Origin of the sequence: Streptomyces sp. NPDC101191 (genome assembly GCF_044767915.1) — a bacterium.
GTDB lineage: Bacteria > Actinomycetota > Actinomycetes > Streptomycetales > Streptomycetaceae > Streptomyces.
Window position 1 is genome coordinate 110913 of sequence record NZ_JBIWOU010000006.1, and the last position, 111341, is coordinate 222253.

103 protein-coding genes, 1 other RNA gene and 1 pseudogene (2 of these 105 cut by a window edge) are annotated in these 111341 nt (G+C 72.6%); 48 read left to right on the forward strand and 57 right to left on the reverse strand.

What is annotated here, in order from left to right; translation table 11 throughout:
• Positions 1-172: RNase P RNA component class A (gene rnpB / locus ACIRQF_RS23545), an RNA gene on the forward strand (it extends 227 nt beyond the left edge of the window).
• Between the two features lie 570 nt (positions 173-742).
• Here rnpB and ACIRQF_RS23550 read toward each other — a convergent pair.
• The gene (locus ACIRQF_RS23550) at positions 743-874 is read right to left on the reverse strand and encodes a hypothetical protein (RefSeq protein WP_404094754.1); all 132 of its coding nucleotides are present in this window, start codon (positions 872-874) and stop codon (positions 743-745) included.
• Between the two features lie 273 nt (positions 875-1147).
• On the opposite strand from ACIRQF_RS23550, the gene ACIRQF_RS23555 reads away from it, so the two are divergent.
• The 3 genes from ACIRQF_RS23555 to ACIRQF_RS23565 all read left to right on the forward strand — a co-directional run bounded on the left by ACIRQF_RS23555 (position 1148) and on the right by ACIRQF_RS23565 (position 3606).
• The gene (locus ACIRQF_RS23555) at positions 1148-1588 is read left to right on the forward strand and encodes a hypothetical protein (protein WP_404094757.1); all 441 of its coding nucleotides are present in this window, start codon (positions 1148-1150) and stop codon (positions 1586-1588) included.
• A 51-nt stretch (positions 1589-1639) separates the two neighbouring features.
• A complete protein-coding gene (locus ACIRQF_RS23560) occupies positions 1640-3085 on the forward strand; it encodes a hypothetical protein (protein ID WP_404094760.1) in 1446 nt (481 codons plus the stop codon).
• Positions 3086-3249: 164 nt separating this feature from the next.
• The gene (locus ACIRQF_RS23565; protein WP_404094762.1) at positions 3250-3606 is read left to right on the forward strand and encodes a hypothetical protein; all 357 of its coding nucleotides are present in this window, start codon (positions 3250-3252) and stop codon (positions 3604-3606) included.
• Positions 3607-3766: 160 nt separating this feature from the next.
• Here ACIRQF_RS23565 and ACIRQF_RS23570 read toward each other — a convergent pair whose 3' ends face one another.
• From ACIRQF_RS23570 to ACIRQF_RS23580, 3 genes are all read right to left on the reverse strand, one after another.
• Positions 3767-3949: a hypothetical protein gene (locus tag ACIRQF_RS23570; protein WP_404094765.1), complete on the reverse strand. Its 183-nt coding sequence runs from the start codon at positions 3947-3949 to the stop codon at positions 3767-3769.
• Positions 3950-4016: 67 nt separating this feature from the next.
• Entirely contained in the window at positions 4017-4442 is a 426-nt protein-coding gene (locus ACIRQF_RS23575) for a hypothetical protein (protein ID WP_404094768.1), read from the reverse strand.
• The gene (locus tag ACIRQF_RS23580; RefSeq protein ID WP_404094771.1) at positions 4435-5424 is read right to left on the reverse strand and encodes a hypothetical protein; all 990 of its coding nucleotides are present in this window, start codon (positions 5422-5424) and stop codon (positions 4435-4437) included. Before ACIRQF_RS23580 ends, ACIRQF_RS23575 begins: the two co-directional genes overlap by 8 nt.
• A gap of 258 nt (positions 5425-5682) precedes the next feature.
• Between ACIRQF_RS23580 and ACIRQF_RS23585 the strand changes: the two genes are divergently transcribed.
• The gene (locus tag ACIRQF_RS23585) at positions 5683-5970 is read left to right on the forward strand and encodes a hypothetical protein (protein WP_376677184.1); all 288 of its coding nucleotides are present in this window, start codon (positions 5683-5685) and stop codon (positions 5968-5970) included.
• A gap of 145 nt (positions 5971-6115) precedes the next feature.
• On the opposite strand, the gene ACIRQF_RS23590 is transcribed toward ACIRQF_RS23585, so the two are convergent.
• Together ACIRQF_RS23590 and ACIRQF_RS23595 are read right to left on the reverse strand one after the other, a co-directional pair.
• Entirely contained in the window at positions 6116-6358 is a 243-nt protein-coding gene (locus tag ACIRQF_RS23590) for a DUF397 domain-containing protein (protein WP_404094773.1), read from the reverse strand.
• Positions 6355-6891 (reverse strand): DUF5753 domain-containing protein, encoded by a 537-nt coding sequence (locus ACIRQF_RS23595; RefSeq protein WP_404094775.1) that lies wholly within the window; start codon positions 6889-6891, stop codon positions 6355-6357. The genes ACIRQF_RS23590 and ACIRQF_RS23595 overlap by 4 nt, the downstream gene beginning before the upstream one ends.
• A 393-nt stretch (positions 6892-7284) precedes the next feature.
• Here ACIRQF_RS23595 and ACIRQF_RS23600 point away from each other — a divergent pair, with 393 nt between their 5' ends.
• Positions 7285-7626: a tyrosine-type recombinase/integrase gene (locus tag ACIRQF_RS23600; RefSeq protein ID WP_404095465.1), complete on the forward strand. Its 342-nt coding sequence runs from the start codon at positions 7285-7287 to the stop codon at positions 7624-7626.
• A gap of 461 nt (positions 7627-8087) precedes the next feature.
• Here the strand turns inward: ACIRQF_RS23600 and ACIRQF_RS23605 are convergent, their stop codons facing one another.
• Positions 8088-8585: a MazG-like family protein gene (locus ACIRQF_RS23605; RefSeq protein WP_404094778.1), complete on the reverse strand. Its 498-nt coding sequence runs from the start codon at positions 8583-8585 to the stop codon at positions 8088-8090.
• Between the two features lie 56 nt (positions 8586-8641).
• On the opposite strand from ACIRQF_RS23605, the gene ACIRQF_RS23610 reads away from it, so the two are divergent.
• A complete protein-coding gene (locus ACIRQF_RS23610) occupies positions 8642-8974 on the forward strand; it encodes a nuclear transport factor 2 family protein (RefSeq protein ID WP_376637258.1) in 333 nt (110 codons plus the stop codon).
• Positions 8975-9134: 160 nt separating this feature from the next.
• Here ACIRQF_RS23610 and ACIRQF_RS23615 read toward each other — a convergent pair whose 3' ends face one another.
• Positions 9135-9914 (reverse strand): SDR family oxidoreductase, encoded by a 780-nt coding sequence (locus ACIRQF_RS23615; protein ID WP_376637257.1) that lies wholly within the window; start codon positions 9912-9914, stop codon positions 9135-9137.
• Positions 9915-10016: 102 nt separating this feature from the next.
• Between ACIRQF_RS23615 and ACIRQF_RS23620 the strand changes: the two genes are divergently transcribed.
• From ACIRQF_RS23620 to ACIRQF_RS23635, 4 genes are read left to right on the forward strand one after another with little or no spacing between them, the layout of a single operon-like run.
• On the forward strand, positions 10017-11663 hold the full coding sequence (locus ACIRQF_RS23620) for an alkaline phosphatase D family protein (RefSeq protein ID WP_404094781.1): 1647 nt from the start codon (positions 10017-10019) through the stop codon (positions 11661-11663).
• 41 nt (positions 11664-11704) lie between these two features.
• On the forward strand, positions 11705-12979 hold the full coding sequence (locus ACIRQF_RS23625) for a Bcr/CflA family multidrug efflux MFS transporter (RefSeq protein WP_376637255.1): 1275 nt from the start codon (positions 11705-11707) through the stop codon (positions 12977-12979).
• A gap of 25 nt (positions 12980-13004) precedes the next feature.
• Positions 13005-13517, forward strand: a complete 513-nt coding sequence (locus ACIRQF_RS23630) for a hemerythrin domain-containing protein (protein ID WP_404094783.1) — start codon at positions 13005-13007, stop codon at positions 13515-13517.
• Between the two features lie 9 nt (positions 13518-13526).
• Positions 13527-14516, forward strand: coding sequence for a small ribosomal subunit Rsm22 family protein (locus tag ACIRQF_RS23635; RefSeq protein ID WP_382486360.1), 990 nt, complete (start codon positions 13527-13529; stop codon positions 14514-14516).
• 182 nt (positions 14517-14698) lie between these two features.
• Here ACIRQF_RS23635 and ddaH read toward each other — a convergent pair.
• Positions 14699-15523: pseudogene (gene ddaH / locus ACIRQF_RS23640) on the reverse strand (dimethylargininase); the annotation flags it as partial.
• A 149-nt stretch (positions 15524-15672) separates the two neighbouring features.
• Between ddaH and ACIRQF_RS23645 the strand changes: the two are divergent.
• A complete protein-coding gene (locus ACIRQF_RS23645) occupies positions 15673-16299 on the forward strand; it encodes a TetR/AcrR family transcriptional regulator (RefSeq protein WP_382486358.1) in 627 nt (208 codons plus the stop codon).
• 107 nt (positions 16300-16406) lie between these two features.
• A complete protein-coding gene (locus ACIRQF_RS23650) occupies positions 16407-17177 on the forward strand; it encodes a bifunctional DNA primase/polymerase (RefSeq protein ID WP_376637251.1) in 771 nt (256 codons plus the stop codon).
• Positions 17178-17240: 63 nt separating this feature from the next.
• Here the strand turns inward: ACIRQF_RS23650 and ACIRQF_RS23655 are convergent, their stop codons facing one another.
• Genes ACIRQF_RS23655 through efeO form a run of 4 tightly spaced genes read right to left on the reverse strand, consistent with a single transcriptional unit; the run spans position 17241 to position 21594 of the window.
• A complete protein-coding gene (locus ACIRQF_RS23655; RefSeq protein WP_376637250.1) occupies positions 17241-18251 on the reverse strand; it encodes a hypothetical protein in 1011 nt (336 codons plus the stop codon).
• A complete protein-coding gene (efeU, locus tag ACIRQF_RS23660) occupies positions 18211-19089 on the reverse strand; it encodes an iron uptake transporter permease EfeU (protein ID WP_376637249.1) in 879 nt (292 codons plus the stop codon). The genes ACIRQF_RS23655 and efeU overlap by 41 nt, the downstream gene beginning before the upstream one ends.
• 34 nt (positions 19090-19123) lie before the next feature.
• Positions 19124-20422 (reverse strand): iron uptake transporter deferrochelatase/peroxidase subunit, encoded by a 1299-nt coding sequence (efeB, locus tag ACIRQF_RS23665; protein WP_404094789.1) that lies wholly within the window; start codon positions 20420-20422, stop codon positions 19124-19126.
• A 14-nt stretch (positions 20423-20436) separates the two neighbouring features.
• Positions 20437-21594 (reverse strand): iron uptake system protein EfeO, encoded by a 1158-nt coding sequence (efeO, locus tag ACIRQF_RS23670; protein ID WP_404094792.1) that lies wholly within the window; start codon positions 21592-21594, stop codon positions 20437-20439.
• Positions 21595-22182: 588 nt separating this feature from the next.
• Here efeO and ACIRQF_RS23675 point away from each other — a divergent pair.
• Both ACIRQF_RS23675 and ACIRQF_RS23680 read left to right on the forward strand, forming a co-directional pair.
• On the forward strand, positions 22183-23022 hold the full coding sequence (locus tag ACIRQF_RS23675) for a hypothetical protein (RefSeq protein WP_404094795.1): 840 nt from the start codon (positions 22183-22185) through the stop codon (positions 23020-23022).
• Complete coding sequence (locus tag ACIRQF_RS23680; protein WP_404094798.1) at positions 23009-23671, forward strand: PhzF family phenazine biosynthesis protein; 663 nt, start codon at positions 23009-23011, stop codon at positions 23669-23671. Before ACIRQF_RS23675 ends, ACIRQF_RS23680 begins: the two co-directional genes overlap by 14 nt.
• Positions 23672-23698: 27 nt before the next feature.
• Here the strand turns inward: ACIRQF_RS23680 and ACIRQF_RS23685 are convergent, their stop codons facing one another.
• Together ACIRQF_RS23685 and map are read right to left on the reverse strand one after the other, a co-directional pair.
• Positions 23699-24352, reverse strand: coding sequence for a heme oxygenase (biliverdin-producing) (locus ACIRQF_RS23685; RefSeq protein WP_376637244.1), 654 nt, complete (start codon positions 24350-24352; stop codon positions 23699-23701).
• A 125-nt stretch (positions 24353-24477) separates the two neighbouring features.
• Positions 24478-25335 carry a type I methionyl aminopeptidase gene (gene map, locus ACIRQF_RS23690; RefSeq protein WP_376637243.1) on the reverse strand — a complete coding sequence of 286 codons (858 nt, stop codon included), beginning with the start codon at positions 25333-25335 and terminating at the stop codon, positions 24478-24480.
• 58 nt (positions 25336-25393) lie between these two features.
• Here map and ACIRQF_RS23695 point away from each other — a divergent pair, with 58 nt between their 5' ends.
• Entirely contained in the window at positions 25394-25624 is a 231-nt protein-coding gene (locus tag ACIRQF_RS23695) for a hypothetical protein (RefSeq protein WP_376637242.1), read from the forward strand.
• A gap of 219 nt (positions 25625-25843) precedes the next feature.
• Here ACIRQF_RS23695 and ACIRQF_RS23700 read toward each other — a convergent pair whose 3' ends face one another.
• Both ACIRQF_RS23700 and ACIRQF_RS23705 read right to left on the reverse strand, forming a co-directional pair.
• Positions 25844-26563: a hypothetical protein gene (locus tag ACIRQF_RS23700; RefSeq protein WP_404095467.1), complete on the reverse strand. Its 720-nt coding sequence runs from the start codon at positions 26561-26563 to the stop codon at positions 25844-25846.
• 5 nt (positions 26564-26568) lie between these two features.
• Positions 26569-27165 carry an RNA polymerase sigma factor gene (locus ACIRQF_RS23705; protein WP_404094803.1) on the reverse strand — a complete coding sequence of 199 codons (597 nt, stop codon included), beginning with the start codon at positions 27163-27165 and terminating at the stop codon, positions 26569-26571.
• A 200-nt stretch (positions 27166-27365) separates the two neighbouring features.
• On the opposite strand from ACIRQF_RS23705, the gene ACIRQF_RS23710 reads away from it, so the two are divergent.
• Positions 27366-27812 carry a plastocyanin/azurin family copper-binding protein gene (locus tag ACIRQF_RS23710; RefSeq protein WP_404094806.1) on the forward strand — a complete coding sequence of 149 codons (447 nt, stop codon included), beginning with the start codon at positions 27366-27368 and terminating at the stop codon, positions 27810-27812.
• A gap of 73 nt (positions 27813-27885) precedes the next feature.
• Here ACIRQF_RS23710 and ACIRQF_RS23715 read toward each other — a convergent pair whose 3' ends face one another.
• A complete protein-coding gene (locus tag ACIRQF_RS23715; protein ID WP_404094808.1) occupies positions 27886-29172 on the reverse strand; it encodes an MFS transporter in 1287 nt (428 codons plus the stop codon).
• 371 nt (positions 29173-29543) lie between these two features.
• Entirely contained in the window at positions 29544-30149 is a 606-nt protein-coding gene (locus ACIRQF_RS23720) for a hypothetical protein (RefSeq protein WP_376637238.1), read from the reverse strand.
• A gap of 100 nt (positions 30150-30249) precedes the next feature.
• Here ACIRQF_RS23720 and npdG point away from each other — a divergent pair, with 100 nt between their 5' ends.
• Positions 30250-30948 carry an NADPH-dependent F420 reductase gene (npdG, locus tag ACIRQF_RS23725; RefSeq protein ID WP_404094812.1) on the forward strand — a complete coding sequence of 233 codons (699 nt, stop codon included), beginning with the start codon at positions 30250-30252 and terminating at the stop codon, positions 30946-30948.
• 92 nt (positions 30949-31040) lie between these two features.
• Positions 31041-31220, forward strand: coding sequence for a hypothetical protein (locus ACIRQF_RS23730; protein WP_376637236.1), 180 nt, complete (start codon positions 31041-31043; stop codon positions 31218-31220).
• A gap of 61 nt (positions 31221-31281) precedes the next feature.
• On the opposite strand, the gene ACIRQF_RS23735 is transcribed toward ACIRQF_RS23730, so the two are convergent.
• Positions 31282-32079 carry a site-2 protease family protein gene (locus tag ACIRQF_RS23735; RefSeq protein ID WP_376637235.1) on the reverse strand — a complete coding sequence of 266 codons (798 nt, stop codon included), beginning with the start codon at positions 32077-32079 and terminating at the stop codon, positions 31282-31284.
• 552 nt (positions 32080-32631) lie between these two features.
• Here ACIRQF_RS23735 and ACIRQF_RS23740 point away from each other — a divergent pair.
• Positions 32632-35922, forward strand: a complete 3291-nt coding sequence (locus tag ACIRQF_RS23740) for a BTAD domain-containing putative transcriptional regulator (protein ID WP_404094814.1) — start codon at positions 32632-32634, stop codon at positions 35920-35922.
• A 14-nt stretch (positions 35923-35936) separates the two neighbouring features.
• Here the strand turns inward: ACIRQF_RS23740 and ACIRQF_RS23745 are convergent, their stop codons facing one another.
• From ACIRQF_RS23745 to panB, 3 genes are all read right to left on the reverse strand, one after another.
• On the reverse strand, positions 35937-36794 hold the full coding sequence (locus ACIRQF_RS23745; RefSeq protein WP_404094816.1) for an ABC transporter permease: 858 nt from the start codon (positions 36792-36794) through the stop codon (positions 35937-35939).
• Positions 36791-37804: an ATP-binding cassette domain-containing protein gene (locus ACIRQF_RS23750; RefSeq protein WP_404094819.1), complete on the reverse strand. Its 1014-nt coding sequence runs from the start codon at positions 37802-37804 to the stop codon at positions 36791-36793. The genes ACIRQF_RS23745 and ACIRQF_RS23750 overlap by 4 nt, the downstream gene beginning before the upstream one ends.
• 237 nt (positions 37805-38041) lie before the next feature.
• Positions 38042-38905, reverse strand: coding sequence for a 3-methyl-2-oxobutanoate hydroxymethyltransferase (gene panB / locus ACIRQF_RS23755; RefSeq protein ID WP_376637573.1), 864 nt, complete (start codon positions 38903-38905; stop codon positions 38042-38044).
• A 204-nt stretch (positions 38906-39109) separates the two neighbouring features.
• On the opposite strand from panB, the gene ACIRQF_RS23760 reads away from it, so the two are divergent.
• From ACIRQF_RS23760 to ACIRQF_RS23770, 3 genes are all read left to right on the forward strand, one after another.
• Complete coding sequence (locus ACIRQF_RS23760) at positions 39110-40735, forward strand: MFS transporter (protein WP_389757549.1); 1626 nt, start codon at positions 39110-39112, stop codon at positions 40733-40735.
• A gap of 24 nt (positions 40736-40759) precedes the next feature.
• Entirely contained in the window at positions 40760-41392 is a 633-nt protein-coding gene (locus ACIRQF_RS23765) for a TetR/AcrR family transcriptional regulator (RefSeq protein WP_376637575.1), read from the forward strand.
• A gap of 155 nt (positions 41393-41547) precedes the next feature.
• Positions 41548-42585 (forward strand): endonuclease/exonuclease/phosphatase family protein, encoded by a 1038-nt coding sequence (locus ACIRQF_RS23770; protein WP_404094824.1) that lies wholly within the window; start codon positions 41548-41550, stop codon positions 42583-42585.
• A gap of 18 nt (positions 42586-42603) precedes the next feature.
• Here the strand turns inward: ACIRQF_RS23770 and ACIRQF_RS23775 are convergent, their stop codons facing one another.
• Positions 42604-44364, reverse strand: a complete 1761-nt coding sequence (locus ACIRQF_RS23775) for an NAD+ synthase (RefSeq protein ID WP_404094826.1) — start codon at positions 44362-44364, stop codon at positions 42604-42606.
• 235 nt (positions 44365-44599) lie between these two features.
• On the opposite strand from ACIRQF_RS23775, the gene ACIRQF_RS23780 reads away from it, so the two are divergent.
• Positions 44600-45436 carry an alpha/beta fold hydrolase gene (locus ACIRQF_RS23780; RefSeq protein ID WP_404094829.1) on the forward strand — a complete coding sequence of 279 codons (837 nt, stop codon included), beginning with the start codon at positions 44600-44602 and terminating at the stop codon, positions 45434-45436.
• An 82-nt stretch (positions 45437-45518) separates the two neighbouring features.
• On the opposite strand, the gene ACIRQF_RS23785 is transcribed toward ACIRQF_RS23780, so the two are convergent.
• The 4 genes from ACIRQF_RS23785 to ACIRQF_RS23800 all read right to left on the reverse strand — a co-directional run bounded on the left by ACIRQF_RS23785 (position 45519) and on the right by ACIRQF_RS23800 (position 47914).
• Positions 45519-45941: a CBS domain-containing protein gene (locus ACIRQF_RS23785; RefSeq protein WP_404094832.1), complete on the reverse strand. Its 423-nt coding sequence runs from the start codon at positions 45939-45941 to the stop codon at positions 45519-45521.
• Between the two features lie 125 nt (positions 45942-46066).
• Positions 46067-46699 carry a DUF305 domain-containing protein gene (locus tag ACIRQF_RS23790; RefSeq protein WP_376637580.1) on the reverse strand — a complete coding sequence of 211 codons (633 nt, stop codon included), beginning with the start codon at positions 46697-46699 and terminating at the stop codon, positions 46067-46069.
• Complete coding sequence (locus ACIRQF_RS23795; RefSeq protein WP_376637581.1) at positions 46696-47373, reverse strand: DUF3105 domain-containing protein; 678 nt, start codon at positions 47371-47373, stop codon at positions 46696-46698. Before ACIRQF_RS23795 ends, ACIRQF_RS23790 begins: the two co-directional genes overlap by 4 nt.
• A gap of 76 nt (positions 47374-47449) precedes the next feature.
• Positions 47450-47914, reverse strand: a complete 465-nt coding sequence (locus ACIRQF_RS23800; RefSeq protein ID WP_404094834.1) for a hypothetical protein — start codon at positions 47912-47914, stop codon at positions 47450-47452.
• A gap of 248 nt (positions 47915-48162) precedes the next feature.
• Between ACIRQF_RS23800 and ACIRQF_RS23805 the strand changes: the two genes are divergently transcribed.
• Positions 48163-49524, forward strand: coding sequence for a glutamine synthetase family protein (locus ACIRQF_RS23805; RefSeq protein ID WP_356070572.1), 1362 nt, complete (start codon positions 48163-48165; stop codon positions 49522-49524).
• Between the two features lie 321 nt (positions 49525-49845).
• The gene (locus ACIRQF_RS23810; RefSeq protein ID WP_382483714.1) at positions 49846-50352 is read left to right on the forward strand and encodes a GNAT family N-acetyltransferase; all 507 of its coding nucleotides are present in this window, start codon (positions 49846-49848) and stop codon (positions 50350-50352) included.
• 83 nt (positions 50353-50435) lie between these two features.
• Here the strand turns inward: ACIRQF_RS23810 and ACIRQF_RS23815 are convergent, their stop codons facing one another.
• Positions 50436-50867, reverse strand: a complete 432-nt coding sequence (locus tag ACIRQF_RS23815) for a VOC family protein (RefSeq protein WP_376637584.1) — start codon at positions 50865-50867, stop codon at positions 50436-50438.
• 249 nt (positions 50868-51116) lie between these two features.
• On the opposite strand from ACIRQF_RS23815, the gene ACIRQF_RS23820 reads away from it, so the two are divergent.
• Positions 51117-54104 (forward strand): bifunctional [glutamine synthetase] adenylyltransferase/[glutamine synthetase]-adenylyl-L-tyrosine phosphorylase, encoded by a 2988-nt coding sequence (locus ACIRQF_RS23820; protein ID WP_404094838.1) that lies wholly within the window; start codon positions 51117-51119, stop codon positions 54102-54104.
• Positions 54105-54190: 86 nt separating this feature from the next.
• Here the strand turns inward: ACIRQF_RS23820 and ACIRQF_RS23825 are convergent, their stop codons facing one another.
• Together ACIRQF_RS23825 and ACIRQF_RS23830 are read right to left on the reverse strand one after the other, a co-directional pair.
• The gene (locus ACIRQF_RS23825) at positions 54191-54394 is read right to left on the reverse strand and encodes a hypothetical protein (protein WP_404094840.1); all 204 of its coding nucleotides are present in this window, start codon (positions 54392-54394) and stop codon (positions 54191-54193) included.
• A 60-nt stretch (positions 54395-54454) separates the two neighbouring features.
• Positions 54455-55066 (reverse strand): TetR/AcrR family transcriptional regulator, encoded by a 612-nt coding sequence (locus ACIRQF_RS23830; protein WP_376637587.1) that lies wholly within the window; start codon positions 55064-55066, stop codon positions 54455-54457.
• 111 nt (positions 55067-55177) lie between these two features.
• Between ACIRQF_RS23830 and ACIRQF_RS23835 the strand changes: the two genes are divergently transcribed.
• Positions 55178-56728, forward strand: a complete 1551-nt coding sequence (locus tag ACIRQF_RS23835; RefSeq protein WP_404094844.1) for an APC family permease — start codon at positions 55178-55180, stop codon at positions 56726-56728.
• Complete coding sequence (locus tag ACIRQF_RS23840; RefSeq protein ID WP_404094846.1) at positions 56629-58203, forward strand: amidohydrolase; 1575 nt, start codon at positions 56629-56631, stop codon at positions 58201-58203. Before ACIRQF_RS23835 ends, ACIRQF_RS23840 begins: the two co-directional genes overlap by 100 nt.
• On the opposite strand, the gene ACIRQF_RS23845 is transcribed toward ACIRQF_RS23840, so the two are convergent.
• Positions 58187-59107, reverse strand: a complete 921-nt coding sequence (locus ACIRQF_RS23845; protein ID WP_404094849.1) for a phosphatase PAP2 family protein — start codon at positions 59105-59107, stop codon at positions 58187-58189. The two genes, ACIRQF_RS23840 and ACIRQF_RS23845, sit on opposite strands and share 17 nt — an antisense overlap.
• A gap of 75 nt (positions 59108-59182) precedes the next feature.
• On the reverse strand, positions 59183-60232 hold the full coding sequence (locus tag ACIRQF_RS23850; RefSeq protein ID WP_404094852.1) for a LacI family DNA-binding transcriptional regulator: 1050 nt from the start codon (positions 60230-60232) through the stop codon (positions 59183-59185).
• A gap of 301 nt (positions 60233-60533) precedes the next feature.
• On the opposite strand from ACIRQF_RS23850, the gene ACIRQF_RS23855 reads away from it, so the two are divergent.
• From ACIRQF_RS23855 to ACIRQF_RS23890, 8 genes are all read left to right on the forward strand, one after another.
• Entirely contained in the window at positions 60534-61811 is a 1278-nt protein-coding gene (locus ACIRQF_RS23855) for an extracellular solute-binding protein (protein WP_376637592.1), read from the forward strand.
• Positions 61812-61845: 34 nt separating this feature from the next.
• Complete coding sequence (locus tag ACIRQF_RS23860) at positions 61846-62871, forward strand: carbohydrate ABC transporter permease (RefSeq protein ID WP_376637593.1); 1026 nt, start codon at positions 61846-61848, stop codon at positions 62869-62871.
• On the forward strand, positions 62868-63719 hold the full coding sequence (locus ACIRQF_RS23865) for a sugar ABC transporter permease (RefSeq protein WP_376637594.1): 852 nt from the start codon (positions 62868-62870) through the stop codon (positions 63717-63719). The genes ACIRQF_RS23860 and ACIRQF_RS23865 overlap by 4 nt, the downstream gene beginning before the upstream one ends.
• A 64-nt stretch (positions 63720-63783) precedes the next feature.
• Entirely contained in the window at positions 63784-65454 is a 1671-nt protein-coding gene (locus ACIRQF_RS23870) for a glycoside hydrolase family 13 protein (protein ID WP_404094857.1), read from the forward strand.
• Positions 65442-66509 (forward strand): LacI family DNA-binding transcriptional regulator, encoded by a 1068-nt coding sequence (locus ACIRQF_RS23875; protein ID WP_404094860.1) that lies wholly within the window; start codon positions 65442-65444, stop codon positions 66507-66509. Before ACIRQF_RS23870 ends, ACIRQF_RS23875 begins: the two co-directional genes overlap by 13 nt.
• 123 nt (positions 66510-66632) lie before the next feature.
• Entirely contained in the window at positions 66633-68333 is a 1701-nt protein-coding gene (locus ACIRQF_RS23880; protein ID WP_404094862.1) for a carbohydrate-binding module family 20 domain-containing protein, read from the forward strand.
• Between the two features lie 68 nt (positions 68334-68401).
• The gene (gene pulA / locus ACIRQF_RS23885; protein ID WP_404094865.1) at positions 68402-73765 is read left to right on the forward strand and encodes a pullulanase-type alpha-1,6-glucosidase; all 5364 of its coding nucleotides are present in this window, start codon (positions 68402-68404) and stop codon (positions 73763-73765) included.
• 110 nt (positions 73766-73875) lie between these two features.
• Positions 73876-74208: a 5-carboxymethyl-2-hydroxymuconate Delta-isomerase gene (locus tag ACIRQF_RS23890; RefSeq protein WP_376637599.1), complete on the forward strand. Its 333-nt coding sequence runs from the start codon at positions 73876-73878 to the stop codon at positions 74206-74208.
• Here ACIRQF_RS23890 and ACIRQF_RS23895 read toward each other — a convergent pair.
• Positions 74193-74906, reverse strand: coding sequence for a TetR/AcrR family transcriptional regulator (locus ACIRQF_RS23895; protein WP_376637600.1), 714 nt, complete (start codon positions 74904-74906; stop codon positions 74193-74195). The genes ACIRQF_RS23890 and ACIRQF_RS23895 overlap by 16 nt on opposite strands.
• A 38-nt stretch (positions 74907-74944) precedes the next feature.
• On the opposite strand from ACIRQF_RS23895, the gene ACIRQF_RS23900 reads away from it, so the two are divergent.
• Entirely contained in the window at positions 74945-75295 is a 351-nt protein-coding gene (locus ACIRQF_RS23900) for a hypothetical protein (RefSeq protein WP_376637601.1), read from the forward strand.
• A gap of 3 nt (positions 75296-75298) precedes the next feature.
• Here ACIRQF_RS23900 and ACIRQF_RS23905 read toward each other — a convergent pair whose 3' ends face one another.
• The 4 genes from ACIRQF_RS23905 to ACIRQF_RS23920 form a co-directional block, all read right to left on the reverse strand.
• Positions 75299-76360, reverse strand: coding sequence for a PDR/VanB family oxidoreductase (locus ACIRQF_RS23905; RefSeq protein WP_404094869.1), 1062 nt, complete (start codon positions 76358-76360; stop codon positions 75299-75301).
• A gap of 2 nt (positions 76361-76362) precedes the next feature.
• Entirely contained in the window at positions 76363-77247 is an 885-nt protein-coding gene (locus ACIRQF_RS23910) for a metal-dependent hydrolase (protein WP_382483730.1), read from the reverse strand.
• 178 nt (positions 77248-77425) lie between these two features.
• On the reverse strand, positions 77426-79360 hold the full coding sequence (locus tag ACIRQF_RS23915) for a hypothetical protein (protein ID WP_404094872.1): 1935 nt from the start codon (positions 79358-79360) through the stop codon (positions 77426-77428).
• Positions 79361-79612: 252 nt separating this feature from the next.
• Complete coding sequence (locus tag ACIRQF_RS23920; RefSeq protein ID WP_404094874.1) at positions 79613-80413, reverse strand: tyrosine-protein phosphatase; 801 nt, start codon at positions 80411-80413, stop codon at positions 79613-79615.
• Between the two features lie 112 nt (positions 80414-80525).
• On the opposite strand from ACIRQF_RS23920, the gene ACIRQF_RS23925 reads away from it, so the two are divergent.
• Both ACIRQF_RS23925 and ACIRQF_RS23930 read left to right on the forward strand, forming a co-directional pair.
• A complete protein-coding gene (locus ACIRQF_RS23925; RefSeq protein WP_404094876.1) occupies positions 80526-81329 on the forward strand; it encodes a hypothetical protein in 804 nt (267 codons plus the stop codon).
• Positions 81330-81413: 84 nt separating this feature from the next.
• Positions 81414-82835: a PepSY-associated TM helix domain-containing protein gene (locus ACIRQF_RS23930; RefSeq protein ID WP_404094878.1), complete on the forward strand. Its 1422-nt coding sequence runs from the start codon at positions 81414-81416 to the stop codon at positions 82833-82835.
• On the opposite strand, the gene ACIRQF_RS23935 is transcribed toward ACIRQF_RS23930, so the two are convergent.
• The 4 genes from ACIRQF_RS23935 to ACIRQF_RS23950 form a co-directional block, all read right to left on the reverse strand.
• The gene (locus ACIRQF_RS23935; protein ID WP_376637608.1) at positions 82836-83369 is read right to left on the reverse strand and encodes a winged helix-turn-helix domain-containing protein; all 534 of its coding nucleotides are present in this window, start codon (positions 83367-83369) and stop codon (positions 82836-82838) included.
• 487 nt (positions 83370-83856) lie between these two features.
• Positions 83857-84888: a glutamine synthetase gene (gene glnII, locus ACIRQF_RS23940; protein ID WP_376637609.1), complete on the reverse strand. Its 1032-nt coding sequence runs from the start codon at positions 84886-84888 to the stop codon at positions 83857-83859.
• 138 nt (positions 84889-85026) lie between these two features.
• On the reverse strand, positions 85027-86163 hold the full coding sequence (locus tag ACIRQF_RS23945) for an ARPP-2 domain-containing protein (protein WP_404094881.1): 1137 nt from the start codon (positions 86161-86163) through the stop codon (positions 85027-85029).
• Positions 86160-87575, reverse strand: a complete 1416-nt coding sequence (locus ACIRQF_RS23950; protein WP_404094884.1) for a hypothetical protein — start codon at positions 87573-87575, stop codon at positions 86160-86162. The genes ACIRQF_RS23945 and ACIRQF_RS23950 overlap by 4 nt, the downstream gene beginning before the upstream one ends.
• A gap of 424 nt (positions 87576-87999) precedes the next feature.
• Between ACIRQF_RS23950 and ACIRQF_RS23955 the strand changes: the two genes are divergently transcribed.
• Positions 88000-88953, forward strand: a complete 954-nt coding sequence (locus ACIRQF_RS23955) for a Gfo/Idh/MocA family protein (RefSeq protein WP_376637612.1) — start codon at positions 88000-88002, stop codon at positions 88951-88953.
• 52 nt (positions 88954-89005) lie between these two features.
• On the forward strand, positions 89006-89857 hold the full coding sequence (locus ACIRQF_RS23960) for an alpha/beta fold hydrolase (RefSeq protein ID WP_404094888.1): 852 nt from the start codon (positions 89006-89008) through the stop codon (positions 89855-89857).
• 154 nt (positions 89858-90011) lie between these two features.
• On the opposite strand, the gene ACIRQF_RS23965 is transcribed toward ACIRQF_RS23960, so the two are convergent.
• Positions 90012-90371 (reverse strand): arsenate reductase family protein, encoded by a 360-nt coding sequence (locus tag ACIRQF_RS23965; protein ID WP_403531362.1) that lies wholly within the window; start codon positions 90369-90371, stop codon positions 90012-90014.
• Between the two features lie 137 nt (positions 90372-90508).
• Between ACIRQF_RS23965 and ACIRQF_RS23970 the strand changes: the two genes are divergently transcribed.
• Complete coding sequence (locus ACIRQF_RS23970) at positions 90509-90772, forward strand: hypothetical protein (protein WP_376637634.1); 264 nt, start codon at positions 90509-90511, stop codon at positions 90770-90772.
• Positions 90773-90848: 76 nt separating this feature from the next.
• Here ACIRQF_RS23970 and ACIRQF_RS23975 read toward each other — a convergent pair whose 3' ends face one another.
• The 3 genes from ACIRQF_RS23975 to glnA form a co-directional block, all read right to left on the reverse strand.
• The gene (locus ACIRQF_RS23975) at positions 90849-92033 is read right to left on the reverse strand and encodes a cytochrome P450 (RefSeq protein ID WP_404094890.1); all 1185 of its coding nucleotides are present in this window, start codon (positions 92031-92033) and stop codon (positions 90849-90851) included.
• Positions 92030-92767 (reverse strand): tRNA-dependent cyclodipeptide synthase, encoded by a 738-nt coding sequence (locus ACIRQF_RS23980; protein WP_376637616.1) that lies wholly within the window; start codon positions 92765-92767, stop codon positions 92030-92032. The genes ACIRQF_RS23975 and ACIRQF_RS23980 overlap by 4 nt, the downstream gene beginning before the upstream one ends.
• 216 nt (positions 92768-92983) lie before the next feature.
• Complete coding sequence (gene glnA, locus ACIRQF_RS23985; protein ID WP_376637617.1) at positions 92984-94393, reverse strand: type I glutamate--ammonia ligase; 1410 nt, start codon at positions 94391-94393, stop codon at positions 92984-92986.
• 221 nt (positions 94394-94614) lie between these two features.
• Between glnA and ACIRQF_RS23990 the strand changes: the two genes are divergently transcribed.
• Positions 94615-95082 carry an RDD family protein gene (locus tag ACIRQF_RS23990; protein ID WP_376637618.1) on the forward strand — a complete coding sequence of 156 codons (468 nt, stop codon included), beginning with the start codon at positions 94615-94617 and terminating at the stop codon, positions 95080-95082.
• A 118-nt stretch (positions 95083-95200) separates the two neighbouring features.
• Here the strand turns inward: ACIRQF_RS23990 and ACIRQF_RS23995 are convergent, their stop codons facing one another.
• The 4 genes from ACIRQF_RS23995 to lipB all read right to left on the reverse strand — a co-directional run bounded on the left by ACIRQF_RS23995 (position 95201) and on the right by lipB (position 98270).
• Positions 95201-95911: a DUF4191 domain-containing protein gene (locus ACIRQF_RS23995; protein WP_376637619.1), complete on the reverse strand. Its 711-nt coding sequence runs from the start codon at positions 95909-95911 to the stop codon at positions 95201-95203.
• Between the two features lie 10 nt (positions 95912-95921).
• Positions 95922-96131 carry a hypothetical protein gene (locus ACIRQF_RS24000; protein WP_376637620.1) on the reverse strand — a complete coding sequence of 70 codons (210 nt, stop codon included), beginning with the start codon at positions 96129-96131 and terminating at the stop codon, positions 95922-95924.
• A 169-nt stretch (positions 96132-96300) separates the two neighbouring features.
• The gene (gene lipA / locus ACIRQF_RS24005) at positions 96301-97272 is read right to left on the reverse strand and encodes a lipoyl synthase (RefSeq protein WP_376637621.1); all 972 of its coding nucleotides are present in this window, start codon (positions 97270-97272) and stop codon (positions 96301-96303) included.
• 149 nt (positions 97273-97421) lie between these two features.
• Complete coding sequence (lipB, locus tag ACIRQF_RS24010) at positions 97422-98270, reverse strand: lipoyl(octanoyl) transferase LipB (RefSeq protein ID WP_404094895.1); 849 nt, start codon at positions 98268-98270, stop codon at positions 97422-97424.
• Between the two features lie 373 nt (positions 98271-98643).
• Between lipB and ACIRQF_RS24015 the strand changes: the two genes are divergently transcribed.
• Positions 98644-100122 carry a regulator gene (locus ACIRQF_RS24015; RefSeq protein WP_404094897.1) on the forward strand — a complete coding sequence of 493 codons (1479 nt, stop codon included), beginning with the start codon at positions 98644-98646 and terminating at the stop codon, positions 100120-100122.
• 76 nt (positions 100123-100198) lie between these two features.
• Here the strand turns inward: ACIRQF_RS24015 and ACIRQF_RS24020 are convergent, their stop codons facing one another.
• Entirely contained in the window at positions 100199-101500 is a 1302-nt protein-coding gene (locus tag ACIRQF_RS24020; RefSeq protein WP_382483756.1) for an NAD(P)/FAD-dependent oxidoreductase, read from the reverse strand.
• Positions 101501-101798: 298 nt separating this feature from the next.
• A complete protein-coding gene (locus ACIRQF_RS24025; protein ID WP_404094900.1) occupies positions 101799-102737 on the reverse strand; it encodes a TIGR01777 family oxidoreductase in 939 nt (312 codons plus the stop codon).
• 47 nt (positions 102738-102784) lie between these two features.
• On the opposite strand from ACIRQF_RS24025, the gene ACIRQF_RS24030 reads away from it, so the two are divergent.
• The gene (locus ACIRQF_RS24030) at positions 102785-103282 is read left to right on the forward strand and encodes a GNAT family N-acetyltransferase (protein WP_403531375.1); all 498 of its coding nucleotides are present in this window, start codon (positions 102785-102787) and stop codon (positions 103280-103282) included.
• Here ACIRQF_RS24030 and ACIRQF_RS24035 read toward each other — a convergent pair.
• Positions 103268-104161 carry a TetR/AcrR family transcriptional regulator gene (locus tag ACIRQF_RS24035; protein WP_404094902.1) on the reverse strand — a complete coding sequence of 298 codons (894 nt, stop codon included), beginning with the start codon at positions 104159-104161 and terminating at the stop codon, positions 103268-103270. The genes ACIRQF_RS24030 and ACIRQF_RS24035 overlap by 15 nt on opposite strands.
• A 118-nt stretch (positions 104162-104279) precedes the next feature.
• Between ACIRQF_RS24035 and ACIRQF_RS24040 the strand changes: the two genes are divergently transcribed.
• Entirely contained in the window at positions 104280-105074 is a 795-nt protein-coding gene (locus ACIRQF_RS24040) for an SDR family NAD(P)-dependent oxidoreductase (RefSeq protein ID WP_389757649.1), read from the forward strand.
• A 151-nt stretch (positions 105075-105225) separates the two neighbouring features.
• Here ACIRQF_RS24040 and ACIRQF_RS24045 read toward each other — a convergent pair whose 3' ends face one another.
• Entirely contained in the window at positions 105226-105747 is a 522-nt protein-coding gene (locus ACIRQF_RS24045) for a DUF4240 domain-containing protein (RefSeq protein WP_382483773.1), read from the reverse strand.
• A gap of 99 nt (positions 105748-105846) precedes the next feature.
• On the opposite strand from ACIRQF_RS24045, the gene ACIRQF_RS24050 reads away from it, so the two are divergent.
• A complete protein-coding gene (locus ACIRQF_RS24050) occupies positions 105847-106776 on the forward strand; it encodes an SDR family oxidoreductase (RefSeq protein WP_404094905.1) in 930 nt (309 codons plus the stop codon).
• Positions 106777-106807: 31 nt separating this feature from the next.
• On the opposite strand, the gene ACIRQF_RS24055 is transcribed toward ACIRQF_RS24050, so the two are convergent.
• The 3 genes from ACIRQF_RS24055 to ACIRQF_RS24065 all read right to left on the reverse strand — a co-directional run.
• A complete protein-coding gene (locus ACIRQF_RS24055; RefSeq protein WP_404094908.1) occupies positions 106808-107770 on the reverse strand; it encodes a helix-turn-helix transcriptional regulator in 963 nt (320 codons plus the stop codon).
• A 143-nt stretch (positions 107771-107913) separates the two neighbouring features.
• Positions 107914-110619, reverse strand: coding sequence for a pyruvate dehydrogenase (acetyl-transferring), homodimeric type (aceE, locus tag ACIRQF_RS24060; RefSeq protein ID WP_382488071.1), 2706 nt, complete (start codon positions 110617-110619; stop codon positions 107914-107916).
• 297 nt (positions 110620-110916) lie between these two features.
• Positions 110917-111341, reverse strand: partial view of a GntR family transcriptional regulator gene (locus ACIRQF_RS24065; RefSeq protein ID WP_376637632.1) — the 3' portion only. 199 nt of this gene lie beyond the right edge of the window; only the last 425 of its 624 coding nucleotides appear in the window; its start codon lies beyond the right edge, outside the window; its stop codon occupies positions 110917-110919.

The following is a 111341-nucleotide window of genomic DNA, read 5'->3' on the forward strand; positions in this document are numbered from 1 at the left end:
GTCAAAAGGGGACACCTCGGTGTCCCTGCGCGGACGATCGAGGGCTGCCCGCCCGAGTTCGCGGGTAGACCGCACGAGGCCGGCGGCAACGCCGGTCCTAGATGGATGGCCGTCACCCCGACGACCGCGAGGTCCCGGGGTACAGAACCCGGCGTACAGCCCGACTCGTCTGCCCCCACCTGGGGCTTTGCCTCGGAAAGGGCCTCTGACCTGCGCCGGAGGCCCTTTCCGGTCTTTCGGGGGCTTGCCGAGTTAGGCGGCGGAAAGTCCCTCGGAAGTCCCTCGGACAGCCCTGAAAGTCCCTGAAAAATCCCGGGCGCAGAGGTGCAGCGGACGCCTCCGACCTGGGGCAACCATGTTTCCTCTGGCCTCGGCGCGTGGCCTGCGGGAGCTGGGTGCAGCGGGTTGCAGCGCTCGTTGTCGAGATCATCGAGCCCCCCGGGAATCCCCGCGTCGGCCGAGCGCTTCGAGAGCGAACAGAACGCCGTCCTCGGCACCGTCCCCGTCGTCTGGGGGCGAGGACGAGAGCCTCACCGCCCCCCGCCGCGCAGCACTGCAGCTTGTACGGGGCTCTGCAGATGAGCTCGTACGCGGACAACCGGGGGTCCGTTCCGTCGACAGTTCCCAGCAGAGCTTCCTCGTTCTTGAAGACGGAGACCACGTAGCCGGCCGGGTTGTCCTCGTCCGAAGTCATGGAGAAGTAGCAGCCGACCTCGCCCTTGCCGGACACCGGCTTTGCGCCCTACACCCCGATGGCCTTCTGCTGGGCCTCCGTGAGCGTGGCTTCGCACACGGAGCTCTCGGTCACTCCGCTGGTGCTGGTGGGCGCCATGGCCACGTGCTGCCCGGAGTCCGCCTTGGCGGACGGGGTCACGCCGTAGGCGTGGCGGAGATGATCACTTGACCAGTCGCCACTCGACGACGGGAAAGGGCACTCGATTCCGGACCACGCGACCGCCCAGAGTGGCCAGATCCGATCTCCACGAACAAGAACCACTCGGTCCTGACCCCGCAGCCCGCACAGTTTCAGGAGCGTGCGTCAGCCGCGGCGCGATTCAGCCACTCCAGCCCCCTCTGACTCGATCTAACTTTCTGTACGCGTCCCCGTTCCGTAAGTTACTTGAGGGACTATCAACGGGGGAGATGCATGGCTTGGGACGAATGGCAGCAGATCAAGGCGGACGGGGCAGCTCGGCAGTCCGCGTCGATGCGGCTGAACCAGCTCGCTCCGGCGGCGGGAGGCGGCGGTGCCGGCAAGCCGGACATGGCTTCCAGCCCGGCGGCCAAGAAGGCGGCGGCGAAAGCGATCGACGACGACCTGGAGCCGGGGGTCACGAGGGACGGCAAGCACGCGGCCGAGACCACGAATGCCACGGTCAAGGCATTCGGGGCGAAGGACGGCCATGGCTGGGACACCTCCGGTGCGCTGAAGAGAGCCCATGAGGCGTGGGAGAAGCAGGTCCAGATGCTGCTCGGGCGCCTGTTCTCGGAGAGGCAGGCCCTCTGCGCGACCGGCATCAGCTTCCAGAACAACGATCTCGACATCGCCGCTCGGCTGTCTCGGCAGTCGCGGATCGATGGCATCTGACCGGTCGGCGGACCGGTCTCAGGGGGAGTCATGCCGACCTATCACGAAGCCATGAGCACCGATCTGTCCACGTTGACCGCCGCCGCGGGCAAGTGGGAGGAGATGGCCGCCAAGTTCAAGACGCTCGAGGACCAGTACGAGAAGGACGTCCACGGCGTCTCGCTCGGCGAGTCCTGGATCGGGCTGAGCGCGAACGCCGCCAACGCCAGGTTCACCGTCACGCTCAAGGAACTCCAAGGAGCGCAGAAGGAGGCGAAGGCGGTCGCGCGCATCCTGCGTGACGCGCATGTCCAGCTCACCGACCTGCGCAACCGGCTCAAGGCGATCCGTGACGATGCCGTCAAGGCGGGCATGCGTGTGTCCGACCAGGGCGCGGTCGCTTTCGACACGGAGCGGCTCGCCCAGGAAGAGCGCACGGCCTACGTCCATGACCCCGACTTTCAGCAGACCGCCCGCACGCGGGCGAACGAGTGGGCCGAACGGCTCGTCCAGGCGGTCAAGGCGGTCACCGACGCCGACGACGGCGTCCGCGTGGCTCTTGATGCCGCCGTCCTCGACTCCGACCCCATGGACGGCACCTTCAACGGCTTCAACCGTAGCCCCCAGGTCAGCCCCTACCCGTCCCTGGAGGAGGCCGGCAAGGCCGCGAACATGCCCAAGGACCGCAAGGACGTCCCCGCCTGGTGGGGCAGTCTCGACCCGGTCACCCGCGGCATCCTGCTGAAGGAGAAGGGCGACGAACTGCGAGCGGCCGGAATCATGGATTCGCGGTACCAGTGGCATTCCCCCGACCCCGGCTCCGGTCAGTTCAAGGTGGAAGAGCCCACCCCCGAGGACCTGTGGTTCCACGCCCGGGCCCTGATGATCGCGACGGCCGGCGATGCCGTCGGAGAGACCGGAGCCTCCCGCAACATGCTGCACTACCTGCGAGGCACCGGCGAAACGCTCAACCTCGACGTGGACCGGATACTGGCCGACGACCCCGGATTCCGGTCAGAAATCGAGAACGATCACGTCGCCGACAACCAAGACGCCTGGCGACGACAGGCACTGGATGAATTCCACAAGGCCGGAGGTGTCGAGACCGTGGTCATCCCGGTCGAGAGCAGGACCAAGCACACGACCCTGGGGAGCGACGAGTGGTTCCACGCGGTGGGATCCAATGCACACAACGTCTCCGGGTTCGTCACCGTCACCCCGGATAGTCATGGCGGCGCGCCCAAGGTCTCACTCGACTACCAGGTCAACGTCTGGGACCGATACAACTGGGACCACGACAAGTCCACACCCTTCCTCGGCGGCCTCATCAACATCTCGGACGACGACATGGGCCGACTGCACAAGGTGGGCTTCGGCCAGGAATTCGACATGAAGGGCGGCAGCTCCGCCCATTACCACGATCTCGACAGCTCCACACCTCCGACCATCACTCCAGAGGACCAGGGACGCGAAGGCACCCGGGGCGACGTGTCCCGAGGCGAGGAGAAGAACCGATGAAGCCCTGCCGTACTGCGAGAGTCCTCCCGCTGATCCCGGCGGTCACTCTCGCCGCAGGGCTGACACTTGGCGGCTGTACGTCCGCGCCCTCGGACCACGTCACACGCACGGCTCCCTCCCCCAGCTGGGAGAAGGGAGCGGGCGCCCCGGAGGCAGCGGCGTTCATGAAGATCCAGATCCCCCTGGGGGCGACGGAGGTGAAGGGTGCCGTACGGGTCCAGCCGCAGGAGAACGTCTACCTGCTGTCCTTCGTCACGAACGAGCAGACCGCGGAGGCGATCACCGAAGACCTGCACCCTGACTACCCCCTGGCCTTGGAAAGTCCGTCGTCCTCGTCGTTGAGTGGAGAGGGATTCAAGTACCTCGGCCTCACACCGCCGCAAGAGCTCGAGAGCGTGCGGATGACAAGTGCGTGTCCGCCCTGCGTCGGCGACTCGAGGCGCCGCCACATCCAAGGCATCGAGATCCACATCGGTGCGGTTTCGGGGGATCGCGTGCGGCTCTACCTGGCGGCGTACTGACCGGCCCGGCGCCGCGACCGCTCGACAGAACACGGTCCGAAACCGTGCCGCACCCCGGGGCAGGCCGCCTGTCCGGTCGAGCCCTGGCCGAGAAGATCACAGCCTCGGCGGCCACGACGACCTCGTCATCGTTCCACGGTGGCTGGATCAGTACCGAGCTTCAGGGCCGTTGACAGGCCCGCCACTCGGTGACGTGGGAGTGGCAGCGGCATCGCTCACGGCGCAGGATCGCACCCTTCTCGCCCTCGTACTCGGCGACGATCTGCAGCTTGTACTCGGGGCTGAACGTGCGGCGCTTCGGCCTGGGCGCCGGGTCGACTGCGGACGGACCGGTACTCGTCATCAGGGTGGAACTCCTACTCGGAGCCCTCTCAGGCAACCCGCCGCAGCGAGATGTCTCTCCCAAGGCGTCAGAGTGCGACCGGGCTGTCGTCTGTACCGAGTTCGGCCCAGAACTTGCCAAAATCGTCAAGGCCGGCGAGCGGCGAAGACTGGGCGAGATCGACGATGCCCCGGACAACGGCGTGAACCATCTGCGGGTCCCCTGCGTCCATGGCCTGGTCAAGGCGGACGAACATCTCTTCACTGGTGCGCGCGCGCTCCGCGAAGACCCGCTCGAAGTAGAGCTTCAGGCTCTTCTCGGCCGCGTGGATGCGATCGACCTGGACATGCTCCGCCGCTGCGATGGCAGCGCGCTTCGTCTGCTCCTGCTGCCGAATCCTGCCGTACTCGCGGGCGGCCGCCACAATCTCGTTGAGGGCGGCGAACGCCTCAGCGGTGGGAACCGGTGAGGACTTCGATCGTAGGACCTTGCCGATGTGCACCGTGTCAGACATCCGTAGTCTCCTTGATCAGGGTTCGGTACCTCATCTTGAAGCCGGCCGTCTCCTGGTTCAGTTCTCCGGATTCGTCGACGACTTGGGTCGATGCAACGTCGCGAACGGCCATTGTCAGCGTCAGCGCCTGCCGGAACGGAGCGGCGTGGTGCGCGGGGTCGAACGGCTTGGACTCGAGCAGGTCGAGGGCGGATGTCGCTCGCACGACAAGCTGGTCAAGCACCGTCTCCAGTTCCTCAGCCCGTGCGGTGATCGCGTCGAACTTCACCTTCGTCGCCTTCATCTCGGCGATCGCGACATTGACCTCGGACTCGTTCTCGCGAGCTTTGGTCTTCGCCTTCTCACCCTGCCCGGCGACCACGAGGCCGCTCACGAGAATCGCGGGCCCTACCGTGACGAAGTTGAGGGCAGCGGCTCCGACCGCCATTCCGCCGCCACCCGACGCAAGGCTGCCACCACCGAGTGCGGCCAGAGTCGCGTTCGTCATGGCCGCTCCCGACAGAGTCGAGATGGCGGTACCGGTACTCGCAGTGGCGAGCGTGGTGACCGCGGTGGTGATCCCGGTGTTGATCCCGACCCCCGTCACCGCCGCCCCTACGATCCCGCGCATCCAGGAGACGGCGTCCTGCCCAAGACTCCGATCGAGCTTGACCTGTCCAGTCGTCGAGTCAAGTCCATCCACCAAGAGCTTCTCGCTCTCCGACACCTGCTTCTCGTGGCGTCGCAGGAAGTCGGCCATACGCTCAACGACCAGGTTAATGGCCTGCTCCTGGCGGGTGCCGAGTGCCTTCAGCCTCTCGTTCGTGACCAGCTCGTGCGCCTCAAGCTTGCGACGTTCCTCGTCGTAGCGCTCTCCAGCCTTCCGGATACGGCCGTTGGCCTGCTTGATGTCATAGCCGCCCTTGAGCCCAAGGGCCGCACCGCTCGCGCCGCTGACAACCCCGACACCGATCAAGACAAGCGGAACTAGCGGAAGGACCATCGAACTTCTCCAGATCGGATCACAGTGCTCGCAACCCCTCGAATCGTAGTGTCATCTGGCCGGGTCTGCGGGAGAACGGAAGGGATGCCCCGCCTGAGGGGTCTCGTAGCCGACCAAGCCTGGGCGCACCTGCGTGCGCCCTGCACTACGAGGCCGAGCTCGTCGTGATCACCAGACGCACGACCCGCGACATCCCCGCTGAGGGCGCCGGGCGGCGGTGTCTGGCGACTGTCAGAGGCTTCGTCTAGATTTCGCGACATGGCGCTGAACGACATCACCCGATCCGCGGTTCTGCAGGCTGTCGAGGAGTACGACCAGCGGGGCCGGGATGCGTTCCTGGAGAAGTACCGATTCGGCCCCGCTCGCAGCTACGTGCTCTTGATCGATGGCAAGGAGTACGACTCCAAGGCCATCGTGGGGGCGGCGCACGGCTACCTCCCCGGCCTCGAGCCATTGGGGAGTGACGAGTTCTCCGGCGGCAAGAACCACGCCGCCAAGCTGTTGGGCGATCTCGGTTTCGAAGTCGTGGCTCGCGACGCGGCCTGACGTCCCGGTACCCGACACCGGGGGCGGTATCGGCCGCCGTGCGCGGAGTACGAGGGAACGACGCACGTGGCTCTCCAGACGGGAGGAGAGCCACGTGCGTCGTGAGCTGCTCAGACCTGGTCCTACGTAACTGGTATGCGCCGTCTCACGAGCCGCGCCGTCCACTGCGCACGCCCTCGACGATCGCCGCGAACGAGCTCGGCGCGATGAGCAGCGCCGCCCCCTGCGGGTCCTTGCTGTCGCGGATCGCGATCACGGCGTAAGCCGTGGCGGTGAGGTCGGCGACCTCGACGCAGTTGTTGCCGGCGCCGTCCGAGTACGACGACTTGAACCATTGCGCGCTGGCGTCGGTGAGTTCGGGTGCCATAGGGGTACGGGTCTGGGTCATTTGATGATCTCTCGCGTGAGTTCTTGCAGGAACGCGGGCGTGTCCTCCGGCGGCAGCGCCGATGCCGTGAGGGCGTTGAACTTCCGGGTGAACCGTCCGACCTCGCGTGGCTTGTCGGAGACCGACGTGGCGCTCCACGCGTTGTCCACCTGCACCGAGGTCGGCATGCCGTCGTCCAGGTGTAGGACGGTGAAGTCGTGCACGGACAGGTACCCCTTCAGGGTCTGGGGGAGTACCTGAACGCTCACGTTGGGGAGGGAGGCCAGCCGGGCGATCTCGTCGTACTGCTCCCGCATCACGTCCGGGCCCCCGACGGCGTAGCGCAGGGCCGGCTCGTACAGCACGGCCCGCAGCCGCAGCGGCTCCTCGTCCCTGGTGAGGGAGTCCTTGCGCCTGATGCGGACCTGGACGTTCGTGTCGATGAACTCGCTCGTGGTCTCCTCGATCGGCTTCGCGAGCTCGTACAGGGCGCGTGCGTACGCGGCGAGGAGGCTCATCCGCCCCGTGGAGGCGGCGAAGCCGGCCAGGATCAAGCCACCGAAGAAGCCGGAGCGTAAGGCTCGAGCCTGGGAGGAGGACCGGGTCGACGCCGTACGGGAGGCGCTCGCCGACCGCTACCAGATCGCGCTCGACCTCGGCGTCGGATGCGGGCTCCGACAGGGTGAGGTGTTCGGCTTCAGTCCCAACGACGTCCACGGCGACTTCGTGCACGTCGAGCGCCAGATCCTCATGTACAAGTCGCGGCTGTACTTCGGCCCGCCCAAGGGCGGCAAGGAGCGTGACGTGCCTCTGCCGAAGGTGCTCGGGAAACGGCTCCTCACCCACCAGGAACGCTTCGAACCGATCGACGTCACCCTGCCCTGGTTGGACCCCGAGGAGCCCGACCTCGCACGCGAGGACCGGCGCAAGGTGCCGTCCCGTTGCTCGTGTACACCGGGCGGCGCGGTGCGATCAACCGCACCACATGGAACACCAAGGCGTGGAAGCCGGCGCTCGCCGAGGGGGGAGTCATCCCGCCGCTGCCCGAGCGGCAGCCGGGCGAGAAGCCGTCGCGCGTATGGGAGCCGAGCCGCGAGCACGGCTTCCACGTCCTGCGCCACACGTACGCCTCGGTGATGCTCGAAGCCGGTGAGTCGATCGTCTCGCTCGCGAAGTGGCTGGGGCACTCCGATCCGGCGTTCACGCTCCGGACGTACACTCACTTCATGCCGCAGGCCGGCGCGCGGGGACTGTCCGCGATCGAGGCGTGGCTCACCGATCTCGACTGAAAGTCCCTGAGAAGTCCCAGAGGGCTGGACCAGCCGCCGGATTCCCGTAAACATGCAGGTCAGAGCGTGATCGCTCCCTGAGCGGAACAGAACCCGGCGTACAGCCCGACTCGTCTGCACCTCGACACCGAAGCCCCCGCCACGGCGGGGGCTTCGTCGTCACGCGATCAGCTTCGGTGACCCCGGCGGGCGCGGCCGGTCGCCGCCCGTGAAGCATTTCGCGGGGCGGCCGGCGGTGACGACTCCGCCGGTGGCAGCCTCGCCGCCGCGACGGCCCTGCGCGCCCGTCGACGGGGGAGCGGTAACGGCCGGACCGGACGCCGGCCCCGCCGCCCTCGCCGGAACCGCCGGAAGATCCCGAGCCGCCCGAGGAGCCGGATCCGGAGCCCGGCCCGTGACCCTGCGACGGTGGTGGTCATCGTCGTGCAGGCGTCCGGCACTTCCGACCCCCGCCGCCGCTCTCAGTCCCCGGGCGGCCCCGCGGTCGCTCCCCCGGGCGGCCCCGAGGACGGTCCTTCCGGCGGCCCCGCGGACGGTCCTTCCGGCGGCTCCGCAGAGGGTTCCTGCGGCGGCCCCGAGGACGGTCCTTCCGGCGGCTCTGCGAAGGGGCCCTGCGGCGGCTCCGCGGAGGGTTCCGCCGGCGGTCCCTGGAGCGAGCGTTCCGCCACCCTCTTCAGGTGCCCGGCGAAGACCTCCGCGGCGTCCGGTGTCAGGGTCCGCAGCGCGACCATCGCCGTGATGATGACGTCGCACAGCTCGGCCTCGACGTCCTGCCAGCTGTGGCTGTGCCCCTTGCGGGGGTTCTGGCCGGTCGCGCCGATGACCGCCTGGGCCGTCTCGCCGACCTCCTCGGACAGTTTGAGGACGCGGAGCAGGATCTCCTGGCCGGGCGGCAGCCGCTGACGGTCGGTGAGCCATTCCTGGAGGCGGGCGACGGTGGGCCAGATGGGGTCGGTCACGGGGGCAGCCTGCCAGGTTCCCGGGGTCGCGGGGGCGGGCGGTGTACGGGTAGGACATGACCATTCCCGTGGACCGGCTCGGCGACCCCGCGGTGCGGGCCTTCGTCGCCGCCCTCAACGCCAACGACCAGCGGGCCTTCTACGAGGCCCTGACCCCGGACGCGACCATGTCCGACGACGGTACGGAGCGGGACCTCCGCGACTGGACCGAGCGGGAGATCTTCTCCTCGGGCGGCCGCATGGAGGTCGAGTCCGAGTCCGACGACGGTCGCGCCCTCGTCGCCACGTACCGCAACGACACCTGGGGCGCGATGCGGACCGCCTGGCGGTTCACCGTCGAGGGCGGCAGGATCTCCCGCTTCGAGACCGGCCAGGCCCCGCCGCCCTGACCCCCGCAGCGGAGCCGCCCCCTTGCGGCGTGGCCCGACGGCCGGGGGACGCACCCCGCCGCAGCCCGTCGCCCCACCCGGGACGCAGCCGTCGCCCCCACCCGGGACGCACCCCGCCGCCCCGCGACGCGGCCCCTGGCGCCCGTGACGGGCGGGGCCCTCAGCCCCGCCCGATGTACGGCATGGTCGTCGCCATCACCGTCGCGAACTGCACGTTCGCCTCCAGCGGCAGGCCCGCCATGTGCACGACGGTCGCCGCCACGTCCGCCGCGTCCATCACCGGCTCCACCGCGAGTTCGCCGTTGGCCTGGAGGATGCCGGTCTGCATGCGGGCCGTCATGTCGGTGGCCGCGTTGCCGATGTCGATCTGACCGCAGGCGATCCGGTACGGGCGTCCGTCCAGGGACAGCGACTTCGTCAGGCCCGTCATCGCGTGCTTCGTCGCCGTGTACGCGATGGAGTTCGGGCGCGGCACGTGCGCCGAGATGGAGCCGTTGTTGATGATGCGGCCGCCCTGCGGGGACTGCTCCTTCATCGCGCGGAAGGCGGCCTGGGCGCACAGGAACGAGCCCGTCAGGTTGACGTCCACGACCGCCCGCCAGGTGTCGGGGTCGAGCTCCTCGACGGGGACGCCGCCGCCGGCGAAGGTGCCGGCGTTGTTGAAGAGCAGGTCGACCCTGCCCCACCGGTCCCGCACCGCTCCGAACAGGGCCGCGACCCGGTCGGCGGAGGTCACGTCCGTCGGTACGCACAGGGCGGCGTCCCGGTCCGGGAAGGCCGCGGCCGTCTCCTCCAGCGCCTGCGCGCGGCGGCCCGCGAGCGCCACGCGCCAGCCCGCCTCCGCGAGGGCCCGCGCCACGCTCCGGCCGATGCCCGACCCCGCTCCCGTCACCACTGCGATGCTCATGGGCGCGCAGCGTACGGCAGACGCGTGCCCCATGAACTCATCCGTCCGACACGTGGATGTTCTGTACCCGACAACGTGAGGTCGTCCCGCCCCTCTCGAATACCCGACGGACAACCACCGTCTGGGGAGGGGTACATGACTCGCACACAGGCCCGCACCGACGCATACGCGAACGAACTGCGCGCCGTCGCACGGCACCTGGGGCGCCGCCGGTTCCTGACCGTCACGGGCGCCGCCGCCGCGCTCGCCTTCACCGTGAACCTGCCGTCCGCCGGCACCGCCGCCGCGGCGGAGCTCGACGCCCGCAGGATCACCGAGAACCCGTTCACCCTCGGGGTGGCGTCCGGTGACCCGCTGCCCGGCTCCGCCCTGCTGTGGACCCGGCTCGCGCCACGCCCGTACGAGGCCGGCGGCGGCCTGCCCGCCGACACCCGGGTCACCGTCCGCTGGGAGCTCGCCCACGACGAGCGGTTCACGCGGGGGCTCCGGCGCGGCACCACCGTGGCGCATCCCGAGTTCGACCGCGCCGTCCACGTCGAGGTCGACGGCCTGGCGCCCGGCCGCGACTACTTCTACCGCTTCCTCGCCGGCGACTGGAGCAGCCCCGTCGGCCGCACCCGCACCGCGCCCGCCCCCGGGGCCCGCGCCACGGGCCTGAAGCTCGCCGCCGTGTCCTGCCAGGCGTACCACGACGGCTACTTCACGGCCTACCGCCACCTCGCCGACGAGGACCTCGACGTCGTCTTCCACCTCGGCGACTACCTCTACGAGTACGCCGTGAACGCCACCGGCGGCGCCCGCGCCTACACCGACCGCCGACTGCCGGACGTCTTCGACCGGGAGACCCTCACCCTGGAGGACTACCGGCTGCGCTACGCCCTCTACAAGTCCGACCCGGACCTGATGGCCGCGCACGCCGCGCACCCCTTCGCCGTCACCTGGGACGACCACGAGACCGAGAACAACTACGCCGGCGACGTCCCCGAGAACGACGTCCCGCCGGAGGAGTTCCTGATCCGCCGGGCCGCCGCCTACCGCGCCTACTGGGAGAACCAGCCGCTGCGCCGACCCCAGCGGCCCACCGGCCCGGACATGAAGCTCTACCGGCGGCTGCGCTTCGGGCGGCTCGCCCAGTTCGACATCCTCGACACCCGCCAGTACCGCTCCGACCAGGCGTACGGCGACGGCTGGCGGACGCCGGGGCCCGAGTCGGAGGACCCGGCGCGCACCCTGACCGGCGCCACCCAGGAGCGCTGGCTGCTCGACGGCTGGCGCGCCTCGCGCGCCACCTGGAACGTCGTGCCCCAGCAGGTCGTCCTCTCCGAGCGCCGCAGCGTGCCCACCGCCGCGTACAAGCTCTCGATGGACTCCTGGGACGGCTACCCGGCCTCCCGGCAGCGGATCCTCGCCGGCGCGCAGGCGGCCGGTATCGAGAACCTGATGGTCCTCACCGGCGACGTGCACGTCGCCTACGCCCTCGACATCAAGGCCGACTTCCGCGACCCGGCCTCCCGGACCGTCGGCACCGAGATCGTCGCGACCTCGATCACCAGCGGCAGGAACGGCTCCGAGCGCCCGTCCAACCACGACGACCTGACCCGGGCCAATCCGCACCTGCGCTTCTACAACGGCCGGCGCGGCTACGTGACGGTCGCCCTCGGCGAGGACAGCGCCCGCGCCGACTTCCGTACGGTCGCCTCGGTGACCACGCCGGGCGCCCCGGTGGTCACGGCCGCGTCCTTCGTCACGGAGGCCGGACGTCCCGGTCTCACCCCCGCCTGACACGCGTAATCTAGGAAAGGTTTCAACGAAACGGAGAACTGATGCCGATACCGGAGAGCGGCCGGGCCACCAGCACCGTCGATCACACAGTCAGCGCACCGGTCGCCTCCGCACGGAGGGCAGGGCTGCTCGTCACCCTCGTCCTCGGCGGGCTCACCGCCCTTCCGCCGCTCTCCATGGACATGTACCTCCCGGCCCTGCCGGAGGTCACCGAGGCGCTGCGCTCGCCCGCCGCCACCGTCCAGCTCACCCTGACCGCCTGCCTCGCCGGCATGGCCCTCGGTCAGCTCGTCGTCGGCCCCATGAGCGACAAGTGGGGCCGGCGGCGGCCGCTGCTCGTCGGCATGGTCGTGTACGTCCTCGCCACCGCCGTCTGCGCGCTCGCCCCCTCCGCCGCGATGCTCGTCGGCTTCCGGCTGCTCCAGGGCCTCGCGGGCGCCGCCGGCATCGTGATCGCCCGCGCCGTCGTCCGCGACCTGTACGACGGCGTCGAGATGGCCCGGTTCTTCTCCACCCTGATGCTGATCTCCGGCGTCGCGCCGATCGTCGCCCCGCTCATCGGCGGGCAGATCCTGCGGATCACCGACTGGCGGGGCGTCTTCTACGTGCTCACCGGCGTCGGCCTCGTCCTCACCGTCGTGGTCCAGCGCTTCCTGCACGAGACCCTGCCGCCCGAGCGGCGCCACGCGGGCGGCGTCGGCGAGGCCCTGCGCACCATGCGGGGCCTGCTCGCCGACCGCGTCTTCACCGGCTACATGCTGGCCGGCGGCCTCGCCTTCGCCGCCCTCTTCGCGTACATCTCCGCCTCGCCCTTCGTCGTCCAGGAGATCTACGGCGCCTCCCCGCAGACCTTCAGCCTGCTCTTCGGCGTCAACTCGATCGGGCTCGTGGCCGTCGGCCAGATCAACGGCAAGCTGCTCGTCGGCCGGGTCAGCCTCGACAAGGCGCTCGGCTGGGGCCTCGGCGTCATCCTGCTGGCCGCCACCGCGCTGCTCGTCATGACCAGCGGCGTGTTCGGCGAGCCGGGGCTCGCGCCGGTCGCCGCCGGGCTCTTCGTCCTGATGTCGGCGATGGGCCTCGCGATGCCCAACACCAACGCCCAGGCCCTCATGCGCACACCGCACGCCGCCGGCTCCGCCTCCGCGCTGCTCGGCACGTCGTCCTTCCTCGTCGGCGCCGTCGTCTCGCCGCTGGTGGGCATCGCGGGCGAGGCCACGGCCGTCCCGATGGCCGTCGTCCAGGTGAGCTGCGCGGCCGCCGCCCTCGCCTGCTTCCTGCTGCTGTGCCGGCCCTGGCGCGCCGCGCCGGCGAAGTGACCGCCCCGGTGTGACGATCCGGGGCATGTGCCACTACTGCGGCTGCCGCGACATCCCCCTGATCAGGGAGTTCATCGCCGAACACGAGGCGGTCACCGACCTCGCCGGGGACGCGGTACGGGCCCTCGACGCGGGCGACCGGGCCCGCGCCCGCGCACTCGTCGCCGGCATGACCGACCGGCTGCGCGCGCACTGGACGGGGGAGGAGCGCGGGCTGTTCGCGGTCATGCGGGAGAACGCGGAGTACACCGCCTACGTCGACGCCCTCATCGGCGAGCACCGCGAACTCGCCGCCTTCCTCGTGGCCCTCGACCTCGACGACGCGGCGGACCGGGCCGCCTTCACCCGCTCCGTCCACGAGCTGCACGCCCACGTCGCGAAGGAGGAGGACGGCCTCTTCCCCGCCTCCCTCACCGAACTCACCGGCGACCAGTGGAACCTCTCGATGGAGGCATGGCGCACGGTGCACGGGAAGGCGGACGGAGCCGCGACCCAGGCGGGTGCCCGGGACGGCCGAGGGCCCGCGGCGCCGCACTAGAATGTCGCGGTGAACGCCTCCGCCCCCTCCGCCGACACCCTGCGCGCCGCCCTCGCCGCCGCCCTCGACGGGCTGCCGCCGCGGCAGGCCGCGCAGGCCGTCGAGCGGCTGATCGCCAACTACCGGGGGGCCACCCCGACCGACGCGCCCGTGCTGCGCGACCGGTCCGACGTGGCCGCCTACGCCGCGTACCGGATGCCCGCCACCTTCGAGGCGGTGAGCAGTGCCCTGTACGCCCTCGCGGACGCCGCGCCCGACTGGGCGCCGGCCACGCACACGGACATCGGCGGCGGGACCGGGGCGGCGAGCTGGGCGGTCGCGGAGACCTGGGAGGGCGCGGCCCGCACCACCGTCCTGGACTGGGCCGAGCCGGCCCTGGCGATCGGCCGGGAGCTGGCCCGCGGCGTCTTCGAGGCCGAGTGGCGCCGGGAGCGGATCGGCGGGGCGCTCAAGCTCGCCGACACGGATCTGGTGACCGTCTCCTACGTCCTCAACGAGCTGACCGAGGCCGACCGCACCGCGCTCGTCACCGAGGCCGCGCGCGCAGCGCAGGCCGTCGTCATCGTCGAGGCGGGCACCCCCGACGGCTACGAGCGGATCATCGCCGCCCGCACCCGGCTGGTGGAGGCCGGCTTCACCGTCGCCGCGCCCTGCCCGCACAGCGGTGCCTGCCCGATCGTGCCGGGCACCGACTGGTGCCACTTCGCGGCCCGGGTCAGCCGTTCCTCGCTGCACCGGCAGGTGAAGGGCGGCTCGCTGCCGTACGAGGACGAGAAGTACAGCTACGTGGCCGCCACCCGGTTCCCCGTGACCCCGGTCGCCGCCCGGATCACGCGCAGGCCGCAGATCCGCAAGGGCCAGGTGCTGCTCGACCTGTGCGGCCCCGACGGGCTGGGCCGGGAGACCGTCACCAAGCGCCACGGGCCCCTGTACAAGCAGGCCCGTGACGCCGGGTGGGGAGACCCCTGGCCGCCGGAGGACGGCCGGGACGAGGACTAGGCCGTCACCGGCTCCGGCTCACCGGCCCGGGCCGTCACCGGCTCGGGATCACCGGTCCGGGCCGTGACCGGGTCCGGCTCACCGGCCCGGGCCGTGACCGGGTCCGGCTCACCGGCCCGGGCCGTCACCGGCTCCTGCTCACCCCTTCGGGCCGCCACCGGCTCCGGGTCACCGGCCCGGGGCCGTAGCTCCTGGGTGCAGCACTTCACGCTGCCGCCGCCCTTGAGCAGCTCGCCCAGGTCCATCCCGATCGGTACGAAGCCGCGCTCCCGCAGCGGGCCGAAGAGGCCCACCGCCGCCTGCGGGAGCAGGACGTTCCGGCCGTCGCTCACCGCGTTGAGGCCGAGGGCGGCGGCGTCGGCGGCCGTGGCCAGCAGCGCGTCCGGGAAGAGTCGTTTCAGGACGGCGCGGCTGCCGGGCGAGAAGGCGTCGGGGAAGTACATGATCTCGTCGCCCGCGTCGTCCAGCACGCACAGCGCCGTGTCCAGGTGGTAGTAGCGCGGGTCCACCAGCTCCAGGCCGATCACCGGCCGGCCGAAGAACTCCTGGGCCTCGTCGTGCGAGAGCGGGCTGGAGCGGAAGCCCCGGCCGGCCAGGATCCAGGAGGCGGTCACGGCGAAGTCGCCCTCGCCCTCGTTCACGTGCTCCGGCACCCGCAGGTCGGCGTCCGGGTAACCGTTCCTGCGGAACCAGTCCAGGTGCGCCGCGGCCTCGGCCGAGCGCTCCGGGTAGGCGAACCTGGCCCCGAGGACGAGGCCGTCCACCACGGTGGCGCCGTTCGCGGCGAAGACCATGTCCGGCAGGCCGGGGGCCGGGTCGAGCAGTTCGACGGTGTGGCCGAGTGCGCGGTAGCGGTCGCGCAGGTCCTCCCACTGCGCGAGGGCGAGCGGCAGGTCGACCGGCTTGGTGGGGTCCATCCAGGGGTTGATGGAGTAGGTCACCGAGAAGTGCGTGGGTGCGCACATCAGATAACGGCGGGGCGAGGCCTCGCGCGGAGTGTTGCGCAAAGAGGGCTCCTCTACGGTCGCAGATCGTCGATGCGGATCGTGAGCCCATGGTCCGCCTTCCGGGGGCCGTGCGCAGTGGACCGTTCGGGTGGTTCGGATGAAGAACAGGTAGCGAGACGGAACGTCTCGTCAGCTGGTAGCGTGGGCCCATGTCCGACACCAAGGCGCCCGACTCCTCCCGCCGCAGCGAACGCTCCCGCCGCGCCATCTACGCCGCCGCGCTCGACCTCGTCTCCGAGGCCGGCTACGCGAAGACCACCGTCGAGGGCATCGCCGCCCGGGCCGGTGTCGGCAAGCAGACCATCTACCGCTGGTGGCCGGCCAACTCCAAGGCCGCCGTCCTCATGGAGGCCTTCCTCGACCTCGCCGAACAGGCCGCCGAGGCCGCGGGCGGCGACGCCGGACGTGAGATCCCCGACACCGGCGACCTCGCCGCCGACCTCCGGCTCGTGCTGCGCGCCACCGTCGACGAGCTCAACGACCCCGCCTTCGACCGGCCCACCCGCGCCCTCGCCGCCGAGGGCGTCGTCGACCCCGCCCTCGGCGCCGAGTTCACCGCCAAACTGCTCGAACCCCAGCTCCAGGCCTACGTGCGCCGTATCGAGGCGGCGCAGCGGGCCGGTGACATCGACCCGGCCGTCGACCCGCGGATCGCCCTCGAACTCCTCGTCGGCCCCCTCCACCACCGCTGGCTGCACCGCACCCTGCCGCTCACCCACGCCTACGCCGACACCCTCGTCGACTACGCGCTGCGCGGCCTCTCCGGCCGACCGTGACCGAGGCAACGGGCCCCGGTTCCCGACTCCGGTCACCCGGGGCGCAGGATGGTGGGACCATGGAGAGCCCGTAGGACCGAACGGGCGGGCATGAGGTGAGGGGATAGATGGGCGACGGCATCGGCCGCTACCGCGGCACGGAGAGCAAACTCGCACAGTGGCTGCGCAGGCGCCCCAAGCGCACCGCGGCCGACGTCGAGAACGACCGCGAGAAGACGCTCCTGGCCCTCGCCGCCGCGGGAATGCCCCTCGCCCCCGCCGCGCACCCCGTCGGCTACCGCTGTTCCTGCGAGCGGATCGGCTGTCCCACCCCCGCCCGGCACCCGGTCTCCTTCGCCTGGCAGACCCAGTCGACCACCGACCGCGCCCAGATCGAGCGCTGGGCCCGCAACCAGCCCGAGGCGAACTTCATCACCGCCACCGGCATGGTCCACGACGTCCTCGACGTCCCCCTCGCCGCCGGCCGGGCCGCCCTGGACCGGCTGCTCGCCGAGGGCGTCGAGGTCGGCCCGGTCGCCGTCTCCGGCGCGGCCGAGGACCGCGACGACGAGGGCCGCATGCTGTTCTTCACGGCCACCCGCGGAACCCCCGAGGACGAGGACGAGTGGTGGCCCTGCGAGCTGGACTGCCATCCCGAGACCATGGACGAGCATCCCGGCCTGCGCTGGCACTGCCGGGGCAGCTACGTGCTGGTGCCGCCCTCCCGGCTCCCCGGTGACGAGGGGGCCCAGCCGGAGCTCGGCTGGCTCCGCGGCCCCGAGCACGCGCTGCCCGAGCCGCTGGGCCTCATCGAGGCCCTCACCGACGCCTGCGCCCGCCACGTGGCCGAGCGGGGCGGCTCCGTGGACCACGAGGCCGCCTGGCCGCTCAGCCGCTGAGCGCACTCCCGACGGGGGAGGGGCGTGCGGAGGTGTCCCGCCCGTCGGGCCCGGCCCGCGACGCTACGACCCCTCCGCCGCCGTCACACCCTGGAGCCGGCCCAGGACCACGACCCCGTCGGCCGCCGTGCCCGCCGGCTTCACCAGGACCGCCTGGCTGGACACCCAGCGCTTGGTGACCGTGTTCCTGACCTCGCCGGTCATCAGCGCCTTCACGTCCTTGCCCACCTTCGGCCGGTAGCCCGGAGCGGCCGTCTGCCGCTCGAAGTAGCGGGTGGCGAAGAAGACCAGGGCGCCGCCGTCCTCCGTGGCCAGGCCCAGCGGCGCGAAGTCCCCGCGGTTCTCCGGCTGGTCGACGTACTGCGTGACGAGCCCGGGCCGGTTGGCCGCCTTCTTCCGCTCGGCCCGCCACTCGGTGGTGTCCGGGCCGGCCGCGAACGGCCCCTGCTGCCCGTCCTTGAGGAACGCCACGTACCGCTCGCCCAGCTCCGCCGGCGCGACGGCCAGGTCCTTCGTGCCGGCCGCGACCGGAACGGCGTATCCGGCCTCGGTCCTGAAGGCGGGGACCTTGTCGGGGGCCAGGATCGACAGATAGGCGACCTGCCACGGCTCCGCCGCGGCCGCGCGCACGAAGACCAGGACCCAGCGGTTGTCGCCGGGGCCCTGGTCGGTGTCCCGGTTGGAGTCGGTGTCCGCGACGAACCAGCGCGGCCAGCCGGCCTTCCGGGGTATGGCGTAGGTGGCGTCGGTGAGCTGCAGCGGCCGGTGGTCCTTGTTGCCGCCGGGGCTGCTGACCTGACGCGACCTCAGGCCCGCCTGGTTGATCTCGCCGAGCGGGCCGGTGACCCGGCCCGCGTCGAGCGTCGGGTCGTAGGCCTTGTCGGCCTTGTTGAAGGCTTCGGTGAAGTCCTCGAGGGCCTGATCGGCCTCGGCCCGGCTCGTCGCGGGAATCAGCTCCCGCTCGCCGTGCACCGTCACACAGCCGCTCGCGGTCAGCGCCAGGCCGGTGGCCGTCACCGCCGCGAGGAGCGTGTCAGCCGGCCGCTTCCGCCCGGTTCGCGTCAGCCTTCTCATCGGTCGCCTTCTGCTTCTCCACCCGCTGGGACGGACCCGACCCTACCGGGGCCAGGAAGATCGCGAGCGTGGGGATCAGATAGAGCGCCCACACCGTGACCTGAAGGACCGTCGGGTCGGGCTGGAAGTTGAAGACGCCCTTCAGGAGGGTGCCGAGCCAGCCGTCCGGCGCGATCGTCTCGGAGATGTCGAAGGCCTTGTTCTCCAGGCCGCCCAGGAAGCGCGCCTCCTGGAGGTCGTGCACGCCGTACGCGAGGACGCCCGCCGCCACCACGACCAGCATGCCGCCGGTCCAGGTGAAGAACTTCGCCAGGTTGATCCGCAGCGCGCCCCGGTAGAACAGCCAGCCCAGGAACACCGCCGTGAGCAGGCCCAGGACCACGCCGACCAGCGGCGCGTAGGAGCCGTCCGAGGAGGCCCGCACCGACGCCCACACGAACAGCGCCGTCTCCAGGCCCTCGCGGCCCACCGCCAGGAACGCGGTCGCGACCAGCGCGCCCGTGCCCATCTGCAGGGCGGCGTCCAGCTTGCCGTGCAGCTCCGCCTTCAGGTGCCGGGCGGTCCGACGCATCCAGAAGACCATCCAGGTCACCAGGCCCACGGCCAGGATCGACAGCGAGCCGCCGAGTGCCTCCTGAGCCTCGAAGGTCAGCTCCTGCGAGCCGAACTCGAGCCCGGCGCCGAAGGCGAGCGCGAGCCCGACCGCGACACCGATGCCGATCCAGATCGGCCGCAGGGCGTCACGGCGCCCCGTCTTCACCAGGTAGGCGATGAGGATGCAGACGACCAGGCTGGCCTCGAGCCCCTCACGCAGGCCGATCAGATAGTTCCCGAACACGTCGGTTCCCTTCCGGAGTTACGAGAGTTCCGAGCTACGCGAACAGCGCCCGGCCCCACCAGTCGTCCTTGTCGCGGACGCCCGGCGGGACCGCGAAGATCGCCGAACCGACGTGCTGGGTGTACTCGTTCAGAGCGTCGTTGCGGGACAGCGAGGTCTGCACCGGGATGAAGCCCTTGCGCACGTCCTTCTGGTACGCCAGGAAGAACAGTCCCGCGTCCAGACGGCCGAGGCCGTCCGTGCCGTCGGTGAAGGAGTAGCCGCGGCGCAGGATGGTCGCGCCGCCGTTGGTGTCGGGGTGGGCCAGCCGCACGTGCGAGTCCGGCTTCATCGCCTTCAGGAACGGCTCGTCGTGCTCCTTCGCCTTGCCGACGGGCGCGCCTTCCTTCTTGTCGCGGCCGAAGATGTCCTCCTGCTCGGCCAGCGGGGTGCGGTCCCAGGTCTCGACGTTCATCCGGATGCGCCGGGCGACCAGGTAGGAACCGCCGTCCAGCCACGCGGCCGGACCCTCGGCGTCCTTGCCGGACACCCACACGTGCTCGGCAAGGCGGGCGGTCTCGGTGCCCGCGATGTTGCGGGTGCCGTCCTTGAAGCCGAACAGGTTGCGCGGGGTCTGGGCGTCCGGGGTCGTCGAGGACGTCTTGCCGAAGCCCAGCTGCGACCAGCGCACCGCGACCTTGCCGAAGCCGATCCGCGCCAGGTTGCGGATGGCGTGCACGGCGACCTGGGGGTCGTCGGAGCAGGCCTGGACGCACAGGTCGCCGCCGCTGCGCGCGGGGTCCAGGTTGTCGCCCGGGAACTTGGGCAGGTCCACCAGGGCCCCGGGCCGCTTGCCCTGCAGCCCGAAGCGCCCGTCGAAGAGCGAGGGGCCGAAGCCGATCGTGAGGGTCAGCCGGGAGGGCTTGAGGCCGAGCGCCTCGCCCGTGTCGTCCGGCGGGGCCTCCGGCAGACCGCCGTAGGCGCCCTCGCCGACCTCGTGGCCGGCCGTCATGCGCTCGGCGGCCCGGGTCCAGTCCTTCAGGAGCTGGATCAGCTCCGCGCGGTCCTTCGTCTTCACGTCGAAGGCCGCGAAGTGCAGCCGGTCCTGGACGGGGGTGGCGATGCCGGCCTGGTGCTCGCCGTGGAAGGGGACGGCCGCGCCGCTCTCGGCGACTGGCACGGCGGTGTCGCCGCCCCGGGTGAGGGCGACGGCGCCGCCGGCCGCGGCGGCGCCGAGCGCGAGGCCGGCACCGCCCCAGCCGATCACGGAACGGCGGGAGGGAGCGGCCGCGGCCGGCGCCTCGGACGTCGCGGGTTCCGCGGAGTTCTCCGGGTTCGTGGAGTGCGTGGTCATCGTGGTGGCCCCCCTTACTTCACGACGGCGGCGGCGAGCTTCGAGAGCGGCTCGGCCAGCGCGTTCACGCCGTCCGAGAGCTCCTTGCGCTGCTCCTCGCCGACCTTCTCGTACGAGGTGAAGACGTAGCTCGCCTTGTCCGCGCGGTACTTGTCGAGCAGGGTGTTCAGCGCCGCGAACTGCTTGTCGAGCTCGGCGACCAGCTGGGGGTCGTTCTTCTGCGCGACCGGCTTCAGGAGCTCGAAGGACTTCTGGGCACCCTCGACGTTGGCCTTGAAGTCGACCAGGTCGGTGTGCGAGTAGCGCTCCTCCTCGCCGGTGACCTTGCCGGACGCGACCTCGTCCAGGAGCTCCTTGGCACCGTTGGCCATGGAGGTCGGGGTGATCTCCGCCTTGCCGACCCGCTTCTGCCAGTCGGAGAGGTCCTTGTCGAGCAGGTCGGCGAGCTGCTTCTCCCGGGCGCCGATCTTCTTGTCCTGCCACAGCGCCTTCTCCAGGCGGTGCCAGCCGGTCCAGTCCGTGGCCGGGTTCTGGCCGGCCTCCAGGCCGTCCTCGCGGACGTCGACCTTCGGGTCGATGTCGCCGAAGGACTCGGCGACCGGCTCGGTGCGCTCCCAGCCGATGCGGGATTCGGCGTAGGCCTTCTTGGCGGCCTCGACGTCACCGGCGCGGACGGCGTCGGTGAAGAGCTTCACCTTGGGCAGGGTCTCGTCGGCCTGCGCCTGGACGTACTGGCGGTAGGCGGCGACGGCGGCGTCCATCTCCGGGGAGCGCTTGGCGGCCGCGGCGCCCGCGCCGGTGGCCTTGACCTGCTGGCGGATGCCGTCGCCCTTCATGCCGGGCTTGCAGGCGATCGCGTAGTCGCCGGCCTTGATCTCGGCGGTGATGGTGGCCTTGGTGCCGGGGCCGATGTTCTCGCGCTCGGTGACGATCCGGTCGTCCGGGAAGAGGACGTAGACCTCGGTGACCTTGCTGCCGCGGTTCTCCACGTTCAGCTTCACGTGGCCGGCCGGGAAGTCCTTCTTCGAGACCTCGCAGGAGTCGTCCTTCGCGATCACCTGGATCGCGCCGTCGTCGCCCTTCGAGTCGCTTTTCTGGGTGCAGCCCGTGACGGCGGCCAGAGTCGCCGCGGTGGCGGCGGCGGTGACGACGGAGAGACGGACGGCTCGCATGTGGGCTCCACTCGGGGACTGAACGGCGGGGACGGGGTGAGGCGGACCTAACTTAACCGAGGCTTACCTCAGCAATACCCGCCCGTCCAGTGATTCAGCTCTCAGGTCCGGCGAACCGGACACGGCTCGGTCACAGCGGGCTCATGGGGATTTCATGGCAAGGTCAAGGGAGGGTAAAGGCGGGCGGATTGCCCTTGTTTGGGTTACCGACCGGTAGGGCCGCGGGAAGCCTGTGCGCGGATGTGGCAGCCCCTCGACCGGCTGCGGGTAGACCCCGCTGAGCACGGCCCGTCGGGCAGCTCCGCCGGCCGGCGGCTCGGCCCCCGCGGCCCGTCCGCCGCCCGGACCGGCCGCCCCCGGTAGTCGCCGGCGCCTCCGCGGCCGCCGAGGCGTCCTCGTCCTCCCGGGCCGTGCTCGCCCAGGGCGCCCGGCCCCTCCGGACCGGCTCGGCGACGGGGAAGGGGGAGGGGGAGGGGAAGGGGAAGGGGGAGGATGGCTCGGCGGCCTGCGGCAGCATCGCCTCACGGGCAGGGCAAGCACCGCACGAGCCGGTGCGGCCTGGCCGCGTGCCCAGATACCGTGCGGGGCATGCGCCGAGAGATCCTCCCCGGAGCCCTGGTCCTGACCGGTCACGCCGACCGACTGCCCGCCCTCCGCATGGAGATGACCGACGGCCGCCGCATGCTGCTCCGCCAGGGAGAGCGCCCCGTCCTCCTCGCGCGGGTCGACGAGGACCGCGGGGGCGTCACCGTGCACCGCCGCGCCGGCTACCGCTCGCCGCTCCCGCCGCTGCGGGCCGCCGAGGCGCGGCCCCGGCCCGACTGGCTCCACCGGTTCGCGAGCGGCCTGGAGGCCTCCGACCGGGGCCCGCTGTACGCCGACCGTCTGCTGCTCGCCCGCCGGTCCGGGTTCGCCCCGTACGTCTGGCGGGGCGACTTCGTCCAGGACTGGCCCACGGCCCGTCTCGACTGGAACGACGGCTGGAACGGCGTGCTGCCGCTGCGACCGCTCTCCGCCCCCGACGCCCCGCGCGTGAAGGCGTACCGCCGGCTGGTGCGCGAGGACGTCCTGCCGCCCGTCCTGCTGTTGTGGCTCTCGGCCTTCGACGGCTGGGTGCTTCTCGACGGCCATGACCGGGCGGTGGCCGCACTCGCGGAGGGGCGGGAGCCGGAGGCGGTGGTCCTGGCGCGGGGTGCGGGCGAGGAGACCGTGGGAGTCGTCCAGGGCGGGACCGTGGAGGGCTTCGAGCGGCGACTGGGCGTACTCCCGCCCGAGCGGGAGGCGGAGCGGGAGGTGTTGGCCCTGCGCTACGCCCGTGCGCTCGCCTGCGCCCCGTACGGCGAGGCCCGCACGCTCGCCCCGCCGATTCCCGGCGGACCCGCCGAGTGGGACGCGTGGGTGGTTGAATTCCGGCATGAACACGACTGACATCGACGTCCTTCGGGTCTTCTGCGCGGGCGACGGCCGCCACGGCAACGCCCTCGGGGTCGTGCGGGACGCGCGCGGGTACCCCGACGAGGGCTCGCGGCAGGCGCTGGCCAAGGAACTCGGCTTCAGCGAAACCGTGTTCGTCGACGACCCCGAGCACGGGATCGTCGACATCTACACCCCCGGGCTGCGGCTGCCCTTCGCCGGGCACCCGCTCGTCGGCGCCGCCTGGCTGCTCGACCTGGAGGTCGTCCGTCCGCCGGCCGGCGAGGTGTGGGTGCGGGGCGACGGGGAGTTCACCTGGATCGAGGCGCGCGCCGAGTGGGCGCCGCCGCGCACGCTGCGGCAGTACGGGTCCGCCGCCGAGGTCGAGGACCTGGCCGTGCCCGAGCCGGGGGAGTGGATCTACGCCTGGGCCTGGGAGGAGGAGGCCGCCGGGCGGATCAGGGCGCGCGCGTTCCCCGGCCGCGGCGACGGCATCGACGAGGACGAGGCGACCGGTGCGGCTGCGCTGCTGCTCACCGCAGAACTGGGCCGGGCGCTCAACATCACCCAGGGCCGGGGCTCCCAGCTGCTCACCGCCCCCGGCCCCGACGGCATCGTGGAACTCGGCGGCCGGGTCCGGCTGGAGCGGACCCTGACCGTCTGAGGGGCCGCCTGCCCTGGCGGGCGGGCGTCAGGCGGCGCTGAGCGGGAACTCGCCCGCCAGCTCCCGGAAGACCGCGCCGTTGAAGTCGAAGGCGCGCTTGCACTCGTCGACGATCCGCTGCTTCTCCAGGTCGTCCGCGTTCACCCCGTCGAGCAGCTCCCGGTACCCCCGCTTGAAGGCGGCCGGGTTGGCGATGCCCTCGAAGACGTAGAACCTGACGCCGTCGCCCTTGCGTGTGAAGCCCCAGGTGCGTTCGGCCTTGTCGCGGATGATCTGACCGCCCGACAGGTCGCCCAGATAGCGCGTGTAGTGGTGGGCGACGTAGCCCGCGGGCCAGTCACGGGCGCACTCGGCGACCCGTGCCGCGTAGGACTCGGTGGCGGGCAGGGCCGTGAGCCCGGCGCGCCAGCCGGGTCCGCGCAGATGCGCGAGGTCCTGCTCCAGGGCGGCCGTCCGGAACAGCTCCGGCTGTATGAAGGGCCCGGCGACCGGGTCGGTCCGCAGCGCCTCCGCGCCGTCCTCCAGGGCGCGGTACACGAACCAGAGCTGCTCCGTGTAGCGCGCGTAGGCGTCCACGGCCAGCCGGCCGCCGAGGAGGTCGCTCATGAACGTCGACGACTCGGCCTCGGTGTGCTGTTCGTGCGAGGCGGTGCGGATGAGCGTCGAGAAGGGGGTGTCCAAGGCATGCCTCCGGGGCCGTCGGGACCGTAGGGGTCGGGAACCACTGCCGATCGTGTCGACTTAGGTATGCCTAAGTCAACTGGTTCCCGACGCCCTGTCGGTAAGAACGCTACCCCGCGGAGGGGTCAGGGCAACGTGAGGATCTCGGCCCCGGTCTCGGTCACCACGAGCGTGTGCTCGAACTGCGCCGTCCGCTTCCGGTCCTTGGTCACCACGGTCCAGCCGTCGTCCCACATGTCGTACTCGTGCGTGCCCAGCGTCAGCATCGGCTCGATCGTGAACGTCATGCCCGGCTGGATCACGGTGGTGTGGTGCGGGGAGTCGTAGTGCGGAATGATCAGCCCGGAGTGGAAGGACGAGTTGATTCCGTGCCCCGTGAAGTCCCGCACGACGCCGTAGCCGAAGCGCTTGGCGTACGACTCGATGACCCGGCCGATGATGTTGACCTGGCGGCCCGGCTTGACCGCCTTGATCGCCCTGTTCAGGGACTCCCGGGTCCGCTCGACGAGCAGCCGCGACTCCTCGTCGACGTCTCCGCACAGGTAGGTGGCGTTGTTGTCGCCGTGGACTCCGCCGATGTACGCGGTCACGTCCAGGTTCACGATGTCGCCGTCCTTCAGGACGGTCGAGTCGGGGATGCCGTGGCAGATGACCTCGTTGACCGAGGAGCACAGCGACTTGGGGAAGCCGCGGTAGCCGAGCGTGGACGGGTAGGCCCCGTGGTCGCACATGTACTCGTGGGCGACCCGGTCCAGCTCGTCCGTGGTGACGCCCGGAGCGATGTGCTTGGCGGCCTCCTCCATCGCCTGCGCGGCGATGCGGCCGGCGATGCGCATCCGCTCGATGGTGTCGGAGTCCTGCACCTCCGGGCCGGAGTACGGGGTGGGGGCGGGCTTTCCGACGTACTCGGGGCGGCGGATGGACCCCGGAACGGAACGGTGGGGGGACAGCTCCCCCGGTACGAGAAGCGACTGGCCAGACATGTCAGCGAGTCTAACGACCGTGTCTGGGGCAGCATGATGACGGAGGAAGGAGCCGAGGATGGCCCTGTTCAAGAAGCGCACGGCGGGTAAGCCGGGCGAGTGGTACTACTGCCTGCAGCACAAGAAGGTCGAGGAGGGCCCCGACTGCCCGGCGAAGGACCGCTTCGGCCCGTACACCAGCCGTGAGGAGGCCGCCCACGCCATGCAGACCGCCGAGGAGCGGAACCTGGAGTGGGACACCGACCCCCGCTGGCACGACAAGGGCGGCAAGGACGAGCCCGAGGGCTAGGCAGTCTCTTTCGGATCCTGCCGGGCTCGCGGGGTCCGGCACGCACGCTCGCCGCGTTGCCCTCGCGGCGTCCGGCACGCACGCTCGCCGCGTCGTCGTCGGTTGCCGGGAAGCGGCCTGGGTCGAGCCTTCCGGCCCCTGCCGGCTGACGGCGTCCGTTCCCCGTGCCCGCCGCGTGTGGCACCGCCTCCCGGTCCGGCCCGGTCCGCCGGACAGGCCCTACCGCGCCGCGGCGGGGGCCGGGCCCACGGGGCCGGCCCCCGCACCCGCCGGCGCCGGGAAGTGGGCCGTGGCCAGGACGGTGCCGTCCGGGGCCACCAGCCGGGCGCCGGTCACCGTCGCCGGGTCGATATCGGCCGGCGCACCCCAGTACCCGTAGCCGCCCCTGAGCGGGAACGACCCCACCGGCACCGCCGACCCGTCGGCCCGGACGAGGAGGCACCGGACCGGCCCCGGGCCCGCCCCCGCCAGGTCCACGGACATGTACACCCAGCCACCCGCGCCCTCGCCCTCGCCCGGGTGGGCGTAGATCCGCCCGACCGGGTGTCCCTGCGAGACCAGGGCCGTCTCCAGGAGGTCCGCCTGCCGCTCGACGGCCGGCGGCGCGCTCTCCACGACCGTGCCGACCGCCCACCCCGCGAAGCCGCAGGCGAGCGCGGCGGCCACGGCCACCGACGCGAGCCGCACCCTCCCGCGCCGCCACCGCGCCCGGACCGGCGGCGGATGCAGCGCCTGCGCCACCCGCGTCTCGAACCCCACCGGCGGCTCCGCCTCCGGCAGCAGCCCCAGCAGACCGTCCTCCACCGGGGTCAGCTGCTCGACGTACTCCCGGCAGTCCGCGCAGCGGTCCAGATGGGCGACCGCCTCGGCCCGCTCCCGGGCCGGCAGGACGCCGAGCGCCAGTTCGGCGCCGAGCTCCCGCAGCCGCGCGCACTCCATGCCGCTCACCGCCCCGCCTCCGGGTCCCGCCGCTCCGCCTCGTTCCCCAGGAGCGCCCGCACCTTGATCGTCGCCGTCCGGATCCTGGTCTTGGCCGTGCCGAGGGGGATGCCCTCCATTCCGGCGACCTCGCGCGCCGTCATCCCGTAGATCCCCGCCATCACCAGCGCCCGCGCCTGCTCCCGCGGCAGCGTCGCCACGGCGCGCCGGACCCGCTCCGAACCCTCCTCGGCGAGGGCCCGCCGCTCGGGCGTCTCCGTCACGACCCCGAGCAGCGCGTCCAGGTCCTCGGGCGCTACGGGGCTGGCCCGCCTGGCCCGTACGGCATCGATCGCCAGGTGGTGCGCGATGGTCGTCAGCCAGGTCCGTACGGAGCCGCGCCGCGAGTCGTAGATCTGGGCGTGCCGCCAGGCCCGTTCGAAGGTCTGCTGGGCGATGTCCTCGGCGAGCTGGGGGTCGCCGACGACGGCGACGGCCACCCCGAAGACGGTGCGCTGGAAGCGGCGCACGAAGGCCACCGCGATCTCCGGGTCGCCCGTGGTGAGACCGGAGAGCAGTGCCTCGTCGGGTACCCGCCCCAGAGACGGGCCCATGCTCCGCATACCCGTGGATACGTTCCGTCGCCCCGCAGGGATTGCCTCCCCCAGGGATGACCTCCCCCGGGGATTGCCTCCCCCGGGGATGACCTCCCCCGGGGATGACCTCCCCGAAGGGATTGCCTTCCCGGAGGGAGGGCCTGCGCCCATTGTCCGCCGCAATCCGCCGCCGTGGCCCGGACGTATCCCCTGCGGAGGACCGAACCATGACCTATCCACGCACCCGGAACCGCGTCGCGCTCGGCCTGGCGGCCGGCGCCCTCACCGCCCTGCTCGCCGCCTGCGGCGACAACGGCGACAACGGCGGAGGCACCACCACCCCGCCCCCGAGTCCGACGACGACCACGGCGGGAGCGACCCGGGTCGACGCCGACCTCGCCGACTACCGCATCACCCTGTCGAAGCAGAGCTTCGAACCCGGCCCGTACGCCTTCGTGGTGAAGAACACCGGGCAGCACACCCACGCCCTGGAGATCGAGGGCTCCGGCGGGGAGAACAAGACCAGGACGCTCGGCCCCGGAGAGTCCGACACCCTGAACGTGACGCTGAAGTCCGGCACCTACACGATCTACTGCCCCGTCGACGGGCACAAGGACCTGGGCATGAAGACGCAGATCACGGTCGGCGGCGCGTCACCGAACACCGGCTACTGACCGGGTCTCGGGGGGTGCCCTGTCGGTCCGGCCGGCCACGGCGGGCCCGGCGGGACCTCACGGACACGGCCTCCTAGGAACTCCCGGCCGCCGCGAGCTCGTCCTGCCGGGCCTTGCGGGCCAGCGCGTCCTCGTCCGTCGTGGCGTCGTAGGCCAGCAGCTTCGGCAGCGCGAGGCACAGCAGGCCCACCGACGCGACGCACGCGAGACCGCCCGACCAGACCGCCGCCCGGGTGCCCGTCCAGCCGGCCGTCGTGCCCGCGCGGACCTGCCCGAGCTGCGGGCCGACGCTGTACGAGAGGACCTCGATCCCCGCGAGGCGGCCGCGCAGCTCCTCCGGGATGGTCTGGTTCCAGATGGTCGAGCGGCCCAGGCCGCTCAGCATGTCGCCGGCGCCCGCGAACGCGAGGCAGAGCAGTACCAGCCAGATGTTGCCGAACCAGCCCGCGGCCGTGATCGCCAGCCCCCAGCCGGTCGCTCCGGCCACCACGAGCAGGCCGTGCCGGCGCACCTTCGACGTCCAGCCGCTGGTCAGCCCCAGCACGAGCGAGCCGACCGAGCCGGCCGCGTACATCAGGCCGAGCGACCAGTCCGCGTCGAGCTCGTCGGCGAGGAACGGGAAGATCGTGTTCGGGAAGGCGAAGAACATCGCCGCGAGGTCGATCGCGTACGTGCCGAGCAGCACCGGCCGCGACCACGCGTACCGCGCGCCCTCCACGATCCCGCGCAGCGACGGCTTGTCGGCGTCGTGCGCCGGCGGCGCGGGCGAGAGGCGGCGGCACAACAGCACCGACGCGACGAAACCGGCGACGGCGACCGCGTACGCGGGCGCGTGCCCCGCGTAGGCGACGACCAGGCCCGCGAGCGCGGGCCCGGCGATGGAGCCCACCTGCCAGCGCAGCGAGTTCAGCGCGGCGGCCGCCGTCTGCTGCTCGTGCGGCACGATCCGGGCCATCAGCGAGTCGAGCGCCGGCCGTTGCAGTCCGGCGAGCGCCGAGACGCCGGCGGCGACGACGTACAGCGGCCACAGCAGCGGCCGCGGCAGCAGCGCGTTGAGCAGCAGGACCAGGGCGAGGACGCCGAGCCCGGCCTCCGTCGCCACGATCACCTTCCGCCGGTCGACGGCGTCGGCGAGCGCCCCGCCGTACAGGCCGAACACCACGAGCGGCACCAGCTCCACGGCCCCCATCGCACCGACCGCGAACGGCGATCCGGTCAGATCCTTGATCTGCAGCGGCAGCGCGATCAGCGCCATGAAGCTCGCGAAGAAGGCGACGATCCCCTGCACCCAGAGCAGCCGGAAGTCACGGGAGGAGCGCCAGGGCGCGAGATCGGGGAACAGACGGGCAAGGCGTTTCACGAGGGGTCATGCTCGGCGCGGCGATCCCGTCGGGCAACCCATTTACGGGGCCGCGCGTGCGCGCGCCGGCGGCCTGCCCGCCCGGCTCAGTAGGTGCGCGTGGTCCAGGTCCCCGCGTGGTCCAGGTCCCCGCGTGGTCCCGGTCCCCGCGTGGTCCCGGTCCCGGCGTGGTCCCGGTCCCGGCGTGGTCCCGGTCCCCGCGGGGTCCCGCCGCCTGGGCCTTCAGGGTCCGAGCCCCCCGCCGGGGCGGGGCGTCAGGGCTGCGAGCTTTCCTTCGCCTCCCTTCCCTTCGCTCGGGAAGGTCGCCGCCGCGTCCGGACACCCCCACCCCCGCGGGGACCCCGGACCCTCCCCGCCGTCGTCGGCCGTCCTCACCACCGCTCCGGCGGCGGGGCCGTCAGCTGGTCCGCGAGGCGCGAGAGGCGGTCGCGGAAGCGGAGGCGGCCGCGGGGGGCGGGCGGCGGACAGTTCTCGCCGGTGGCCGCGCTCACCAGGTGCTGCACGGTGTCCAGGTCCACCTCCGCGTCCGCCGGCACCGTCAGCGTCTCGTGCGCCAGGCCGAGCAGTTCCGTGTCGCCGCCGTCCAGGGACAGCACCGTCGCCCCGGCCCGGCGCGCGTCGTGGACCCGTTCGAGCAGGCCCTCGCCGGGCCGCGACGGCGCGACCGTCAGCAGCGTCGCCCCGCGGCCCGCCGACTCGATCCGCCCGAGCCCGACCGCCAGGTGAGCCGGGTCGCCGGGCCGCACCCGGTGGCGTACGAGCGTCGGGGCCAGCTCGGGAAGGCCCGACCAGGCGGACTCGTCGACGAGGTGCGCGGCCAGGTGCCACGGCTCGTACTCCTCGGTGCCGACGAGGAGCAGACCGCCGCCGTGGGAGACGACGGAGGACCGCAGCGAGCCGGCGAACCGGCGGGCGGCGGCGGGCCACTCGGTCCCGGCCAGTACCTCGCGCAGCAGTGCGACACGTACGGCGTCCATGGGCCGCATGGTGCCCGAGACCGGGCCGCACGGGTGGGTGTTCGGGCCGGACTCACCCGGACGGGTCCGGCCGGGGCGACCGGCCAGTAATGTCGAGGCCATGACTTCCTCCACCACTGCACCCGCCCCGAAGGACCCCTGGGACCTCCCGGACGTCTCCGGCCTCGTCGTCGGTGTCCTCGGCGGCACCGGTGACCAGGGCCGCGGCCTCGCCTACCGGCTCGCCAAGGCCGGCCAGAAGGTGATCATCGGCTCGCGTGCCGCCGACCGCGCCCGGACCGCGGCCGACGAGATCGGCCTCGGCGTCGAGGGCGCCGACAACGCCGAGTGCGCACGGCGCAGCGACATCGTGATCGTGGCCGTGCCGTGGGACGGCCACGCCAAGACCCTGGAGTCGCTGCGCGAGGAGCTCGCCGGGAAGCTCGTGGTGGACTGCGTGAACCCGCTCGGTTTCGACAAGAAGGGCGCCTACGCGCTCAAGCCGGAAGAGGGCTCCGCCGCCGAACAGGCCGCGGCGCTGCTGCCCGACTCACGGGTCACGGCCGCCTTCCACCACCTGTCGGCGGTGCTCCTCCAGGACGCGTCGATCGACGAGATCGACACCGACGTGATGGTCCTGGGCGAGGTGCGGGCCGACGTGGAGCTCGTCCAGGCGCTGGCCGGACGCATCCCCGGCATGCGCGGCGTCTTCGCCGGCCGGCTGCGCAACGCCCACCAGGTCGAGTCCCTGGTCGCGAACCTGATCTCGGTGAACCGCCGCTACAAGGCCCACGCGGGCCTGCGCGTCACGGACGTCTGAGCCGGTCCGGCCGGAGCCGGTACCGGCGCGGACCGGGGCATGGGGGACACTGGACGGGCACCACACGCCGTATCCGGACAGGAGCCGACCCCATGCCCCGCCTCGCCCTCTACGCCCTGGTCGTCTGTGCGCTCGCCGTCGCCGCGGCCGTCGCCGCCTTCGTCCAGGGCAGCCTGATCGGCATCGTGTGGGTGCTGCTCGCCGGCCTCTCCTCGAACATGGCGTGGTTCTCCATCAAGCGCGCGAAGCAGGCCGCCGGCAGCCAGGGCTGACCGGCGGGACCAGGCGTCGACCGACCAGGCGTCGACCGACCGGGAGTCAGCCGACCGGGAGTCAGCCGACCTGGCAGAACTCCGGCGTCTCCTGCCAGAACCGGAAGAGGTTCGAGCCGCAGTAGCGGGACAGCTCCGGCACGTCGAGCGCCCGCAACAGGGCGTCGATCGCGTCGAAGAAGGCGCCGTTGACCGCCGGGACGAAGAGCAGCGCGATCACCACGAAGAAGCCGTAGGGAGCGAACGGCTCGATCTGCCGCTTGACGCCGTACGACAGCCAGGGCTCGACCACGCCGTAGCCGTCCAGGCCCGGCACCGGCAGCAGGTTCAGGAGTGCCGCCGTCACCTGCAGGAACGCCAGGAACGCGAGTGCGTACTGGAAGGCGAGGGGCACACCGTCGAGCGCGCCGAGCCAGAACGGCGCGGTGCACACGACGGCGAACAGGACGTTGGCGAGCGGTCCGGCGGCGGAGATGAGGCTGTGCTTCCAGCGGCCGTGGACCCGGTTCCGGTCGATGAACACCGCGCCGCCCGGCAGACCGATGCCGCCCATGATCACGAAGAGCACCGGCAGGATGATGCTCAGGACCGCGTGGGTGTACGCGAGCGGGTTGAGGGTCAGATAGCCGCGGGCCCCGACGGTGATGTCCCCGCCGTGCAGGGCGGTGCGGGCGTGTGCGTACTCGTGCAGACAGAGCGACACGACCCACGCCGAGGTCACGAACAGGAACACCGCCAGGCCCGGCAGCGCCGCGAAGTCGCTCCACACGGCCCAGCCGGTGACGGCCATGACCGCGAGGATCGCCAGGAAGACGGGGCTGATCCGCCGCTCGTCGTGACGATGCGTGGTCGTGGCCATGGATGGACTCCCGGAAGACGCGGTGAGGGTGCGGCACGGCGGGTGTGCCGTGCCCGGGAAACGTATCGGCCCCCGATCCGGGTTCCGTCCCCGGGCCCCCACCGGCCCCCGTCCGGACACGGCCCGCCCCGTGGTCGCCCTCGTCCCGCTCGCCGCCTTCCCGCTCGGGGCGGAGTCACGCCTCGCGGCGGGTGGTGGGTGATCTCCGTGGGTCTGCGGGGGTGGTGGGGTGATCTCCGTGGGTCTGCGGGGGTGGTGGGGTGATCCTCGTGGGGGCTGCGGCGGGTGGTGGGTGATCCTCGGGTCCACGGCGGATGGGGTGACCCTCGTGGGGCTGCGGCGGGTGGTCGGTGATCCTCGGGTCCACGGCGGATGGCGGGTGATCCTCGTGGGTCCGTGGCGCGCGGCGGGGTGACCTCGGGGTCCCGCGGCGGGCGGGGCGATCTCCGTGGGTCCCACAGCGGGCGGCGGGGCGCGGTCCCCTGGGGTCCGCGGCGCGCGGCGGGACAAACCCCGTGGGCCCGCGGCATGTGCCTCGCGGAGAATGGCCCCGTGCGCTATTCCGTCCTCGGCCCCACCCGGGCCCACACGTCAGAAGGCAGCGTCGCCGTCGGCGGCCCCCGCGTCCGCGCGCTGCTCACCGTGCTCGCGCTGCGGGCCGGACGCGGCGTGCCCGTGGGGGTGCTCGTCGACGAGGTGTGGGCGGCCGAGCCGCCCGCCGACGCGGTCGCCGCGCTGCAGGCGCTCGTGGGCCGGCTGCGCCGGGCGCTCGGCCACGAGCGCGTGGTCTCCGTCGACGGCGGCTACCGCCTCGACGCCACGCCCGACGACGTCGACGCCCACCGCTTCGTCCGCCTCGCGGCCGACGGCCTACGCGAGCTGGACGCCGGCCGCCCCCGCCCCGCCGCGGAGCTGCTCGACGAGGCCCTCGCCCTCTGGAAGGGGCCGGCGCTCGCCGACCTTCCCGACCGTGCCGCCGAGGGCGCCCGCTGGGAGGCCCGCCGGGTCGACGCCCGCCGCGCCAGGCTGACCGCCGCGCTCGCCCTCGGCGAGGCCGCCGCCATGCTGCCCGAGCTCGCCGCCCTGTGCGCGGAGCACCCGCTGGACGAGCCGCTGCAGGCCCTGCGGATCCGCGCCCTGCGCGACACAGGCCGGCCGTCCGAGGCGCTCGCCGCCTACGAGTCGGTCCGCCGCGAGCTCGCCGAGCGGCTCGGCGCCGATCCGTCCCCGGAACTGCGCTCCCTGCACGCCGAGTTGCTGGACACCCCGGTACGGACCGCGCCCGCCCACCGCCCGCCCCTGGGCAATCTGCGCACCCGCCTCACCAGCTTCGTCGGCCGCGAGGACGACATCGCCGCCCTCCAGGGCGATCTGCGCACCGGACGTCTCGTCACCCTGCTCGGCCCCGGCGGCGCCGGGAAGACCCGGCTGTCGCAGGAGGCCGCCGAGCGGGTGAGCGACGAGTGGCGCGACGGCGTCTGGTTCGTCGAACTCGCCCCCGTCACCGACCCGGAGGCCGTCACCGAGGCCGTGCTCGCCGGGGTCGGCGCCCGAGAGACGGTGCTCTTCGGTGCGGGCGCCGAGGAGCTGCGCCTCGGCGAGGAGCCGGCCGGCCGGCTCGTGGAGCACTGCGCGGACCGCAACATGCTGGTCCTGCTGGACAACTGTGAGCATGTGGTGGGTGCGGCGGCGGAGTTGGCGGAGGTGCTGCTGGCGCGTTGTCCGGGGGTGTCGGTGCTGGCGACGAGTCGTGAGCCGTTGGGGGTGCCGGGGGAGGTGCTGCGGCCGTTGGGGCCGTTGCCGTGGGAGACGGCGGTGCGGCTGTTCGGTGAGCGGGGGGCCGCGGTGCGGCCGGGTTTCGACGTGGCGCAGGATGCGGAGGCGGCGGCGGAGATCGTGCGGCGGCTGGACGGTCTGCCGTTGGCGATCGAGCTGGCGGCGGCGCGTTTGCGGATGTTGGGTGTCCGTCAGATCGCGGAGCGGCTGGACGACCGTTTCCGGTTGCTGACCTCGGGGGCGCGGACGGTGCTGCCGCGGCAGCAGACGCTGCGTGCGGTCGTCGACTGGTCGTGGGACTTGTTGGACGCCTCGGAGCGGGCGGTGCTGCGCAGGCTGGCGGTGTTCACGGGCGGTTGTGATCTGGAGGCGGCCGAGGCGGTGTGCGGTGAGGGTGTGCCGGGCGCTGCGGGTGGTGAGGTGTTGTCGCTGCTGGGTTCGCTGGTGGACAAGTCGCTGGTGGTGGCGGTGGAGTCGGAGGCGGGGATGCGGTACCGGCTTCTGGAGACGGTGGCCGAGTACGCGGCCGAGCGTCTCGACGAGGCGGGGGACCGGGACGCCGCCGAGCGGCGTCATCTGACGTACTACCGCGAGCTCGCGCGGCTCACCGACCCCGAACTCCGCACCGGCCGCCAGGTGGCCGCCGTCGCGCGGTTCGGGGCCGAGTACGGAAACCTGCGGAGCGCCCTGCGCCGGGCCGTGGCCACGCGGGACGAGCACGAGGCGCTGGTGCTGGTGCACTCGCTGCTCTGGTACTGGAACATGCGGGACCTGCGCGTCGACGCCCTGCACTGGTCCGAGTCCGTCTCCGCGCTCGGACCCGATCCGTTCGGCTCGCCGCCCGCCCCGGTCGTACCGCTGGAGGAGCCGTGCACGGCCGCGCCCCCGCCGCTCTCGGAGGAGCAGCTGTGGGAGGCCCGGCGCGGGGTGCGGCTCGTCGAGCTGATGAACATGGACCACGAGACGGGCCGGTGGACCACTCCGGAGGGGATCGAGCGGCTGAAGCTGATCACCGGCGTCTACCCGCCGGGGCTGCCGCAGACCTGCCGGGTGCCCGGCTCCTTCGCCGTCTTCGCGGTGCTGCTCATCGGCCGGCCCGGCCGCATGCAGGAGGCCCTCGACGCCAACGTCGACGCCTGCCGCCGGTACGGCTACGACTGGGAGCTGGCCAACGCCCTCCAGCTGCGCGCCAACCTCATGGCCAACCGCGCCGACCTGTCCCGTCAGGCGGGCGCCGACGCCGAGGAGAGCCTGGAGATCTTCGTACGCCTCGACGACGCGTGGGGCGCGGCCGAGGCGCTGTCCTCCCGCGCCGAGGCACGCGAACGCCGGCTGGAATTCGAGGGCGCCGCCGAGGACTTCGCCGCCGCCATCGCCTACGCGCAGCGCATCGGCGCCCAGTCGCAGATGGCGCTCCTGCGCGCCCGGTACGCGGACATGCTGATCGAGACCGGCCGGCGCGAGGAGGCCGAGCGGATCCTGCGGGAGGTGGTGGAGGGCGAGCACGGCCGTGGCCACGAGCCGATGCTGGCGGCCAGGATCTTCCTCGCGATCCTGCTCGGCCGCACCGGTCGCACGGCCGAGGCGCGCGAGCACCTGCTGCGGCTGCTCGCCGACTTCAAGTCCGAGACCTACTCCATCTTCGAGGGCTTCACCCTCGGCAGCCTGGGCTGGGTGGACAACCTGGACGGGAGGTACGCCTCGGGGTTCGCGCTGGCCCGCCGGGCGTACGAGCGCTCGCTGGGCGCCCTGTCGATGATGGTGGCCCCACAGATGCCGGCGATCCATCTGATCACCGCCGCCTGGTCCCTCGCCGGTCTCGGCGGGGCGTCGGCGCGGTCCGCCGCCACCCTGCTCGGCGCGTACGAGTCGCTGCTCCCGCCGGCCCATCTGCCCTCCCCGATGGAACAGGAGAACCGGCGTCGGGCGACCGAACTCGCCCGGTCCGCGCTCGGGGACGAGGCCGTCTTCGAGGCCGCGTACGCCGAGGGCGACGGCCTCTCCGCAGAGGAGGCCGCCGCCCTGCTCGAACGCGCCGACGCGATCAACGGACGCGCCGAGTCCTGAATCCCCTGTGCGGATCAGGTCTTCTTGCGGAACTTGGACACCGCGAGCGGCGCCATGACCACGGTGATGCCGGCCGCCCAGGCGAGCGTCATGAACGCCGAGTGGGCGACGGGGCCGCCGATGATCAGACCGCGGGCGGCGTCGGCGAGGTTGGACAGCGGGTTGTAGTCGGTGAAGGTCTGCAGCCAGCCGGGCATCGTGGTCGGCTTGGCGAAGATCGACGAACCGAACTGCAGCGGCATCAGCACGAGCATCGCCATCCCCTGGACGGCCTGGGCCGTCTTCATGGTGAGACCGAGCAGGATGAAGATCCACATCAGGGCGGCGCCGAAGACCATCGACAGGCCGATCGCGGCGAGGAGGCCGAGGACCGAGGTGTGGATCTCCAGGCCGAGCAGGAAGCCCATGGCCAGCAGGATCGTGGTGGCGATCAGCATGCGGCCGATCTCGACGACGATCTTCGCGATGAGGACCGAGGAGCGGGCGATCGGCATGGTCCGGAACCGGTCCATGACGCCCTTCTTGAAGTCGTCGTTGATGCCGGTGCCGACGCCCATCGCGATGTTCATGCCCATCATGGCCATCAGGCCCGGCACCAGGTAGTTCACGTAGTCGGACTGGTTGCCCTTGCCGGCCATCGCGCCGCCGAAGACGTACGTGAACAGCAGGATGAAGATGATCGGCATCAGGACGGCGTCGAACATCGACTCCGGGTCCTGCTTGATCTGGAGGGCGTTGCGCCGGGCCAGGGCGCCGATGTGGCGCAGGTTGGCCCGCAGGCCGATCCGGCCGTCGGACGAGTCCGCGGCCCGCTGGGCGGGCGCCGGGGCCGAGGAGCCGACGGGGGACTGGGACAGGGTGGTGGTGCTCATGCGGCGACCTCCTGGGTGAGCGCGTCGCGGATGCCGTCGGTGGCGGTCGTCTTCTCGCCCGTGATCGCGAGGAACACCTCGTCGAGGCTGGGCAGGTGGGTGCCGATGTGGGTGATGCCGAAGCCGCGGGCGCCGAACAGGCCCACGACGGCGGTCAGCTGCTCGTCGCTGAGGATCGGCACGTACAGCAGGCCCTCGTCGGGCACGACGGTCGCGCCGGCGACCCCGTCGAGGCCGGTCTCACGCAGCGCGGCGGACATGGCGGTCAGGTCGGCCGGGTCGGCCGGGCGGACCTGGAGGGTGCGGCCGCCGACGCGGGCCTTGAGCTCGTCGACGCCGCCCTTGGCGATGACGCGGCCGCGGTCGATGACGGTGAGTTCGCTCGCGAGCTGCTCCGCCTCCTCCATGTACTGGGTGGTGAGCAGGACGGTGGCGCCCTCGGCGACCATCCGCTGCACCTCGTCCCAGACCTCGTTGCGGGTGCGCGGGTCGAGACCGGTGGTCGGCTCGTCCAGGTAGAGCACGGCCGGCCGGCCGATCATCGAGGCGGCCAGGTCGAGGCGGCGCCGCATGCCGCCGGAGTAGTTCATCGCGGGGCGCTTGGCGGCCTCGGTGAGCGAGAAGCGCTCCAGGAGCTCGTCGGCGCGGGCCCGGGCGTCCTTGCGGGAGAGGTCGAGCAGCCGCCCGATCATGTAGAGGTTCTCCCGGCCGGACAGCTTCTCGTCGACCGAGGCGTACTGGCCGGTGAGGCCGATGGTGCGGCGCAGCTGGCGGGGCTGGCGCACCACGTCGTAACCGGCGACGACGGCGGTGCCGGCGTCGGGGACGATGAGGGTGGACAGGCAGCGGACGAGGGTGGTCTTGCCGGCGCCGTTGGGCCCGAGGACCCCGAGGACGGTGCCCTCGCGGACGTCCAGGTCGACCCCGTCGAGGGCCTTCGTCTCGCCGAAGTGCTTCACGAGGCCCCGTACCTCGACGGCGTTGGTGTGTGATCGCGTCATGTCCCTCATGGAACAGGGCGCCACCGACAGCGCACCGACAGGCGACCGACAGGGCCGCCGACACGCACCGACAGGCGCCGTCGACGCCTGTCGGCCGGTCCCCGGGCACGGTGAGACGGCCGGTCCCCGGGCACGGCGAGACAGCCGGTCCCGGGCCCGGTGACCCGGCCGGTCCCGGGTACGGCGACAGCCCGCCGACGGGGGACGGTCGGCGGGCTGTCGGTGTTTCCGCAGGGGCCTGGGGGCTCAGTGGAAGGTGTGCTCCTCGGCGGGGAACGCCCCGCCGGACACGTCCTCCGCGAAGGCGCGGGCGGCGTCGCCGAGCGTCTCGCGCAGGTTGGCGTACTGCTTGGTGAAGCGCGGCACCTTGCCGCCGGTCAGACCGGCCATGTCGGTCCAGACGAGGACCTGGGCGTCCGTGTCGGGGCCGGCGCCGATGCCGATGGTCGGGATGTGCAGCGAGCGGGTGACCTCGGCGGCCAGCTCGGCCGGGACGAGCTCCAGGACCAGGGCGAAGGCGCCCGCGTCCTGCGCCGCCTTGGCGTCGCGCAGCAGCTTGTGGGCGGCCTCGTCGCTGCGGCCCTGCACCCGGTAGCCCATGGTGTTGACGGACTGCGGGGTCAGGCCGAGGTGGGACATGACCGGGATGCCGGCCTGGACGAGCAGTTCGGTCTGCGGCAGCGAGCGCTCGCCGCCTTCGAGCTTGATCGCGCCGACGCCGGCGTCCTTGACCAGCCGGGTGGCGTTGCGCAGGGCCTGGACGGGCCCTTCCTGGTACGAGCCGAAGGGGAGGTCACCGACGACGAGCGCGCGCTTGGTGCCGCGGACGACGGCGGCGGAGAGCAGCGTCATCTCGTCCATCGTGACGGGCACGGTGGTGTCGTAGCCGAGGTGACAGTTGCCCATGGAGTCGCCGACGAGGATCACCGGGATGCCGGCCTCGTCGAAGACGGAGGCGGTCATGGCGTCGTAGGCGGTCAGCATGGGCCACTTCTCGCCGCGGGTCTTGGCGGCGGCGATGTCGTGGACGGTGATGCGGCGAGTGCCCTTGCCCCCGTACAGCGCCTTGCTGCTGTCGGCGGACGGTTTCTGGGCAGCCTGAAGCGTCATGGTGAACGGCTCCTCTGTTGTCATCTCGAGGCGCCCTGTGGCGTCCCCGGACCACATCCATGGTGGCACTTCGGCGGGCGGAGGGGGAAGTCGCCCGGCGGAGTGGGGTCGCGTGGCGCTGTTCACATCGCGGGAACGTAAAGAGTCCCTCTGTTTTTTCAATACGAGACGGTCTCGTATCGAAATGGGTCTAGGGTGAGGCACATGTCTCAGCCGTCCTCTGTCTCCGCTGCCGCCCCCGGCACCCGTCGCGTGCCCGAGGCCGTGCACCGCCGCCGCTGGGCGATCCTCGGCGTGCTCATGCTCAGCCTGCTGATCGTCGTCCTCGACAACTCGATCCTCAACGTGGCGGTCAAGACGATCGCCAGCCCCGCCCCCACCGGCATCGCCGCCACCCAGAGCGAGCTGGAGTGGGCCATCAACTCCTACACGCTCGTCTTCGCCGGCCTCCTGTTCACCTCCGGCCTGCTCGGCGACCGGCTCGGCCGCAAGAAGGTGCTGCTCTTCGGCATCACCGTCTTCGGCATCGGCTCCGCGCTCGCCGCCTTCTCCACCACCCCGGGCGAGCTCATCGCCTACCGGGCCGTGATGGGCCTCGGCGCCGCCTTCGTGATGCCCGCGACCCTCGCCGTCCTCATGAACGTCTTCGAGCGCGAGGAGCAGCCCAAGGCCATCGGCATCTGGGCCGGCAGCGTCGGCCTCGCCATCGCCGTCGGTCCGATCACCGGCGGCATCCTCCTGGAGCACTTCTGGTGGGGCTCGATCTTCCTGGTCAACGTGCCCGTCGTGCTGCTCGCCTTCGCGCTCATGGCGTGGCTGGTCCCCGACTCCAGGGACCCCCGGCCCGGCCGGATCGACCTGCCCGGCGTGCTGCTCTCCGTGCTCGGCCTGGTGCTGCTCGTGTACGGCATCATCCGCGGCGGCGAGCTGGCGAGCTTCACCGACCCGGAGGTGCTGCTCCCGTCTCTCGGCGGCATCGTGGTCCTCGTCGCCTTCGTGCTGTACGAGAAGCGCAGCGACCACCCGGCGCTCGACGTCTCCTACTTCCGCAAGCCCGCGTTCTCCGCGGCCGTCGGCGCCATCGCGCTGGTCTTCTTCGCCCTCATGGGCGTGACCTTCTTCTCCGCCTTCTACCTGCAGAGCGTCCGTGGCTACAGCGCGCTGGAGTCCGGCCTGCTGATCCTGCCGCTCGCCGTCGCCCAGATGGTCTTCGCGCCGCGCGCCCGGCTCGTCGTCGAACGCTTCGGCGCGAAGGCCGTGTGCACCACGGGCATGCTGGCCGTCGCGGTGGGCCTCGCCTCCTTCGCCCTGTTCGACGCCGACACCCCGGTCTGGATCCTCGAGGTCGTCTTCTTCCTCCAGGGCGCGGGCATGGCGCACATCATGCCGCCGGTCACCGTCTCCATCATGCAGGCGCTGCCCCGTGAGAAGGCCGGCTCCGGCTCGGCCGTCAACAACACGTTCCGCCAGGTCGGCGGCGCGCTCGGGGTGGCCGTGCTCGGCTCGGTCCTGTCCAGCACCTACCGCGGCGAGATCGAGGGCCACCTCGGCGCGCTCCCGGCGGGCCTGCGCGACACGGCCGGCGAGTCCATCGAGGCGACCCTCGCCGTCGCCGAGAAGCTCGGCCCGGCCGGCCGTGGCCTGGTCGCCCCGGCGTACGACGCCTTCATCGACGCCATGCACGTCACCGCCATCGGCTCGGCCGTCGTCGCCGTCCTCGGCGCGATCGTCGTCGCCGTCTTCCTGCCCGGCCGCGCCCCGGCCGCACCGGGCGCCGGTGCGCCCGTCCCGGGCACGCGCGCCGAAGCGGGAGAATCGGTTCCGAACTAGCCAAGAAGGAGAGGCGCAACGAGCGTGTCGCAGCACACGGGTGGATCCGCCCCGGTCGCCGACTGCCCCGGCGGCGGGCGGCGCGGGCGGCCACGGAGCGAGGCGGCGGACCAGGCGATCTTCGACGCGGCGATCGGCCTGCTGGAGAGCGGGCTGGCGCTCGCCGACCTGTCCATCGAGAAGATCGCCCGCACCGCCGGCGTCGGCAAGGCCACGATCTACCGCCGCTGGCCCGGCAAGGAGGAGCTGTTCGTCGACCTCCTGCGGTCGGTCGAGCCTCCGGACCCGGTGCTGCCCGGCACCTCGCTGCGGGACGACTTCGTGGCGCTCCTGGAGACGATGCGGCAGCGGGGGCTCGCCAAGCGGACCTCCGCGCTGCTGCACAGCGTGTTCTCGCAGATGCAGCTGTATCCCAAGCTGTGGGACGCCTACCACCACACGGTCATCGAGCCGCGCCGCCGCATGGGCCTGGACGCCATCCGGCGCGGCGTCGAGCGCGGGGAGGTCCGCACCGACCTGGACGTCGAGCTGGTCAACGACCTGTTCGTCGGCCCGCTGCTGCTGCGCTCGATCATCCGCCCCGGTGCCACCCTGGAGCCGGGCCTGCCCGAGGAGATCGTCGACACGATCATGGACGGTCTGCGACCTCGTGTCTGACTCGTACGAATGTGCGCGTTCTGTCACAGCCGGACGCCCCACGCCACCTGCAGGAACCCGCCACGCGCGGGTGTCGTCCCTCGAAGAGTACGACCGACCCGCGATCGCCTAGTGTCGAGACCGGGTCGCACAGCAAGGCAGTGAGGACGGCAGCGATGGCGCGGGTGGACATGACGGAGACCGAGCACGGCGGAACGCCGGACGACGAGGGCTCCAGCCTCCGGCCCGCCTCCCGCCTGCGAGCCCGGTTCGCCGGGCTCCGCGGCGACCGGGGCATCTGGCGCCGGGGCATCGTCGTCGCCCTGTGCGCCGTCCTGCTGGCCCTCCTGATGGGACTTCACTCCGACGTCCCCAACCGGATCGGCAACCTGGGCAGCCTCACCGAGACCTTCCTTCCCTGGCTCGGCCTCTTCGTGCCGGTGCTGCTCGTCCTCGGCCTGCTGCGCCGCTCCGCGACCGCGCTGATCGCGCTGATCCTGCCGGTCGTGGTCTGGCTCAACCTCTTCGGCGGCCTCGTCGTCGACAAGTCCGAGCCCGGCGGCGACCTCACGGTCGTCAGCCACAACGTGAACGCCGACAACCCCGACCCCGAGGGCACGGCCCGTCAGATCGCCGCCTCCGGCGCCGACGTGGTGGCCCTGGAGGAGCTCAAGGGCGACATGGTCCCGGTCTACGAGCGGATCCTCGCCGGCACCTACCAGCACCACTCGGTGCAGGGCACGGTCGGTCTGTGGAGCCGGTACCCGCTGCGCGACCCGCGGCCGGTCGACATCCGGATGGGCTGGACCCGCGCCATGCGGGCCACCGTCGCCGCCCCGAAGGGCGAGGTGGCCGTGTACGTCGCCCACCTCCCGTCCGTACGGGTCAAGCTGAACGCCGGCTTCACCGCCAACCAGCGCGACGACAGCGCCAACGCCCTCGGCGAGGCCATCTCCCACGACCCGCACCGGCGGATCGTCCTCCTCGGCGACCTCAACGGCACCATGAACGACCGCGCCCTCAACGGCGTCACGTCCCAGCTCCGGTCCACCCAGGGCGCGGCCGGCGACGGCTTCGGCTTCAGCTGGCCGGCGTCCTTCCCGATGGCCCGCATCGACCAGATCCTGGTCCGGGGTGTCGAGCCGGTCTCCTCCTGGACCCTCCCGGAGACCCGGAGCGACCACCTGCCGGTGGCCGCCCGGGTCACACTGTGACGCCGGAGCGTCCCGGCGTCAGTCCCGCGTCGCCTCCCGCCAGCGGTTCGTGATCGGCAGCCGGCGGTCCTTGCCGAAGCCCTTCGCGGAGATCTTCGTGCCCGGCGGGTACTGACGGCGCTTGTACTCCGCCAGGTCGACCATCCGCAGGGTGCGGGTCACCAGCGTGTCGTCGAACCCGGCGGCCACCAGTTCGTCCCGGCCCCGGTCGCGGTCGACGTAGAGCTCCAGGATCCGGTCCAGGACGTCGTAGTCCGGAAGGGAGTCCGTGTCGACCTGACCCGGGCGCAGCTCGGCGCTCGGGGGCTTGGAGAGGGAGTTCTCCGGGATCGGCGGGGTCTGGCCGCGCTCCTCCGCGGCCCGGTTGCGCCAGCGGGCCAGCCGGAACACCCAGGTCTTGTAGACGTCCTTGATCGGGCCGAAGGCGCCCACCGCGTCCCCGTACAGGGTCGAATAGCCCACCGCCAGCTCGGACTTGTTGCCCGGGGCGAGCACGAGGTGGCCCTCCTGGTTGGAGAGCGCCATGAGCAGCGTGCCGCGCAGCCGCGCCTGGAGGTTCTCCTCGGCGAGCCCGGTGAGGGGGAGCGAGCCCATGTAGGCGTCGAACATGGGCTCGATCGACACCGTGCGGAAGTTCAGGCCGGTGCGCCGCGCGAGTTCGGCGGCGTCGCCGCGCGAGTGGTCCGAGGAGTACTTGGACGGCATCGACACGCCGTGCACGTTCGCGGGGCCGAGGGCGTCGCAGGCGAGGGCGGCGACGAGGGCCGAGTCGATGCCGCCGGACAGGCCGATGAGGACGGAACGGAAGCCGTTCTTGTTCACGTACGCCCGCAGGCCGACCACCAGCGCCGAGTACACCTCCTCCTCGTCGTCGAGCCGGTCCGCGTAACCGCCCGTCACCTCCGGCTCGTAGGCCGGCAGCGGCTCCTCGGAGAGCACCACCCGGTCGATCCGCAGCCCGTCGTCGACGACCCCGACGGGCGCGTCCGGGAGCGCCGCCGGCAGCTCCAGATCGAGGACCACGCAGCCCTCGGTGAACTGCGGGGCGCGGGCGAGGACCTCGCCGCCCGCGTCGACGACGATCGAGTCCCCGTCGAAGACCAGTTCGTCCTGACCGCCCATCATGGCCACGTACGCGGTCGTGCAGCCGGCCTCCTGGGCCCGCTTGCGGACCAGTTCGAGCCGGGTGTCGTCCTTGTTCCGCTCGTACGGGGAGGCGTTGACCGACAGGAGCAGCCCGGCCCGGGCGCTGCGGGTCGCCGGGACGCGCCCGCCGTCCTGCCAGAGGTCCTCGCAGATCGCGAGGGCCACGTCGATGCCGTGGACCCGGACGACGGGCAGCGTGTCGCCCTGGACGAAGTAGCGGTACTCGTCGAAGACGCCGTAGTTGGGCAGGTGGTGCTTGGCGAACCGCAGCACCACCCCGCCCCGGTGGAGGACCGCGGCCGCGTTCTCCGGGGAGCCGGCGGGCCGGCCGAGCCGGGGCTCGGCCCGCTCGGAGCGGTCGAGGTAGCCCACGACCACCGGGAGTTCACCGAGGCCCTCGTCGGCGAGCCGCCGCGCGAGCGCCCGCAGGGCGTCCCGGGAGGCCTCGACGAACGAGGAGCGCAGCGCCAGGTCCTCGACGGGGTAGCCGGTCAGCGCCATCTCGGGGAACGCGACGAGGTGCGCGCCCTGCTCGGCGGCGTGCCGGGTCCAGTGGACGACGGCCTCGGCGTTCCCGGCGAGATCGCCGACGGTGGAGTCGATCTGATTCAGAGCGAGGCGAAGTTGAGGCACGCCCCCCAGTCTAATCGTCAATTCGACGCTATGTCCTGCGCTCGCTCCTCCTCGTGCGCATCGGACGCGAGGGAACCCACGGAGTCCGCCTGACGTTCGACCCACTGTGTTCAGGAATACCGGGCGGGCGCCCGCCGCCGAGCGCCGCCTCACGCGTGCGCACCCACGGGGTGACGGCGCGGCCGAGCGTCGGCCAGGGCCGGAGCAGCCCGAGAACCGGCCGGGGGGAGCGCCGATGACCTTCGTGCGACACGCCGGAGTCGCCCACCACGTCGTCGTCGACGGCTCGGGCCCGGTCTGCGTCCTCGCCGCCGGGCTCGGCATGAGCTGGTTCGACTGGGACCCGGTGGTCCCGCTGCTCACCCCGCACCGCACGGTCGTCCGCTTCGACCGCCCCGGGCACGGCCTCTCGCAGCCCGCCGCCGCGCCCCCGACCCTCACCGGCGAGGCCGACCGGATCGCCGCCGTCCTCGACGCCGTCCTCGACGCGCTCGGCGCGGACGACCGCGCCCCCGCCACGATCGTCGGGCACTCGATCGCCGGCTTCCACGCCGAGGCCTTCGCGCGGCTGCACCCCACCCGAACCGCGGGCCTCGTCCTCGTCGACTCCTCCGTCGAGGAGCGTCCCCGCGCCTCCCGTACCGCCCCGGCGCTCGCCCGCGTGCTGGGCGCGGCCCTGTGCGCCGCCGGGGTCCCGGCCACGCTGGGCCCGGCGGTCCGCGCCCTGGCCGTCCGCGGTTCGGCCCGACGGCGGCCCGATCCGTCGCCGCCCGCGCCGGTCCGCCGCGTCTACCGCACGTCCCGGGTCTGGCGCGGCACCCTCGACGAGAACGCCCGCTACGGGGCCGTAGCGGCCGAGCTGCCGGCCCTGCGCGAGCGGGCGCCCCTGCCGCCGGGCCTGCCGGTCACCGTGCTCGCCGCACCCGACGGCTCCGCCCGCTGGGAACGGCGCCAACGCGCGCTGGCCCGCCGGCTCGGCGCCCGCTACGAGGCGGCCGAGCCGTCGGGCCATCTGGTCATGCTGGACCGGCCGGACGCGATCGCCCGGGCGGTGCTGCGCGTGCCGTCCTGACGTCCTCCGAGCGGCGGTCGGGACCGCCGCCCGGGGAGGGGTCGGGAGGCCGCGGGGAGCGGCCAGGAGGTGTTCAGGGAGATCAGGAAGTCGCGTAGACGCTCTCGCAGAACGCCTTGAGCTGCTCGTCGGTGATGTTCCTGGCCAGGTCGGCCTCGCTGATCATGCCGACCAGGCGCTTGTCCTCGTCGATCACCGGCAGCCGGCGGATCTGGTGGCTCTGCATCTCCTCCAGGACCGCGCCCACGTCGGCGTCGGACTCGATCCAGCGCGGGGTGCCCTTGGCCATCTCACCGCACGTGACCTTGGAGGGGTCGCGGCCCATGGCCACACAGCCGATCACGATGTCGCGGTCCGTGAGGATGCCGCACAGTCGTTCGTTCTCGTCGGCGATGGGCAGCGCGCCCACGTTGAGGTTCCGCATCAGCTGGGCGGCGCGGTCGAGCGTCTCGTGTGCCGGGATCCACTGGGCCCCCGGGTGCATGATGTCCTTCGCCGTCTTCATGGGGTGGGTGCCTTTCGTCGAACGTCGTGCCTACCTCCCCGAGCACCCTCAATTGTCGGCGCGCGACGAGGCCCCCGCGACCGCAGGGGTCACGGGGGCCGTCGGGTCGGCGCCGGTACGGCCGCCTACGCGCCGCGTGCCCTGAGCATGTCCGCCATCAGCTTGATCTCGGACTCCTGGGCGTCGACCATGCCCTGCGCGAGGTCGCGCTCCACCCCGGGCACGCACTTCTCGACGCAACCCTGGGCCATGTGGATGCCGCCCTTGTGGTGCGCGGTCATCAGCTTCAGGTAGAGCACCTCGGCCGCGCGGCCGGAAGCGGTGCGCAGCTGGTCGAGCTGGGCGCGGGTCGCCATGCCCGGCATGAGCGCGCCGTCCGCACCGGCCTCCTCGTCGGCGTACACGCCCATGCCCATCCAGGTCATGGGCGCCACGCCGGACTGCACCTTGGGCAGCCCCCACATGTCCAGCCAGCCCAGCATCATGCCGCGCTGGTTGGCCTGGGTGTTGGCGATGTCGTACGCGAGACGGCGCACGTCCTCGTCCTTCGTCCGGTCACGGACGATGAACGACATCTCGACGGCCTGCTGGTGGTGGACCGCCATGTCACGGGCGAAACCGGCGTCCGCGGACTCCGCGGTGGGCGTCGTCGGGGCGTCGTCGCGGTCCGCGGAGGCGACGGTGACCGCGCCCCCGGCGAAGAGCAGGGCGAGGACCACGGCGATGACGGACGCCCACTGCGTCCGGTTCAGCCTCACTGGCCCATCCCGGCGCCGCCCTGGCCCTCGGCGCCGACACCGCCGGTGCAGGCGGCGCCCGGCTCCGGGGTCTGCGGGCCGGTGACGTACTTGGTGAAGAAGGCGTCGACCCGCGGGTCGTCCGCCTTGTCCACGGCGACCTGCTTGCCCCAGGCGCTCAGCACGATCGGGGCGGCCTGGTCCTCGTACGGGCTCATCAGCGAGTACGGGGTCTTCTTGACCTTGGCCTTCAGCGTGTCGACGTCACCGGAGGCGGCCTTCTTGCTGTACGTCACCCACACGGCTCCGTGCTCCAGCGAGTGCACGGCGTTGACGTCGTTGACCGGCTTGTCGTAGACGTCGCCGTTGCAGTTCTGCCAGACCGGGTTGTGGTCGCCGCCGACCGGCGGCTTCATGTCGTACTTGACCGGCGTGGTGACGTGATTGCGGGTCAGCTTCTTGGCGTCCCAGGACTTCTCGTCCTTGATGGGGGCCTTGGCGGCGGCCTGCTGCTCCTCCTTCTTGTCGTTCTCCTTGGTGATGACCCAGCCGCCGAAGCCGACGAGGGCGAGCACGACGGCGCCGGACAGGCCGATCGTGAGGAAGCGGTTGCGGCGCTCGCGGGCCTGCTCGGCGCGGCGCATCTCCTCTATTCGGGCGCGGCGGTCGGCGGTGGCGGAGCGGTTCGCGGCCATGGTGGTGTCGTCCTTCGTGAAGTCTGGAAACGAGTGGGAATGCGAACGGAACGAACGTGACGAAGAGCCCGGCCGCTCACGTCCGCAGGACTTGAAGGACGTGGAGGTCCGGCGCGCGCGGCCGTGCGCCGGAGCGGGGCGCCCCGCCGGAGAGGGGCGGGGTGGTGAACCGGGGGGTGCCGCCCGCCGCGTGCAGCGGGGGATCGAGCGGCGGTGCGCTGAGCACCGCGGGGGAGAGCGAGGGGAAGAGCGAGCAGCCACCGCGCTCGTACGGGCAGACGTACTGGTCGGCGGCGACGGCTACCGGACCGGTGCGACCGGTGACCGGACCGGTCCGCCCGGCGTCTGCCCGGCCGGTCCGCCCGGCGGCGTCGACGTGGTCGTCCGCCGTCGCGTGCCGGGCCCGGTCGGCGGAATGCCCGGTCTCCGGGTGGCCGACCCCCAGACAGAGGAACAGCGCGCCGAGGAGCGTCGCCACGGCACTCGCCAGTGCCAGGGGACGCGCGTGTCGCGGCGGGCCGTCGAGCCGGGAGGCTCCCATGGGCGCAGATCGTAGTGCCAGAAGGGGCGCCGTGGGCGGGACGGGGTACCCATCGGCGGGGAGCCGGTACCGGCAGGCCGTCGTGCGAGCGCCGCTTTTCGGCCGCTCCCCCGTTACCTGAGTCACAACGGAGCAGGCAGTATGGGTGTGCAACGTGCGCGAAACCATGTGGTGGGATGCTCAGGTGCCCCCCGAAGTACCCGAGGCGGTGGGAGCAGGCGGCCTGACCAGCAAGGATGGGTGTGGAAATGGACAAGCAGCAGGAATTTGTGCTCCGTACGCTCGAGGAGCGCGACATCCGCTTCGTGCGTCTGTGGTTCACCGACGTGCTCGGCTTCCTGAAGTCGGTGGCCGTGGCACCCGCCGAGCTCGAGCAGGCCTTCGACGAGGGCATCGGCTTCGACGGCTCCGCGATCGAGGGCTTCGCGCGGGTCTACGAGTCCGACATGATCGCCAAGCCCGACCCGGGCACCTTCCAGATCCTGCCCTGGCGCGCGGAGGCCCCCGGCACGGCCCGGATGTTCTGCGACATCCTCATGCCGGACGGCTCGCCGTCCTTCGCGGACCCGCGTTACGTCCTGAAGCGCGCGCTCGCCAAGACCTCGGACCTGGGCTTCACCTTCTACACCCACCCCGAGATCGAGTTCTTCCTCCTGAAGGACAAGCCGCTGGACGGCTCCCGTCCCACCCCGGCAGACAACTCGGGCTACTTCGACCACACCCCGCAGAACGTGGGCATGGACTTCCGCCGCCAGGCCATCACCATGCTGGAGTCGATGGGCATCTCGGTGGAGTTCTCCCACCACGAAGGCGCACCCGGCCAGCAGGAGATCGACCTCCGCTACGCGGACGCGCTGTCCACCGCCGACAACATCATGACCTTCCGGCTGGTCATGAAGCAGGTGGCGCTGGAGCAGGGCGTGCAGGCCACCTTCATGCCCAAGCCCTTCTCGGACTACCCCGGCTCGGGCATGCACACCCACCTGTCCCTCTTCGAGGGCGACCGCAACGCCTTCTACGAGTCGGGTGCCGAGTACCAGCTCTCCAAGGTGGGACGTTCCTTCATCGCCGGCCTGCTGAAGCACGCGGGCGAGATCTCCGCCGTCACCAACCAGTGGGTCAACTCCTACAAGCGCATCTGGGGCGGCTCCGGCCGCACCGCCGGCTCCGGCGGCGAGGCCCCCGCGTACATCTGCTGGGGCCACAACAACCGCTCCGCGCTGATCCGCGTCCCCATGTACAAGCCGGGCAAGATGGGCTCCTCGCGCGTCGAGGTCCGCTCCATCGACTCGGGCGCCAACCCCTACCTGACGTACGCGGTCCTGCTCGCCGCCGGCCTGAAGGGCATCGAGGAGGGCTACGAGCTCCCGGCCGGCGCCGACGACGACGTCTGGGCCCTCAGCGACGCCGAGCGCCGCGCGATGGGCATCGAGCCCCTGCCGCAGAACCTCGGCGAGGCCATCACCCTGATGGAGCGCAGCGAACTGGTCGCGGAGACCCTGGGCGAGCACGTCTTCGACTTCTTCCTGCGCAACAAGAAGCAGGAGTGGGAGGAGTACCGCTCCGAGGTCACCGCCTTCGAACTCCGCAAGAACCTGCCGGTGCTGTAAGTACGGGCAGGAGCGGGCTGAGCCCGGAAACGCCCCTGGGGGCCGACGGTCGCGCACCGTCGGCCCCCAGGCGTCTCCCCGGCTTCGGGCCGTGCTCCTGGCTTCGGGCCGTCCTCCTGGCCGTGGGCCGTCCTCCTGGCTTCGGGCCGTCCTCCCTGGCCCGGGGCCGTCGCCGGGCCCTCTCCCCGGGGCGGTCCGTTCACCTGCTGAGGTGCTCCGGGAACGCCGGGGCCCGCGCGCCGGCGGGCTCGGGCAACCGACCTCGAGGCCCCGACATCAAATGCGTTGCGGGCGGGCGGGGGACGTCCGAGACTGCGGTCCGTGAACGACCTGCGCACGATCCAGACCGCGCGGCTCCGGCTGCATCCGCTCTCCGTCGACGAGGCCCGGCGCATCGTCGACGCCCGCCCCGCCCCCGGCGACCGCTGGGCCGAGGACTACCCGGGTGCCGGCGACGCCGCCAGCGCGCGCGGCTTCCTCGCCGGCGTCGCGGAGCGCGGTGACCCGGGCGTCTACCGGCCGTACGCGATACGCCTGGAGGACGGCACCACGGTCGGCGGCATCGGCTTCCACGGCCCGCCGGACGCCGACGGCGTCGTGACCGTCGGATACGGCCTCGTCCCCGGAGCCCGCGGGCACGGCTATGCCCGTGAGTCCCTGCGCGCCCTGATCGCCCGCGCCCGCGAGGCCGGCGCCACGGCCGTCCGCGGCGACGCCGACCTCGCCAACATCCCCTCCCAGCGCGTCATGGAGGCGGCCGGCATGACCTACGAGGGCGAGGACGAGCGGGTCCGGAACTACCGTGTCGTCCTCACGGACGCGCCGTAGCCCCGTCGCGCGGCCCCGGGCCGTAGGAACGCGCGCCCCGTCGCGCGTACCCGGGCCGTACGCACGCCGGCGCGCGAAGGGCCTCAGCGCTCCGACAGTTCCGACGGCGCCTCCTGCACCAGCCACCCGTTGCCGTCCGGGTCCTGGAACGACATGAAGGAGTTCCACGTGTCGCCCCGGCCGGCCTCCCAGCCCGTCGCGCCCACGTGCATCACCGGCGTCACGTGCACGCCCGCCGTGACCAGCCGTTCGCGTGCCGCGTCGATGTCGGTGACGCAGAGCTGGAGTCCGTGCAGGGCGCCGGGGGCGGTGGCCCCGGTGCCCGGGAACGGCGGCATGCCCTGCACCAGAGAGATCGAGCAGCGCGAGCCCGGCGGGGTGATCTGGACGATCCGTACGCCGGGCGCGACCTCCTGGTCCAGGTCCACCGTGAAGCCGCACTTCCCGGCATAGAACTCCTTCGCACGGTCCACGTCGGTGACGGGCACGACGATCACTTCCAGCGTCCAGTTCACGGTCGCCTCTCCTCGGTCTCGGCCGGCGGTCCCGGGCGCTCGGTCCCGGGCGCTCGGTCCCGGATGCTCGGTCCCGGGCGCTCGGTCCCGGATGCTCGGTCCCGGCTCCTCGCAGGGTGCTGTCGGCAGTTCATCGTGGTCCGTACCACCTTCGTCCGCCAGCCCGCCGCCGCGCACCCGGAGGGCTTCGCCGGATAGGCTCGACCGGGGACTGGACCGAGCGGTATCGACCGGTGGAGGAGCGGCGGCATGACGGTGCCGGGGCGCAGGAGCAGCACGTTCACCCGGCTGCTGCGGCACGGGTTCACCGATCCGTCCGCCGCCGAGCGGCTGCTCGACCTGGACGAGCTCGCCGCGCTGCGCGGCGACTCCGTGCTCCTGGACGCCCTCGGCGCCACCGCCGACCCCGACCTCGCCCTGCGCGGCCTGGTGCGGCTCGTCGAGGCCCAGCCCGTGGCCGACCGGCCGACCCTCACCACCACCCTGCTGTCCGCCAAGCCGTTCCGCGACCGGCTGCTCGGCGTCCTCGGCGCGTCCGAGGCGCTCGCCGACCACCTGGCCCGGCACCCCCGGGACTGGCAGACCCTCGTCACGTACGAGGCGGCCGATCTGCACCCGGGCGTCGCCGAGTTCGAGCGCGGGCTCGGCGAGGCCGACGACCCGGTCTCGCTGCGCGTCGCCTACCGCCGCTGCCTGCTCGCCATCGCGGCCCGCGACGTGTGCGGCACCATCGACGTGGCCCAGACCGCCGCCGAGCTCGCCGACCTCGCCACCGCCACGCTGCGCGCCGCGCTGGCGCTCGCCCGGGCCGCCGCGCCCGAGGACGCCGTCCAGTGCCGGCTCTCCGTCATCGCCATGGGCAAGTGCGGCGGCCACGAACTCAACTACGTCTCGGACGTGGACGTCATCTTCGTGGGCGAGGCGGCCGACGGCGTGGACGAGGCCAAGGCGCTGCAGGCCGCGACCCGGCTCGCCTCCCACCTCATGCGGATCTGCTCCGAGACCACCGTCGAGGGCACCATCTGGCCCGTCGACGCCAACCTGCGCCCGGAGGGCCGCAACGGCCCGCTCGTCCGCACCCTCTCCTCCCACCTCGCCTACTACCAGCGCTGGGCCAAGACCTGGGAGTTCCAGGCCCTGTTGAAGGCCCGGGCCGTCGCCGGCGACCAGGAGCTCGGCGCCGCGTACATCGAGGCCGTCTCACCGCTGGTCTGGCAGGCGGCCGAGCGCGAGAACTTCGTGGCCGACGTGCAGAAGATGCGCCGCCGGGTCGTCGACAACATCCCGGCCGGCCAGGTCGACCGCGAGCTGAAGCTCGGCCCCGGCGGCCTGCGGGACGTCGAGTTCGCCGTCCAGCTGCTGCAGTTGGTGCACGGCCGCAGCGACGGCACGCTGCACAGCGGCACCACCCTCGACGCGCTCGCCTCCCTCGCCGCCGGCGGCTACGTCGGCCGCGCCGACGCCGCCCAGCTCGACGAGGCCTACCGCTTCCTGCGCGCCATGGAGCACCGCATCCAGCTGCACCGGCTGCGCCGCACCCACCTCGTGCCCGAGGGCGAGGAGGACCTGCGCCGCCTCGGCCGCTCCCTCGGCCTGCGTACCGATCCGGTCGCCGAGCTCAACCGCGAGTGGCGGCGGCACGCGGCCGTGGTGCGCCGGCTGCACGAGAAGCTGTTCTACCGTCCGCTCCTCGACGCCGTCGCCCAGCTCGCCCCCGGCGAGATCCGGCTCAGCCCGAAGGCAGCCGGGCAGCGGCTGGAGGCCCTCGGGTACGCCGATCCCACGGCCGCCCTGCGCCACCTGGAGGCGCTGTCCTCCGGCGTCACCCGCAAGGCCGCGATCCAGCGGACGTTGCTGCCCGTGCTGCTCGGCTGGTTCGCCGACTCCGCCGACCCGGACGCGGGCCTCCTCGGCTTCCGCAAGGTCTCCGACGCGCTCGGCAAGACCCCCTGGTACCTGCGGCTGCTGCGCGACGAGGGTGCCGCGGCCGAGAACCTCGCCCGGGTGCTGTCCGCCGGCCGGCTCGCCCCCGACCTGCTGCTCCGGGCACCCGAGGCGGTCGCGATCCTCGGCGACCCCGAAGGCCTGCGCCCGCGCGGGCGCGAGCACCTGGAGCAGGAGGTCCTCGCCGCGGTCGGCCGGGCCGGGGGCGCCGAGCAGGCGGTGGCCGCGGCCCGCGGGGTGCGCCGCCGTGAGCTGTTCCGTACCGCCGCGGCCGATCTCATCGGCTCGTACGGCACCGAGGACAACCCCCGCGAGTCCGACCCCGGCGAGCTGGTGGACCGGGTCGGGAAGGCGGTCACCGACCTCAACGCGGCCACCCTCGCGGGCGCACTGCGGGCGGTCGTGCGGGCCGAGTGGGGCGAGGAACTGCCCACCCGCTTCGCGGTGATCGGCATGGGCCGCTTCGGCGGACACGAACTGGGCTACGGCTCCGACGCCGACGTGCTGTTCGTGCACGAGCCGCGCGAGGGCGTCGACGAGCAGGAGGCCGCCCGGGCCGCCGGGCGGGTCGTCACCGAGATGCGCCGGCTGCTCCAGCTCCCCACCGCCGACCCGCCGCTGCTCATCGACGCCGATCTGCGCCCGGAGGGCAAGAACGGCCCGCTGGTGCGCACCATCAAGTCGTACGACGCCTACTACCGCCGCTGGTCGCTCGTCTGGGAGAGCCAGGCCCTGCTGCGCGCCGAACCGATGGCCGGCGACAAGGAGCTGGGGGAGCGCTTCCTCGAACTGATCGACCCGCTGCGCTACCCGGCGGAGGGGCTCGACGAGGACGCGGTGCGCGAGATCCGCCGCCTCAAGGCCCGCATGGAGACCGAACGGCTGCCGCGCGGCGCCGACCCCACGCTGCACGCCAAGCTCGGCCGCGGCGGCCTCAGCGACGTCGAGTGGACCGTCCAGCTGCTGCAGATGCGGCACGGCTCCGCCGAGCCGGGCCTGCGCACCACCCGGACCCGGGAGGCCCTGGCCGCGGCCCGGGCGGCCGGGCTCATGGGCACGGACGAGGCCCAGATCCTCGACGAGGCCTGGGTCCTCGCCTCCCGCGTCCGCAACGCGGTCATGCTGGTCCGCGGCCGCCCCGGCGACACGTTCCCCTCGGAACCGCGCGAACTGGCGGCGGTGGGCCGCTATCTGGGCTACGGCCCGGGCAGGGTCGGCGAGATGGTCGACGACTACCGCCGCGTCACCCGCCGCGCCCGCGCGGTGGTGGACGACCTGTTCTACGGCGCGTAGCGGAGCCCCCGGCGGGCCGACTCCTCGGCCCTGTCGCCCGACTCCCGTCGTTGCCCGGAGGACAGGCGGGAGTTCCACGACAGGACCTAGGAGTCGCCGCCCGTCGCGGAGGCGTCGTCGCCGCTCCTGTTCCTCCGGCCCGGGTCGGACTTGCGGGCCAGCTCGCCCGCCGCCAGCGTCGCCCTGGCGACGCCGCGTGTCCAGCGCGGGCCGCCGCGGGCCGCCCAGACCACGCAGACGCAGCCGAAGACGGCGAGCACGAGAACGCCGGACAGGATGAGCAGGGTCATGCGGGTCCCCCTTCGCGGATGCCCGCCGAGGGCGTCCCTGCGGCGGTCGGGCCCATGGTCTCAGGCGGAGCCGGCGAGCAGGCGACGGCAGTGTTCCAGATAGCCCGCGAGGGCGAGTTCGAAGGCCGCGTCGGTGCGGCCCCCGGTGACCGCCGCGAGGGCGTCGGCGAGGCGCGGAGTGGCCGTGTCGTCGGCGAGCTCCCACATCATCTCGGGTGCGGCCATGTCGAGTGCCGAGCCGAGGACCAGGTTCTCCAGGGCGATGATCAGCGGCATCACGTCGGGGAGCGGGAAGCCCGCGTCCAGGAGGCGGACGACGGCCTTCTCGTACTGCAGGAGCACCTTCGGCGCGCGCACCGGTGACGTGGTCAGGAGGGGGATCGCGCGCGGGTGGGCGGCGAAGGCGGCTCGGTAGGAGCGGGCCCAGGCCGCCATGGCCGCGTCCCACGGCCCGTGGGCGAAGGCGCCGTCGTCGATCGCGTCGCAGACCCGTTCCCGCAGCAGCTCCACGATGCCGTCCCGGCCGTCCACATGGTGGTAGACGGAAGCGGTCTGCGCCCCGAGCGCCCGCGCGATCTGCGGGACGCTGAAGTCCCCCTGCTCGTCGACGAGTCGGAGCGCCGTGGTGGTGATGCGCTCCCGGTCGAGGAGGGGTGTGCGCGGCCGGCCCATGAAGGTCTTCCTCCTGTTCAGGTCTTCCCGAATCGTTGAGCCCGAGGCTACATTGCGCCAACCGAAAGGCTTTAGGTTTCCTGCTCCTGCCGCAGAAGGGCCTCCCTACCCATGTCGTCCAGCGCCTCCGACGAGCCACCCGGTCTCCGTACCGGCACCCTCACCACCGCCGACATCTCCTTCTTCGTCGTCTCCGCCGCCGCCCCGCTCACGGTGATGGCCGGGGTCGCCCCCATCGCCCTCGTCCTCGGTGGCATCGGAGCCCCGGCCGGCTACCTCCTCGCCGGCATCACCCTCGCCGTCTTCGCCGTGGGCTTCACCGCCATGAGCCGCCACGTCCGCAGCGGCGGCGCCTTCTACGCGTACATCGCCCAGGGCCTGGGCAAGCCCCTCGGCATCGCCGCCGCGCTCGTCGCGATGGTCGGCTACAACGGGATGGAGATCGGCGTCTACGGACTCCTCGGCTCCGCCACCGCCGACACCGCCCACGCCCTGTGGGGCGTCGACCTGCCCTGGCTCCCGATCGCCCTCGCCGGACTCCTGCTCATCTGGTACGGCGGCTACCGCTCGATCGACTTCGGCGCCAAGGTCCTCGGCGTCCTCCTCGTCGCCGAGACCGGGATACTCGTGCTCCTCGCCGCCGGGGTGCTCCTCAAGGGCGGCGCGCACGGACTCTCCCTCGCGTCCTTCGCCCCCGGCAACGTCCTCGTCCCCGGCACCGCCGCCGTGCTCGCCTTCGCGTTCTCGGCCTTCACCGGCTTCGAGTCGACCGTCATCTACCGCCGCGAGGCCCGCGACCCGGCCCGCACCATCCCGCGCGCCACGTACATCGCCGTCGGCTTCCTCGGGCTCTTCTACGCCTTCGTCGTGTGGACCGTGATCCAGGCCTTCGGCGACGACCGGGTGGTCGAGGCCGCCGCGGGCGACACCGGCGGACTGTTCTTCGCCGCCATCACCACGTACGTGGGCGCCTGGGCCGCCGACCTGATGCACGTGTTCATCGTGACCAGCATCCTCGCCTCGCTGCTGGCCTTCCACAACGCGATCAACCGCTACGGCCTCGCGCTCGCCGAGGAGGGCGTGGTGCCCGCCGCGCTCGGGCGGATCCACCCCCGCCACCGCTCCCCGTACGTCGCCGGGATCGTCCAGACCCTGCTCGGCGCGGGCGTCGTCCTCGGCTTCGCCGCCGCCGGCGCAGATCCGTACACCCAGCTGCTGCTCTGGGTGAACACCCCCGGCATGCTCGGCCTGATGGCGCTCATGCTGCTCGCCGCCCTCGCCGTCGTGCGCTACTTCCGCCGCGTACCGCACCAGGAGGGGGCCCTGCGCACCCTCGTCGCCCCGGTCGTCGCCGCCGCCCTGCTCGCGGTCGCGCTCTGGCTGGTCGCCTCCAAGGTCGCCCTCTTCACCGGCGCCTCCACCACCGTCAACACCGTCCTCGTCGCCGTCGTCCCCGCCGTCCTCGTCCTCGGGCTGCTCCTCGCGCTCCGGCTGCGCCGCACCCGCCCCGAGGTCTACGCCCAGTTCGCCGCAGAGCCGCCCACCGAAGGAGCCGACTCCCCGTGTCCGCACCCGAAGCACCCGACCTCCTCCTCGTCGACGCCCGCCTCCGCACCCCCGGTCTCTCCCGCCACACCGCTGTCGCCGTCCGCGACGGACTGATCACCGCCGTCGGCGACGACACCGACGCCCGTGCCTGGCGCGGTCCCCGCACCGAGGTCGTCGCCCTGGCCGGTGCCACCCTCACCCCCGGACTGACCGACGCCCACAGCCACCCCGTCTGGGGCCTGGAGATGGCCACCGGCACCGACCTCTCCGCCGTCACCGACCTGGACGGACTGCGGGCCGCGCTCAGGGGCGCCGAACGGCGCGAGGGCTGGGTCGTCGGCTTCGGCCTCGACCACAACGTCTTCGCCGGCCGCCCGATCCACCACGCGCTCGTCGAGGACGCCCTCGACGGCGCCCCGGCCCACCTCCGCCTCTACGACGGACACTCCGCCCTCGCGAGCGCGACGGCCCTGAAGGCGGCCGGGATCGACGGACCGCGCGTTTTCGGCCAGCGGTCCGAGATCGTCTGCGACGCCGAGGGCCGTCCCACCGGGCATCTGGTCGAGCACGCCGCCATGGACCTGATGACCCCGGTGCTGCCCGCGCAGCCGTACGCCGAGCGCCGCGACCGGCTCGTCGAGCTGCTGACCGCCATGGCCGCCACCGGCCTGACCGGCGCCCATGTCATGGACCTCGGCGGACAGGACGTCCCCGGCCTGCTCGCCGCGATCGAGGCCGACGGCGAGCTGCCGCTGCGGCTGCGCCTCGCGCCCTGGTGCATGCCCGGGGCGACCGAGGAGGAGCTCGACGAGCTGGTACGGCTCCAGGAGCGGGCCGGGCGCCACTGGCGGATCGGCGGGGTCAAGTTCTTCATGGACGGCACCGTCGAGGGCGGCACCGCCTGGCTGGAGCACGCCGACTGCCACGGTCAGGGCACCGACGCCTTCTGGCCCGACCCGGCCGCCTACTCCGCCGCCGTACGGCACCTGCACCGCGCGGGCGTCGGCACCGCCACCCACGCCATCGGCGACGCGGCGGTCCGCCACGTCCTGGACACCGTGGAGACCCTCGGGGCCGGCCCCCGGCACCGGATCGAGCACATCGAGACCGTCCCCGACACCCAGCTCGCCCGCTTCGCCGCGCTCGGCGTCGTCGCGTCGATGCAGCCCCCGCACACCGCCTACACCCGCGCCGACCGCACCGACGAGTGGTCGAAGCGGCTCGGCGAGGAACGGGCCGCCCGGGCCTGGCGCTGCCGGGACCTCAGGGACGCGGGCGCGGCGCTCGCGCTCGGCTCGGACTGGCCCATCGCGCACCACGACGCCCGCCAGGTCCTCGCGACCGCCCGGGCCCCGCGCGGCGCGGCCTCGGCACGGGCCGGCCTCACCGGGGCGATGGCCCTGGAGGGCATGACCACGCACGCGGCGCTCGCCGCGGGGGAGGAGCGGTACGCGGGCCGGATCGCCCCCGGCTACCGGGCGGACCTCACGGCCTTCGCCGTCGACCCGGTCGAGGCCCCGGCCGACGAGACGGCGACAGCCCCGGTCCGGCTCACCGTGAGCGGCGGCCGGATCACCTTCCGGAGCTGACCTTCTCCTGCTCCGCGGACTCCTGGTCCGTCCCCGGCGCCGGGGACGGACCGCCCCGCGGCACGCCCTGCGGGACCGACGCGGCGGGCTCCACGAGGCGGGGGAGCCGGTGCGGGCGGGAGCCGTACCAGAAGTACGAGACCATGAAGCCGAAGGCCAGGCAGATCACGCCGCCGACCGCGTCCATCCAGAAGTGGTTCGCGGTGGCCACGATGACGATCAGGGTGGCCGTCGGATAGAGAAGGCCGAGGATCCGGGCCCAGGGCGCCTTGGCGAGCAGGAAGATCGTCACGCCGCACCACAGCGACCAGCCGATGTGCATCGACGGCATCGCCGCGTACTGGTTCGACATGTGCTTGAGGTTGCCCGAGGCCATCGAGCCCCAGGTGTGGTGCACGAGCACGGTGTCGACGAACTGCTGCCCGTTCATGAGGCGCGGCGGGGCCAGCGGGTACAGGTAGTAGCCGACCAGGGCCACGGCAGTCGTGGCGAACAGGACCGTGCGGAACGCCGCGTAACGGCCCGGCTGCGAACGGTAGAGCCACACGAGCACACCGATCGTCACGACGAAGTGCAGGGTGGCGTAGTAGTAGTTCATCGACACGATCAGCCATGTCACCGAGTTCACGGCCTGGTTGACGGTGTGCTCGAAGGCGAGGCCGAGGGAGTGCTCGACCTGCCAGATCCAGTCGGCGTTTTTGAGCGCCTGGGCCTTCTGCTCGGGCACCGCGTTGCGGATGAGCGAGTACAGCCAGTAGCTGACCGCGATGAGCAGGATCTCGAACCAGATCCGGGGCCGGCGCGGGGTACGGACGCGCAGCGCGCGCGTGAACCTGCCGCCGTCCACGGTGGGTGACGACGGGGTCGTCCGACTTTCCGAGGTCTTCACGGTCGTTTCACCCATGGGAGGAGAGTCTGCCAGATCCCGTTCCTTCGACCGATCATCCCTCGGTCGGGTATGAGGCGCACCCTCTCAGCCTCAAGAAGGAGAAGGAGAGGGACTCGCGACCGAGGGCGCGGGAGCGGATGCCGTGGAACCCCGAACCACCAGCTCGGGCATGAAGACGAACTCGCTGTGCGGGGCCGGCGTGCCGCCGACCTCCTCCAGGAGCGCCCGCACCGCCGCCTGCCCCATGGCCTGCACCGGCTGCCGGATCGTGGTCAGCGGCGGATCGGTGAAGGCTATGAGCGGGGAGTCGTCGAAGCCGACCACCGACACGTCCTTCGGCACCTCGAGCCCCTGCTGCCGGGCCGCCCGGATCGCGCCGAGCGCCATCATGTCGCTCGCGCACACGATCGCGGTGCAGCCCCTGGTGATGAGCGCGGACGCGGCGGCCTGGCCGCCCTCCAGGGTGTAGAGGGAGTGCTGGATCAGCTCCTCGGCCTCCTCGGGGGCGAGCCCGAACCGCTCCTGCATGCCCTTGCGGAAACCCTCGATCTTGCGCAGCACCGGCACGAAGCGCTTCGGTCCGACGGCCAGTCCGATCCGGGTGTGCCCGAGCGCCGCCAGGTGCGTCACGGCGAGCACCATCGCGGCCCGGTCGTCGGGGGACACGAAGGGGGCCTGCACCCGGGGGGAGAAGCCGTTGATGAGGACGTACGGGACGCCCTTGCCGCGCAGCTGGTCGTAGCGGGTGGTGTCGGCCGTGGTGTCGGCGTGCAGCCCGGAGACGAAGATGATGCCGGAGACCCCGCGCTCCACCAGCATGTCGGTGAGCTCGTCCTCCGTGGACCCGCCGGGGGTCTGGGTGGCCAGCACCGGGGTGTATCCCTGACGGGTGAGGGCCTGCCCGATGACCTGCGCGAGCGCGGGGAAGATCGGGTTGTCCAGTTCGGGGGTTATGAGTCCGACGAGGCCCGCGCTGCGCTGGCGCAGCCGTACGGGGCGCTCGTAGCCGAGCACGTCGAGTGCGGCGAGCACGGATTCACGGGTGGCCGCGGCCACACCGGGCTTGCCGTTGAGCACGCGGCTGACTGTGGCTTCACTGACCCCCGCCTGGGCTGCGATGTCGGAGAGCCGCGCGGTCATGGGAGTGGACTGTACCGGTCATGCGTCGGATTGCCCACCGAACGCGGGTTCCGGCCGTTGTCGGTGGTCTTGCGCAAGTTCTTGCAAGCGGTGGCGCGCCCCGGAAGCTGTCAAGCGGCTCGTCGGCAACCTTAGGGACACGTGGATGTAACGATCGCCGGGTCTTGCAGAAATTTCACGCAAGCTCTTTCGGCTCGTTTTCATCCCTGTTACGTTCCTGGCAACCCGGCGCGCCGCGAGGGAGCGGTCGCAGAGGAAGGTTCCAGCCCCTCGTCATCCGGGACCACCTGAAGGAGTTCACATGCGGCGTGGCATAGCGGCCACCGCGCTGGTCGCGGCCCTGGGCGTGACCCTGGCGGCGTGCGGAAGCGACAACGGATCCACCGACGGCGGCGCGAAGGGCTCGGGCGAGCTCTCCGGCACCGTCACCTGGTGGGACACCTCCACGGTCGGTTCCGAGGACAAGGTCTTCAAGAAGATCGCCGAGGACTTCACCAAGAAGCACCCCAAGGTCACGATCAAGTACGTCAACGTGCCCTTCGGCGACGCCCAGAACAAGTTCAAGAACGCCGCCCAGTCCGGCGCCGGCGCCCCCGACGTGATCCGTTCCGAGGTCGCCTGGACCCCGGACTTCGCGAACCTCGGCTACCTCGCCCCGCTGGACGGCACCGCCGCCCTGAAGGACAAGGACGACTTCCTCAAGCAGGCCGCCGCGTCGACCAAGTACAACGGCAAGACCTACGCCGTGCCGCAGGTCATCGACTCCATGGGCATCTTCTACAACAAGAAGATCTTCAAGGACGCCGGCGTCGAGGTCCCCAAGAACATCGACGAGCTGAAGTCCGTCGCCGCCAAGATCAAGCAGAAGACCGGCAAGACCGGCCTCTACCTGCGCGGTGACGACGCCTACTGGTTCCTCTCCTTCCTGTACGGCGAGGGCGGCGACATGGTCAACGCCGACACCAAGACCGTCACGATCGACAACCCCGCCGGCGTCAAGGCCTTCAAGACCGTCAAGGACCTGGTCGACTCCAAGGCCGCGATCACCGACGCGACCAACGGCTGGGACAACATGCAGGCCGCCTTCAAGGACGGCAAGGTCGCGATGATGATCAACGGCCCGTGGGCCGTCGCCGACACCTACACGGGCAAGGAGTTCGCCGACAAGGCGAACCTGGGGATCGCCCCGGTCCCGGCCGGCTCCGCCGGCCAGGGCGCGCCGCAGGGCGGCCACAACCTCGCCGTCTACGCCGGCTCCAAGAACCTGGACGCCTCCTACGCCTTCGTCGAGTACATGAGCTCGACCGAGGTCCAGGCCCAGGTCGCCAAGGAGCTCAGCCTGCTCCCGACGCGCAGCTCGGCCTACGGCAAGACGGAGGTGGCCACCAACGAGATGATCACCTTCTTCAAGCCGGTCGTCGACAAGGCCGTCGAGCGCCCGTGGATCCCCGAGGGCGGCAGCCTCTTCGCCCCGCTCGTCACCGAGTACACCAAGGTCCTCACCAACCAGGCCACCCCGGAGCAGGGAGCGAAGACGGCGGGCGACTCCTACCGCAAGCTCCTGAAGGACTGGAAGTAAAGACACGGAAGCGGGAAGGAAGGCAGACCGGCTGATGGCTGTGGACACCAGCAGCCAGTCGGTGGCGAAGGCCGCGGGCGAGAACGTCGCCCGCGGCCGGAGCCGCGGAACTGGCAAGCACAAGGGCGGGGGCCAGGGCGCCGTGCGGCGTTCGCTCTCCATCCACTGGTACGCCTGGGCGATGGTCGCCCCGGTCGTGCTCGTGATCGGCGTGATCATCGGATACCCGCTGGTCCGCGGCGTCTGGCTGTCGCTCACCGACGCCAACGAACGCAACGTCGAGCGTTCCATCGGCGTCAACCACATCCCCGCGACCTACGAGTTCAAGGGCCTGCAGAACTACACCGACGCGCTCACCGGCGGCCAGTTCCTCGGCACGCTCGGCTGGACCCTGGTGTGGACGGTCTCCTGTGTGTCGGTGACCTTCGCCCTCGGCCTCGCGCTCGCCAACATCCTCAACCGGAAGATGGCCGGCCGCTCCGTCTACCGGATGCTGCTGATCCTGCCCTGGGCCGTCCCCGGCTTCGTCTCCGTCTTCGCCTGGCGCTTCCTCTACGACGAGCGCCGCGGCATCCTCAACCAGCTGCTCGCGGGCGGCGGCATCGACGCCGTGCCGTGGCTCAACGACCCCACCTGGGCCAAGTTCTCGGTCATCGCCGTGAACGTCTGGCTCGGTGTGCCGTTCATGATGGTCGCCCTGCTCGGCGGTCTCCAGTCCATCCCCGGCGAGCTGTACGAGGCCGCCGAGATGGACGGCGCCGGCGCCTGGCAGCGCTTCCGGCACATCACCCTGCCCGGGCTGCGGTCCGTCAGCACCACGGTGATCCTGCTGAGCACCATCTGGACCTTCAACATGTTCCCGGTGATCTTCCTGCTGACCCGGGGCGGTCCCGGCGAGGCCACCCAGATCCTGGTGACCCAGGCCTACAAGTTCTCCTTCGAGATCAGCCCCCGCGACTACGCGCAGTCCTCCACCTGGGGCGTGCTGATCCTGATCCTCCTGATGGTCTTCGCCGCGGTCTACCGGCGAGTCCTCCGCAAGCAGGGAGAAGTCTGGTGACCACCGCCGTCCACACCCCCCGTCGCGGCCGCCGTTCGCCGCTCGCCTCCGTGGGGCTGCACGCGACCCTGATCGTCGCCTCCGTGATCGCCGTCTTCCCGGTGCTCTGGGTGCTGCTGACCTCGCTCAAGCCGGCGAAGTTCGCGAGCACCACGGACTTCGTCAAGGAGCCGACGCTCGAGAACTACACGAACCTGCTGAACGACACCCCGTTCCTCACCTGGTTCGGCAACTCGCTGCTCGTCGCCGCCCTCACCACCGTGCTCGGCGTCTTCGTCTCCTCCACCACCGGCTACGCGGTCAGCCGCTTCCGGTTCCCCGGCAAGCGCGGGCTCATGTGGACCCTGCTGGTCACCCAGATGTTCCCGGTCGCCGTCCTCATCGTGCCGATCTACAACATCATGGCGTCGATGGGCCTGCTCAACAGCCCGACCGGCCTGGTCGTCACGTACCTGACCATTGCCGTCCCGTTCTGCGCCTGGATGATGAAGGGCTTCTTCGACACCATCCCGCGCGAGATCGACGAGTCGGGCCAGGTCGACGGCCTCACCCCCTTCGGCACCTTCTGGCGGCTGATCCTGCCGCTCGCCAAGCCGGGCATCGCCGTCACCGCCTTCTACTCCTTCATCACCGCCTGGAGCGAGGTCGCCTACGCCTCCGCCTTCATGGTCGGCGACGAGAACCTGACCCTCGCCGGCGGACTGCAGAAGTTCGTCAACCAGTACGGCGCCCAGTGGGGTCCGATGACCGCGGCCTCCGTGCTCATCGCCATCCCCGCCGCCCTGGTGTTCCTCTTCGCCCAGCGCCACCTGGTGACCGGCATGTCCGCCGGCGCCGTCAAGGGCTGAGCGCGGAAGAGCCACCGTGTCCGCGCACTCCGTGTCCGCACACTCCTTACGAATCAAGGAAGACATGACCCAGCACCTCGCCGCCCCCGCCGACGCCGCAACCGCCACCGGTACGCAGTCGGGCTGGTGGAGAGACGCGGTGATCTACCAGGTCTACCCCCGCAGCTTCGCCGACGGCAACGGCGACGGCATGGGCGATCTGGCGGGCATCCGCAGCCGGCTGCCGTACCTGAAGGAACTCGGCGTCGACGCCGTCTGGCTCTCTCCCTTCTACGCTTCCCCGCAGGCCGACGCGGGCTATGACGTCGCCGACTACCGGGCCATCGACCCGATGTTCGGTTCGCTCCACGACGCCGACGCCGTCATCCGCGAGGCCCACGACCTGGGTCTGCGGATCATCGTCGACCTGGTGCCCAACCACTCCTCCGACCAGCACGAGTGGTTCCAGCGCGCACTGCGCGAGGGCCCCGGCTCCCCGCTGCGCGAGCGCTACCACTTCCGCCCCGGCCAGGGCGCCGACGGCGAACTCCCGCCCAACGACTGGGAGTCCATCTTCGGCGGCCCCGCCTGGACCCGCACGGAGAACCCGGACGGCACGCCCGGCGACTGGTACCTGCACCTCTTCGCGCCCGAGCAGCCCGACTTCAACTGGGAACACCCCGCCGTCCGCGACGAGTTCCGCTCGATCCTGCGCTTCTGGCTGGACATGGGCGTCGACGGCTTCCGCGTCGACGTCGCACACGGCCTGGTCAAGGCCGCCGGCCTGCCCGACATCGGCGCCCACGACCAGCTCAAGCTGCTCGGCAACGACGTCATGCCCTTCTTCGACCAGGACGGCGTCCACGAGATCTACCGCTCCTGGCGCACGGTGCTCGCCGAGTACGACGGCGAGCGCGTCCTCGTCGCCGAGGCCTGGACCCCCACCGTCGACCGCACCGCGAACTACGTGCGCCCCGACGAGATGCACCAGGCCTTCAACTTCCAGTACCTGGGCACCCACTGGGACGCCGCCGAGCTGCGGTCCGTCATCGACGCCTCGCTCGCCGCGATGCGCCCGGTCGGCGCCCCCACCACCTGGGTGCTCTCCAACCACGACGTCACCCGGCACGCCACCCGGTTCGCCAACCCGGCGGGCCTCGGCACCCAGCTGCGCACCCCCGGCGACCGCGCCCTCGGGCTGCGCCGCGCCCGCGCCGCGAGCCTGCTGATGCTGGCGCTGCCCGGCTCCGCCTACGTCTACCAGGGCGAGGAGCTCGGCCTGCCCGACGTCACCGACCTGCCCGACGAGGTCCGCCAGGACCCGTCGTTCTGGCGGGCCACCGGCCAGGACGGCTTCCGCGACGGCTGCCGGGTGCCGCTGCCGTGGACCGTCGAGGGCTCCTCGTACGGCTTCGGGACCGGCGGCTCCTGGCTGCCGCAGCCCGCCGCCTGGGGCGGGCTGAGCGTCGAGGCCCAGACCGGTGACCCCACCTCCACCCTGGAGCTGTACCGCAGCGCGCTCGCCGTGCGCCGCGCTCAGCCGGGGCTCGGTGCGGGCGAGTCCGTGGAGTGGCAGGACGCCCCCGAGGGCGTGCTGGTCTTCCGCCGCGACGGTTTCGTCTGCACCGCCAACACCACCGGCCGGGCCATCACCGTCCCGCTGCCTGGCCGGTTCCTTCTCTCCAACGAGGAGATCCGGATCGTCGAGGGCGCGGCCGAGCTGCCCGCCGACACCACCGCCTGGTGGGCGGTGTGACGATCCCCCTGCCGCGGGGCGCCGGAGGGGGCGCCCCGCGGCTCGCGGACATCGCCGCCCAGTCCGGGGTGAGCGAGGCCACCGTCAGCCGGGTCCTCAACGGCAAGGCGGGGGTGGCCGGCGCGACCCGGCACAAGGTGCTGGCCGCGCTCGACGTGCTCGGCTACGAGCGTCCGGTACGTCTCAAACGCCGCAGCGCGGGCCTCATCGGTCTGGTGGTGCCCGAGCTGACGAACCCCATCTTCCCGGCCTTCGCCCAGGTCATCGAGCAGGTCCTGGCCGGGTACGGCTACACCCCGGTGCTGTGCACGCAGATGCCGGGCGGCGCGACCGAGGACGAGCTCGTCGAGCAGCTGGTGGAGCGCGGGGTGGCCGGCATCGTCTTCCTGTCCGGCCTGCACGCCGACGCCAGCGCCGACCCGGCCCGCTACACCCGGCTGGCCGCGCGGGGGGTGCCGTTCGTCCTCATCAACGGCTTCAACGAACACGTCGACGCCAACTTCGTCTCGCCCGACGACCGCGCGGCGGCCAGGATGGCCGTACGGCACCTGGTCGAGCTCGGTCACGAGCGGATCGGGCTCGCCATCGGGCCGACCCGTTACGTGCCCTCGCGCCGCAAGGCGGAGGGCTTCTGCGCCGAGCTCCGCGAACAGCTGGGGGTGGAGCGGGCCGAGGCCGAACGCCTCGTGCAGCCCACCCTGTTCGGCGTGGAGGGCGGCCACGCCGCCGCCGACCTGCTGATCGCCGAGGGCTGCACCGGCATCGTGTGCGGTTCCGACCTGATGGCCCTCGGGGTGGTCAGGGCGGCCCGCGCCCGGGGCCTCGACGTGCCCCGCGACGTGTCGGTGGTCGGCTTCGACGACTCCCCGCTGATCGCGTTCACCGACCCGCCGCTGACCACCGTGCGCCAGCCGGTGCAGGCGATGGCGACGGCGGCGGTCGGCGCGCTCCTGGAGGAGATCGAGGGAAACCCGGTCCAGCGCACGGAGTTCGTCTTCCAGCCCGAGCTGGTCGTGCGCGGTTCCACGGCGCAGCCGCCGCAACTCCTTTCGTAAACCCTTCCCTTGGTCTGTTCGAAGGGTTGACCGCACGCCTGTGCGCCCCTACGGTCGCGGCTGAAAACAGTTGCTGTCATTTTCGGCAACTTCTTGCGACAGGGACGTCGTACAGGAGGAGAAATGGCAAGAAAGACCGTGGCCGCTGCACTCGCCCTTGTGGCAGGAGCCGCCGTGGCCGTCACGGGAACCCCCACCGCACAGGCCTCGGCCCCTGGCGAGAAGGACGTCACCGCGGTGATGTTCGAGTGGAACTTCGCCTCGGTGGCCAAGGCCTGCACCGACCAGCTCGGTCCCGCGGGTTACGGCTACGTGCAGGTCTCACCGCCCCAGGAGCGCATCCAGGGATCCCCGTGGTGGACCGCCTACCAGCCCGTCAGCTACAAGATCGCCGGACCGCTCGGCGACCGCACCGCCTTCAAGAGCATGATCGACACCTGCCACGCCGCAGGGGTGAAGGTCGTCGCCGACTCCGTCGTCAACCACATGGCCGGACCGTCGGACCCCAACGCCACCTACACCGGCACCGGCGGATCCACCTACAGCAAGTACAACTACCCCGGCGTCTACTCCGGCGCCGACATGGACGACTGCCGCGCCACCATCTCCAACTACCAGGACAAGGCGAACGTCCAGAACTGCGAGCTCGTCAATCTCGCCGACCTCGACACCGGCGAGGCGTACGTGCGCGGCCGGATAGCCGCCTACCTCAACGACCTGCTGTCGCTGGGCGTCGACGGCTTCCGCATCGACGCAGCCAAGCACATCCCGGCCGCCGACCTCGCCAACATCAAGTCCCGGCTGACGAATCCTTCCGCCTACTGGAAGCAGGAGGCCATTTACGGCGCCGGCGAGGCCGTCTCCCCGAGCGAGTACCTCGGCAACGGCGACGTCCAGGAGTTCCGTTACGCCCGTGACCTCAAGCGGGTCCTGCAGAACGAGAAGCTCTCGTACCTGAAGAACTTCGGCGAGGCCTGGGGCTACATGCCGAGCGGCCAGTCCGCCGTGTTCGTCGACAACCACGACACCGAGCGCGGCGGCGACACCCTCACCTACAAGTCCGGCGCTTCCTACACGCTGGCCTCCGTGTTCATGCTGGCCTGGCCCTACGGCTCCCCGGACGTCCACTCCGGCTACGAGTGGACCGACAAGGACGCCGGCGCCCCCAACGGGCACCAGGTGAACGCCTGCTACAGCAACGGCTGGAAGTGCCAGCACGCCTGGCGCGAGATCTCCTCCATGGTCGCCTTCCGCAACACCTCCCGCGGACAGGCCGTCACCGACTGGTGGGACAACGGCAACAACGCGATCGCGTTCGGCCGCGGCACCAAGGCCTACGTGGCGATCAACCACGAGACCTCGGCCCTCACCCGCACCTTCCAGACCTCCCTGCCCGGCGGCTCCTACTGCGACGTGCAGAGCGGCAAAGCCGTGACCGTGAACTCCACCGGCCAGTTCACGGCCACCCTCGGCGCCGACACCGCCCTCGCGCTGCACGCCGGCGCCCGGACCTGCGCCGCCCAGGCGGTCACCGCCGGCGCCTCCTTCAACGTCAACGCCACCACGGTGACGGGCCAGAACGTCTACGTCACCGGCAACCGCGCCGAACTCGGCAACTGGTCCCCGGCCGCCGCCCTCAAGCTCGACCCCGCCGCGTACCCCGTGTGGAAGCTCGCCGTGACGCTGCCCGCCGGAACGGCCTTCGAGTACAAGTACATCCGCAAGGACGAGGCCGGCAACGTGACCTGGGAGTCCGGTGCCAACCGCACCGCGACCGTCCCCGCCTCGGGCCAGGTCGCCCTGAACGACACCTTCCGCAACTGACGTTCCCCGCGTCCCAGGGCCGCCCCGACCGGGGCGGCCCCCCTTCCCGTCCTCCTGGGAGCATTCCCGTGACACGCAAGAGAACGGCGGTCGTCCTGGCCGCCGCGCTGTGCGCCGCCCTCGTGCCCGGCATCCCCGCCACGGCCTCGCCGCGGCCCCCGGCCCCGCCCTCCGACCGGGCCCTCGCGGCCACCCCGGCCCGCCACGACCTGACCCGCGAGCAGTTCTACTTCGTCCTGCCCGACCGCTTCGCCAACGGCGACGCCTCCAACGACCGCGGCGGCCTCACCGGCAGCCGCACGGCGACCGGCTTCGACCCGGGCGACAAGGGCTTCTACCAGGGCGGCGACCTCAAGGGCCTCACCCAGCGCCTCGACTACATCAAGGGCCTCGGCACCACCGCCATCTGGATGGCGCCGATCTTCAAGAACCGGCCCGTCCAGGGCGAGGGCAAGGACGCCAGCGCCGGCTACCACGGCTACTGGATCACCGACTTCACCCAGGTCGACCCGCACTTCGGCACCAACGACGACCTCAAGCGGCTGATCGCCACCGCCCACGCCAAGGGCATGAAGGTCTTCTTCGACGTCATCACCAACCACACCGCCGACGTCGTGGACTACGAGGAGAAGTCCTACGGCTACCTCGCCAAGGGCGCCTTCCCCTACCTGACCAAGGACGGCGTGCCCTTCGACGACGCCGACTACGCCGACGGCACCCGGCGCTTCCCCGCCGTCGACCGCGACTCCTTCCCGCGCACCCCCGTCGTCGCCGCGGACGAGAAGGACGTCAAGGTCCCCGCCTGGCTCAACGACCCGACGATGTACCACAACCGGGGCGACTCCACCTTCGCAGGCGAGTCCTCCTCGTACGGCGACTTCGTCGGTCTGGACGACCTGTGGACGGAGCGTCCCGAGGTCGTCGAGGGCATGGAGAAGATCTACCAGCGCTGGGTGCGCGACTTCGACATCGACGGCTTCCGCATCGACACCGTCAAGCACGTCAACACCGAGTTCTGGACCCAGTGGGCCACGGCCCTCGACGAGTACGCGGCCAGGCGCGGGCGCAAGGACTTCTTCATGTTCGGCGAGGTCTACTCCGCCGACCCGGCGGTCACCGCCCCGTACGTGACCGAGGGACGCCTCGACGCCACCCTCGACTTCCCCTTCCAGGACGCCGCCCGCACCTTCGCCTCCCAGAGCGGCCCCGCCGACAAGCTGGCGAACCTCTTCGCGCAGGACTACCGCTACACCACCGACAAGGCCAACGCCTACGAGTCGGTGCCCTTCCTCGGCAACCACGACATGGGCCGCTTCGGCACCTTCCTCAAGCAGGACAACCCCCGGGCCGGCGAGGCCGAACTCCTCCAGCGCTACCGCCTCGCCAACGAGCTGATGTTCCTCAGCCGCGGCAACCCCGTCGTCTACTACGGCGACGAGCAGGGCTTCACCGGCGCCGGCGGCGACAAGGACGCCCGGCAGAGCCTCTTCGCCTCCCGGACCGCCGACTACCTCGACGACGACCAGCTCGGCACCGACCGCACCCACGCGAGCGACGCCTACGACACCACCCACCCGCTCTACCGCCAGATCGCCGAGCTCTCCGCGCTCACCCGGAAGCACCCCGCGCTGCGCGACGGCATCCAGCAGGAGCGCTGGTCCCAGGGATCGGTCTACGCCTTCTCCCGCACGGACGCCCGGCAGCGCACCGAGTACCTCGTCGCCGCCAACAGCGCCACCACCCCGCAGACGGTCACCGTGCCCGTCGACTCGGCCGCCTTCCGGGTCCTGTACGGCGGCACGGGCGCCGTCACCGCGAAGGACGGCAAGGTCACCGTGACCGTCCCGGCCCTGTCCGCCGTCGTCCTCAAGGCCGACCGGCCGCTCCCGGCCCCGGCCACCGCGCCGCGGCTCACCCTGAATCCCCCCGCCGCCGGCGCCACCGGCACCGTCGAGCTCGGCGCCGACGTCACCGGCGGCGGCCTGAACCGCGTCGTGTTCGCCGCCCAGACCGGCAACGGGCCGTGGCAGGTCCTCGGCTCCGCCGACCACGCGCCCTACAAGGTCACCCAGAAGGTCACCGCGCCCGCCGGAACCGCCCTGCGCTACAAGGCCGTCGTCGTCGACGGCGCGGGCCGCACCGCGAGCGCGACCGCCGCGACCACCAGCGGCGCCCCGGCCGTCGAGCAGCCGCCGACCGCCACCCAGCGCGACTACGCGGTCGTCCACTACAAGCGCGCCGACGGCGACTACGCCGACTGGGGCCTGTACACCTGGGGCGACATCGCCGACGGCGAGGGCACCAGCTGGCCCGCGGGCAAGCCCTTCACCGGCCGCGACGCCTACGGAGCCTTCGCCTACGTCAGGCTCAAGCCCGGCGCCTCCTCGGTCGGCTTCATCGCCGTGAACAAGGACGGCGTGAAGGACACCGAAGCCGACCGCAGCATCGACCTCTCGAAGACCGGCGAGGTCTGGATCGAGCAGGGCCGGCCCGAGGTCCGCACCTCCGCCCCCGACGGCGCCTACCCGCCCCAGGACACCACCAAGGCCGTCCTGCACTACAAGCGTGCCGACGGCGACCACACCGGGTGGGGCCTGCACACCTGGACCGGCGCCGCGAACCCCACCGACTGGAGCAGGCCGCTCCAGCCCGTCCGCACGGACGCGTACGGAGCCGTCTTCGAGGTCCCCCTCGCGGCCGGCGCGACCTCGCTCAGCTACATCCTGCACAAGGGCGACGAGAAGGACCTGCCCACCGACCAGTCCCTCGACCTCAAGGCCGCCGGCCACGAGGTGTGGCTGCTCGGCGGACAGGAGAAGTACCTGCTGCCGCAGCCCAAGGGCAGCGGCGCGGCCCTGGACCTCACCAAGTCCCAGGCCGTCTGGATCGACGCCGACACCATCGCCTGGAACGGCAGCGACGCCGCCGCCTCCACCGTGCTCCTCGCCTCCCGCGAGGGATCGGTCACCGTGCAGGACGGAGCCCTCGCCGGCGACCGCACGGTGCTCCGCCTGAACCGTACCCGGCTCACCGACGCACAGAAGGCCGCCTACCCGCACCTGAGGGCGTACGGGGCGTACACCGTGGACCCGCGGGACCGCGACCGTGTCCGCGCCGCCCTCCGGGGCCAGCTCGTCGCCGCCCAGTACGCGGCGAACGGCGCCGTCCTCACCGCCACCGGCGTCCAGACCGCCGGCGTCCTCGACGACCTCTACGCGGCGAAGGCCACCGGCGCCGCGCTCGGCCCGGTCTTCCGCAGCGGCCGCCCCACCCTGTCGCTCTGGGCCCCGACCGCGCGGTCCGTCGCCCTCGAACTCGACGGCAGGACCGTCCCGATGCGCCGCGACGACGCCTCCGGCGTCTGGTCCGTCACCGGCACCCGGGGCTGGACGGGCAAGCCGTACCGGTACGTGGTGAAGGTCTGGGCGCCCAGCGTCCGGAAGATCGTCGAGAACCGGGTCACCGACCCCTACTCCACCGCCCTCACCACCGACTCCGCGCGCAGCCTCGTCGTCGACCTCGCCGACCCGGCCCTCGCGCCCGCGGGCTGGAAGACCCTGCGGAAGCCCGCCGCCGTGCCGCTGCGCGACGCGCAGATCCAGGAACTCCACATCCGCGACTTCTCCGTCGCCGACCCCACCGCCAAGGCTGACCACCGGGGCACCTACCTCGCCTTCACCGACGGCGACAGCAAGGGCTCCCGCCACCTCAAGGCCCTCGCCGCCGCCGGTACCTCCTACGTCCACCTGCTGCCCGCCTTCGACATCGGCACCATCCCCGAGAAGAGGTCCGAGCAGACCGCGCCCGCCTGCGACCTGAAGGTCTACGCCCCCGACTCCGAGGAGCAGCAGGCCTGCGTCACCGCCGCCGCGGCCAAGGACGCCTACAACTGGGGCTACGACCCGCTGCACTACACCGTGCCGGAGGGCTCGTACGCCACCGATCCCGAAGGCAGCCGCCGCACCGTCGAGTTCCGGCGGATGGTCCAGGCCCTCAACGGCGACGGCCTGCGCACCGTCATGGACGTCGTCTACAACCACACCGTCGCCGCCGGACAGTCCGACAAGTCCGTCCTCGACCGGATCGTCCCCGGCTACTACCAGCGCCTCCAGGCCGACGGCTCCGTCGCCACCTCCACCTGCTGCGCCAACACGGCGCCCGAGAACGCCATGATGGGCAAGCTCGTCGTCGACTCGGTCGTCACCTGGGCCAAGGAGTACAAGGTCGACGGCTTCCGCTTCGACCTCATGGGCCACCACCCGAAGGCGAACATCCTCGCCGTCCGCAAGGCGCTGGACGCGCTGACCGTCGAGAAGGACGGCGTCGACGGCAAGGCGATCGTCCTCTACGGCGAGGGCTGGAACTTCGGCGAGATTGCCGACGACGCCCGCTTCGTCCAGGCCACCCAGAAGAACATGGCCGGCACCGGCATCGCGACCTTCTCCGACCGGGCCCGCGACGCCGTCCGCGGCGGCGGCCCCTTCGACGAGGACCCCGGCGTCCAGGGCTTCGCCTCCGGCCTCTACACCGACCCCAACGCCTCGGCCGCCAACGGCACCCCCGAACAGCAGAAGGCCCGGCTGCTCCACTACCAGGACCTGATCAAGGTCGGGCTCTCCGGCAACCTCGCCTCCTACACCTTCACCGACACCTCCGGGCGCACGGTCAAGGGCTCCGAGGTCGACTACAACGGCGCCCCGGCCGGCTACGCCGCCGCCCCCGGCGACGCCCTCGCCTACGCCGACGCGCACGACAACGAGAGCCTCTACGACGCCCTCGCCTTCAAACTGCCGGCCGGCACCCCGGCGGCCGACCGGGCCCGTATGCAGGTCCTCGCCATGGCCACGGCCACCCTCTCGCAGGGGCCGGCGCTCTCCCAGGCCGGCTCGGACCTGCTCCGCTCCAAGTCCCTCGACCGCAACTCCTTCGACAGCGGCGACTGGTTCAACGCGATCCACTGGGACTGCCGCGACGGCAACGGCTTCGGCCGGGGCCTGCCACCGGCCGCCGACAACGGCTCCAAGTGGTCCTACGCGAAGCCGCTGCTCGCCGACCCGGCCGTGGCCCCCGGCTGCGCCGAGATCGACGGCGCCTCCGGCGCCTACCGCGACCTGCTGAGGATCCGCAGCGGTGAGCCCGTCTTCTCCCTCGACACGGCCGCCAGGGTCCAGGACGCGCTGTCCTTCCCGCTCTCGGGCCGCGACGAGACCCCGGGCGTGATCACCATGCGCCTGGGCGACCTGGTCGTCGTCCTCAACGCCACCCCGCGGGAGCAGCGTCAGACCGTGGGCGACCTGGCCGGCAAGGGATACCGCCTGCACCCGGTCCAGGCGAACGGCGCCGACATGGTGGTCAAGGCCGCCGCGTACGAGCAGGGCTCCGGCACCTTCACGGTCCCGGCCCGCACGGTGGCCGTCTTCACCGCGCGCTAGCGGCGGGGCACGCGACGAGGGACCGTTCGCCCAGCGGACGGTCCCTTGTGCGCGGGGCGGGCGCCCGGTCAAGCTGTGCCCCGACATCCGCATCACCAGGAGCGACTCCCATGCCGCACATCACCGTCGACTACTCCGCGCCCCTCGACCGGCGCGGCTTCGCCCGCGCGCTGCACCCGGTCGTCGTCGAGACGGTCGAAGCCCGCCTCGCCGGCTGCGTCACCAGCTTCCGCGAGATCGAGGAGACCGTGGTCGGCGACGGCGCGGACGGGGCCGCGCTCGTCCACGTCGACATCGCCCTGCTCCCGGGGCGCAGCGCCGAGGCCAAGGCCCGGCTCTCCGCGGCGGTCCTCGCGCTGCTGCCGGAGTACCTCAAGGACGCAGAGGGCGTCACCCTCACCGCCGAGGTGCGCGACCTCGACCCCTCCTACGCCAAGCGCTGACCGGGGATCTCCGGAACCAGCGCCACGAGCCGGCCCACCAGTTCGCCGAACGGGCCGTCGGCCGGCTCGTCGGCGATGATCCGGACCAGGATCTCCGCCATCTCGGTGTCGTAGGCCGCGCTCACCGCCGCGAGCGCCGCGAAGTCGTGCACGAGCTGCAGTTCCAGCTCCGCGCGCGGCACCCGGCGGCCGTCCAGCCAGAGCAGCGCGGTCGTCTCGGCGAGCGACACCCAGGAGCGGACGACCAGTTCGAGCCGCGCCGAGGGGCTGTCGACCTCCAGATGGGCCAGGATCTGCTCGTACGCGGCCTGCCGCACCTCGTCGATCATCGCGTTGGTGGTCGAGGAGCCGACCGCCGGGCCGCCCCGCATCAGCGCGGCGAAGCCCGGTCCGTGGTCGTCCACGAAGTCGAAGAACCGGCCCATCACCCGCAGCAGACGCGCCCCGAGCGGGCCCTGCGGCGGCTCCAGGAAGCGGGCCGCCAGCTCGTCGGCGGCGCGGCGCAGCGCGGCCTCGTACAGGGACTGCTTGCCGGGGAAGTAGTGGTAGACGAGCGGCCGCGAGATGCCCGCGGCGGCCGCGATCTCGTCGATGGAGACCTCGTCGGGGGAGCGGTGGCTGAACAGCTCAAGGGCCACCCCGATCAGTTGCTGTTTGCGCTCCTCGACGCCCATCCTGCGGCGCACCCCGGTCGTCATGCGAACAGCCTAACGGGAGTCCTATACGCTCCCGGCACATGAGCGCTTCTGAGCAGGCCCCCGAGCAGGACACCGCGGACGCGGCGGACGAGCCCGACGCGACCGACGAGCCGGACGCGACGGACGAGCCGGCCGGCCTGACCCCCCGGCAGGCGCGACTGCTCCGGGTGGTGGCCGGTTCGGTCCTGCTCGTCGTGACGGGCGCCGTGCTGGTGGCCCGGCTGGCCAGTCACACGTCGGTCCTCGTCGTCGGGGTGTACGGGCTCGCCATGATCCTCTGCGGGGTCGTGATCGAGCTCTCCCGCAACGGGCGCACGCGGCTTGCCACCTGGCTCCTGGTGGGCGGTCTGGCCACCGCGTTCGCCCTGGACTGGCTGGTCCTCCCGTAGCGGCTACAGATCGAGGACGAGCCGTTCCCCGGCGCACCGCGAGACGCACAGCAGCATGGAATCGTCCCGCTCGGCGTCGGTGAGCAGCTCGTCGCGGTGGTCGATCTCGCCCGCCAGGACCCGCTGCCGGCAGGTCCCGCAGAAACCCTGCTCGCACGAGTAGAGGAGGTCCGGCACGACCTCGCGGACCGCGGACAGCACCGACCGGTCGGGGGCCACCGTCAACGTCCGCCCGGTACGCCGGAGTTCGACCTCGAAGGCCTTGCCGCCCTCGGTCCGGGCGGCCGAGAAGCGCTCCAGACGCGGCGTCCGGCCCTCGGGCAGGGCGGCGCCGACCGCCGCCATGAGGCCCTCGGGGCCGCAGCAGTAGACCTCCGTCGCGGCGCCCACCGAGGCCAGGAACGCGAGGTCGGGGCGGCCGTCCTCGTCCTCGGCGACCACGGTGGTCCGGTCCTCGCCGAGGGCGGCGACCTCGGCGAGATACGGCATGGCGGCCCGGCTCCGCCCGCAGTAGAGCAGCCGCCAGTCCGCACCTGCGGCCTCCGCGGCCCGCACCATCGACAGGACCGGGGTGATCCCGATGCCGCCCGCGACGAAGACGTACGAGGGCGCGGGGGCCAGCGGGAAGCGGTTGCGCGGCCCGCGGATCTCGATCTCCGTGCCGACGGGCAGCTGTTCGTGGACCTCGGCCGAACCGCCGCGGCCGCCCTGCTCGGCCTCGATGAGGCGGGTGGCCACCGTGTAGGCGGCGCGGTCGTCCGGGTCGCCGCACAGCGAGTACTGGCGGACGGTGCCGGAGGGCAGCACGAGGTCGATGTGCGCGCCGGGCTGCCAGGCGGGCAGGTCGGAGCCTTCGAGCCGGAGCTGGACGACGCCCTCGGCGGGCGTGGCGCGTGCGGCGACGCGCACCCGCCGGGTGACGGTGGCCTGCCGGCCCCGCCCGGAGACCGGCTCCTCCAGAGCGGGCAGCGGCCACAGCGGCGAGGCGGTGATCCGGCGCCGGAGCGCCCGCTTGACGAGCAGGGCGCCGCCGGCGGCGAGGACGACGGTACGGATGCGGGGCACGGTCAGCGACCTCCGTTGGCGCCGGGCGAGCCGGCCAGGTAGGCGACGGCCTGGGCGGTGTCGCCCTCCTGGGAGGGGTGGTAGCCCCGGCTCAGGTAGCGGGGGATGGAGCGCAGCATGTCCGGTGTCGACGGCAGGACACCGGCGCGGCCCTTGCGGACGAACTGGCCGACGGACGGCTTGGCGTCGAGGAGCGTGGGGTCGTTCTCCATGAAGAACCGCACCCCGCGCTGCCACAGGAACACCAGCGCGGTGAAGGCCGTCGCCCAGGTCCGGGCGCGCCGCCGGTAGCTGCCGTCGAGGTGCAGGAACAGCTCGAAGGCCACCGAGCGGTGCTCGACCTCCTCGGCGCCGTGCCAGCGGAGCAGGTCCAGCATGACCGGATCGGCGCCGACCCGGTCCAGCTCCTCGGCGTTGAGCACCCAGTTGCCGAGGAAGGCGGTGTAGTGCTCGATGGCGGCGATCAGTGCGACCCGCTCCATCAGCCACCACCGCCGGGGGCGCCCCGGCGGCAGCGTCCGGTCCCCGAGCAGCTTCTCGAAGAACCAGTCGACCTGGGCGGTGTACGGCGTCGGGTCGAGGCCCAGCCGCTTGAGGTGCGGCAGCACGTCGTCGTGCGCCTGGGAGTGGACGGCCTCCTGGCCGATGAAGCCGATGACGTCCGCGCGCAGCCGGTCGTCGGTGATGTAGGGGAGCACCTGCCGGTACACGTGCACGAACCAGCGTTCGCCGGCCGGGAGCAGCAGGTGCAGCACGTTGATGGTGTGGGTGGTGAACGGGTCGTCGGGCACCCAGTGAAGCGGGGTGTCGTCCCAGTCGAAGGACACCTTGCGAGCCTTGAGCTCGATGTGTTCCGACGCCACCGGTGCAGGCTGCGTATTAGACATGGCGTCAATGTACTGAGCGGTAAGCGAACCGGCCAGATCCCGCGCAGCCCCTTTTTCGCACCGGTTCCTCGCGCCGGCTCCCCGTACCGGCTCTTCGCGTCGGCTCTTCGCGTCGGCTCTTCGCGCCGGTTCCTCGCGCCGGCTCTTCGCGCCGGTTCCTCGCGCCGGCGACGTCCCGTCAGCGCAGGGCGTGCAGGCGGGTGCCGTCCGCGAGGGTGCCCGTCAGGTCCGCGCGGCTCCCCTGGGCGGCCTTCACCGCCAGCACGTGCCCGTCGGCGCGGCCCCTCACCCCGCCCGACAGCGCCAGTGACGTGAAGTCCTCCGATCCCGCCGCCAGTACGTACCACTGGCCACTTCTCGCCTGCCAGACGACCCCTGCCAGGACCCGCGGATCCCGCGCCCCGCAGGCCGCCGACCCCTCCGAGCGGGCGGCCAGCGCGGCCGTGCCCGTCGTGCCCGGCGCGCGGAAGAGCGCGAGGCTACGGTTCCCGGTGCCCCGCCACGTCTCCGCCCGCGCGCACAGCCACTCGGCGCTCCCCGCCCCCTCGGGCAGCCGCTGCGTCGTGTACGCCCAGGAGTTGACCGACCGCACGCCGTGCGAGCGCACCGCCAGGAGCTGGCAGGCCGCCCGCGCCCACTCCTCCCGCGCCGCCCCGCCGGTCACGTCCGCCGGCCGGCCGGGCGGGCCCGAGGTGAGCCGCGCCGGGGCCAGTTCGCCCAGGTCGGTCAGGAGTCGCTCGCCCGTCGCGTCGCGCAGCCGCAGCGCGCTCCACCGCGTACAGCTCCGCGCCGTCACCGGGCTCGGGATCGGCTCGGTCACCCCGTACCGGTCCCGCACGAGGACCCGCGCGGCCTTCGCCGGCACCAGCAGGTCCCGCACGGCCGCCTCCGTCACCCACGGGGCCGTCAGATAGCGCACGTTGCCGGCCGCGCGCGACACCACCAGCGCCGCCGAACCCACGGCGTCCGCCCCGTCCGTACGCGCGAAGTCCAGCGCCGCGCCGCTCGTGCTCCCCACCGGCTCCGCGTACCGCACCACCCGCAAGCCGTCGAAGAACAGCACCACGCGCACCGCGTCCACCTCCCCCGCGAACAGCAGCTGCGGCGGCCCCATCGGCGGCCCCACCGGTGTGGCGGGCGTCGCCGAGGCGTGCACGGTCGGCCCCGGCCTGGCCCACACCGCGAGCGCCCGGCGCAGCAGCGCCGTGTCGCCGGCGAGCCCGCCACGGGCCGGCCACACGGAGAAGTCCGTCCGTGACGCGTACCGCCAGTCGGCCGGGCCGATCCGCTTCACCCCGGCCGGATCCAGCGCCGCCTCCGCCGCCGGATTGCGGGCGTACGCGGGGGCCGCAGCACCGTTTCTGCCCCATCCGTCCCCGGGTAGCCCGAGCAGTGCCCCGCAGACGAGGAGGGCGACGGCCGCCGCGGCCGCGGCCCGGCCGTGCTGGCGTCGCCGCATCAGATCCGTCGGCCGCGCCTGGAGCGAGCACGGGTCGAACTCCGGGGACTCCAGGAGCGCGTAACGCGCCTCGACGCCGTCCGCCTCCCCGAGCGCGGCCGCCGGCTCCTCGACCCCGGCGGCGGCCAGCACCCGCAGCACCTCCGGGTCGCCCTGCCGCTCCAGGCCGCGCAGCACGTACGCCGCCCGCGCCGGTCCGGAGAGCGCGGACAGGCGCTGGTCCAGGGCCAGTTCGTCGGCGCCGCCCGCGCGCGGGAACAGCCGCAGCCCCCACACGTGCGGCAGCAGCGGCGGGAACTGCGCCCGGTGGGGCAGCGCCCGGCGCCGCAGCGGCAGCCCGGCGATCAGCGCCTGCCGCAGCACCTCGCCCCGTACGTACGCGTACCCCGGGTCGACCGCGTCCTCCGTGGCCCGCCGCGCACCGGGCACCGCCCCGGCGGTCCCGTGGACGCGCCGCCGCGGCAGTGCGCGCTGCACCAGCGCGTGCGCGGTGAGCACCCGGCGGTTGCGCCCGAGGGAGGGCGGCAACACCAGATAGGCGATCCGGACGAGCCGCGGATAGTGCTCGACGAGCGCGGCCTCGGCCTGCTCGACGTCGACCGGGCCGGAGGAGTCGGGAACGGGGGAGGAGGGGGCGAGTTCCTGGGTGCTCACGTTCAGCAGAACGAGCGAATCATGCGATGGTCACCCCGGCGGCTCGCCGCCCCGGCGGCCCGCCGTCCCCGCCGCGTCGGCCCGGCCCCCGGTCGCCGGCCTGCCCCGCTGCCCGACCCCAGACCTGCCCCGCCCCCCCGGTCGCCGGCCTGCCCCGCTGCCCGGACCCCGGCCGCCCCCGCCGTCCCGCCGCCCGCCGCGCACTCCGGACGGCCCGCACTCCGGACGGCCCGCCCTCAGGTCGGCCCACCCTCAGGCCGCGTACACCGTCAGGCGCTCGCGGATGACCGCGACCGTCTCGTCCGGGACCCCGAGCCCCTCCCGTACGTACTTCTCCATCGACCCGTGCCGCACCGCGACCTCGTCCTGGGCCGCCTCCAGGTACCCCGGTACGACCCCGAGCAGCGCCAGTGCCAGCTCCGGGTCGCCGCCCTGCAGCGTGAAGCCCTCGATGAGCGGCGCGAAGGCCTCCCGTACCGCCGGATTGACCGCAAGGTACTCGTCCGTCACCGTCCTCTCGTCCGCGCCGAGCAGAGAGAGGACCACGGTCGCCGCCCACCCCGTGCGGTCCTTGCCCGCCGTGCAGTGGAAGAGCAGCGGGCCGGCGTGGGGGTCGCCCAGCTCCATGAGGAGCGCCCGGTACGACGCGCGGGCCGAGTCGCTGCTCACGAAGGCCCGGTAGGTCCGGGCGAAGGCCGCCTGCGCCCGGCCGCCGCCCAGGTGCTCCTCGGCCAGCGCCGGATCGGACAGCAGCGTCTTGAGCCGGGCCGCGGGCGGCAGGCCGCTGGTCGCCAGGAAGTCGGCGAGCACGTCCGCGACGACCAGCCGCCCGCCCGGCGGCACGCGGTCGGGCCGCTCGGTGCGCTCGGCGGCGGTGCGGAAGTCGACGACGGTACGGATGCCGAGTCCGGCCACCACCGGATCCTCCGCGTCGAGCCGGTCGAGCTGCCCGGAACGGAAGACCAGGCCCTCGCGGACGCTGCGGCCCTCGCCGAGGGGGAGGGTGCCGAGGTCGCGGAGGTTGGCGACGGTGGTGGCGGGGATGGCGGGCATGCGGCGAATCCTCCGATACCGGTGCGAAAGGCACGTTGCCTACGAACGTTAACCGATGGGCGGGGGAGGCGATCACCGGTGCCGGGTGCCGGGGTGACAGCATGGGCGCACCATGACGCACACCCGGTCGCCCCTGCGCGCCCTCCGGGCCGCACTGTTCGCGGCGGTGTGCGTGGTGTTGGCGGCTGTGGGGCATTCGTCCATGTCCGCCCACGTGATCCCGCCCGGCTCCCTCCTCGCCGCCTTCGGCGGGGTGGCCGCCCTCGCCTGGTCCGCCGCCGGCCGCCGCCGCGGAACCGCCGCCCTCGCGACCGGCCTGACGGCCGTCCAGGGCATCCTGCACCTGCTCTTCGGCCTGGGGGAGAACCCCGGGCCGGCCGGCACCACGCCGGGCGCGGCAGGGACGGCGGGGATGCAGGGCATGCCCGGGATGACCGGGGCGGCGCACACCGGGACCGCGGAACTCGCGGCCGACGGCGCCGGCGCCCTCGCCGGAACCGCCGCCGAACTGCCCGCGGCGGTCCTCGCCGACCCCTTCCTCACCCACGCGGCCCACGCGGCGCACCTGACCCACACCGGACCCCTGGCGCAGGGCCACGCCATGGGCGCGGGCTCCGGCGCCGGGATGCTCGCCGCGCACCTCCTGGCCGCCCTGGTCTGCGGGCTCTGGCTGGCCCGGGGCGAGGCCGCGCTGTTCGCACTGGCCCGCACCGTCGGCGCGTCCACGTTCAGCCCGCTGCGCCTCGCGCTCGCCGTCGCGCGCGTCCTGGTCCCCGTGGCACCGTCCCTCCGCCCCGTACGCGTCAGCCCGTACACCTGCCGCCTGCACGGCGTCGTCCTCGCGCACACGGTCTCCCGGCGCGGCCCGCCCGACCGGCCCGCACCCCGCGCCACGGCCCTCGGAGCACGCGTCTGACGTGATCGACCGGGGGTCGCCTCCCCATGTCGACACACGACGCACGACACGACTCCGACTCGAGTCACGACTCCAAGGACCGTCATGACCCTCGACGACCTCGCACGCCCCGACACCCCCGAAACGGCGGACGGACCCCCGGGCGGCGGCCGGGCGAGCGGCTGGGCCGCGCTGCGCCCGCTCGTCCTGCGCCTGCACTTCTACGCGGGCGTCCTCGTCGCCCCGTTCCTGCTCGTCGCCGCCGTCAGCGGACTGCTGTACGCGCTCTCCTATCCGGCCGAGAAGGTGCTCTACGCGCACGAGCTCGAAGTCCCGGTGCCGGACGGCGCCACCGCCCTGCCGCTCTCCCGCCAGGTCGAGGCCGCCCGCGCCGCCGATCCCGACGGCACCGTCACCGCCGTCTGGCCCGGCGCCGAGCCCGGGGCCACCACCCGGGTCCTCATGGCCGACCCGGACGTCCCCGAGGGCACCTCGCTCGCCGTCTTCGTCGACCCCTACACCGGCGACATACGCGGACAGCTGCCCAGCTACGGCAGTTCCGGGGCGCTCCCGCTGCGCACCTGGCTCTCGCAGTTCCACGTCGACCTGCACCTCGGCGAGTTCGGCCGCAACTACAGCGAACTGGCCGCCAGCTGGCTGTGGGTGGTCGCCCTCGGCGGCCTGCTGCTGTGGCTGGGCCGCCGCCGCAGGAACCGCCGAGCCCTCTTCCTGCCCGAGCGCGGACCGAAGTCCCGCCGCCGCACGCTCTCCTGGCACGGCACGGTCGGCCTGTGGGCCGTGGCCGGTCTCGTCGCCCTGTCCGCCACCGGTCTCACCTGGTCGCGGTACGCGGGCGAGAACATCGGCTCCGTCCAGGACCGGCTCGGCGGCGCGACCCCGACGCTCTCCGCGGGCCTCGCCGGCGGCGCCGGCGCGGGCGGCGAGCACGCGGGCCACGGCGCCGGACACCACCCGGCGCCCGCCGCCCAGGGCGCGGACGTCGGCATCGACAAGGCGGTCGCGGCGGCCCGCGCCGCCGGCATCGACAGCCCCTCGATCTCCGTCGTCCTGCCCGCCGAGGGCAGCGGTTACGTGGTGAAGGAGACCGACAAGCAGTTCCCGGCGCAGCTGGACTCCGTGGCCGTGGACCCGGCCGACGGCACCGTCCTCGACAGCCTCCGCTTCGCCGACTACCCGCTGCTCGCCCAGCTCACCCGGATCGGCATCGACGCCCACATGGGCGTCTACCTGGGCCTGTTCAACCAGCTCGCGCTCGCCGCCCTCGCGCTCGCCCTGGTCCTGCTGATCGTCTGGGGCTACCGGATGTGGTGGCTGCGCCGCCCGGGCCGCCCGGTCGCCCGCGGCACCTGGCGCAGGGTCCCGCCCACGATGCTGCTCCCGCTCCTCGCGGTGACCGCGCTGGTCGGCTGGTTCGTGCCGCTGCTCGGCATCAGCCTGGTGGCCTTCCTGGCCGTCGACCTCGCCCTGGCGCTCGTCGCCCGGGCGAGGTCACGGCGAACCGCCTGATCAGGGCGTGTACTTGTAGCCGACCCGCCGCACGGTCTGGATCGTGTGGCGGTGCTCGGCGCCCAGCTTGCGGCGCAGCCGGGCCACGTGGACGTCCACGGTCCGGCCGTCGCCCACGTGTCCGTACCCCCACACCGTCGTGACCAGCTGGTCCCGGGTGTGCACCCGGTGCGGGCGGGCGACGAGGTGGGCGAGCAGCTCGAACTCCAGATACGTCAGGTCGAGCGCCCGCCCGTCGACGCTGGCGATGCGCTGCACGCTGTCGATGGTCACCGGCCCCTGCTCGATCTGGGCCTCCGGAGCCCCCAGGTGCGCCGGCGGCTGCTGGTCGGCGGGCAGCAGGACGAGGTACCCGACCATCGGCGGCCGGCCCGGCAGGGTGGGCAGCGCGTGCGGCGGCGCGGGCAGGAGCGTGGCGCCGGGCGGCAGGAAGTCGGCGACCTGCGCGAGCCCGGCGACCTCGTCGGGCGCGACGGCCCGCAGACGGGGACGGGCGGCGGTCAGGGGAGTGGCGGCAGCCTGGGTGTGGGCCATGGGAGTCTCAGCTCTTTCGCGCGAGTTACGAACGGACGGGGCGTCGTACGTCTTGCGCGTCGGCCGAAGGCCGCGGGACCGGCATCCGAGCCGGTCGGGGCTTTAGAGGGCCGACGCGTTCCTCACGCGCCGACAGCACCGGTCGAAGTCGTGGTGCTGCCGGGAAGGCCAGAACGGCTCGAGGTCGTGGCGACCCGTCGCGGTGTCGTTCTGCATGCTGGCCATATCCCTATTAAACCAGCAGGGAATCCACCTGAGGACCCCCTGTTCGGCCACTGGGACGCCGGACGTTCGGTCCCTGGGACGCTCAACCCGCCGGACGCCCGCGTCAGTCGGGCCCCGTGACGAGGATCGCCCGCCCGGAATCTCCGTCCCGGCGGAGCCTGAAGACGGACCCGCGCGCGTGCCGACAACGCGAGGAGGGCGTCCCCGCCGTCGCGTACGACGGCGGGGACGCCCTCCTCGGAGTGCGGGGACCGGACCGGTCTCAGACCTGGCCGGCCTTCTCCAGGGCCTCGCAGCAGGTGTCCACCAGGAGGCGGGTCACCGTGTACGGGTCCACGTTGGCGTTCGGACGGCGGTCCTCGATGTAGCCCTTCCGGTCCTGCTCCACCTGCCACGGGATGCGGACCGAGGCGCCGCGGTCGGAGACGCCGTAGGAGTACTCGTCCCACGGGGCGGTCTCGTGCAGACCGGTCAGTCGGGCGTCGATGCCGGCGCCGTAGTTCTTGACGTGGTCGAGCGGCTTCGAGCCCTCGCCGAGCGACTCGCACGCGGTGATGATCGCGTCGTAGCCCTCGCGCATCGCCTTCGTGGAGAAGTTGGTGTGCGCGCCGGCGCCGTTCCAGTCGCCCTTCACCGGCTTCGGGTCCAGGGTCGCGGAGACGTTGAAGTCCTCGGCCGTGCGGTAGAGCAGCCAGCGGGCCACCCACAGCTGGTCGGCGACCTCCAGCGGCGCCAGCGGGCCGACCTGGAACTCCCACTGGCCCGGCATGACCTCGGCGTTGATGCCGGAGATGCCCAGACCGGCCTTGAGGCAGTTCTCCAGGTGCGCCTCGACGATCGGACGGCCGAAGATCTCGTCGGCGCCGACACCGCAGTAGTAGCCGCCCTGCGGAGCCGGGAAGCCGCCGACGGGGAAGCCGAGCGGACGCTCGCCGTCGAAGAAGGTGTACTCCTGCTCGATGCCGAAGATCGGCTCCTGGGCGGCGTACTTCGCGTACACCTCGGCCAGCGCGGCACGCGTGTTGGTCTCGTGCGGCGTCATGTCCGTGTTGAGGACCTCGCACATCACCAGGATGTCGGCGCCGCCGCGGATCGGGTCGGGGCAGGAGAAGACCGGCTTGAGGACGCGGTCCGAGGCGTGACCCTTGGCCTGGTTCGTGCTGGAGCCGTCGAAGCCCCAGATCGGCAGCTCCTCCAGCGGCAGGCCCTCGCCCGCGATGATCTTCGTCTTGGAGCGAAGCTTCGCGGTCGGCTCGGTGCCGTCGATCCAGATGTACTCAGCCTTGAAGGTCACGGGGCCTCATCCTTTGGCATGCGGGTGCCGGGCGGCGGCTCGCGACGTTGCGAGAGCTGCGGTGGCGGTGTCTGCGTCGTGCGCAGCTTCGCAACACGGGATTTCCCGTCGGTTGCCCGATTGTGAACCCCGTGTTACTCAGCCTTCCTGCTTTTCGCGCAGCCGCCGTGCGACGACGTGCGCGTCCAGCAGGGAGCCGAAGCCGGCCCGCCGGATCCGCGCCACCACCTCGGCGTACGAGGTGCCGAGCGCCTCCGCCGTACGGTCCAGGTGCCAGTCGCAGTCCGCGAGCCGGCGCAGCAGGTACCCCCGCCGGATCTGGTTCTCCGACAGCCGGAAGGTCTTCAGATAGAGCGTCCGCCCCTTGTGGTCGCAGATCAGCTCGCCGATGTGCTGCTCCTGCCCGGTGCGCAGGAACGGCGGCAGGAAGCGGTAGAGCCGGAAGCCGCCCATCCGGTGGACCCGCTCGAAGGCGTACGGGGTCTCCAGGAGGTCCCGCGCCATCAGCCCGTCGTGCGCCTGGGCCCAGGCCCGTTCCTGCGCGTGGGCGGCACGGCGCAGATCCGCGAGCGAACGCACGGCGCCGGCGTCCAGCGACGTCGTGAAGTCCGCCACGGGGGAGCCGTAGAGCGCGTACTGGTGCACCAGCTCCCCGAAGAGGTCCTCCACCAGCGTCGGGTGCAGCAGCCGGTAGTCGTCGGGGTGCGGCACCACGAAGGCCGCGGCCAGGGCGTCGGCCACGTACAGCAGCATCCCGCACTGCCCCGGATGGATCTCGAAGACCCGCAGGGCCTCGGCGAGCCCCGGCACCTGCCACCCCGCGTAGGCCGCCTCCGCCCGCGGCGACAGCCCGCGCCGCACCGCCTCCCGGGACCACTCGTCCCACACCACGGACGGCCCGCCGAAGTGCAGCGCCAGATACCCCTCCAGGGCGAGGTGGAGCGGCAGGAACCGCAGCCGGGACTCGCCCCGGCGGCGGCGGGCGAGCCGCCGCACCGGGACCGCGACCGGTGGCTCGGTCCCCAGCCGGGTCCCGTAGGCGGCGGCCTCCGCGCCCGAACCGGACCAGTCGGCGACGAAGCCGTGCGGAATGTAGGAGGTGTACGAGGTGCCGTCGCCGACCTCCACCGTGTCGCCCCACGGTCCGCCGGCGTAGACCTCACGGCGCAGCCGCAGGCCGGCCACCGGCTCGTCCCGCACGAGGGGGACGAGCCGCACCCCGCCCCACACCTGTGCGGGCCGGACGGTGAGCCCGGTCAGATCGATCCGGGTCATGCCCGTGCCTCCTCCGATGCCGTCCCCAGGAACAGCTCCACCCGGCGGTCCAGATACGCCCGCAGCGCCGGCAGCCCCTCGCGGCCCTCGGCGAAGCGCGCGATCTCCACCAGCGCCGGCAGGTCCTCCGCGTCCCGGATGCCCGCCGTCGGCACCCCGGGCGCCAGCCGGCGCACGTCGAAGACACCGGCGTCGTATACGGGGTTCACATGCACCACGCCCGTCCGGCGCTCCGGATCGAGCCGCGACCGCCACACCCGCAGCACCTCGCCGGCGAGCCCGGGCGGCGCGTTGTCCCAGCCGTCCGAGACGATCACCAGTCGCTCCGGCGCGTCCTCCAGGGCATCGAGGATCCGCGTCCCGAGCGGGGTCGGCCCCCACGGGCGGACCAGCAGCGGATCGCGCCCGCCCGAGGTCCAGTGCGCCGTGTACGCGCCCGGCGCGGCCAGCGCCTCCAGGAGGAAGTGACAGCCGAGCGCGACCGCCAGCGGCCGGCGCCGCTTCACCCCGGAACCGGAAGCCGACCAGCTGTCGTCGAGCACCGCCGCCACCCTGCCCCAGCGCCCGGCGTGCGGCCCCGCCACCCGCCGCGCGGCCGTCCGCAGGGCCCCGGTCAGCTCGGCCCGCCGCCGCGCCCTCTCCCCGAACGGGAGGGACAGCACGTACAGCGCGAGCCGGGTTAGCGGCATCACCGACAGGTCGGTGCCCGGCCCGGCCGCGCGGGTGCGCAGCCGCTCCAGGCGCGTCATCCGCGGCGCCATCCGCTCCAGGAACACCTCGCGGGGCACCCCGTGCCGGGCGGCGAACCCCTCGGCCACCGTGAACGGCAGCTCGTACAGCGCTCCCTGCTCGTGGCGCGCCCGGCGGAACGCCTCCAGGGTGGGGTGCGCGTAGCGGGCGCGACGGCCGGGCGCGAAGAGGAAGTCGCCCAGCTCCGCCCCGGACTCCGCGGACCGGGGCAACGGCAGATGCGCGTGGCGGGCGGCGGCCTTCAGCCCGGACCGGTACTTCACGGCGTCGTGCGCCAGGTCGCGGCCCGCCAGCCAGTCGCGCACGATCGCCCGGGTGCGCCGGTTGTTGACCCCGGCGGCCCGCAGGACGCCGAACAGCCGGTAGACCCGCTGCGGCGGCAGCTTCGCGAGCCGCGCGGCGATCAGCCGCCCTTCGACGGGGCCCGCCTCGCCCGGGGAGCGGAGCAACTGCTCGACGATCAGGGCGGCGTTGTGGTCGTTGACGTCCAGCGCGAGCGTCGCGGCGTACAGCGGGCGGTAGTTGACGCGGACGTACTCGTGGACGAAGCCGAGCGAGAGCCGCTGCTCCTCGGCGGAGGAGCGGAACTCGCGCTGGCCGGTCGCGGTGACGGCCGCGTTGACGAAGAGCAGGACGTCCTCGGCGGCGATCAGGTCGGACATGGTCCCCTCCTTGGCAGGGTGCCGGCCGGGGAATGGGGGCGCGAACAGCGAATACGTTGCTTCAGAGGCAGGTCCCGGAAGTCGCACCGGAGTCCCGCGGCCGGCGCGGAAACGCTAACACCGGGGGTGGGGAGGGCCTCCACCGGATTTCCCGCCTCGCGGGCCGCCGCCCCCCGCCCGCGCCCGCGGCCCGCCGCCCGCGCCCGCGGCCCGCCGCCCCGGGCCCGCCGCCCCCGGCCCGCGCCGTTGGCCCGCGCCGTCGGCGGGCGTCGCCGACCGGGCCAACGGACGTCGACGGCGGCCGCGATCCGGTGCCCGGCGGCCGGGTCCGGTGCGTTCCCCGGGCGTGCGCCCGGCCCGGGGCCGGGGCCGGGCCGGGGGGATCCCGGAGCCGGGCGGCGGACCGGACCGGCAGACTGGGGGCATGACGAAGCTTCCTGGCGCCCGGCCCCGTATCGGTCTTCTCGGCAGCGGCCCCTGGGCCGAGCGCACCCACGGGCCGGCCCTCGCGGCGCACCCGGGCGTGGAGTTCAGCGGGGTGTGGGGGAGACGCCCCGAGGCCGCCGCCGCGCTGGCGGCCGCGTGCGGGACCCGGGCGTACGAGGACGTGGACGCGCTGTTCGAGGCGAGCGACGCCGTCGCCCTGGCCCTGCCCCCGGACGTCCAGGCGCCGCTCGCGATGCGGGCCGCGGCGGCCGGCTGCCATGTGATCCTCGACAAGCCGGTGGCGACGACCGTGGCGGCGGCCCGCGAGCTGTCCGGCGCGGTGACGGCGGCCGGGGTCGCGTCGGTCGTCTTCTGCACCCTGCGCTTCGCCGAGTCCACCGCCCGCTGGATCGACGAACAGGCGGCGGCGGGCGGCTGGTTCCTCGGCGAGGCGCACTGGCTGGGCTCGCTGTTCGCGCCTGGCTCGGACAGTGCGTACGCCGCCTCGCCCTGGCGGCGGGAGAAGGGCGGCCTGTGGGACGTGGGCCCGCACGTCCTCTCCGTCTACCTGCCGGTGCTCGGCGACGTCACCTCGGTGACCTGCGCCGCCGGCCCGGCGGACACCCGCCATCTGGTGCTCCGTCACACCTCGGGCGCGAGCAGCACCGCCACGCTCACCCTCAGTGCCCCGCCCGGCGCCTCGGAGGCCGCGCTCTCCCTCTACGGCGAGCACGGCCGGACCACGATGCCGGGCTGGGACGGTGCCCTGGGCGCCTTCGCGGGTGCGGTGGACGCCCTCCTGGACACGATCCGGACGGGTGAGCCGCACCCCTGCGACGTCCGCTTCGGCGCCCGGCTCACCGAGATCCTCGCGGAGGCGGAGGCGCAGGCCGAGGCGTCGCTCCGGAGCCGCGGGGACGGCACCGGTGATCCCGGGACACCGCACGGGTAGGGTGCCGTTCGCGTTCGATCCGCTCGGGGGCGAACGGCCGGAGGGGGAGCACATGACTCGGGAGGCCTTCGACCTCGCCTACGACGCGGTGCTCGGCTCGTGGCCGCGGGGCACCGGCACGGCCATGCTGCCCACCCCCTACGGCGCGACCCACGTCATCAGCCACGGGCCCGCGGACGCCCCGCCCGTCCTCCTGCTGCCGGGCGGCGGCGCCACCGCCACCGGGTGGTACGGGACGGCCGCCGCGCTCGGTGCCACCCACCGCGTCCACGCCGTGGACCTGGTGGGCGAGCCGGGGCGCAGCGTCCCCGACCCGGCCCGTCCGATCCGTACCGCCGACGACCTCACCGGCTGGCTCGACGCGCTGCTCGACGCCCTCGGCGTGCCGCCCGACGGCGCCGCCGGGCTCGTCGGGCACTCGTACGGCGCCTGGATCGCCCTCCACTACGCGCTCGCCGCACCCGGTCGGGTGGACCGGCTCGCGCTCCTCGACCCGACGAACTGCTTCACCGGCTTCGCCCCGCGCTTCCTCCTCCGCGCGCTGCCCGTGCTGCTGCGCCCCACACCGGCCCGGCACTCCGCCCTGCTCGGCTGGGAGACGCGCGGGGCCCCGCTCGACGCCGACTGGCGCAGGCTGCACGCGCTGGCCGCGCAGGTCCCCACCGCCCGCCCGGTGTCCGGGCCCCGGCCCGCGCCCGGACGGCTCGCCGCGCTCACGGCGCCGACGCTCGTCCTGCTCGCCGGCCGGACCCGGGTCCACGACCCCTACGCGGTGGAGCGGCGGGCCCGGGCCGCGGTGCCCGGTCTGGAGACGGCGGTCCTGCCCGACGCGAGCCACTTCACGCTGCCCGTCTCGGCCCCGGACGGCACCCACGCCCGGATCGCCCGCCACTTCGCCGGCTGAGCCGGCGGGACCGTGCCGCACGGCCGGGTCGGTCCCGCACCGGCCGGTCGGCCCCGGCGGCCGGTCGGCCCCGCCGGCTCGGCTCGCCGAAGTGGCGGGCGATCCGGGCGTGGGGGCGGACCCGCACCGGCGAGGTCGGTCCCGCACCGGCCGGTCAGCGGGACAGCGCGTCCCGCACCGCCTCCTCGGACCGGCCGATCACGGCCGTGCCGTCCTCGGCGGTGATGATCGGGCGCTGGATCAGCTTCGGGTGCTCGGCGAGGGCCTCGACCCAGCGGTCCCGGTTCGCCTCGTCGCGCGGCCAGTCCTTGAGCCCGAGCTCCTTCGCGGCCGCCTCCTGCGTCCGCGTGATGTCCCACGGCTCCAGTCCGAGCCGCTCCAGGACGGCCCGGATCTCGTCCGGTGAGGGGACGTCCTCCAGGTAGCGGCGCACGGTGTAGTCCGCGCCCTCGGCGTCCAGCAGGGTCACCGCGCTGCGGCACTTGGAACAGGCGGGGTTGATCCAGATCTCCATGCTCCCCAAAGTACCGCCAAAGCCGGTCTGGCCAGGGACGATTGTCAGTGGGGGGCACTAAAATGAGGGGTGAAGGTGAGGGTCCCGGGGAGGGCCCCCACCCACCGTTCGCCAGGAGGTCGCCCGTGGCTGTCGCCATGATCCGGACACCGTCCCTCGAACCCTGGAAGCCGCTCCAGAGGCAGCCGCTCCCCGCGGGCCGCCCCCGCGAGTGGTACGTCACCCACAACCGCAGGCTGAAGGCCATGCGCCTCGCGATCGCCCTGCTCGACGCGGGCGTCTACCTGCCGTCCCGGGCCACGAACGCCAAGATACGCACCACCGCCGTCCAGCTCGGCATCCACCCGCCCTCCGACACCACCTGCCACATGGTCCGCGCGCTCATCCGCTACGGCCGCTGAGGGCCGTCCCACGACGCGCTGCCCGGCACCGGCATTCGCACCCGGGCCGGGCAGCGCTCCACGTCCTCCCTGCCGGCTACCAGGCGGCGGGCAGCCGCTCGGGCAGCCGCTTCATGAAGTTGGTGCGCCACACCAGCTGCTCGACGGGCACCGCGAGCCGCAGCTCCGGCAGCCGGTCGAGCAGCGTCTCCAGGGCGATCTCGGCGTGCCGCTTGCCGAGCGCCGTCGCCGGGCAGAAGTGCCGGCCGCCACCGAAGGACAGGTGCTCCGCGGCGTTCTGCCGGTCGGGCCGGAAGGCCAGCGGGTCCGGGAACTGCTCGGGATCGTGGTTGGCCGCCTCCACGAGCACGAGCACCAGCTCGCCCGCCCGCACCAGGGTGTCACCGAGCCGGACGTCCTCCAGGGCGAGCCGCGGCAGCCCGTCGCCGATGGACAGGTTGACCCGCAGCAGCTCGTCCATGGCGCCGACCACCCCGCCGCCGGCCAGCGCCTCCCGCACGTCCTGCCGGGTCAGCACCGACACGAGCGCCATGGTCAGGAAGCCCGCGGTGGAGATCACGCCGGCCCCGAAGAGCGTCACCCCGACCGTCGCCAGCATCTCGTCGGTCAGGTGCGCATACTCGGGATCGTCGCGCAGCGCCGCGAGCTCCGCCATCAGCCCGCCGGTCGCCGGGTCGTCCAGCCGCTCGGCCATGTAGGCGATGTCCCGGTCCCAGTTGAGGCGGGCGGCCTCGATCTCGCGCGGTGCGTTCATGAAGGCCACGTCCAGGCTGCGCAGCAGCCGCGGCCCGTCCTCCTCCGGGATCCCCAGGAGCCGGCAGTGCAGCCCGGCCGAGTACGGGTCGGCGAAGCCGCTGCGCAGCTCCCCGGGCGCCCCCTCGGCGCCCATGGCGTCCACCAGGGCCCCGGCCTTGTCGCGCAGCCACTCCTCCAGGCCCGGGGCCTTCGGGATGATCGCCTTCATCACGGCCTTGCGCAGCCCCGCGCCCGTGATGTTGCCCATGTTGTTCACCACGTGCGGCGGGATGGTCAGCGCGTACTGCCGCGGCACCCCGGGCGCCGAGGTGTCCTTCAGGCTGAACCGCGGGTCCTCCAGGACCTGCTTGCACAGCGCGTACGAGGAGACCAGCCAGGCCTCGTCACCCGCGATGGTCCGCACCTTCCGCACCGGCTCGGCGCGCAGCGCGTCGACCTCGGCGGGCAGCCGGGTGCCGTTCCAGTCGAAGGGGAAGCCGGGCAGGGTCTCGACGGCGAGGGTCATCGCGCATCTCCTTCGGGGGACGGGGCGGATTCGGGGGAGCCGGCGGGCGTGAGGATGCCGTGTCCCTGGTTGCGCGAGGCGCGCAGCCCGGATCCCCGGGCGTACAACAGGTCGGCGAGCGGCAGGGCCTGGTGGTAGACGTTCAGCGAGGACGGCACCCCGAGGATCGCCGGGGTGTCGAGGAACAGCGGCACCTCGGCGCAGATGTACTCCCGGCACACCTCCTTCTGCCGCTCGGTGATCTCCTGCCCGGGGGTGAGCTTCCCGGCGAGGAAGATCCCGGCCAGCGCGTCGCAGGTCGCCCGCACCACCGGGTCCCCGGCCACGGCCGCCACGACCTCGCGGTGCAGGGCGTCGTAGGCCGGCACGCCGCGGAACTCGGACATCCCTCGGCCCCGCAGCCGTCCGCCGGCGTCGGCCTCCGCCACGGCCCCCTGGACCTTCGCCCGCACCCCCCGCAGGTTCTTCACGGCCTTGCGGCGGGCCTCGTCGGGTCCGTAGCCGAGTGCCTCGTACATGTCGGCGACGTGCAGATCGGTGTAGACGAAGTCGACCCGTTCGTAGTGGTCGAGCCCCCAGCGCGCCAGTTCGCGCATGCGGTGGGCGGTGAAATAGCTGTTCCCCGGTGAGACGCCGATGACCACGTGCGCACCCTCGTCGGCGATGACGCGGCAGTGGTCGGTGTACGGCTGGAGTCGGAGCGTCTCGGCAGGGGCGAAAGCCGCCTGAGTCACGTTCGGCAAGTCCTCATCGCGCCAGCTAGTCCCAGCGGAGCCCTGTGCTCCGGGTGTGGCGGCAGCGACGACCACACGCTATCGATCAGTCGCGGAGAGTGAACCCCTTACTCGCAGGTATATACGAAAGTTCGTCGTCCGTTCGCATTTCTGTAGGAAACGCGGCGAGGGCCGCCATCCCGGAAGGGATGACGGCCCTCGTCAGCAGCCTGCGGCTTAGAGGTCGAAGTAGAGCTCGAACTCGTGCGGGTGCGGGCGCAGCTGGATCGGGGCGATCTCGTGGGTGCGCTTGTAGTCGATCCAGGTCTCGATCAGGTCGGGCGTGAAGACGCCGCCGGCCTGCAGGTACTCGTTGTCCTCCTCCAGGGCGGTGAGGACGGCCTCGAGGTTGGTCGGGACCTGGGCGACGCCCGCGTGCTCCTCGGGGGCGAGCTCGTAGAGGTCCTTGTCGATCGGCTCGGCCGGCTCGATCTTGTTCTTGACGCCGTCGAGGCCCGCGAGGAGCAGGGCGGAGAAGGCGAGGTAGGGGTTCGAGGACGGGTCCGGCGCGCGGAACTCGACGCGCTTGGCCTTCGGGTTCGAGCCCGTGATCGGGATGCGCATGGCGGCGGAGCGGTTGCGCTGCGAGTAGACCAGGTTGATCGGGGCCTCGAAGCCCGGCACCAGGCGGTGGTAGGAGTTCACCGTCGGGTTGGTGAAGGCGAGCAGCGACGGGGCGTGCTTCAGGATGCCGCCGATGTAGTAGCGCGCGGTGTCCGACAGACCCGCGTAGCCGGTCTCGTCGTAGAACAGCGGGTCGCCGTTCGACCACAGCGACTGGTGGACGTGCATGCCCGAGCCGTTGTCACCGAAGATCGGCTTCGGCATGAAGGTCGCGGTCTTGCCGTTGCGCCAGGCGACGTTCTTGATGATGTACTTGAACAGCATCAGGTCGTCGGCCGCGGCGAGCAGCGTGTTGAACTTGTAGTTGATCTCCGCCTGGCCGGCGGTGCCGACCTCGTGGTGCTGGCGCTCGACCTGCAGGCCGACCTTCTCCAGCTCCAGGGACATCTCCGAGCGCAGGTCGGCGAAGTGGTCGACCGGCGGGGCCGGGAAGTAGCCGCCCTTGTAGCGGACCTTGTAGCCCCGGTTGTCCTCCTCCTTGCCGGTGTTCCAGGCGCCGGCCTCGGAGTCGATGTGGTAGAAGCCCTGGTTCGCGGAGGTCTCGAAGCGGACCGAGTCGAACACGTAGAACTCGGCCTCGGGGCCGAAGTACGCGGTGTCGGCGATGCCGGTGGAGGCCAGGTACGCCTCCGCCTTCTTCGCGATGTTGCGCGGGTCACGGCTGTACTGCTCGCCCGTGATCGGGTCGTGGATGAAGAAGTTGATGTTCAGCGTCTTGTCGCGGCGGAACGGGTCCAGGCGGGCCGTCGACAGGTCGGCGCGCAGGGCCATGTCCGACTCGTGGATGGCCTGGAAGCCGCGGATCGACGAGCCGTCGAAGGCCAGCTCGTCGGACGGGTCGAACGCCGTCGCCGGGATCGTGAAGTGCTGCATCACGCCCGGAAGGTCGCAGAAACGGACATCGACCATCTTGACGTCATTGTCCTGAATGAACTTCTTGGCCTCGTCGGCGTTCTGGAACATCCAACTCCTCCTACTCCCGGCCCGGGGAGGGGCGGGGTTGCAGCTCGGTCGTGCGGCCAGTGCGGTGGCACACGCAGGACCCGACCATAGGCAGACGGGATTTCTCAAGCATGACCCATTTGTTTCGTCGAAGTTAACCGGGGCGGGTGCGCCTCGCCGCCCAGCGAGGTCCCGGCCACCCAGGCCGAAGTGATCAAAAACGGTCGCAGTACCGTGGTCGGGTGGACAACAGGCAAGCACTCGGATCATGGCTCTCCGGCCCGCGCGCCGCGGCCGAAGAAGCAGGCGTGGACTTCGGTTACCGGGGGCAGCAGCTCGGTCTGCCGGAGGAGGGGCCGGGCTCGATCGCCCGTCCCGGCCGCCGCCTCGGCGCCCTCGCCGTCGACTGGGCCCTCTGCATGTTGATCGCATACGGCCTCCTCACCCACGGCTACAACCAGGCCACCGGCAACTGGGCCCTGCTGATCCTGCTGGTCGTGAGCGTGCTCACGGTCGGCACCGTGGGCTCCACCCCCGGCAAGCGCCTCTTCGGGCTGCGGGTCGTCTCGGTGCACGGCGGGCGTCTCGGCATCGTCCGGGTCGCCCTGCGCAGCCTCCTGGTCTGCCTCGCCCTCCCGGCCCTCATCTGGGACCGCGACGGCCGCGGCCTGCACGACCGCTTCTCCGGCGCCGTCCAGGTCCGGATCTAGGCCGTTTCCTTTCGGATCAGCCACCGCGAGGCGATGATCCGACCCGCACGGCGACGACAACGAGAAGGGGCGCCCCGGACCGAGCAGGTCCGGGGCGCCCCTTCTTCGTCTCCTGCGCTCAGCGCATCTTTCCGCCGCGCGGCATCCGCATGCCCTTCGGCATCGGACCCTTCGGCAGCGGCATGTTGCTCATCAGGTCGCCCATCGCCCGCAGCCGGTCGTTGGCGGCCGTCACCTGCGGACCGGACAGCAGCCGGGGCAGCTTCAGCATCTTGGTGCGGACCTTCTTCAGCGGCACCTGGCCGGCGTCCTCGTCGTTGCCGACGACGATGTCGGTCACCGGTACGTCCACCGCGACGCGGGCCATCTTCTTCTTCTCGGCCGCGAGCAGCGGCTTCAGCCGGTTCGGGTTGCCCTCGCCGACCAGCACGATGCCCTGGCGGCCGACCGCCCGGTGCACGACGTCCTGGTTGCGGTTCATCGCGACCGCCGGGGTCACCGTCCAGCCGCGCCCGATGTTCTGCAGCACCGCCGCGGCAGCGCCCGGCTGGCCCTCCATCTGCCCGAATGCGGCCTTCTCCGCGCGCCGTCCGAAGACGATCGCCATCGCGAGGAACGCGAGGACGAAGCCGAGAATGCCCAGGTAGACCGGGTGACCGATCAGGAAGCCGATCGCGAGGAGGACACCGAGTACGACGATGCCCACGCCCGCGACGACGAGACCGACCTTCGGGTCGGCCTTCCGGGTCATCTTGTACGTGAGGGCGATCTGCTTCAGTCGCCCCTGGTTCGCGGCGTCAGCGCCGCCCGTGTTTGCCTTCCTCGCCATGTCCTGAAGTTTACGTGGCCCGGGAGGCCCGACCGGCCACGGCCTCCATCACGTTTTGGGCCTCCACGCGGTCCTTCGCGCGGCGGCGGTCCTCCAGGACGGACGTCCAGGCGTTACGCCGTGCGGTGCGCTGCCCGCGGGCGAGCAGCAGGGCCTCCATGGCCCGCAGGGCGTCGGTGACGGACGGGAACGCAGTGGCTCGGATGTGCGCGGCCTGCATGGGCGGGGGCCTCCGTGACCTTCGGTGGCGGTGAGTGAGAACACGCTCACAGAACGGTGTTACCAGGGTGTGACCCGGCGGTCAAACACTGATGAAGAGATCGGACACGACAGATGCGGCCATCCGGACGGACGGCCGCATCTGTGCGAGGCGCGGAGAAGGCGGTGGGTCAGACGGCCTGCGAGGCGTCCACGGCGCCAGCCCCACGCCGCTCGATCGCCTGCTGGTACAGGCGACCGGCCCGGTACGAGGAGCGGACCAGCGGGCCCGACATCACGCCGGAGAAGCCGATCTCGTCGGCCTCCTCCTTCAGCTCCACGAACTCCTGCGGCTTCACCCAGCGCTCCACGGGGTGGTGCCGCACGGACGGGCGCAGGTACTGGGTGATGGTGATGAGCTCGCAGCCGGCGTCGTGCAGGTGCTGCAGGGCCTCGCTGATCTCCTCACGGGTCTCGCCCATGCCGAGGATCAGGTTGGACTTCGTGACCAGACCGTAGTCGCGGGCCTTGGTGATGACCTCGAGCGAGCGCTCGTAGCGGAAGCCGGGGCGGATCCGCTTGAAGATCCGCGGCACCGTCTCGACGTTGTGCGCGAAGACCTCCGGGCGCGAGGCGAAGACCTCGTCCAGGAGCTCCGGCACCGCGTTGAAGTCGGGGGCCAGCAGCTCGACCTTGGTACGGCCGGCGGCCCGCTCGGCGGTCTGCTGGTGGATCTGGCGCACGGTCTCCGCGTACAGCCAGGCGCCGCCGTCCTCCAGGTCGTCGCGGGCGACGCCGGTGATCGTGGCGTAGTTCAGGTCCATCGTGACGACGGACTCGCCCACGCGGCGCGGCTCGTCACGGTCGAGGGCCTGCGGCTTGCCGGTGTCGATCTGGCAGAAGTCGCAGCGGCGGGTGCACTGGTCGCCGCCGATGAGGAAGGTCGCCTCGCGGTCCTCCCAGCACTCGAAGATGTTGGGACAGCCCGCCTCCTGGCAGACCGTGTGCAGGCCCTCGCTCTTCACGAGACCCTGCAGCTTGTTGTACTCGGGCCCCATCTTCGCCCGGGTCTTGATCCACTCGGGCTTGCGCTCGATGGGGGTCTGGCTGTTCCGGACCTCCAGGCGCAGCATCTTGCGTCCGTCGGGTGCGACTGCGGACACATCGGCTCCTGTAGCTTCGATTCTTCGGCGGACACCAGGGTACGCCCGTTGCTTCCTTTGCCCTTCACCGTTGGCCAACCCGTGGCCAGGGGTGGGCATTCCTAGGGGGCGTTTCGTCGACCGAGCCCGGCCCGATCGACGACGGCCCCCTAGACCGGGGCCTGCTCCGTCTCGCGGGCCGTCCCGTCGGCGCCCGCCCCGTCGGCGCCGTCGCGCTCGACGAGCCGCGGCTTCAGCTCCGCGTTCTCCAGCACGTCCCGCAGGTGCTTCTCCACGACCGGCAGCACCTCCTCGATCGTGATGTCCCGGCCGAGCTCGCCGGCCAGGGAGGCCACGCCCGCGTCGCGGATGCCGCACGGGATGATGCGGTCGAACCAGGTGTTGTCCGGGTTCACGTTGAGGGCGAAGCCGTGCATGGTGACGCCCTTGGCGACGCGGATGCCGATGGCCGCCAGCTTGCGGTCCTCACGGCGCTGGCCGGCGTTGGACGGGGCGTACTCCGGGCCGTTCAGCCGGGGGTCGAACTCCTCGTCGGTCAGTCGCGGGTCGAAGTCCAGCGAGAGACCGCCCAGCGCCGGGCGCTGCTCGACCGGGTCGCCCAGCACCCACACACCGCTGCGGCCCTCGACCCGGCTGGTCTCCACGCCGAACTCGGCGGCGGTGCGGATCAGCGCCTCCTCCAGGCGGCGGACGTGGGCGACCACGTCGACCGGGCGGGGCAGCTTCATGATCGGGTAGCCGACCAGCTGACCGGGGCCGTGCCAGGTGATCTTGCCGCCGCGGTCCACGTCGACGACCGGCGTCCCGTCCAGCGGGCGCTCGCTCTCCGCGGTGCGCCGGCCCGCGGTGTACACCGGCGGGTGCTCCAGCAGCAGACAGGTGTCCTCGACCTCGTCGGCGAACCGGGCGGCGTGCACCTCGCGCTGCTTGTCCCACGCCGCCCGGTACTCGACGGCGTCCTCGCCGAAGCCCAGACGGACGAATCGCAGCTCACTCACGGCCTTGCCTCCTCCTGGGTGCCGTGGACCGGGTTCCGGGGATCGTCCCGGGCGGGAGCCGGCGCGGCACCATGCGTCATTCGCGCCCATGCCACTGTACGGCGACAGCCCGAACGGACCTTCGGCAGGTGCGCGGCGGACCGGGCACCGCAGGTGCCCGGTGAACGCCTCCGTCCCTCGTGAGCCCCGGTGCGGACCCCAGGTCATCGGGCTGCGGCAACCCTCGCTCCTGTTCCTCACACGATCGGATGAATGTGGGGCGAAGGTGGCGGTCTGGGCGATCGGTGCCGCTAAATTCACGCCGTTCCATGAGGGCCATGAGGGTCCATACGGGCTCCCACCCGGGCCCGGAAGGCAGGAGACCGCACAGCTGATGACGGAACGACCCCCGCAGCGCATCCCGAACCGCCAGCTCGCCGCGCTCATCGCCGAAGCAGGTTTCTCCAACGCGGGTCTCGCCAGACGGGTGGACCAGCTCGGCCTGGAGCACGGGCTGGACCTGCGCTACGACAAGACCTCGGTGACCCGCTGGCTGCGCGGGCAGCAGCCGCGCGGCACCACGCCCGCGCTGATCGCCGAGGTCTTCACCCGCCGGCTCGGCCGCCGGCTGTCCGCGCAGGACCTCGGCCTCGACGCCTGCGCGCCGGTCTACGCGGGGCTGGAGTTCGCGGCGACCCCCGAGGAGGCCGTGGACATCGTCAGCGGGCTGTGGCGCAAGGACTCCGGAAGCCACGCCGAGCTGCGGAAGATCGCCTTCACCCCCGCCGGGCTCGTCGTCCCCAGCCGAGACTGGCTGATCGGCCGCGCAGACGAGCGGGTGGCGCGCGGGGAGCCCTCCGGCGCCGTGCCGGTGGCCGCGGGACCGAGGGCCCCGGGCCCGGACCCGCGGGTCCCGCTCCAGGGCCGGTTCTCCGTTCCCCGGCAGCGCGGCACCGACCGGGGCCCCGGTCAGCGGGTCTCCAGCGGCGACATCGCCGCGCTGCGCTCGGTCGGCGAGCTGTTCCGCACCCTCGACCACGCCTACGGCGGCGGCCACGCCCGCCAGGCGCTCGTCCGCTACCTGGAGCACGAGGCGGAGCCGATGCTGCGCGGCACGTACGGGGAGAGCGTCGGGCGGCGGCTCTTCGCGGCGGCCGCCGACCTCACCCGGCTCGCCGGCTGGACCTCGTACGACATCGCCGCGCACGGCCTCGCCCAGCGGTACTTCGTCCAGGCGCTGCGGCTCGCCCAGGCGGCCGGGGACCGGGCCTACGGCTCGTACGTCCTCGTCACCATGAGCCACCAGGCGGTCTACCTGGGCCACGGCCGCGAGGCCGTACAGCTCGCCCGGGTCGCCCAGCAGGGCGTCGGCGCCGCCGCCCCGCCCGTCGTCCAGGCCCTGCTGCACGCGGTCGAGGCGCGCGGGCACGGCGTCCTCGGCGAGTCCCGGGCCTGCGGTGCCGCGCTGGCCCGGGCCGAGCGCGCCCTGGAGGCGGCCCGGCCCGGCGACGAGGTGCCGTACTGGGCCCGGTCCTTCGACGAGGCCCAGCTCGCCGACGAGTTCGGGCACTGCCACCGCGACCTCCAGCAGTACCGGGCCGCCGCCCAGCACGCCGAGCGCGCCCTCCAGCTCCGCGCCCCCGGCTACGCCCGCAGCCGGCTCTTCTGCCGGGTCGTGCTCGCCTCCGCCCGGCTCGCGCTCGGCGAGCTGGACCAGGCTTGCGCGCTCGGTGCCGAGGCCGCCCAGCAGGCCTCCGAGATGCGCTCGGCCCGCGCGGTCGAGTACGTCCGCGACTTCGAGCGCCGCCTGGAGCCCTACCGCGACGCCCCCGCCGTCCGCACCTACCGCGACCGAATCGCCGCACTCGGCTAGGGGGTGCCCTGTCGATCAGGCCGGAGCCCGATCGGCACGACGTCCCCTGGGTGCCTCCGGAGGACGCACCCAGGGCCTACGCGGCCTTCACCGCTCCGGTCTCCGTCCGGGGCAGCGGCAGCCCCAGGTCGGTCAGCAGGGCGGCCGTGACGCGGCGTGCCGAGGACAGGGCGCCGACGGGGGTGCCGGTGGCGCGGTGGTCCCCGCAGACGTAGAGGCCGGCCAGGACGCGTATCGGGCGCTCGGGGTCGAACGGCGGCCGCATCGCCGGGAAGGCGTACGGCGTGTGGTGCAGCGCCAGCAGCTCCCACTCGTCCGTCGACGTCCCGTACAGCGTCGCCAGGTGCTTGCGCACCCGGCGCTCCGTGTCGTCGGGCGGGGTGCCGAGGACCGTCGAGGTGATCAGGGTCCGGCCGGCCGGCGCACGGGTCGGGTCCACCGCGCTCATGACCGCCGTGTGCGCCACCGGGCCGCCCGGATCGGACTCCAGGAGCAGCACCGGGTCGGCGGAGGGGGCCGCCGGGGCGGTGTGGTGGAGCACGGTCGCCGCCTGGTACTCCGGCACGTGCAGACCCGGCAGCAGCTCCGCCGCGGTCCGCCCGCCCGTCGCGACGATCACCGCGCGGCAGGGGAAGATCCCGTGCTCGGCCGTCGTCACCCGCGAGATCGACGCCTCCGTGACCCGTACGCCGGTGTGGACCGTCCCCGGCGGCAGCGCCGCGGCGAGCCGCTCCGGAAGCGTGCCCGCACCGCCCTCCGGCACGCCGAGCCGGCCCCGCGCGAAGGACCGCAGCGCGAGATCGGCGCGCCTGCTGGAGGTCGCCAGGTCCGGGTCCCCGAGCAGCGCGGCGAGCAACGGGCGCAGCACCCCCTGCACGGTGCGGGCCGGCAGCCGGGCGGTCAGTGCCTCGCGGGCGGTCCGCTCGGTGCGGGTCAGCAGCCGCTGCGGCGGCGTGGTGGCCAGCCGCACCAGGGAGGCGCCGAGCCGCGCCTGGTCGAGCGACACCGCCGGATTCCGTGGGGCGCCCGCCAGGGCACGGGCCACCCCGCGGGCCCCCGCGACGCCCCGTGAGCCCCCTGCGCCCCGTGTGCTCCACGGCGCGTGCGGCGCGCCCCACCGGCCGTACCGCCCGTCGCTGTGCACGAGCACGCCCGGGGCGAACGGGCGCAGCGGGACGCCCTCGACCTCCGGCACGGTGAACAGCGGTCCGAGGTGGTCGAGCCGGAAGCCGTCGACGGTGTCGGTCGCCATCCGGCCGCCGACCCGCGGCGCGGCCTCCAGGACCGTCACCGAGAGCCCGGCTCCGGTCAGCTGATGAGCCGTCGCGAGCCCCGCGAGCCCGGCTCCCACGACGACGACGTCCGATTCCTTGCGCACGTGCCCCTCCCCAGGTCGGCGCGACTGGTTTGAGGCCTATGCCCCCGACGCGCCCCCGGAATGCCCGAGTTCGCAAGAGATTAGGCAGCGCTCCCACCGCCGGGCGCCGCGCGTGACGGGGGTGCACGCAGCATGGGGAGCGCACGCGCGGCGAAGCGGGAGGTGACAGGGCGCCAGGGCGGGAGGTGACAGGGGCGCCAGGACAGAAGGTGACAGGGGCGCCAGGGCGGGAGGTGACCGGGCGGGAGGGCGGGAGGGCGGGAGGTGACCGGGCGGGAGGGCGGGAGGTGGCGGCCCGTCAGCGGGCCGCGGCCCGCACCGAGTCGTCGATCGTCGGGAACGCGAAGTCGAAACCGGTCTCCAACAGGCGTCCCGGCAGGACCCGCTGACTGCCGAGCACGTCCTGCGCGAACTCCCCGAGCGCCATCCGCAGCGCGGGCGCCGGTACGTGGAAGACGGCCGGACGGTGCAGCACGCGCCCCATCGCCGCCGTCACCTCCCGGTTGGTGACCGGCTCGGGAGCGGTCAGGTTCACGGCGCCCGAGAGGCCCGGCGTGTCCATCAGGTGCCGTAGCGCGGCGACCTCGTCGTGCAGCGAGATGAAGCTCCAGTACTGGCTGCCGTCGCCCATCCGCCCGCCGAGCCCGGCCCGGAACAGCGGGAAGAGCCGTCCCCAGGCGCCGCCCTCGCGGGCCACCACCAGGCCGGTACGGGCGTAGGCCACGCGGATGCCGGCCGCCCCGGCGGGCGCCGCCGCGGCCTCCCACTCCACGCACACCGAGGGGAGGAAGCCCTCGCCCGCGGGCGCGCTCTCGTCCACCGCGCGGCTGCCCGTGTCCCCGTAGTAGCCCAGGGCCGTACCGCAGACCAGTACGTCGGGCGGCGTCGCGAGGGATGCGAGCGCCTCGGCGATCGCCCGGGTGCCGAGTACCCGGCTGTCCCGGATCTCCTTCTTGTACTCCTGGCTCCAGCGCCGCTCGCCGACGCCCGCGCCCGCCAGGTGCACGACCGCGTCGACCCCGACGAGCCCGGCGGTGTCCACGTACAGCCGGGCCGGGTCCCACTCGACCTCGTCGGCCGCGGCGGCCGGTCGCCGGACCAGCCGCAGCACGTCGTGGCCGTCGGCGCGCAGGGAGCGCACGAGGGCGGAGCCGATGAGTCCGGACGCGCCGGTGACGGCCACCCGCCTGCGGGACGCCGGGGCCGGGTGCGACGGGGGCTGTGAGGAGGGCTGCATGCCGCCATCCTGCCCCCTCCACGGCCCTGCGTGGCACAGTGGCCCGCATGACGGTGCCGGAGATACGGATTCGCGGGGCGGCGCGCGCGGACGAGCGCGCCCTCGCCGCGCTCGACCGCGCCACCTGGTCGCACCTCCACGCCGTGCTGCCCGCCCCGGCGCCCGGGCAGCCCTTCTACGACGAGCGGCACCTGCCCGAGCACTACCTGGTCGCGGAGACGGGCGCGGAGCTGGTCGGCTACCTGCGGCTCGTCCCGCCCACCCCGATGGCCTGCCACACCCACGTCCGGCAGATCCAGGGCCTGGCCGTCGCCGAGTCCGTCCGCGGCCGGGGGGTGGCCCGCGCACTGCTGCGCGCCGCGATGGACCGCGCCCGTGGCGAGGGCGCCACCCGGATCACGCTCCGGGTCCTCGGCCACAACGCGCCGGCCCGCGCCCTCTACGCCGCCGAGGGCTTCACGGTCGAGGGCGTGCTGCCGGGGGAGTTCCTGCTCGACGGGACGTTCGTGGACGACGTCCTCATGGGCCGGTCACTGCTCGGCTGACGGCGTCCCCGCTGTGGTCGGGGGCCGCCCCGAAGCGTGCCGGGTCGTGTCCCGGGCGACCGGGGGCGCCCCGACACCTGCCTGGGGCGCCTGTGCGGTGGCCGGGGGCGCCCCGACACCTGCCTGGGACGCCTGTGCGGCGGCCGGGGGCGTCCCGGAGACCGCGGGGGGCGTCCTCGAAGCGGAGGGGGACGCCTCCGCGGCGGCCGGGGCCGCCGCCGGTCCGGGCGGCGCCGGGGCGAGGAGCCGCATGCCGCCCATCAGTTCGCGCAGGCAGCGCACCGCCAGTTCCGCCGGGGCGCCCTCGCCCCGTACCGGTGCGTCGGTCTCCGCCCAGGTCTCCAGGGCGATCCGGATCGCGTCGGTGGCCGCGGCGGCGGCGAGCCGGAGTTCCAGGGGGTCGGTGCCGGGCCCGGCGAGGCCGGCGAGGACCTCGCGGAGGCGGTCCTCGGACTCCTGGTTGACCCGGTACCAGACGGCCCTCAGCGCCGGGTCCCGGTCCGCCGCGCGCAGCAGGCCGCGGGTCCAGCGCAGGCCCTCCTGCGCCTCCTCGCCGTCGGCCGCCAGCGAGTCGGCGATGGACCGCTCCAGGGCGGTCGGCAGGGCCGTGACCGGCCCGGCGGCGGCGAGCTCGGCGCGCCAGCGGTCGGCGCCGCCCGCGAGGAGCGGCGCGACGGCGTCCTGCTTGGAGCGGAAGTAGCGGTAGAAGGTGCGCAGTGCGACGCCGGCCCGCTGGGCGATGTCCTCGGCGGTGGTGTCGTCGGGTCCGCGCTCGGTGAACAGCTCCGCGGCGGCGCGGGCGATGTCGAGCTGGGTGGCGGCCTTGCGGCGCTCGGTCAGGGTCCGGGGCGGGCGGGGGGATCCGGGCTGCGTGCTCACGTACTCAGCCTACGCTCCCGGCTGCCACTCGTGCATTTCATGCAGGTGTGGCAAAACGTGCCACTTGGGCGTACGGTGGCGTCACCCCCGGAAAACTCGACATCGAGAGGTTGTCGTCATGAACCAGTTGACCCGCTACGAAGGACGCCGCGCACTCGTCACCGGCGGCGGCTCCGGCATCGGCCAGGCCACCGTGCTGCGCATGCTGGCGGAGGGCGGCACCGTGGTCGCCGCCGACATCAGCGAGGACGGCCTCAAGGACACCGTCGCCAAGGCCGGCGACGCCGCCGGCCGGCTGACCACCGTCGTGGTGAACATCGGCGACGAGACCTCGGTACGCGAGGGCGTCGCCGCCGCCGTGGCCGCCCTCGGCGGCCTGGACGTCCTGGTCAACGCGGCCGGCATCCTGCGCTCCTCGCACACCCACGAGACCACCCTCGACGCCTTCGAGCAGGTCGTCCGGGTCAACCTCACCGGCACCTTCCTGATGATCCGCGAGGCGATACCGGCGCTCCTGGAGGGGAACGGCTCCGCCGTCGTCAACTTCTCCTCCACGTCCGCGATGTTCGCCCACCCGTACATGGCGGCCTACGCGGCCAGCAAGGGCGGCATCCAGTCGATGACCCACGCGCTCGCCGCCGAGTACGCCAAGCAGGGCATCCGCTTCACGGCCGTGCAGCCCGGCTCGATCTCCTCCGGCATGACCGACGGCTCCGGCGCCAGCAAGCAGTCCGTCGGCCCCGGGCTGCCCGAGGACACCGACTGGTCCCTCTTCACCAAGCTCGCCCCCGCCCTCGGCCAGGGCTTCGCAGGCCCCGAGACCGTCGCCGGCGTCGTCGCGATGCTCGCCTCCGAGGACGGCCGGTTCATCACCGGCACCGAGGTCCGGATCGACGGCGGCACCCACTTCTGACGCCGGCCCGGGTCGTGTCCTTCGGATCAGGCCGGATCAGGCCGCACACCGCGAGCCCGGCACGATCCGGACGACACGGCCCGGGGCCGCCGCGCTCCGGCCCGCCGGCCGACAGGCTCCCGGTTCGGTCCCGGGACCCGTCGTACCCCCGTCACCCGGGACCGAACCGGGCCCACAGCCGCGGGAAGCGAGCCGCGAGCACCCCTTCGTCACCCAGGTCGAACGGGGTGCCCTCCGGCTCCGCGCCCGGCGGCGGAATGCCCAGGTCCGGCGTCTCCGCGCCGGTCAGGCGCTCGTACGCCTCGTCCGCCGCGAAACCCAGCTCCTCGCCGTCCCCGTCGATCTCCTCGTCGAAGTCGGGGAGCAGTTCCGCCAGCGCGTCAGGATCGTGCACCGCACCCTCGAAGACCTCCCGGCCCTGGCCGATCAGCCAGCAGCGGAAGTAGTCGAAGGCCTCGACCCCCGCCCCGTCGAGCAGCACCGTCGCCGCGCCCCACACGTCCCAGGTGTACGCGCGGTTGTAGCGGGCCTCGAAATGGCGGGCGAAGTCGACGACGGAATCCGGGTCCAGCAGGGTCAGCCGCTCCACGAGCAGGTCGGCGTGCTCGTCCGGATCGCCCTCCGCCTGTTCCCGGGTGGAGTCGATCATCTCCCAGAACTCCGTCTCGTCCATCACGGGACAAGCATCGTGGCTCGAGGGGGGCGACGCACCCGGAAACGGCGGAAAAGAATCCGGACAGGAGATGTCGGATTTCCCTGCCAGGCTGCTCGCATGACCACGGAAACGAAGCCCCTCGCGGGCCGTGTCACCCTCGTCGCCGGCGCCACCCGCGGCGCCGGACGCGCCATCGCCGTCCAGCTCGGCGCCGCCGGAGCCACCGTCTACGTCACCGGGCGCACCACCCGCGACCGGGTCAGCGAGGTCGGCCGGGCCACCGAGACCATCGAGGAGACCGCCGAGCTCGTCACGGCCGCCGGCGGTGAGGGCGTCGCCGTCCCCACCGACCACCTGCAGGCCGACCGGGTCCGGGCCCTGGCCGGGCGGATCGACCGCGAGCACGGGCGGCTCGACGTCCTCGTCAACGACGTCTGGGGCGGCGAGCACCTCATCGGCCCGTCCTTCGGCAGGAAGACCTGGGAGATCGACCTGGCCGACGGCCTCCGGATGCTCGAACTCGGCGTGAAGACGCACGCCGTCACCTCGCACACCCTGCTGCCGCTGCTGATCCGCCACCCCGGCGGACTCGTCGTCGAGGTCACCGACGGCACCGCCGCGTACAACGGCACCCGCTATCGCGAGAACCTCTTCTACGACCTCGCCAAGAACGCCCCCATCCGGATGGCCTTCGGCCTCGCCAAGGAGCTGGAGGAGTTCGGCGGCACCGCCGTAGCCGTCACTCCCGGCTGGCTCCGGTCCGAGCAGATGCTCGGGCACTTCGGCGTCACCGAGGAGAACTGGCGCGACGCCACCGCGGACCTGCCGGGCTTCGCGATCGCCGAGTCCCCCGTCTACGTGGGCAGGGCCGTCGCCGCGCTCGCCGCCGACCCCGAGCGGGCCCGCTGGACCGGACGGTCGCTGTCCAGCGGACAGCTGGCGCGGGAGTACGGCTTCACCGACGCGGACGGCTCGCGGCCGGACGCGTGGGGCTTCATGATCGCCCAGGAGACCGACCCGGACGTGTCCGTCGAGGACTACCGGTAGGGCGGGCGGGCGAGGGCGGGGTGCCGGCCGGCTACCGGTAGCGCGCGGCCAGGCCCCGGGCGGCCTCCGCGAACCGCTCGCGGAGCGCCTCCGGGGCCAGCACCTCCGCCTCCGGGCCCAGCCCGAGCAGCTGGCCGAAGGCCACCTCCTCGCTCTCCACCCGGAGCACCGCCCGGACCCGCCCGTCCGCCTCGGTGGCCCCGGCCGCCAGCGCCTCCTCGGCCGCCGCGCGGTCCGTCACGTACGGCAGCCGCCGCGCGCCCGCCTCCGTGAGCCGCAGCACCACCTCGGCCCGCAACAGCGAGCGCGTGAACTCGGCCGAGCGCTCGGTCCAGAACGCCGCCAGATCGAAGTCCGGGTCCCGCTCGAAGGGCACCTCGCCCACCGTCACCTCGGCGAACCGATCCACCCGGTAGGTGCGGTACGAGGAGCCGGCCCGGGCGCACACGTACCAGACCCCCGCCTTCAGGACGAGCCCGTACGGCTGCAGCTCCCGCGTGACCTCGGCGTCGCCCCGCCGGTAGCGGGCCCGCACCGGCCGGTCGTCCCACACCGCCTCCGCGAGCGGCGCGAGCAGCTCCGGCGTCTCCGGCTCCTGGTACCAGGCCGGCGCGTCCAGATGGAAGCGCCGCCCCACCGCCTCCGGCGCGTCCCGCAGCGAGGGCAGCAGCGCCGCCGAGACCTTCAGGCGCGCCGCCGAGGCCGCGTCCGCGAGCCCCAGGTCCCGCAGCGCCCCCGGCAGCCCCGACAGGAAGAGCGCCTCCGCCTCCCCGCGCGCGAGACCCGTCAGGCGTGTCCGGTAGCCGCCGACGAGCCGGTATCCGCCCGCCCGGCCCCGGTCCGCGTACACCGGCACGCCCGCCTCGGACAACGCCGACGCGTCGCGGGTGACGGTCCGTTCGGACACTTCCAGCTCCTCCGCCAGTTCGGCCGCGGTCATCGACGGCCGGGACTGCAGCAGGAGCACCATCTTGATGAGGCGGGCGGCACGCATGCCCCCAGCCTGCCATCCGTCCGGACGCCGCGAGCCCGTCCCGGCCCGGTCCGGGAGACAGGGCCCGGCCGCCCCGGACACGGCGAGGGGCCGTGTCCGTACACGCGTACGGTCACGGCCCCTCGGCCCGGTCGGATCCGGCCTTACAGGCCGTAGCGCTCGCGCGCCTCCTTCACGGCCGACGCCTGGACCTCGCCGCGGCGGGCGAGCTGGGCGAGGGCGGCCACGACGATCGACTGCGCGTCGACACCGAAGTGGCGGCGGGCGGCGTCACGGGTGTCCGACAGACCGAAGCCGTCGGCGCCCAGCGAGGTGTAGTCCTGCTCGACCCACTGCGCGATCTGGTCCGGGACCTGGCGCATGTAGTCCGAGACGGCGAGGACCGGGGAGTCCACGCCCTCCAGGGCCTGGCGGATGTACGGGACGCGCTCCTCGCCGCGCAGCAGGGCCGCGTCGGCCTCCAGCGCGTCACGGCGCAGCTCGGTCCAGGAGGTCGCGGACCACACGTCGGCGCCCACGCCCCACTCGGCGGCGAGCAGCTTCTGGGCCTCCAGGGCCCAGTGGATGGCCGTGCCGGAGGAGAGCAGCTGGATGCGGGTGGCGTTCGCCGGGAGCTCCAGGCCGGCCGACTCGGCCGTGTTGAAGCGGTAGAGGCCCTTGACGATGCCCTCGTCGACCCCGGCCGGCTTGGCCGGCTGCGGCATGGGCTCGTTGTAGACGGTGAGGTAGTAGAAGACGTTCTGGTCCTCGCCCTCGGCCGCCTCGCCGTACATGCGGCGCAGGCCCTCCTTGACGATGGCCGCGACCTCGTAGGCGAACGCCGGGTCGTAGGTCAGCGCCGCCGGGTTGGTGGCCGCGATGACGGGGGAGTGCCCGTCGGCGTGCTGCAGGCCCTCACCGGTCAGGGTGGTGCGGCCGGCGGTGGCGCCGACGAGGAAGCCGCGGCCGAGCTGGTCGCCGAGCTGCCACATCTGGTCGGCGGTCCGCTGCCAGCCGAACATCGAGTAGAAGATGTAGAACGGGATCATCGCCTCGCCGTGCGTCGCGTACGCGGTGGACGCGGCGATGAAGTCGGCCATCGAGCCGGCCTCGGTGATGCCCTCGTTCAGGATCTGGCCGTTGACGGCCTCCTTGTAGTACATCAGCTGGTCGCGGTCGACCGGCTCGTACGTCTGGCCCTTCGGCGAGTAGATGCCGAGCGAGGGGAAGAGGGACTCCATACCGAAGGTGCGGGCCTCGTCCGGGACGATCGGGACCCAGCGCTTGCCGGTCTCCTTGTCGCGGACCAGGTCCTTCACCAGGCGGACGAAGGCCATCGTGGTGGCGACGGACTGCGAGCCGGAGCCCTTGTCGAAGGCGGTGAAGGCCTTCTCGGCCGGGGCCGGCAGCGGCGCGAGCGGGTGCACGCGGCGGGCCGGGGCGGGGCCGCCGAGGGCCGCGCGGCGCTCCTGGAGGTAACGCACCTCAGGGGAGTCGGCGCCCGGGTGGCCGTACGGCACCACGCCGTCGACGAACTGCGCGTCCGAGATCGGCAGGTCCAGCAGGTCCCGCATGGTCCTGAACTCGTCCGAGGACAGCTTCTTCATCTGGTGGTTCGCGTTCTTCGACGCGAAGCCCTCGCCCAGGGTGAAGCCCTTGACGGTCTGCGCCAGGATCACCGTCGGCGCGCCCTTGAACTCCAGGGCGGCCTTGTACGCGGCGTACACCTTGCGCGGCTCGTGGCCACCACGGGAGAGGTGGAAGCACTCGAGGATCTTGTCGTCGGACAGCAGCTTCGCCATCTCGACGAGCGCCGGGTCCTTGCCGAAGAAGTCGGCGCGGATGTAGGCGGCGTCGCGGGTCTGGTACGTCTGGACCTGCGCGTCCGGCACCTCGCGGAGGCGGCGGACCAGGGCGCCGGTGGTGTCGAGCGCGAACAGCTCGTCCCAGGCGTTGCCCCACAGCGACTTGACCACGTTCCAGCCGGCGCCGCGGAACTGGGCCTCCAGCTCCTGCACGATCTTGAAGTTGGCGCGGACCGGGCCGTCGAGGCGCTGCAGGTTGCAGTTGATGACGAAGGTCAGGTTGTCCAGACCCTCGCGGGCGGCCAGTGCGAGGGCCGCCGTCGACTCGGGCTCGTCCATCTCGCCGTCGCCGAGGAAGGCCCAGACGTGCGAGGAGGAGACGTCCTTGATGCCGCGGTTGGTCAGGTAGCGGTTGAACCGTGCCTGGTAGATCGCGGAGAGCGGGCCGAGACCCATCGAGACGGTGGGGAACTCCCACAGCCAGGGGAGGCGCCGCGGGTGCGGGTAGGAGGGCAGGCCGTTGCCGCCGGACTCCTGCCGGAAGTTGTCGAGGTGGGTCTCGTCCAGGCGCCCGTCGAGGAAGGCGCGGGCGTAGATGCCGGGGGAGGCGTGGCCCTGGATGTAGAGCTGGTCGCCGGAGCCGGCGGCCTCGCCGGACTCCTTGCCCTTGAAGAAGTGGTTGAAGCCGGTCTCGTAGAGCCAGGCGGCGGAGGCGAAGGTGGCGATGTGGCCGCCGACGCCGTGCTTGGCGCCGCGGGTGACCATCGCGGCCGCGTTCCAGCGGTTCCACGCGGTGATCCGGCGCTCCATCTCCTCGTCGCCGTCGATGACGGGCTCGGCGGAGGTGGGGATGGTGTTGACGTAGTCCGTCTCCAGCAGCTTGGGCAGGGCCAGGCCCGCGCCCTCGGCGTGCTGGAGCGTGCGGCGCATCAGGTAGGCGGCCCGGTGCGGGCCGGCGGCCTTGGTGACGGCGTCGAGGGAGGCCGCCCACTCGGCGGTCTCCTCGGTGTCACGGTCCGGGAGCTGGTCGAGCTCGCTCGGAATCTTGCCTACGGGATCGGTCATGATCGCCGCCTTCCGGACAGGTGGGGGTGGAGATAAAGGGGGCCTTGTCTGGCAGGACAGGGCGAAGGGCCGGGGTACGGCCCGCCGAAGACTGTAAGCCGCCGATCGATGATCGATCAAAGCGTTGAAGCGAAAAACTTCCCCGGAACGAGAAAGTCGGCACAGGGTGCCGCGAAATCGGGCACCCGGTGCCTTGTTTTCGAAGGATCCGTGCAGGTGGGAGAGCGATTGAGGGTCCGGACGCACGAATGAGCGGGCCTGTTCGACACAGACCCGCTCACGATCCCGATGGCCGGATCACGCCCTCGGCGCGCACCCCAGCACATGCGCCTTCACCAGCGCCCCGATGTTCGGGTCGCCCCGGCGGAAGGCCTCCACCAGCTCCTCGTGCTCCTCCGCGTACGACTTCTGCACCGTGCCCAGCCAGCGGATCGACAGCGCCGTGAACACCTCGATGCCCAGGCCCTCCCAGGTGTGCAGGAGCACGCTGTTCCCGGCCGCCTTGACCAGCTCCCGGTGGAAGGCCACCGTGTGCCGTACCTGCGCCGTGCCGTCCGAGGCCGCGTCCGCCTCGTACAGGGCCGCGACGTGCGGTTCCAGCGTCGAGCAGTCCGCCGCGAGCCGGCCCGCCGCAAGCTCCGCCGCGATCTGCTCCAGACCCGCCCGGACGGGATAGCTCTCCTCCAGGTCCGCGGCCGTCAGATTGCGCACCCGGACGCCCT

What these genes read in the sequence shown, in the direction of transcription:
- ACIRQF_RS23890 (WP_376637599.1), top strand. Translation starts at nt 73,876, where the DNA reads ATGCCGCACATCACCGTCGACTACTCCGCGCCCCTCGACCGGCGCGGC.
- ACIRQF_RS23720 (WP_376637238.1), bottom strand. Translation starts at nt 30,149, where the DNA reads ATGGACGCCGTACGTGTCGCACTGCTGCGCGAGGTACTGGCCGGGACC.
- efeO (WP_404094792.1), bottom strand. Translation starts at nt 21,594, where the DNA reads ATGCGAGCCGTCCGTCTCTCCGTCGTCACCGCCGCCGCCACCGCGGCG.
- ACIRQF_RS24040 (WP_389757649.1), top strand. Translation starts at nt 104,280, where the DNA reads ATGAACCAGTTGACCCGCTACGAAGGACGCCGCGCACTCGTCACCGGC.
- ACIRQF_RS23965 (WP_403531362.1), bottom strand. Translation starts at nt 90,371, where the DNA reads ATGGAGATCTGGATCAACCCCGCCTGTTCCAAGTGCCGCAGCGCGGTG.
- ACIRQF_RS24050 (WP_404094905.1), top strand. Translation starts at nt 105,847, where the DNA reads ATGACCACGGAAACGAAGCCCCTCGCGGGCCGTGTCACCCTCGTCGCC.
- ACIRQF_RS23650 (WP_376637251.1), top strand. Translation starts at nt 16,407, where the DNA reads ATGGGCGACGGCATCGGCCGCTACCGCGGCACGGAGAGCAAACTCGCA.
- ACIRQF_RS23845 (WP_404094849.1), bottom strand. Translation starts at nt 59,107, where the DNA reads ATGGGTGAAACGACCGTGAAGACCTCGGAAAGTCGGACGACCCCGTCG.
- aceE (WP_382488071.1), bottom strand. Translation starts at nt 110,619, where the DNA reads ATGACCGATCCCGTAGGCAAGATTCCGAGCGAGCTCGACCAGCTCCCG.
- ACIRQF_RS23560 (WP_404094760.1), top strand. Translation starts at nt 1,640, where the DNA reads ATGAGCACCGATCTGTCCACGTTGACCGCCGCCGCGGGCAAGTGGGAG.
- ACIRQF_RS23995 (WP_376637619.1), bottom strand. Translation starts at nt 95,911, where the DNA reads ATGGCGAGGAAGGCAAACACGGGCGGCGCTGACGCCGCGAACCAGGGG.
- ACIRQF_RS23675 (WP_404094795.1), top strand. Translation starts at nt 22,183, where the DNA reads ATGCGCCGAGAGATCCTCCCCGGAGCCCTGGTCCTGACCGGTCACGCC.
- ACIRQF_RS23805 (WP_356070572.1), top strand. Translation starts at nt 48,163, where the DNA reads ATGGACAAGCAGCAGGAATTTGTGCTCCGTACGCTCGAGGAGCGCGAC.
- ACIRQF_RS23900 (WP_376637601.1), top strand. Translation starts at nt 74,945, where the DNA reads ATGAGCGCTTCTGAGCAGGCCCCCGAGCAGGACACCGCGGACGCGGCG.
- ACIRQF_RS23610 (WP_376637258.1), top strand. Translation starts at nt 8,642, where the DNA reads ATGACCATTCCCGTGGACCGGCTCGGCGACCCCGCGGTGCGGGCCTTC.
- npdG (WP_404094812.1), top strand. Translation starts at nt 30,250, where the DNA reads ATGACTTCCTCCACCACTGCACCCGCCCCGAAGGACCCCTGGGACCTC.
- ACIRQF_RS23950 (WP_404094884.1), bottom strand. Translation starts at nt 87,575, where the DNA reads ATGTCCGACCTGATCGCCGCCGAGGACGTCCTGCTCTTCGTCAACGCG.
- ACIRQF_RS23615 (WP_376637257.1), bottom strand. Translation starts at nt 9,914, where the DNA reads ATGGGGCACGCGTCTGCCGTACGCTGCGCGCCCATGAGCATCGCAGTG.
- map (WP_376637243.1), bottom strand. Translation starts at nt 25,335, where the DNA reads ATGTCTGGCCAGTCGCTTCTCGTACCGGGGGAGCTGTCCCCCCACCGT.
- ACIRQF_RS23970 (WP_376637634.1), top strand. Translation starts at nt 90,509, where the DNA reads ATGATCCGGACACCGTCCCTCGAACCCTGGAAGCCGCTCCAGAGGCAG.
- ACIRQF_RS23745 (WP_404094816.1), bottom strand. Translation starts at nt 36,794, where the DNA reads ATGAGCACCACCACCCTGTCCCAGTCCCCCGTCGGCTCCTCGGCCCCG.
- ACIRQF_RS23575 (WP_404094768.1), bottom strand. Translation starts at nt 4,442, where the DNA reads ATGTCTGACACGGTGCACATCGGCAAGGTCCTACGATCGAAGTCCTCA.
- ACIRQF_RS23955 (WP_376637612.1), top strand. Translation starts at nt 88,000, where the DNA reads ATGACGAAGCTTCCTGGCGCCCGGCCCCGTATCGGTCTTCTCGGCAGC.
- ACIRQF_RS24025 (WP_404094900.1), bottom strand. Translation starts at nt 102,737, where the DNA reads ATGCAGCCCTCCTCACAGCCCCCGTCGCACCCGGCCCCGGCGTCCCGC.
- ACIRQF_RS23920 (WP_404094874.1), bottom strand. Translation starts at nt 80,413, where the DNA reads ATGCCCGCCATCCCCGCCACCACCGTCGCCAACCTCCGCGACCTCGGC.
- ACIRQF_RS23730 (WP_376637236.1), top strand. Translation starts at nt 31,041, where the DNA reads ATGCCCCGCCTCGCCCTCTACGCCCTGGTCGTCTGTGCGCTCGCCGTC.
- efeB (WP_404094789.1), bottom strand. Translation starts at nt 20,422, where the DNA reads ATGACCACGCACTCCACGAACCCGGAGAACTCCGCGGAACCCGCGACG.
- ACIRQF_RS23590 (WP_404094773.1), bottom strand. Translation starts at nt 6,358, where the DNA reads ATGACCCAGACCCGTACCCCTATGGCACCCGAACTCACCGACGCCAGC.
- ACIRQF_RS23800 (WP_404094834.1), bottom strand. Translation starts at nt 47,914, where the DNA reads ATGGGAGCCTCCCGGCTCGACGGCCCGCCGCGACACGCGCGTCCCCTG.
- ACIRQF_RS23760 (WP_389757549.1), top strand. Translation starts at nt 39,110, where the DNA reads ATGTCTCAGCCGTCCTCTGTCTCCGCTGCCGCCCCCGGCACCCGTCGC.
- ACIRQF_RS23925 (WP_404094876.1), top strand. Translation starts at nt 80,526, where the DNA reads ATGACGCACACCCGGTCGCCCCTGCGCGCCCTCCGGGCCGCACTGTTC.
- ACIRQF_RS23820 (WP_404094838.1), top strand. Translation starts at nt 51,117, where the DNA reads ATGACGGTGCCGGGGCGCAGGAGCAGCACGTTCACCCGGCTGCTGCGG.
- ACIRQF_RS23710 (WP_404094806.1), top strand. Translation starts at nt 27,366, where the DNA reads ATGACCTATCCACGCACCCGGAACCGCGTCGCGCTCGGCCTGGCGGCC.
- ACIRQF_RS23860 (WP_376637593.1), top strand. Translation starts at nt 61,846, where the DNA reads ATGGCTGTGGACACCAGCAGCCAGTCGGTGGCGAAGGCCGCGGGCGAG.
- ACIRQF_RS23975 (WP_404094890.1), bottom strand. Translation starts at nt 92,033, where the DNA reads ATGACCCTCGCCGTCGAGACCCTGCCCGGCTTCCCCTTCGACTGGAAC.
- panB (WP_376637573.1), bottom strand. Translation starts at nt 38,905, where the DNA reads ATGACGCTTCAGGCTGCCCAGAAACCGTCCGCCGACAGCAGCAAGGCG.
- ACIRQF_RS23850 (WP_404094852.1), bottom strand. Translation starts at nt 60,232, where the DNA reads ATGACCGCGCGGCTCTCCGACATCGCAGCCCAGGCGGGGGTCAGTGAA.
- ACIRQF_RS23585 (WP_376677184.1), top strand. Translation starts at nt 5,683, where the DNA reads ATGGCGCTGAACGACATCACCCGATCCGCGGTTCTGCAGGCTGTCGAG.
- ACIRQF_RS23945 (WP_404094881.1), bottom strand. Translation starts at nt 86,163, where the DNA reads ATGACCCGGATCGATCTGACCGGGCTCACCGTCCGGCCCGCACAGGTG.
- ACIRQF_RS23580 (WP_404094771.1), bottom strand. Translation starts at nt 5,424, where the DNA reads ATGGTCCTTCCGCTAGTTCCGCTTGTCTTGATCGGTGTCGGGGTTGTC.
- ACIRQF_RS23880 (WP_404094862.1), top strand. Translation starts at nt 66,633, where the DNA reads ATGGCAAGAAAGACCGTGGCCGCTGCACTCGCCCTTGTGGCAGGAGCC.
- ACIRQF_RS24045 (WP_382483773.1), bottom strand. Translation starts at nt 105,747, where the DNA reads ATGGACGAGACGGAGTTCTGGGAGATGATCGACTCCACCCGGGAACAG.
- ACIRQF_RS23825 (WP_404094840.1), bottom strand. Translation starts at nt 54,394, where the DNA reads ATGACCCTGCTCATCCTGTCCGGCGTTCTCGTGCTCGCCGTCTTCGGC.
- ACIRQF_RS23565 (WP_404094762.1), top strand. Translation starts at nt 3,250, where the DNA reads ATGAAGATCCAGATCCCCCTGGGGGCGACGGAGGTGAAGGGTGCCGTA.
- ACIRQF_RS23700 (WP_404095467.1), bottom strand. Translation starts at nt 26,563, where the DNA reads ATGGAGTGCGCGCGGCTGCGGGAGCTCGGCGCCGAACTGGCGCTCGGC.
- ACIRQF_RS23910 (WP_382483730.1), bottom strand. Translation starts at nt 77,247, where the DNA reads ATGTCTAATACGCAGCCTGCACCGGTGGCGTCGGAACACATCGAGCTC.
- ACIRQF_RS23695 (WP_376637242.1), top strand. Translation starts at nt 25,394, where the DNA reads ATGGCCCTGTTCAAGAAGCGCACGGCGGGTAAGCCGGGCGAGTGGTAC.
- ACIRQF_RS24055 (WP_404094908.1), bottom strand. Translation starts at nt 107,770, where the DNA reads ATGCGTGCCGCCCGCCTCATCAAGATGGTGCTCCTGCTGCAGTCCCGG.
- ACIRQF_RS23555 (WP_404094757.1), top strand. Translation starts at nt 1,148, where the DNA reads ATGGCTTGGGACGAATGGCAGCAGATCAAGGCGGACGGGGCAGCTCGG.
- ACIRQF_RS24000 (WP_376637620.1), bottom strand. Translation starts at nt 96,131, where the DNA reads ATGCAGGCCGCGCACATCCGAGCCACTGCGTTCCCGTCCGTCACCGAC.
- ACIRQF_RS24015 (WP_404094897.1), top strand. Translation starts at nt 98,644, where the DNA reads ATGACGGAACGACCCCCGCAGCGCATCCCGAACCGCCAGCTCGCCGCG.
- ACIRQF_RS23645 (WP_382486358.1), top strand. Translation starts at nt 15,673, where the DNA reads ATGTCCGACACCAAGGCGCCCGACTCCTCCCGCCGCAGCGAACGCTCC.
- ACIRQF_RS23830 (WP_376637587.1), bottom strand. Translation starts at nt 55,066, where the DNA reads ATGGGCCGGCCGCGCACACCCCTCCTCGACCGGGAGCGCATCACCACC.
- ACIRQF_RS23680 (WP_404094798.1), top strand. Translation starts at nt 23,009, where the DNA reads ATGAACACGACTGACATCGACGTCCTTCGGGTCTTCTGCGCGGGCGAC.
- ACIRQF_RS23570 (WP_404094765.1), bottom strand. Translation starts at nt 3,949, where the DNA reads ATGACGAGTACCGGTCCGTCCGCAGTCGACCCGGCGCCCAGGCCGAAG.
- ACIRQF_RS23930 (WP_404094878.1), top strand. Translation starts at nt 81,414, where the DNA reads ATGACCCTCGACGACCTCGCACGCCCCGACACCCCCGAAACGGCGGAC.
- ACIRQF_RS23625 (WP_376637255.1), top strand. Translation starts at nt 11,705, where the DNA reads ATGCCGATACCGGAGAGCGGCCGGGCCACCAGCACCGTCGATCACACA.
- ACIRQF_RS23750 (WP_404094819.1), bottom strand. Translation starts at nt 37,804, where the DNA reads ATGAGGGACATGACGCGATCACACACCAACGCCGTCGAGGTACGGGGC.
- glnA (WP_376637617.1), bottom strand. Translation starts at nt 94,393, where the DNA reads ATGTTCCAGAACGCCGACGAGGCCAAGAAGTTCATTCAGGACAATGAC.
- ACIRQF_RS23795 (WP_376637581.1), bottom strand. Translation starts at nt 47,373, where the DNA reads ATGGCCGCGAACCGCTCCGCCACCGCCGACCGCCGCGCCCGAATAGAG.
- ACIRQF_RS23855 (WP_376637592.1), top strand. Translation starts at nt 60,534, where the DNA reads ATGCGGCGTGGCATAGCGGCCACCGCGCTGGTCGCGGCCCTGGGCGTG.
- ACIRQF_RS23960 (WP_404094888.1), top strand. Translation starts at nt 89,006, where the DNA reads ATGACTCGGGAGGCCTTCGACCTCGCCTACGACGCGGTGCTCGGCTCG.
- ACIRQF_RS23705 (WP_404094803.1), bottom strand. Translation starts at nt 27,165, where the DNA reads ATGCGGAGCATGGGCCCGTCTCTGGGGCGGGTACCCGACGAGGCACTG.
- ACIRQF_RS23870 (WP_404094857.1), top strand. Translation starts at nt 63,784, where the DNA reads ATGACCCAGCACCTCGCCGCCCCCGCCGACGCCGCAACCGCCACCGGT.
- ACIRQF_RS23780 (WP_404094829.1), top strand. Translation starts at nt 44,600, where the DNA reads ATGACCTTCGTGCGACACGCCGGAGTCGCCCACCACGTCGTCGTCGAC.
- ACIRQF_RS23735 (WP_376637235.1), bottom strand. Translation starts at nt 32,079, where the DNA reads ATGGCCACGACCACGCATCGTCACGACGAGCGGCGGATCAGCCCCGTC.
- ACIRQF_RS23785 (WP_404094832.1), bottom strand. Translation starts at nt 45,941, where the DNA reads ATGAAGACGGCGAAGGACATCATGCACCCGGGGGCCCAGTGGATCCCG.
- ACIRQF_RS23620 (WP_404094781.1), top strand. Translation starts at nt 10,017, where the DNA reads ATGACTCGCACACAGGCCCGCACCGACGCATACGCGAACGAACTGCGC.
- ACIRQF_RS23655 (WP_376637250.1), bottom strand. Translation starts at nt 18,251, where the DNA reads ATGAGAAGGCTGACGCGAACCGGGCGGAAGCGGCCGGCTGACACGCTC.
- ACIRQF_RS23935 (WP_376637608.1), bottom strand. Translation starts at nt 83,369, where the DNA reads ATGGCCCACACCCAGGCTGCCGCCACTCCCCTGACCGCCGCCCGTCCC.
- ACIRQF_RS23770 (WP_404094824.1), top strand. Translation starts at nt 41,548, where the DNA reads ATGGCGCGGGTGGACATGACGGAGACCGAGCACGGCGGAACGCCGGAC.
- ACIRQF_RS23630 (WP_404094783.1), top strand. Translation starts at nt 13,005, where the DNA reads ATGTGCCACTACTGCGGCTGCCGCGACATCCCCCTGATCAGGGAGTTC.
- ACIRQF_RS23895 (WP_376637600.1), bottom strand. Translation starts at nt 74,906, where the DNA reads ATGACGACCGGGGTGCGCCGCAGGATGGGCGTCGAGGAGCGCAAACAG.
- ACIRQF_RS24030 (WP_403531375.1), top strand. Translation starts at nt 102,785, where the DNA reads ATGACGGTGCCGGAGATACGGATTCGCGGGGCGGCGCGCGCGGACGAG.
- ACIRQF_RS23835 (WP_404094844.1), top strand. Translation starts at nt 55,178, where the DNA reads ATGTCGTCCAGCGCCTCCGACGAGCCACCCGGTCTCCGTACCGGCACC.